The sequence below is a fragment of the Pseudomonas hefeiensis genome (assembly GCF_030687835.1).
Lineage (GTDB): Bacteria > Pseudomonadota > Gammaproteobacteria > Pseudomonadales > Pseudomonadaceae > Aquipseudomonas > Aquipseudomonas hefeiensis.
The window spans coordinates 4,075,987-4,190,238 of the sequence record NZ_CP117449.1; the positions used below are offsets into that span (position 1 = coordinate 4,075,987).

A 114,252-nucleotide genomic window follows, 5' to 3' on the forward strand; every position below is an offset into this window, starting at 1 on the left:
CGTTTGAACATTTCTTTAACACCATCGCTCAGCTTATCTGCGTATTGAGCCATGTTCTTCGAAGTAATACTGAACAGTGGTTTATCCGCGGCGAAAGGATCGCCACGCTTACCACCCTTCTGATAAGACGAATCAACGGTGGTATATCCACCCTCCCATGCCGGGATAGTTTTATCCGCGTTACCAGCCCGCTCAGCGCCAAAGGGGGTCAGGCTTTTGCCTAAATCATCTACTCCGGTAGCCATCGCGGACGCACTAAAAGCAATAGCACTCATTATGAAAAAATAAGCAGCACTGAATTTAATTCGAGAAATCATGTTCAAGTCCTCTTAGAAAGTGCTCTTGATAGAGAAGGCCAGGTAATCCCGATCTTTAAATGATTGCTTATAATTAAACTGGCTGGCCTCATTGAGCGTAGTGTCAGATGGACCGTAATAATGTGTGTACGTCAAACCACAAGTGACACGATCAAGGTAGGTGGCGGTTACACCGATATTGAAATCACCACCTTTATCAGGACCGAAAGCGCCAACTACTGCCGACTTACCCATAGGGAAGTAGCTGACACCTAGCGGAACACCAAGATCGACGCCCGGGAAGACCTGACGATAAGTTGGTGTATACACCAACTTGAGCCCTACCCCGTCATCTGTAGCATTCGGATCCAGTGCTGATCGGTTTTCAGTAACCTTCAACAAACGGTTCCAGGCAATTTCACCGATCAAGCTGGCCTCATTGGATATGAAAGTTGGCTCGAGAGATGCGAGCACGTTCAAATTCACGTGGGCAGTCCGCCCGACCGCGTAAAGTGGATGATTGTCATTGTCAGCGTCTACATCTGGCAGTACGACCTGACCATTCGATACCAGGGGCATATTCCAGCGCATAGACGCTTCCCCGGCAAAGTTATACTCACCCACTGACGTGGTAAAACTTGCGCCCAGTGCGCGTATATCCTCCGGATACACCCAGAAGAACTCACCTACTTGTCCGGTTGCAAAATTAGGGGCGCCTACGCCAGGACGGAGGTACAACTGCGGGGTTTTATCATGGTATTGGATAGCATAAAGCCCGTAATCAACAGTTTCAGCTGCATAGCGTAACTGCAGGCCACCCTGTCCAGAACTCCGGGCTTTTTTGTCCTTACCATGAAAAAAGGCCGCAGGGCTGCTTGGATTACCACCGAGAAAATCAGGGAATGGCTCCCCGACAATCAGGCGCTCAGCCCCCTCTCCCATCATGTCGAGGGTGGAAAAATAGCTACCCGCCGCAGGTAATCGTGTTTCTTCCCACTCAAACTGATAGAACGCACCCAACGAAAGCGCATCAGTAAGTTGGTAGGAAGTAGACAACTGACTAACTGGTCTGGTGATTTCCTTGAACTGGGTGTTGGGTACTGAGATAGCCTTTACCACGTCCACCGGAGCCATTCCGCCAGCAATCCCGTTGGCCCCGAAAAACAGACTTTCCCCCCAAATCAGGCCATGCCGACCCAAACGAAAGGACAAAGCTCGATCCGCAACTTCACCATTCCAATAGACGAATGCATCTAATAACTCACCATCACCGCCGTGCAGATGTCGAGTGTCATCAGTGAATTCATCATAGGCAACCGAAACCTGATTCGCGCGCGCGGGGTTGTTGTTATCGTTGTCCTTCTGGTATTCGGTGTCGAACCAGGCTGCTCCGCTTAGACGACCACCAAAATTACGGTAACCGATATCCATTTCCGAGAGCAGGTCAAAACGGTTAGAGATAAGGCCCTTATCAAAAGCACGGTCACCGTCATCCTGGTTCAGGCTAACTTCGCTTTTCGAAAGCTTGCTGCTTGGGTCCTTCAGACGCCATGCAGAACTATACTTGAGGGTGTTATCCCAGCGTGCACTAAGATCATTGTCGCCCGTATCAATTTGAAATGCACTGGCACTCATCGATATCACACTCAGCGCACCGCCTGCTAGAACGCATGATAGGAACTTTGGCCGCCCTGAAGGCGACGGATATGAGTACGCAGTAGACTTTATTACACGCATATACGAACCTCTTTTGTTTTTGTATTAGGCTTCGCTAAACTTAAATTATGCTACTTAACCGCTCCTTCCGAAACGCATATACCTATCCGGGTCTCACCGAGCACCAGCGATATGACCATCCCCATTAGATTTAACAATACGGGACGTTTCGTATACTTACAGCTATCAACCTGGTCTGTCAAGCCCAGGGTGATGTGTTTTGCCTACGGATCCCTGTTGGGGGGCTGGCATACCGTGACCCTGGCAGCGTATAAATCCGAGGATCCACCAACAGAAAGCCCTGTAAGGCAGATAGTTATGATTTTTTGAGGTTTGAAAGTTTCAGCCCCCTTTCCTGCCGGGTAAACAGACACGCGCAAGCGTAATCTTCACCGTTCATCTGCTAAGTGGCAACAATTACAAGAAAAACGGAACGTACCGTTTAATACGTATCCATTTTTGTTATGTTCTGCAAGCTAACTTTCGAGAAAGTTAAAGTTTAGAGTTCAAACTGAAAGGCATAAAATAGCGTCAGGTATCGTTTCTCTATGCCTAAGAATCGATACGTGCTGAATGGCAGATGGCGTCGAGGGCAGTAAAGCTAAATCGCCACAATGATTTTATTAAAAAAAACGCTTGCACTAGAAGCCAAGCGTAAAATTGCAGCACCTAATTAAAATTTAAACATTCCATTGAGCATCACTGTGTCGCCTTCCGAAGTATTTCGAGCATAAACATCTTTTTGATAGCCGAGTACTACTCCAAAATCCCGACTTGCGTAACCCACTTGCGGGCCGACCTTTATGGATCTTGTTCGATTACCTATATCATCCCCCGTGGGACTGGTCATCATTCAACTGAGTCGACAAATATCCACCAATACCTGCCAGCCAATTCTGGGTCAGCCGATAGTTAAATCCATAGTCTGCAACGACCTGCACTCCAGATTTATAGTCAGTCTTTGGATTTTCGTAGCTATAGTTGACACTGATCTTCGAGCTGACCTCAACTTGAGGCATTGGAAACCACGTAAAGGCGTAAGCAGCATAAATTGCCTTACTATTGTTTCCTGGATTAATCAAGGCGTGTTCATCATATTTCCCCCAAGGCGCTACAAAATCCAACTCCAGGTTATGAAGATAGGTTGGAGACTGCCAGCTGACCAAGGCACCGAATAATGGGTCGCCCATTCCATTCGAGGAGTCTCTACCAAATGCTCCCAATGCAGGAATATCCAGGTGACCAGCAACGTAAGGAACTGCGAGCTGCAATGAGACGTTCCCGCCAAGTAGTGTTGGCCCATCAAGCGTGTGTACTAATCTCAAAGCATGCGAGTGAACTCTTCCTTTAGCCTTTTGAAATACCTTATTTCCTTGCCCATCTCGAATCGAATCTATGGCAACGGTTTTATTGTATGTATAGGCATGGGTTTCACCTGGAGCACCTACTGCCCCACTCATGACAGTTACAATACCCAATGGATAACTGGAAGCACCTCCTTCAAGCGCCATCGAGTTGGCGGCAAGTAGCAATACACCCAAAAAAATCACCAGGCGAAAATCAGCTGGAGTCTTCATCACACGTTCCTTTCTTGTTTTTGTTTTTGGCAATGGAAATTGACGCAGTCAAATAACATAAGGATTTGCCAAAAATCCTATGGATGCGGCTCTTCCAGTAAAAATATTTCTTTCATCTCAGTAATTTCCAAACTCACAGGTGTCAAACGCAAGCCGGTACAGGGGCCTTTTATGCACAAACCCGAACTAATTTCAAACAACGCACCATGACCACTACAAACGATATGACTGGACTCGCTGTCGAGATATCGATTCTTGCGAACTGGCATAGTTGAACCGGGCCAATGGGGACAAGAATTTTTATAGCCATAGATATTTCCGCCGTCATTGACTAAAAATATGTCGTCGGGACCTGTGCTTTCCTTTCTAAACCCCAAAGATTGGCCTGGCGCAATTTGCTCGAGATGGCAAAGCCTGCGGCGATCAGATTTTGCCATCTTCAACTTACCCCCCTTATTAATCAGACTTGCCGCCAGGAGCCCATTTTTCACGCCATTGGAACAGGAACACCTGGGAGTTATCCATGATTGCAGGAGCTACGCGCGGCGACCAGTCATCGTCGTGCTGATCCATATCGGCGTCGTACTCGATGTGGCAGCCCAATGGGGTATTGAAGTACCAGAACCAGTTAGACCCAAACTTATGTCGCCCCGGCCCCCAATATGACTCATAACCTTTAGCTGCAAACGCATAGCCGGCTTGCAGTACTTCCTGAGGCCCCCCCATATGGAAGGTAAAGTGCTCGCATCCCTGCAAATGCGGCGGGGTTTGAATGAAGAAAAGCGTGTGGTGGTCGAAAGTACCCGCAGGACGCAGAAATGGACCCATCCCGACAAATTTGTCGGTGAGTTTGAAGCCCAGACGATCCGCATAGAAGCGCTCGGCCTTTTCGATATCTGGAACGAAATAAACAACGTGGGAGAGCGTTCGTGGCTTGGGGGCGAGCTCGGAACTTTCATCCACACCGGTTTTGTTCGCAGGACGGTGAATATCTCCCGGCGCGTTTACGCGCTCGGCGGGCAGTTTGTGCGGCTTTCTGATCGAAACTTGAAAGCCCAGAGCGAATCCGAGATCGTCCACTAACTCCAGCGAACCATCGGCCAGAACCTTGACTTCACGCTCGCCCTCGAATTCCTTCCGGATGCTCGCGAGAGTCGCGATGTCTTTTACGCCATACATTGTCTTGCGCAACATGTTTGCGGTCGGCAAATTCCAGGCAGGGAGCGACGGATCGTCACGATGCTTGATAACTACACCAGTTCCATCCAATGCTTCAAAGCGTCCGGCCCCTACCGGCTCAAGGCCGTAATCTTCCAAGAAGCGCTCACTGAGCGCGACATCGTCAACACCAAAATACAAAGTGTCCGGTCCAAGGATGTTCATTTCAACACCTATCAAAGAATGCGTTTTTCTTATGTCAGGCCAGAACCATTGCCGGGCCTGAGATCTCTGATGCGCGCGTGAGTTTCAAATACACGTCACATGAATGGCTTGCGCTCTTCAGGCCACCATAGACCGGAAATAGGTTGTCCCATCTTGTTGCGCAGAGTTCCGACGCCATCAACGATAATTTCGACGACATCACCGGGCTGGAGCCTACGATCGAGCTCCAAAGCTGAACCACCGCCCATCGTACCCGAGCCGATTACATCGCCCGGCACGATGGCTTCACCAAGGCTAGCCCAGGCAATCAGCTCGCCAATTGTCCAAAGTTTATTGGAGCTGTCACCCTTACCCCAAGTCTCGCCATTGACGCGGACTTCCATGCCGATCCGGTCCAAATCTTTGAATTCATCGACGGTGGTAATCCAAGGCCCGATACCGTAGGCGAAGTCTTTACACTTGGTGGGACCCATCCCAATTGGCATTTCGACCGCCTGACAATCGCGGGCACTAAAGTCATTGAAGATGGTGATACCGAACAGGTGATCAAGCGCGTTTTCAGGGCGCAGACTTTCTCCACGCTTTCCGATGACGTAACCAAGCTCCAGTTCGTAGTCCATGTGCTGGATGTATCCTGGCCACGGAACTTCCGCTTCATGCCCAATCACCGTATGCGGCGTACCTTTGAAATAGCCGGGCACCTTCAGAAGATTTGGAGTGGGCGGCTGGCCAATTTTTTCATGGAAGCCTTTGATGTGGCCCACGAATGTCAGTCCATCTCGCACCACAGAAGGATCCGAGGCTGGCAACCACTGCACGCTATCGAATGAGATTGAATGTGCATCTGGCCGCTTAGCATTGATCTTTTCTGCTGCCTCGATAAACGGCGTGCCCAATGCAATTGCCGCCGACATGCTGCCAGGGAAAACAGCATTTGCGTATTGCAGAGCGCTTTCCCGGGAAGAACCGCCCTTGACCAGCTGCTCATGGAGCGCGCGCTTCAGGTCAATGACCCGATGCTCCTCTGGAACTACCAGCACCAAGCGGGCTTCCGCACCGTCGGGCCCGTTAACAGAAATTCGGCCTAGCTTCATGTGATTTCCCTCTTTTTATTGACTTGAACGAGCCTGAATCAGCTTTGCAAGATTCAAAGCTAAACGACACGCACCGTTTTGTAAAGAGCAAAAATCGGTACAATCTAGAAGATTTCGCTGCTACGCCAAGCTGTGGCGCAGACAGATCAGCAGGAGCCGGGAAGTGAAGCAGTCGGATTGATAATTTTGGCAGACAACAAATATACTAATCGTATCGTTTTGTTTCATTTATAAGTTCGTGCAATGAATGATTGTCAGACCTTCTCCAGACCGCAGCGCCAAGGAACACATCAATGCAGGTTAAGAAAACCTCAATGCCTACTGGACGCCCCCGTAGTGAAGCGACACGCCGACTGATCCTGGATGCTGCTATCAGCCTCCTCCAGGACAAATCGATTCAAGCAATCTCTATCGAAGCGATAGCACGAGAGGCAGGAGTGAGTAAGGCGACCATTTATCGATGGTGGGAATCCAAGGCTTCCGTCGTGATCGATGCGTTTATCGAGCAACACTTGGTTAAAACAACGCTTCCTCGAGGCATGCGCCCACGCGAGGCCATAACGCACCATTTCCGTTCTTTCGTAACGCAGTATTCAGGATGGCCCGGCCGGCTCGTCGCTCAAATTGTTGCTGAAGGTCAATCTGATCCAACCATCCATCGCGTCTTCCGTGAGCGATTTCATTACGGTCGAAGAGCAGTCGTCAGAGAGATGCTTGAAGAATGGAAAAAAAGCGGCGACATTTCAAAAGGTGCAGATGTCGAAGTACTCATGGATTTGATCTATGGGCCGGTTTATATGCGCCTGATGATAGGTCATGCCCCTCTGGACGAGTCCTTTGCTGAATCACATATCAATTACATATGCGCATTGCTGGGCTCTAGATCCTGAAAATCGCGATGATTACCATACTAAAAAGCCGGCCTTATGGCCGGCTTGTGTATTTCACAATACAGGGTGGGCCGTCTCTGGATGACCCTTATGAATACCGAATTAGAAAGCAGTATTTGTCTTTCCTTTCAACGCGAGTATTTCCCTTGCCTCTTGAGGTGTAGCAATTTCAAACCCCAACTGTTCCACGATACTTCGGATTTTCCGCACTTGTGCGGCATTAGAAACCGCCAACTCACCGCGCCCGATGTACAAGCTATCTTCAAGACCCACTCTGACGTTGCCGCCCATAATGGCCGCGAGAGTCGCTAGCGACATCTGGTCTTTACCTGCGCCCAATACTGACCAGTGATACTGATCACCAAATAGACGATCTGCGGTTCGCTTCTGATGCATCACATCTTCGATATGAGCCCCCATGGCACCACGCAATCCAAAAATTGTCTGGATGAACAATGGCGGCTTAACCAGTCCTTTATCCAGGAAATACTTCAGCGTGTACAAGTGGCTGACGTCGTAACACTCGAACTCAAAGCGGGTACCGGTATCACCAATGGTTCGCAGGATCCATTCGATATCGGAAAAAGTATTGCGGAAGACCAGATCCTTTGTGGCATTAAGATGCTCCACTTCCCAGCTGTAACGCCACTCTCGATCCTTGCTGGCCATTTCGGAAAGGTTGAGGTTTATAGACCCCATGTTCAGGGAGCACATTTCCGGCTGTAGCGCTACACCCGCCGCCGCACGCTCGCTAATTGCCATTCCTGGGCCACCACCGCCCGTAGAAATGTTCACGATGGCATCCGTTTCGGCCTTAATTCTCGAGACGAATTGACGAAAGATTTCAGGGTCGCCAGTGGGACGACCATCCTCAGGGTTTCGGGCGTGAAGATGAACGATCGCCGCTCCCGCTTTTACCGCTTCGATCGCCTGATCGCCAATCTCCTGAGGAGTAACCGGGAGATGAGGAGACATCGACGGCGTATGTGCCCCGCCCGTAATAGCGGCGGTTATTATAATTTTTCTCACAGTTCTTCTCCTTCTTTCAGCGCTAACAGGACGAACAGCATTCGACAGTTACGCCCGGAACGATTCGACCAACTGTGGTTGGTTGCGCGCTGTACCAGTACGTCTCCTGGCCGCATAACGGTCTCACCGTGATCCATCATCGCGACAATCTCGCCCTCGAGTACCACGGCGTAATCAAGGGATTGCGTTTTGTGGAACCAGAAATGTCGAGGCTTTTTCTTGTCGCGCACACCTTCACTTTCAAGAAATTCCACCAACTTTTCCTGGTCATAAACTTCATCTGGCGGGAAGTCGACTATTCGAAGAAGCGAACCCTCATCAGAATGAAAACCAAATTTGTGTCCGGCTGGCGCTGGATCCAAACCGCCCGCACGCCCAACACCGGTTGCCCAGACGACCTGTGCAACCGGCTTACCAGCTTGTGCCAGAACATTTGGTGTATTGGCGTCACTGGTGATAATCGACTCACCAGCTTCGTTGTGACCAGTGACAATCCTCCGTACTGGCTTATAAGCCACTTCGGTAATGTTATTCATCATGCAACCTCAAAAACGGTTCGTTTAGTTTCGGTATTAATCAAATTTTTTGAGTCATACCGCCTTTAGGCGACTCACTGGCATAACCACAAATGTTGCTGACGAACTGGCGATCAGCACTTCTCGCTGAGGGTCATGAAGTTCGGCCCTGGCGAACGCAATTTGACGACCCACACGTTCAACTGTTGCCTTTGCTTTCAACAACGATGGCTTCGCAGCCGCCTGCATATTCACCGTAATGCTGGTAGTGGCACAGGTTTGCCCACAGGGCAGCGTGCTGAGTACTGCAAAAGCCATGGCATAGTCGAGCATGGTCATCAATGTGCCACCGGATACAACGCCATTTCCCTGAAGGGATGTTAATGGCGCTTCGAAACTAAGTTCGACAATGCCAAAGCCGCCATTAACCAACCTCGCGCCAAGTGCACTTAATCCAGCAGTCAATTCAAACGGGATGTCAAATTGGGCCTCTGAAATAGCACGCTCCAAAAAAGCTCGGTCTGGGTTGTCAATGATTTTTTGCACAAGACGTTACCTCAACCTGAATGACTGATGCAGTTCTGCCGTTGCGCACCCAGTCCGGCAATTGTGCCAACCATAATGTCGCCGTCGCGCAAGAAACGATTGTAATGAGTTCCATTACCTGCAGGGGAGCCTGTACAAATCACATCGCCGGGCAATAGCTTTGCGTACTTCGTGATGTATGCGATTTGTTGTTCAATCCCAAAAAGCATATCTGCCGTCGTCTCATCCTGCATTGTTTTGCCGGACACTGTCAGTTGCATCGAGAGGTTGTGGGGATCTTCAACGAACTGCTTGGGAACCAGATACGGACCAAGCGGAAGAAAGCCTGGCTGCCCTTTCGATCTGAGCCAGTCAGTACCGAGCATCTTGTAATCAGTGCGTGGAATGAGGTCGCGAGCCGAAATGTCATTGACGATTGTGTAACCGGCTACATAATCCATGGCATCTTCCACACGGATATTGTACCCCTCCTTGCCTATCACTACGGCCAACTCTAGCTCCCAGTCAGGCTTGCTGGTAGTGGGAGGAAGAACCAAGTCGTCATAGGCTCCCGAAATGGCAGAGACGGGCTTGGTGAATACATAGGGTTCTCCATTAGCGACCCTGTCATCCATCATGTCTTCAGCCCAAGTCCTCAATTCTTCCTTGCTTAGCCCTTCTGGACCGACATTTGAATCGACGGTCAAATCCACTACATGCTTTCGATAGTTTGCGCCTGTGCAGAACACTTGACGCGGCAGATCAACTGCAGGGCGAAACGTGAGTTGATTTTCATCATACCAGGACGACGTAATGACTTTATTGACAATCGATTCGAGCGCGGCGTAACTGGCATTCCAGTTTTCAAGTAGAGACAGCACACTTTTTTCTCGGAGAATATCAACTCCGAACTCCTCAGCCACGCGACTGACTGGGATAACCTTTGCGTCAATAACCAGGCCAGCAAAGCGTTGCTGTGGATTGGCTTTTAAAGAAAATGTACCGAGCGAGAACTTCTTCAAGTGTACCTCCGAATTATTGTAAGAATGAGCCGTCGACAACTTGCTCATAGGTAAAATCCGCGCCGGGCAACCCTAGCAACGCCCTCTGCCCAATAAGAAGCTCAAGACCCTCGCGAGAAGGCGTCAGCGTTTGAGGAAATGTATTCACCATTGCTTTTACTGCTTCGACAGGCATGCCAAGCAGCTCCAAAGCCTCTGTCAGCTTTACCGTGTCGCCAGGCATGGTCGTAAGTGTTGCGCTGAGGATGCGTACCCACGCTTTCAGCGCGTCATTCGCCTGACTCGCCGACTTCCTCACGACCAGTCCTTGACCAGGAAAATTGGTAAATACACCCTGAATCGTTGCAATAGTCTTGAGTCCCCGCTGAACCGCCATAGTGTCGAACGGTGGCCCGAGCAAGGTCGCATCACCCTCCCCCGCAACAAGAGCCGCAAACCGCTCACGCACCCCGCCAACGGGTGTCAGGCGATAATCGTCAGCGCGGAGCCCTGCTTCCTTGAGTAGCGCTCGAAGGGCAATGACAAAACCGTTCTCGGGGGCGTCCACCAGAATGTTGGCACCGCGCAAATCTGCAGGAGCGGATAGTGCCGAGGAACCGACCAGTTGTAACGGCGTGGTGGTTTCAATCTGAGCAATCACCACGAAGTCTTGTGGACCTTGCCGGCGGTTCCAGTGCAAAACGTTGTCGATTGACGTTACGACCGCGTCGACCTCTCCTGCACAGAGTGACGAGTACTGCTCATCAGACGATTGAGTCATCGAAGACTCGATACGCAAATCCGCCGGCGTTTGCCACGAGGCTGATACCGCAATAGCAGGAGGGACAAACCACATCACTCGAAGAGAGTCGTTAGACATTTTTTATTCTCGTTGAAATTACCCCACATATAAAACTATACGTACCGTATTGTCAACGAGGCGACCATCACTTGATTAAGCCGTCAGAAGGGGGTATTACAGGTCTAACACCATACGAGGTGTCTTGCTTCCCGAGCAGCAGACAAAAAGCGTCTTGCCTGCCTGCTTTTCCGCCTCGCTGAGAATTGAATCGCGATGGTCTGGCGTGCCCTCAAGCACCCGCACTTCACAAGCACCACAGATGCCTTCGCGACAGGAATGCATCATCTCAACACCGTTTTCAATCAGCGCATCGAGTATGCTTTTGCCCTGCTCCATCCTGAGAGTCTTCCCGGTCCTCGCCAGTACGATCTCATACCCACCCGACGTCGCGGCTTCCTGCAGCGGTATAAAGCTCTCGAAGTGAACCCTGCCATCAGAGATGGACAGCGCCTTTGCTTGCTCGGAATAGACCTGAATCATCCCAGCCGGCCCACAACAATAGTAATGTCGGGCTCCATCATCACCACGGAAAACCTCCTGAATGTGAGCGACGGTAGCCTCCACGTCGTACCCCAACAGCAACTGGACCTTGTCCTGGGTGATGTGGCCTTGCATCGCGTCGATCAACGCGGCGTGGTTAACACTACGAGCGAAGTAATGCAGCTCCCAGTCCATTTTTTTGCTATTCAAGTACTGCGCCATACACCAAAGCGGCGTAACCCCTATCCCACCCGCGATCAGCACAGAACGGTGCTCGCCTTCAGCAAGGGGGAACAGGTTTCTTGGCTCACTGACCTGCAACCTGTCCCCAGGACGCAAGCGTTCGTGAATCATGATCGATCCACCACGACTTTTAGGGTCTTTGGCTACCGCTATGACGTAACGATTTCTCTCGGAAGGATCGTTCAGCAAGGAGTAACTACGCAGAGGAATACCCTCTGCAATGACGTCAATGTGCGCCCCTGGAGTAAATGCAGGAAGCGTCACACCCTCCAGCCCTTTTAGCTCATACGCCAGTACCCCATCTGCCTCATGGGTGACTGATTTGATGTACACCTGGAATGTGTTTGGCATTTCGCAACCTAGCCCGAACCATGGATTGTTAGTGGAGCGTTCGGCCGCCAGCTCATCGAGCTGACGGCCTGACGGGCTGACGGGCTCAGAGATAAGTCATTCTGCGTTCTTGACGCTTCTGCTCCGTGTAGTCCTGAATGACGGTCCCAACAGGAATCATGTCAGCCAACGCTCTCAATGAACGGTAGTCGCTCGCCTGCGCCTGGACGCTGTCTTCATTGGCTTCCGATTGACGAATCCGCTCCATCAATTCACGCCGTAAACGGACAATTGCGAGATCCCCGCTACCCAGGAACTCTCGCGTCCGATCGACAATGGGAATGCTCTCGGCAACGGCGTAATCCTCAAAAATAACGCCCGGAACACCTGTCCAGCTCCGACCGGCACGCATTGCTTCGCGATCTTGCCCATAGTTGAGAAGACCTTGGCGGGACGCTGCGAAGTTGTCGTCGGACTCATCAGTACCATCCAGCGCGAAATCCGGGAGGTTTTCATCGATAGGTTGGCGCGAATCCCAATAGACATACCACTGAAGACTGCGCGTATTGTTAACCGGCACTACGATGATCAGAAATCCCGCTTCTTGTTCGGTGGTACCAATGAACGCGCTCGCCGGTGCTACAAACTCGGTCACCCGAAGGTAGTCCTGCTCCTGACCCGTGGTGCGCAACGAATACGACCGTAAGCCATACGGCTTGCTCTCGAGCGTGTACTTGGGGGTGTCGTTGCCAGTGACGAGCTGGAGCCCGGCCTGGGGAAGCTCCGGGTTCGCCGTGGTGTCATGGTGCAGCAGTCCGATATGGGCCGAGTCCATTAACGTTTCGACGTTTTGCAACCAGTTCGCTTCGTTGTAGGAAGCCCGCGGTCTGGCGTGCTTACGATCAAAATAGGTGAATGCATAATCAGTGAAGGCCGGCGCTTCGCCCTCACCCAAGTACACCCAGACAATACCGCCACCCTCTCGCACCTCGAACCCTTGCCCCTTTACTTTTTTGCAAAAAGCCTGGTCCTTCTCGGTTGGCATTTTGGTGCAGTTGCCCTGCGTGTCAAAACTCCAGCCGTGGAAGATGCAAGTCAGGCGGTTACCTTCATTTCTACCGAGCGCGAGCGAAACGCCGCGATGGGGACATGCCTCATGGAGGAATCCGACATGACCATCATCCGCGCGAAAGGCGACATATTTTTCGCATAGCAATTCGACACGTTGTGGCGTTCCTCCCGGCTCAAGCGCCTCACTGCGCAGCGCTGGAATCCATTGTCTTTTCCAATACCTGTGCAGAGGTGTGCCAGGGGAAACGTCCGTCAGCAGGCGGTTCTGTTCAGCGGTCAGCATAGCGAGCCCCGTTCTTGTTTTTTAGAAGAGCCGCAGCTAGGCGGCCAAAACTATCTTAATAACAAAGTATCTCAGTCTTTAAGATAGTTTTAGGCTATTCTCGCTTTTAGAGCTCGTCAAGAAAATTCGTTAGCATGTTAACGCTTTGCCGTGAGCGCTCCGTCGACTTCCGTGCACTGAGGTTCATCGCCTCAATGACAGCCCTTGCAGCGCCATAGCTGCAGGGCACACCCGGTTCACACTGAGGTATGATCACCTCAAAGCCACCTGATGGATTTTGCATGAGCGATTTATTGTTTCCTGCCGCCAGCCCTGAGGCCGTTGCGCAAGCATGGCGTAACGAACGTCCGGATCTGGATCACCATGGATTGGCGATTACACTCCGAATCCGAAGCCTCGCCATGTTGATCGATCACCACATAGAGGTAATCGCGGACGACCTTGAGCTGGGGATGAAGGATCTCATGCTGCTGTTCGCTTTACGGCGAAGCGGCCCGCCTTACTGCATGCGCCCTACCGATGTCTTTCGTCTGCTGAAGGTGACGTCGGGCGCCGCCACCTATCGAGCGGACAAATTGGTAGAACGCGGCGTCGCCAACCGTATTCCCGATCCACGTGATCGCCGAGGCCAATTGATTCAATTGAGTGAGGAAGGGATGCGTTTGGTAGATGTCGCTATCACCCGTCTGGCGGACTCGAGTTCAAAATGCCTCGATTCGCTCGATAGCAAAGAAGGTGAGCTTGATCAGATTGGCCATCTGTTGCATTCGTTGGAGGCCGGGTGGATGGAGATTACTCCCCTTAGTGAAAACCCGCTCGCACGCTCTGACGATTCTGGTCTGTGATGAGCAGTCCAAAACGGTGGATGAGTGGATGTCGCCGATTGGAAAAGCAGTCACCCCTTTCAGGGCTTGATCTTTTTAAGATCTTCGAGTAATTCGAGCAGTTTCTGCAATTTTTTCTCACCAAACTGCCGCTGGATCTCGAGGTAATTGCGCTCCATCCCTTCGCTCATCGACAAAAAGCATTCATGCCCTTGCTCGGTCAGATTGAGGAAAATGCGGCGCTGATCTTCAGCCGATTTCCTGCGAATGACCAGGCCGTCGCGTTCCAGGCGCTTGAGCACACCACTCATGCTGGGCTTTAGAATACAAGCCTGATGTGCCAACTGATGACTTTCCAGTTCGCCCTGTTGGCGAAGAATTCGGATGACTCGCCACTGCTGCTCGGTCAAGTCATGATCGTTCAGACCAGGACGGAAAAACGTCATAACCGCTTCGCGAGCCTGGAGCAAAGTGAGTGTCAGGGAAGGTCTGGGATTGGGCATATTGAGTGGACTATGTGAACCAGCCAACAGCTTACGGTTGGTGCTTCAGTAGCGCAACCGGCTGGAGGTCGCCGCGCACCTGTCCCCAGAAACAACCCCGCGGCAGTCACCCTAAATACAGGTCATTAGCGAAACCCCGAATGCCGCAGGCGATACTCTCCTGGCGTCATTTGTGCGTTGCGTTGGAAAAAACGATTGAAATACGCCGGATCCCTGAAACCCAGCAGGTAGCAGATTTCATTTGCCGAGCTGCCCGTGAACAACAGCAAACGCTTGGCTTCCTGCATGACCCTTTCGAACACCAGGCGTTTGGACGGCAAATCGGCAATACGCCTACAGACATCGTTAAGCCGAGCTTCGGTAACGCCAATGGCCTGCGCATAACAGCCAAGCGCCCAGTGCTCCAGATAATGCTCTTCAATCAGTGCATTGAATCGATGAAAGATCTGCAAGTCTTCACGTCGCGTAGGCGTCGCTTCGAGAGGGTTTGCGCACAATCTTAATACGCTGACCATGATCAGTCGAGTCAGGCTTAGCACCGCTGCGCTGTGACCGGCGGCCCCACCGTTCATCTCCCCTCGCAGCTCTTCGAATAAAAATGCCAGACGCCGCGATTCGCTTTGCTGCTCAGGCTTGAGGTGATCAAGCGCCACACAAGCTGCGGGAAGTTGCGGCCCCAATGCCAGCCCAGGATCGCTTTCGATCAATTGCCAGATCAACTGCTGGCGAACAGTGAGCACGTGGCCATCGCTGTCCGCCTCCGTCACGAAGGAATGGGGAATCGTCGGTGGGGTGAGAAAAAACATGGGGCCAGACTCGACGTACTGCTGATCATCGAGATAAACCCTCACCGTTCCGCTCTTGACGTAATGCACCTGAAAAAATCGATCGTGGCGGTGCACTGGCATGTTGCGACCAAAGAAACCCGCCAGGTTGCCGAGCTTGTCGTAATGCACTTCGCTATCGCTGTAACGCTGATCGTAGACCTGGCCGATGTTGATGTTAGGAATTGGATACCGATCGTTCATCACACATTTCTCATTTTTCTTGTCCCGACATCCCCCGCCCCCATGGTGCACTCGTTGCGAGTAAATCGCCATGACCGATAAGGCGCTTGACGATCATTAACATATTAATTATAACGATAACATGTTAACAATAATTAGGCCGGAGACCTCCCGTCCCGCCACTGCCAGGAGAGAAGCATGAGCCATGCCTTGCATGACATCGCGACCGGCACCTTGCTCGGTGTAGCGCTGAACTACCAGGGATTGCTGCTGAAGCGCCTTTCTGAATTCGAGCAATCGCCGTATCAAAAGCCGCCCGTCAAACCGGTTCTGTTCATCAAGACGCCCAATACGCGCAACGTACATGGCGGCGCCGTGGTGCATCCTGGTGCAGGAATTTCATTGCAGCCTGGGCCGGCTCTGGGGGTGGTGATTGGCAAAGATGCGAGTCGAGTCAGTGCTGACGAGGCTCTGGATCATGTTGCTGGCTATACCATCGTCAACGAATTCAGCCTTCCGGAAGAGAGTTACTACCGCCCTGCCGTGAAAGCAAAATGTCGCGATGGTTTCTGTGCCATCGGCCCGGAGTTCGTACCGCGTGAACAGCTTGCCAATCCTCACGACTTGACCCTGCAACTACGAGTCAATGGCGAGCTTCGACAAGAAGACTCCACCGCAAACTTCGTACGCAAGATTCCTCAGTTGATCGCCGAAATCAGCGAGTTCATGACTTTGTATGCCGGAGATGTGTTGATCACCGGCACACCTTTGGGTCGTGTCGATGTCCTGCCTGGTGACCGCGTAGACGTAGAAATCCAAGGTCTGGGATGCCTGACCAATGTCATCGTTGCCGAGCAGGAGGGCACCGTATGAAACACGCTCGTATCCGATTCGAAAGTCAAATACATTCCGTCACGGTTGATGCAGACAACATCGTGCATCTGAGGGACGGCCGCTCCCTCGGCGAAGACCAGGTCGAGTGGCTGCCACCGGCCAATGGCACTATGTTTGCCCTCGGCCTGAACTATGCCGATCACGCTGCCGAACTCGCCTTCGCGCCGCCAACCGAACCGTTGGTGTTCGTTAAATCAACGGGCACCTATACCGGCCACAATCAGATCACCTGGAGACCTGACAACGTTGCCTACATGCACTACGAGTGCGAACTGGTTGCGGTCATCGGCAAGCCTGCGTGCAACGTCAAGCGTGAAGATGCGCTGAGCTATCTGGCGGGTTACACCGTATGCAACGACTACGCGATCCGCGATTTCCTGGAAAACTACTACCGCCCTAATTTGCGGGTAAAAAACCGTGACGCCACGACCCCGGTCGGTCCATGGATTGTCGATGTTGCAGATGTCCCCGAACCAGGCAATCTGAAACTGCGCACTTGGATCAATGGTGAGCTTCGCCAGGAAGGCTCGACCAAAGACATGATCTTCGATATCCCTTACCTGATCGAATACCTGTCCAGTTTCATGACCCTGCAGCCAGGCGACATGATCGCCACCGGTACGCCCGAAGGTCTTGCAGATGTAGTTCCGGGTGATGAGGTGATCGTGGAAGTCGAAGGCGTTGGACGCCTCGTCAATCGAATTGTCAGCGAAGCGGATTTTTTCTCCGCGCGTAAAGAGGCGTGAACATTATGATCAAACATTGGATCAATGGCCGTGAGGTCGAAAGCAAAGACACCTTCACCAACTACAATCCGGCCACCGGCGAAGCGATTGGTGAAGTGGCCAGTGGCGGTGCCGAAGAAGTCGCACAAGCGGTGGCAGCGGCCAAGGAAGCCTTTCCTAAATGGGCCAATACTCCAGCCAAAGAGCGTGCACGACTCATGCGCAAACTTGGCGAGCTGATTGAGCAAAACGTTCCTCATCTGGCCGAGCTGGAGACCTTGGACACGGGCCTGCCGATCCATCAAACCAAAAACGTGTTAATTCCGCGCGCATCGCACAACTTCGATTTTTTCGCCGAAGTCTGCACTCGCATGGACGGTCACAGTTATCCGGTCGACGACCAGATGCTCAACTACACCTTGTATCAACCGGTGGGCGTTTGCGGCCTGGTGTCACCCTGGAACGTGCCGTTCATGACGGCAACCTGGAAGACAGCACCGTGCCTGGCACTGGGCAACACTGCCGTGCTTAAAATGTCCGAGCTGTCGCCGCTGACGGCCAACGAGCTGGGTCGTCTGGCCGTCGAAGCCGGTATTCCGAACGGTGTGCTCAACGTCATCCAGGGCTATGGTGCGACTGCCGGTGACGCGCTGGTTAGGCACCCGGACGTACGAGCGATCTCCTTCACCGGCGGCACCGCCACCGGCAAGAAAATCATGCAAACCGCCGGCCTGAAAAAGTATTCCATGGAGCTGGGCGGCAAGTCCCCGGTGCTGATCTTCGAAGATGCCGACCTGGAGCGTGCCCTCGACGCGGCGCTGTTCACCATCTTCTCGCTCAATGGCGAGCGCTGCACCGCCGGTAGCCGTATCTTCATTCAGGAAAGTGTTTACCCGCAGTTCGTGGCTGAGTTCGCGGCACGTGCCAAACGCTTGATCGTCGGGGATCCGCAAGACCCGAAAACCCAGGTCGGCTCGATGATCACCCAGGCCCACTACGACAAGGTCACCGGCTACATCAAGATCGGCATCGAAGAAGGCGCCACCCTCCTCGCCGGCGGTCTGGAGCGTCCAGCCAACCTGCCAGCCCACTTGAGCAGAGGTCAGTTTATCCAGCCGACGGTGTTCGCCGATGTGAACAATAAAATGCGCATTGCCCAGGAAGAAATCTTTGGTCCGGTGGTGTGCCTGATTCCGTTTAAGGATGAAGCCGAGGCCTTGCAACTGGCGAACGACACCGAATACGGCCTGGCGTCGTACATCTGGACTCAGGACATCGGTAAGGCGCATCGCCTGGCCTACGGCATCGAAGCCGGTATGGTATTCATCAACAGCCAGAACGTGCGGGACTTGCGTCAGCCGTTTGGTGGCGTGAAAGGTTCCGGCACCGGACGCGAAGGCGGCCAGTACAGCTTCGAGGTTTTCGCCGAAATCAAGAACGTTTGCATTTCCATGGGCAATCATCACATCCCTCGCTGGGGACTATGAGCAGCCGATAGCCGCTGCTGAAGGCTGCGATGAGGCGCGCATCGGCTCATCGCAGTTTTCACTGGCCGCTGAATTGAACTGACAAGAATAATTTCAGGAGAATCATCATGGGCGAAGTCGTCCTGGCTGCAAAAGTCTGTCATGTCCCGTCGATGTACCTGTCCGAGCTGCCGGGCAAACACCACGGTTGCCGTGCTGCCGCTATCGCCGGACATAAGGAAATAGGCCGTCGCGCGCGCGAACTGGGTGCCGACACTGCCGTAGTGTTCGACGTCCACTGGCTGGTGAACAGCGGCTACCACGTGAACAACGGTGAGCACTTCAGTGGTGTTTACACAAGCAATGAACTACCGCATTTCATCAAGGATATGGTTTACCACTACCCTGGCTGCCCGGAACTCGGACAACTGATCGCCGAGGAAGCCAACGCAGCCGGTGTGCGTACGCTGTCGCATAACATCCCGAGTCTGGAGTTGGAATACGGCACCCTGGTGCCCATGCGCTACATGCACATGGATGTACCTGCAGCCGAAAAACTCAAAGTAATTTCCATCGCGGCCTGGTGTGCCTGGCATCGCCTGGAAGACAGCTTCACTTTCGGCGCCGCCGTACGCCGCGCAATCGAGAAGAGCGACCGCAAAGTCCTGGTGCTGGCCTCCGGTTCTCTGTCGCATCGTTTCTCTGACGATCGCGAGGCGGAAGCCAATATCCACAACTGGACGCGTGAATTCGACAAGCAGGTCGACATGCACGTGGTCAAGCTGTGGCGTGAAGGTCGATTCAAAGAATTCTGCTCGATGCTTCCTGATTACGCCGAACACTGCTTCGGCGAAGGCAAGATGCACGACACCGCCATGCTCCTAGGTCTGCTAGGTGGTCCGGACTACAACAAGCCGGTCGAAGTCCTCACGGAGCCCTTTGGCAGCTCCGGAACCGGCCAGATCAACGCCATTTTCCCGCTCTGAATTTCGCTCAAGCGGCAGGGACGCGCCCGCCGCTCAGCGCAACTACCTCCCAGGAGGGCACGATGCCGCACTTTATTGCTGAATACACCGACAACATCGAGCAACAGGCCGACTTGCCGGGCCTTTTTGAAAAAGTCCACGCGACACTTGGGAGCAGTGGTGTATTTCCGCTGGGGGGAATCCGTAGCCGAGGCGTTCGGCTGGATACGTGGCGTATGGCCGACGGCAAACACGATTACGCCTTCGTTCACATGACGCTGAAGGTAGGCCATGGTCGCGACCTGGCGACACGCCAACAGGTCGCTGAAAAGCTGTTCGAAGTCATTACCGCCCACTTTGCACCGTTGCAGACAGAACGCCTGCTGGCGCTGTCGTTTGAAATGATCGAACTGCACCCCGAGCTGAACTTTAAGCTCAACAACGTGCATGCCTTCCTCAAGCAGCAGGCGAATTAGCAAGCCCTCTCCCATCGGCCTCTCTCACAAAAAGTACAAAATCATGAGCTTAGCCACTTCCGCTACACAGCCTTTGAGCGATGCCGCAACGTCGACTCACCGCACGGTGACCTGGCGGCTGATGCCGCTGCTGCTGGTGTGTTATCTGTTTGCTCATCTTGATCGGATCAACATTGGTTTCGCCAAGATGCAGATGGGCGCCGACCTGCAGTTCAGCGATACCGTCTACGGCTTTGGTGCGGGCCTGTTTTTTATCGCCTACGCGATGTTCGGTGTACCCAGCAACATCGCTCTGGACCGCATCGGGCCACGACGGTGGATCGCTTTGTTGATGGTCGTCTGGGGGACCCTGTCGACCAGCATGCTGTTGATCAACAGCGCTGAGGGTTTCTACGCGTTGCGCTTCTTGCTCGGCGTCGCCGAGGCCGGATTTTTCCCAGGCATTCTGGTGTACCTGAATCGCTGGTATCCGGCCAGCAGGCGCGCACAAGTAACCGCGTTGTTTGCCATTGCCGTGCCGCTGGCCGGGGTCATCGGTGGCCCTCTATCGGGTGGTATCCTGCAAGGCTTTCATGATGTCGGGGGCCTACGTGGGTGGCAGTGGATGTTCCTGATTGAAGGCGCGCCAGTCGTGCTTCTCGGCTTGCTGGTACTTAAGGTGTTGCCTGACAACTTCGAGTCGGTCAGCTGGCTGAGCAACGAGCAGAAAAACCAACTGCGCAACCAATTGGCTAGCGAAGAGCAACGCAAATCCATTCTCTCGTTTGGCGCAATCCTGCGAAATCCGCAGGTCTGGCTACTAGTGGGCATTTATTGCGCGGTCATGTTGGCGGTCAACACGCTAGCTTTCTGGATGCCTACCCTGATTCATAGCTCCGGGATTGGCAGCGACGGCAAGGTAGGCCTGCTCAGTGCCCTGCCCTATCTGGCAGGCTGCGGTTTCATGATCGCCTGCGGACGCTCATCGGACCGGCGTCGCGAACGCCGGTGGCACTTGAGTGTGCCATTGCTCATGTCAGCTCTCGGTATCGCCGTAGCCGGACTTTTGCCTGGCGATCCCTTCATGGTAATCGGCGGATTGGTGATTGCGGGTATGGGCGCGAGCGCCGCACTGCCGATGTTTTGGCAGTTACCACCCGCATTCCTGTCAAACAGTACCCAGGCGGCGGGCATCGCCTTGATCAGTTCTTTGGGAAGCATTGCCTCGTTTCTGACACCCAATCTGATTGGCTGGATGCGTGACACCACCCACAACGCCAGTCTTGCCCTCTACGTCCTCGCGACCTTGATCGTCGCAGGCGCCTTTCTAGTGCTGCGCACGCCCGCCGCCATCGTCAATCCTCATTAAGAGATCCACGTCATGCTTGATCAAGAACTCATCCAGCAAGCCGCTGCTCAACTGGACAACGCCGAACGCACTCGTGAGCAAGTCGGGCAGTTCTCCCTCGCACATCCACAGATCACCATCGAAGATGCCTATGCCATTCAGCGAGCCTGGGTGGCGCAGAAAATAAAAAACGGACGCAAGCTGGTGGGGCACAAGATTGGTCTGACCTCTCGGGCGATGCAGGTTTCATCAAATATTTCAGAACCGGATTACGGGGCGTTGCTGGACGACATGCTGTTCGACGAAGGCACCGATATCCCCTTCAATCGTTTTATCGTACCGCGGGTTGAAGTGGAGCTGGCATTCATCCTCGGCAAGCCGCTCAAAGGCCCCAACGTCACTATTTTCGATGTGCTGGATGCTACTGAATGGGTGATCCCTGCCCTGGAAATCATTGACGCGCGAATTCAGCAGATCGACCCCGAAACCAAAGCCACGCGCAAGGTCTTCGACACCATTTCCGACAATGCGGCGAACGCAGGAGTGGTCATGGGTGGGCGTGCTGTGCGCCCTCATGAGGTCGACCTTCGTAAGGTGCCAGCGGTTTTGTACCGCAATGGCGTGATCGAGGAATCAGGGGTTTCTGCCGCCGTGCTCAATCATCCCGCGAAAGGTGTCGCCTGGCTGGCCAACAAGCTAGCCCCATACGACGTCACGTTACAACCGGGGCAAATTATTCTGGGCGGGTCGTTTACCCGTCCAGTGTCTGCCAGCCCAGGCGATACCTTCCATGTCGACTACGACATGCTGGGCTCCATTTCCTGCCGCTTCGTCTGACTCCTGGAGGACTGATTCATGGATATGCCCATCAACACATTCAAGCAACGCCTGAAAAGCGGCAAAGCGCAGATCGGCCTTTGGCTCGGCCTGGCCACCCCTTACTGCGCAGAGCTGGCTGCCAATGCCGATTTCGATTGGCTATTGATCGACGGCGAGCACGCGCCCAATGACGTACGCAGCATGCTCGGCCAACTGCAGGCGATAGCGCCCTACGCAAGTCATCCGGTGATCCGCCCTGTCGCTGGCGACACGACGTTGATCAAACAGATTTTGGACATCGGCACCCAGACTTTGTTGATACCAATGGTCGAAAGCGCCGAACAAGCGCGAGAGCTGGTGCGTGCCGTGCACTATCCACCCAGTGGCGTGCGCGGTGTAGGCAGCGCGTTGGCGCGGGCGTCGCGCTGGAACAGCGTGCCCGGCTACCTGGACAAGGCTGACGAGCAAATATGCCTGCTGGTGCAGATTGAAAGCCTGAAAGGCTTGGAGAATCTGGATGCCATCGTCAACGTCGAAGGCGTTGACGGGGTGTTTATCGGCCCTGCCGACCTCAGCGCTGCGATGGGCCATCGCGGTAACCCGGGCCATCCCGAAGTTCAAGCAGTAATTGAAGACACCATCATACGAATCCGCGATGCCGGCAAAGCGCCCGGCATTCTCAGCGCCGACGAAAGATTAGCCAGACGCTACATCGAGCTCGGCGCGGCATTCGTAGCGGTCGGCGTCGACACTTCCGTACTGATGCAAGGCCTGCAAGCACTGACAAGCAAGTTCAGAAATACCCCGGCCACGATCAGTACCGGCGGTGTTTACTGATTTCAGGTAAATTGCAAATGCTCGCCGCTAGCAGACATCAATGCCAGCGGTGACCACTCCGCCTCAACGCTTCAGTGTCTTCAACTCATTGAGCAACACTAACAACGTCTGCAACTTCTCCGCGCCGTAGCGCTCCTGCAAGCGCTCATAGTTCTCTTCCATGCGCCCGCTCATACTTTCAAAGCAACGCTCTCCGGCAGCGGTCAGTTTCACCAGAACTCGGCGCTGGTCGTGTTCTGAGCGCCGTCGTTCGACCAACTCTGCGGTCTCCATCCGCGCCAGTACGCCAGTCATGCTGGGCTTGAGAATACATGCCAAGTCCGCCAAGCGATTGATCTCCAGTTCGCCCTGCTGACTGAGAATCCGCACTACCCGCCATTGTTGCTCAGTGAGGCCTATATCTTTCAGAGAAGGCCGGAAAAAACTCATGGCCACTTCCCGGGCCTGGAGCAGGTTGAGTGTCAGAGACTGTCGGTGCTTGGGCATTTAGAAACGGCTCAAAAATCAGTTAGCATGTTAATTATCTTATCACGCCGAAATAGCGATGACGTTTCTAGCGTCCATAAAAAACGGCGCATTTATGCGCCGTCCATTTAATCGCTAACCAGAGCACGTCAGAGCCTGATAACCGCTTTCAACACAGTCTTGAAGGTTTCCAATTGGTCGTCGCTGAATTGACTGAAGACTTTTTCCTGCTGTTCTCGGGCTATTGTCCATAATCCTTCTGTTTCATCGATACCTTTAACGGTCAGACGCAAGCGCTTATCTTCTTCACAGACCAGCCCCTTACGAGTGAGATTGGCGACGGCCTCTTCGATTTCCCGCTCGGGCATCGCCACCTCCCGTTGCAGATCCGTGAGGCTCAACCCTGCATCGTTTTCCAGCACCATCAACATACGCGCCTCACTTGTCCGCAAACCTGTGGACAATTGCCGCGGCTGATAGCTTGCCTGATACGCGCGCAATGCTTGGGTCATGAGGTAGTACAAATTGTGGCTCAGCCTTCCTTGGAAGTGGCTGCTAGGCGGCTGACCTTCAGCACTTTTTGTCATGCGCGTGTGGGGCAACACCATGGAGTATGCGCCCTGGTGGTACAGCAACGGCGAACGACCAAAATCATCGAAAGCCACTACCTTACCGATCATGATCCAATGATCACCACCGTCCACCTGCTGATATTTTTCGCACTGAAAACGCGCGGAGCAATCAGCAAGAATGGGCGCCCTTCCGTGACCTGACTCGTATTCGATGCCAGCAAAACGATCGTCTTTCGGACGAGCGAAATTGTTCGACAAATCAATTTGATCTGCAGCAAGCACATTCACGGCAAAGTGGGTAGCGGCAGCAAATACATCATGACTGGTTGATCGCTTATCGATACTCCAGAGAATCAACGGCGGATCGAGCGACACCGAGTTGAAGCTATTGGCCGTCACCCCCACTTTTCGGCCATCGTGATCGGCGGCTGTCACCACTGTCACACCGGTGGCGAAGTTACCTAAGGCGCGGCGAAATGCACGCGAATCGAAGGCAGAAGAAGCTGCAATTTCATAAATATCGGACATGCAAGACTCCCGAGCACGCCCCCTGGGCGCGCTCTGATTATTTTTATGAGGGGCTTGTGGCTTGAGGGCGAACGGCCTTAGGCCATTGAGGGATCGGGCTCAAGACCCATCAGTTCGCGACCAAGTATCTGTGCACAAACGTCATAGTCGGTATAGGCGTGCGCCCCCGTAAGATGTGCGTCGCGGAAAAGGCGTTGCAACTCGTTGGTTTCAAACCAGGCGCCGCCGCCGGCCGCTTCCATCAGACGGTCCACAGCCTGGATGCACATTTTCGTGGCATAGCCTTGATTGGTACGCCAGAACGTGAGCGTGGTGCGGCTAGGGTACTCGTGGCGCTCGCTGTATTCGGCAATCTCTTCCCAGCTTTTTTCCAGCAAAGCTCGGGCAGCCGCAACTTGATGCGTGGATTCGGCCAGGCGCATCAATGCCGGGGTGGCTGCGCCGACAGCGGCACCGGTGTAGGCACGGACGCGGTTGCGGGTTTTCTCGCGAAAGACATCCAACATGCGCTCGGCAATACCCAGGCTGACAGTCGAAAAACCGCTGGCGAAATAAGGCCGATAAGGGGCGAAGAAAATCTTGCTGTCCGGATACAAACCAAAGCCCGCCGACTTGCCTTCGATCATGTCCTTGGCTTTCTGGATTCGGTGCTCGGGCACGAAAGCATTCTTGACGATCAGGGTTTTGCTACCGCTGCCACGCATACCAACGGCAAACCAGTCATCACGAATTTCGTAGTCACTGCTTGGCAGCACCGCAAAACAATAATCCCGAGTGCCTTCGGCATTCTCACGAAAGAACCCCATGATGGCCCATTCGGCATGATCACAGCCTGAACTCCATCCCATCTCACCACTGAAAGTGACGCCTCCCTCCACCTCCTCGGTGCGCCCAAAAGGCGCGATGCTGCTACTGGCAGTAGCATCGGGGTCATTTCCCCACATCTCATCCTGCAGCTTGCTGGAAAACATTGCGATTTGATGACTGTGAGTACATAGAAGGCTCATGGCCCAGGCCGTGCTGGCACAGGAACCGGCCAACAATGCGATGCAGTCGGCAAACTGAGGCAGAGAAATCTCCATGCCGCCGTACTTTTTCGGCTGCAACGCATGGTGCATACCAATACCTTTGAGCAAAGCGATATTTTCGGCGGGAACACAACGCGCGCGTTCGGCCTCGAAGGCATTAGCCGCGATAGTAGGCAGAACACCTTTCAGGTCTTCCAGCAGCGGGTTTGGAGTTTTCATGGGCGGTCTCTTTATTATTGGATAGTGGCGCTCCGCTTGGCAGACGCTTGCGAACAGCGCCAGAAGGCACCGTACGCTAAATGGCAAGCGGGTAAGCGCGTCAGCACCCGGTCAGTATGAGGTGCTGGGGCACTACGAAAAATGCACGTTACAAATAGAAGATTGCACTTTTCATAGAGTCTTTAAGCAACGAACAAAACGCGAAGAAGAATGGACCTGAAAGTGATATTCATCGCTGACTGTTTAAAGATGGCCGCTGCCCTTCCCTCCTGACTTGCCCCCCGCGCCGCCGACTTACCGACTACAGATCCGAGCGAAAAACCTCATACAAACGAAACGCAATGACTTGTAGAGCGTCGACCAAGCGAAGCAATTTTCACTGCAACAAAGCCTTCTGCTTGAGCACCCTAGACCGCGCTAAAAACAACAAAACAAGCTTATTACGAGCGAACATTTTCCTGCTGGATTGAGCACAGCCAAGGTAGAATTTTTCACGCACAGGCAATATACTAAACACTGCGTATACTAATTATTTCCTTGACGAGAGCCATCCTGGGCTTTTGTTTTTTAGAAACAACACCTGGGTAAGGGATCTTGAAAATGTCGACTAACAAACCTGTATCGACCACCAAATCGATAGTGGGTCGCCCACGAAGCGAAGCTACACGCCGTCAGATCCTGGATGCCACCATCAGGCTGTTGCAGGAAAAATCCATTCAAGCCATCTCAATCGAGGCGATAGCACGAGAAGCTGGCGTTAGTAAATCAACCATATACCGGTGGTGGGACTCCAAAGCGTTAGTCGTTATCGACGCGTTCATAGAGAACCAAATGTTGAAGACAGCCTTGCCACGAGAACTGGGTCCGAGAGAGGCAATTGCTCAGCACTTCCGCTCCCTCGTAGACCAATACTCTGGTTGGGCCGGTCGACTGGTCGCACAAATACTCGCGGAAGGTCAGTCAGATCCCTCTATTTTGAGAGATTTTCGAGAGCGGTTTCATTATGGAAGGCGCGCGATAATTCGAGAAACGCTAGAGGAATGGAGGGTGAGCGGCGAGATATCTCCCGATACGGATATCGAGATACTGATGGATTTGATTTACGGGGCCGTTTACATGCGACTCATGATTGGACACGCCCCACTTAACCAAGCGTTTGCCGAGTCGCACATAAACTTTGTGTACCACTTACTGGGTGTCAAGAGCACTGACCCCGAGGCCTAGTCGTTATTGATCAAGTTCAGTGCGCAGGCGTTGAGTTGATCGGATACCGACGTCGAGCCATTGGAAACGAACACCCCGCTCATCTCGCTATAAGACTGATCGAAGTGCTCGCCCCAATTGGGTCATTTCTTTTGCGTAGCGCGGACGAGTTTATCGGCAACGCCCATCAGCACATTGTTACCGGCTACCCAGACGCCCAGGTTCTGAACCGGACTGGAACGTTTGGCTTTCGGATCCTCGCGTCCCATCTCCGGGTTTTTATGACAGGCAACCGGCGCGTTGAGTATCAGCCTGCGTAAACAGGAATTGGCATGGTCGCACCACACGATCTCAGCCTCACGACCTTCGATTACCTTCACCGCATAATCAGGGTCGGCCAGCATCTGCCGTGCCAGCATGCTTGCATCGACATCGCCGTCCCAAATAGCCGCCGCCGCTTGCCGGGGATCTGGAGTACTGGAAAGGAACAGGAGCACCCCGCTACCCAGTGCCTTGCGGAAGGCCTGCGGCCCCCCGTGGTTCAGCATGTTGCCGGAAGTACTCGGCACATTGTCACGCATCGACTCGTAGTTGCCCTCGCTTAGCGAGATGAAGTCCAGGCCGACCTCGGCGATGTGCGCTGCGACCTCAGCGTAACCCTCCGGCCCCTGGCCGTCGGGCATATGGTCATTCACACTCATGCGCACCCCCACCGGATAATCCGGGCCGACTTCGGCGCGCACTGCTGCAACCACATCGCGCAAGGCTCTAGCGCGATTCGCAACCGAACCACCGTATTCATCGGTGCGTTGATTGGCCAGCGGGGACAAAAAGGACGAGTAGAAGTAGCACATGTGTGCGCCAATCTCGACACCATCGAAACCACTAGCCTTGGCCCGGCGTGCACCGGCGACGACGTTCGCCTCGATGTCCTTGATCTCCTGGATGCTGGCCTCGTGTGGCACTGGAGTTATTCGGCCACCGGGGATATAGAGATGGTTGGGCAAGCCGCCAGCCCCCAGGTTCACCGGCTTCGGGCTGGCCGCCAAAATCCACTGACCGTTGCGCGGCACGCCCATGCGGCCGAAGCTCGGAAACAGCTGCGCGAACACTGCCGCACCACATTCATGTACAGCATCGGACACACGCTTGAGGTCATCGACGAATGCGTCTTTGTCAAAGCGAAGGTTTGGCGAAAACGGCGACTCATTCCAGGCTCGTTCGCTGCATACCGATCCACCAACGATGACCAGGCCCACCCCGCCCTGCGCACGACGCTTGAGGAAAGCAATGGTCTGCTCACTTGGGCGGCCGTCCTCGGTCGGGCGAAGTACCGCCATCGGCCCAAGGATAATGCGGTTTTTAATCTGCAATCCATTGATCTGCAGCGGGCTTGCCAGCACCTTGGCTGCATTGCTTGTATTCATCGAAATGTTGGTCATGGTCAAAAACTACTCTTGCCTGTATAGGGTCGGCTTGCCGGGTTCAATCAACTGAATCCGAATCGACTTACATGATTGAGCTGGCGCCACCGTCCACGGGAATATTGATCCCGGTGACCCATTTAGACTCATCAGAGGTCAGGTAAAGGCCTGCCCAAGCGACAGCGATCGGCTCGCCCGGCTTACCCGTCAGGGTGCGCTCCACGATCGGGGCCACGGGTGCCTTGTCGCCAAACTCCCGATACATCGCCTGAACCGGCGGGGTGTTCATTACACCAGGGCTGACCGAGTTAACCCGTACACCAACAGCGATGCCTTCTGCGGCCAGTTGGCGCGTGAGGGCAAGGACCGCACCTTTCGCCGCGGCATGTGCAGCCTGCGGAAGCGCTCTCGCTCCCTGCATGCCAGCACCGGAGCCGATGTTGACAATGGCACCTTTGGACTTCACCAGATACGGCCAGGCAAGCTGGCAAGCACGCCAGACAAGATCGAGTTCATTCTGGATGGTGAAGACATAGTCGGCGTCGCTCTGCACCGCAAAAGGCGCAAAACGCGGCAGACTGGCATTATTGTAAAGTGCGTCAATGCGGCCATGCCGAGCGGCAGCACCATCGATCCAACGCGCTACATCGTCGCGGTCGCTGAGGTCAACAGGAGCAACCACGTCGATGGAATGACCATCGCTTTCTACCAGTTTCGCGGTTTCTGCGGCCGTCTGCGGATTGATGTCGCAGCCGACGACGATCGCACCTTCGCTAGCGAACAGCCGAGCTGTCTCGCGCCCCATTCCACTGCCAATGCCGGTCAGTAAAACGACCTTGTCCTGCAATCGCTTGCTCATACCAATCCTCTAGTAAGGGACTTCATACTGTTGTTGTTTTTCATCACGCCTTACGGGTACCAAGGCGAAAGCAGAGGGCGGACAAAAGCCCCAATACCAACGCCGCCCAGCCCAAGCTGCCATAGCCAACATGCAGGGCGAGCACGCCCCCCAGGAGTGGGCCAGTAGCCGAACCCGCCATGACCATCACCGGAGTGGCTGCGACCACGCGACCGGACGGATCCAGACGCGCAAGTACCCCGAATGCGAACACATGGGTGAATGTGACGACGGCGATGAGAACTGAGGTCGCTACGATGTAAACCCCGTAACCACTGAACTGGGTCACAGCAACTGCAGCAGTGGCTTGTATCAGAGGACCCGCAATAACTACGCCCGAGGCCGGCAAGCGGCGTTCAAGGAGACTGGAAAGGGCGACAGGAACGAGATTCACGAAGCCACTGATGACAAGCACTGTGGTGATCTGCGCCGCGCTGAATCCGTGCCAGCCTCCTACACGCTCGATGAATCCGAAGACCATCGAATGGCTCACCATCAATAGACTCACGCCAGCGATGCCGAACCATACTCGCGTAGGCAACTTGGCGAGCTTGGATTGATCGTGCTGGATCGCACGGGCTACCTTCGGAAAAGCCAGCAGTGCGGCGAGTGCGGCAGTAAACATGATGCCCGACATTGTGTAGAAGAATATGTTCGGGCCGTTCTTGCCCACTAGCGGAGGCAGCGTCGCCATCACCAGGATGGACAGCAGGCTCAGCGAGCTAAATGCCATTGCCGCTGTGCGGTGCGGATTAGCAGTGCTACCCATCGTCCCGTGAACGATCGACAGGCCGCAGCCGACCGCCAGACCTGCCACGACATGCGCCGAAGCCAAAAGGGTATAGCTACCACTTACGCTTGGCATGCTGGCGAAGGCCATACCCGCCACGGCATAAGCCGCCGACGCAATGCGCTTGCGGTTGAGTCGGGATAGTTTTGGTGCAATACACAGGCTGCTAAGCACGACCGACCCGAGGAACAGAGTCAGCAAGAACCCGGCACGCTGCGGATCAAGTGCCAGTTGCCCGATCAGGACGATTCCAACCCAGATCGGCAAAGTGGTGATATCCATCAGGCCAGCGCAATGCCCGATGACGAGCGCCGCGGTACCGTTGCGGGCTTCCTTCCGGTTACCAGCAGCCTTCGTCAGAGTGTCAGAAACAGAATGTGAGCTCATTGGTCTTTGGCCTTTAGGTAGTCGACAAGCAATTCAAGGTCGGCGTCGGTTATTTCGGTTTTACGGAATGCCGGCATGATCAGTACGCCCTTGCGAACGAAATGTTCGATGAAGGCCGGAGGCATATCAGTGCGCTCTTCCAATGCAGCCGGTAAGCTGCCGCCGTACTTGGCCGCCAGTGAAGCAGTGCCGGGCATGCGTGGTGATGCGGCGTGACAAATCCCGCACCACTGATCGAAAATCTGCTTGCCGCGATGGGCTGGTACTGCTTGCTTGGCCGGTTCGGAGGCGACTGCGAGACCTGCCAACATCATCAGCACGATGAGGCGATTCGTCTTCATTGGGCGCCCTTCCTCAAGTGCCTGGGCCAGATGCCGTAGCGGCCCGGCGAAAGAATCCCGTTGGGATCAATGGCGTCCTTGATGACCTCATTCAAGCGCAAGAGACTGTTGTTGTTATACGAATACAGGCCCATGGCCTGGTCCTGGAATTCCGGGTGGCAACGGTATTCGCCCCAGCCATGCTGTGCGCCGATATCGAGCAGAGTCCGATACGCCTTGATGGAGGCCTTGTTCATCGACGCATCATCGGTGATCGGGAACCCTACGATGAAAAGGAAAGCACGCTCGAAAAACGGCGCAGGCAATGCAAAAGGCCTGAGGTTCCAGATCGGTACATTCTGCAGCGCAGGCAGCGTCCGGTATGCCTCTTCGAAGACGCGATTGGCTTCGAGAATGCCTTGCGCAGTCTGTGGAATAACCGGAGAGAACCACATATGGCCGCGCATCGGATGCGGGTTGCCTCCTGCACGTGTTCCCATGCCGAAGAAATCCATATTCGGTACACCCACATCCTGAGGGTAAACCGTCCACTCAGCGGAAGCTTTGCGCGGATCGCTCTGAATCTGGCCAGCCTGAAAGCGAACACCCTTGATCGATTTTTCCGCCAGCTCCTGTACCGCCTCCCACTGGGCCTGGATCACCTTCGGTGGTCCGTAGAACTTCAGGTTAAGCACCCAGTAAGGAATGTTGTTGTCCAGCCCATACTTCTGCAGTTCAGCCGAGTAACCAACACTGGCTTTCGCAATCAGATCAGCATGCTGCTTCTGCAGCTGCGGCGGACCTTCGTAAAAGGCGTCTACAAGATGTTTCGTGTAATTGCTGATGCCCAGCAGTGGACTGCTCATTTCCGGCGCACCAGAGGCTAAGCCGGTGTTCTCGACGTACTTGAGCAATTCCACTACGGCGTGCAGATCGTCATAACGCGCGGCCATCACCATGCCGTGCATGAAGGCCTCGGGTGCCGGCATCAACCAGATGCCCATCTTGGTGACAACGCCGAAATTGGACTGGGAAAAAATGCCGTCCAGGATCGGCCCCATCCCCATCTTGAATTGTCCCCACGTCTGGGAACCGGGTAGCGCTCCCATTCCTGTGCGAACCATTTCCCCATTGGCCAGCACCACCTCCATGCCGCAGTGCGAATCGAAATGGTTGCGAAAGCGCGACAGCGTGTGACCTACACCATGGTCAAGCGCATTGCCAACCACACTGCCCCAGCCCGGGTCGGCGACATCCAACCACACTTTCAGGCCACGTTCCTGGATGTAGTTATACAGATCGAAATAGCTGACGCCGGGCTCCACGATTGCGTAGCCGTTGCTTTCGTTGACCTCAATGATGCGGTTCATCCGCTTCAGATCCAGCACAACACTGCCGCCATGATTGGGCGCTGAACCGCCGTAGCCGAGGTTTTTGCCGGTGGAAATCGTATAAAGCGGTATGCGGTGCTTATCGGCAATGCGCACGACCGCCTGCACCTCTTCAACCGAACCGGGCGCCACGGCAGCTGATGCGCTTCGATCCTCGGGCGTGTCGCGCAGCGGGGAATAAGAATCGCGGTAGGGAAACAGATCCTCGTCCTCAACGAAGACCCATTCTTTTCCGACTACACCAGCAAACGCCTGTAGTGCGACGGAAAAAACTTCGGGGGAAACATTCGGGGGTGTTCTCATAATTCACGCGATGATCCATGAAACCAAAGGATTGGGTTGGCTCGCCGGTACGTCGTACTGATGCAGCACAACCGTACGGCGCGACTGGCTGCGTGCTTGTTCTGCAAGGCAATGCCAAACCTCGCGCGTAGTGAGTCCGGCGACAGCGCCACCTTGATCACGCCAAAACGGTACGAGCGATTCCTGCCAAAGCCTCGTGAGTCCATTGGTGACTTCAAGCCGCGCACTATCTTTTTTGGCATGCTCAATGGCGAAAGCAAGGCTTTGCGGCAATCGGCGGTCCGTCACGACAAAGCGAACATCAAACTGATTGGAGTCGAATGGTTCTAGAATGATCTCTCGGGATGGCTTCGCGAGCACCGGTAGCGCCCCCAGCATGGCGAGCGTCGCGGCACTTGCGGTGGACACGAGAAACTGGCGCCGCCCAAATCTAAGATTGGAAATATTGGGGATCGACATGCTCACTCCCCGAAAATGTTGAGGAATGTAGCGGAGCTCTGAACTCCGATTAAGAGACTGGGATCGGCGTCGAGGATCGAGCCGGTGGTATAGCGCGTCGAAGCAGCGTTGATGGGGAAGTTTTGGAAATCAGCGGGCGCGAAGTGCTTGTCGCGTTCAGCCACCTGTTCACTGGTCGAGTGCCAGATACGGCCCACAATGGTATCGGTCGCAACATCGCCTTTCAGGCTCGAACCCTGATGCATGTTTGTCTCCTCCGCGCGTTCTTGTTGTTGTGCCCGTGACAGGCTTCATATGCGCGAAACAAACATATACGATCCGTACCGTTTTGTGCAAGCTAACTGTTTACTATTTCGTCAGCTGGCAGCCTTCATCTGCCTACGGAGTCAGCCCCCACGGGCCTCCCGCATTCGCCCGGCCAGACTCAAAGCGTTTTTTACATTGCTTCTTGAGTGGTCTGTTGGCTACGATCAGAAACGCCTCAGCTTGATTTCAGCAGGCAGCCGCCCACGCAGCAGAGTGAGCACATGCAGCATTACGCTCCTGTTAAAATTAGTCATTTATTAAGGAATACTTTATGCAGGAGAAGTCTTTAGGACGACCACGCAGCGAAGCTACTCGGCTGCAAATACTGAATTCGACCATAAAGTTGCTACACGAGAACTCTATTCAGGCCATCTCGATTGAGGCAATTGCAAAGGAAGCCGGGGTCAGCAAAGCAACGATCTACAGATGGTGGGACTCTAAAGCGCTGCTCGTGATTGACGCATTCATTGAAAACCATCTTCTCAAGACTCCACTGCCAATTGAACTCGGCCCAAAAAAGGCCATCGCTGCTCATTTCCGCACACTGGTAGAGCAGTTTTCTGGTTGGCCAGGCCGAATCCTTGCTCAAATCATAGCCGAGGGACAATCTGACCCTTCTGTATTACGAGCCTTTCGAGAGAGATTCCACTATGGACGACGCGCGATAGTTAAAGAAACACTTGAAGAATGGAAACGCAGCGGTGAGATCCCAAGCGATACCGATGTCGAGTCGCTTATGGACATAATCTACTCAGCAGTCTACATGCGCTTGTTGGTTGGCCACGCCCCATTAAACGAGGAATTTGCTAAGTCGCATATCGACTACATATACCACTTGCTGGGAGTAACGAACTCAGAAAACTGAACAGCACTGTTTGGCTGCTGATCGTTATAAAAGTATGAGTTGACTTAGTCCCCATTCACCCTGAGAGGTGAATCGGGACTCTTTGATAGATAACGTCAAACTGATGGTTTAGATAGGCTGCCCCAAATATTGATAGGTTTTCAGCAATAGAGCCGCCGACTTCTCTCTATTTTTCAGTGGATCTTCCTGCTCAAAGCGACAAAGTTGCAATGACGCGTCACAAATGATTTTGCATCGTTCAAATCGGCGCTCGCTATACATCGCCAACGCCTCGTTAACCGATTGGGTCTTGGATACGCAGTCTGCAAGCACCACGGCATCTTCGATGGCCATCCCACCTCCCGACGTCATATGCGGCGTTGGAGAATGTGCAGCATCGCCGATGAGCACTACGCGGCCACGGTACCAAGGTGCCGGCACCAGAGTGATATCCAGCGGACGGAAGATAACCTGCTTGGCATCGGTCACCTGGTCAAGAGCTTCCAATACAGCGGGCGCGGTATATTCGGCAAGGCGCTCGCGAATCATCGCGCTCGCTTGATCCTCTGGTACCCGCAGAGGCTCCACACTGTTCTCGAGATAAAACAGGTAGCAGGTGTCCTCCGATGTCGGGAATGAACCCACTGTTTTCCCTGACGGGCTGCGGTACAAACAGAACCCATCAATCTGAGCCGGACGCGGCGCATTGAAACGCCATACACTCTGACCTGCAAAATGCGGCCTGCACTCGGCACCGAAAACCTGATCGCGGAGCTTGGAGTAGGCGCCATCTGCAGCCACAACCAAGTCATAGGTAGCCTCGCGACCATCCGAGAATTTAACTTCGACGCAGTCCCCACGGTCGTCGAGATGTTCAATCGTCAACCCTTTATCCAGAACCGCCCCTGCCCCTAGCGCTGCCGATTCCAGGATTCGAGCAAGTTCTGGCCGACGGATGCCACAGCTGGGAGGTGCAGGATCCGAACGCAGGAGCTGACCAGAGGAATCAAACTGCCGAAACGCGTCGAATCGCATACCACTGTCAAGACAAGGCTCCGCCAATCCGATCATGTTCAATGCCCGGACCGTGTTGTGTAACAGGCAAATGCCCGACCCTGCCGAGGGAATCCCCGGTTTGATATCGATACAGTGGACGTCCACTCCTGCCCTGCGCAGTGCATAAGCTGCGGTGGCACCGCCGATTCCGCTGCCTACAATCAAAACGCGTTTAACTTGACTCATTCTTGTCTCCTCTCCGCTTCTTTGGCGGGTGGTAACTGTTATTCAATGACACAGCTTGTTTGGCAGATTGGTGAATCGAAGTACGCCTCGGCTAGAGACATCCGCGACCGAACAAAGCCCTCGTTGTAGTCTTCTGCGGTGAGCCGAAGGCGTCGTGCAGATCACACGCTCAGTCGAATACACGCACCTGTAACGCGGTCGCCGAATCCATCCGTTGGTTAGCACCCTCCAGCTCCTCAATCACCCACCCTCCCAGCGTCATAGCGCTCCTCAGGCATCAGGGTTGCTGAACTCATATCAAATCTATACGTTCCGTTTTGATTTCGCAACCATCTCAAATCGAACCGAGATTCAGGCCTAAAAGCCATTGACAATAGCGTTACAAGCCAACAATACTTTGTATACGCATCGTTTTGTTTATGTTGTTTGAGTTAAGTTCACAACCCTACTCGGAGCGCGCCTCACCAGGCCGGCTCGCGTTTTACTTCAACTTTCTCTGCCTTTCCGGAGCTCGTCGTATGACCGTAAATTCCCAGTCTCCCGTGTTCGTTTCAAGCGCTGCCGCGCAGGAAGTTTTCCGTTGGAAAGATGCGATCGCCGCGCTTCAGGCCGCTTACGGGCAACACTTGCCAGCTAGGGCTACTCCACCCCGAACCGTTGCAAGTCTTGAGAAAACCTGGCTACGCACCTTGCCGGCTATTCCAGCAGGAGGACGTTACTTCGGTGCCAAGCTGATGGGCTCGAACATGGGGGATGCGCCACCGGGAATCGAGTACGTCATTGTCCTCTTCGACCGGACGACCAATCGCATTGCTGCTTTCATTGACGCAAATCTGGTGACTGGATTCCGGACTGCAGCTACGTCGGCAGCAGCCCTTGACCGCCTCGCTCCACAGAAACCTGCTCGTCTTGCCGTCATAGGAAGTGGGTTGGAAGCTTCGATGCACATCCGTGCTTTCGCCAGCGTCCGCGAACTAACTGAAATTGTCGTCTTCAGTCCGACTCCCGAACGTCGCGAAGCATTTGCCGCAGCTGCGACACGAGATCTCGGTGTGCCCGCCCGGGGTGTTGGCTCAGCACAAGAGGCCGTGGAAGGCGCCGACATTGTGCTCACCGCCGCACGCTCGCGTGATGAAAAGCCGATTCTGTTTGGCGATTGGTTGAAGTCGGGGGCCACAGTCGTTTCGATCGGCTCGACCATCCCGGAGCAGCGTGAAATAGACATTTCCGTCGTAGAGCGCAGTGACTTGATCATCTGCGACACCCTGGAAGAAGTGCTGGAAGAAACAGGAGACATGCTTGCTGCCCATACCGCCGGGATCGAATTTCGACACAAAGCCTTCAGCCTGTCTGACCTGATGAGTGGTGCCTGCAGTGAGCAGTTGAAGCAAGCCAAGGCCCCGATGTTCAAGTCAGTCGGCGGTGGTCTTCAAGACATTGTGGTAGCGGAACTCATATTGACCAAGGCACTTGAAGCAGGGCTCGCAACACCACTGCCAATCGATTTTGAAACAAAGCGCTGAGCGAACAGCAACGACTATCACCAACCCTGACTAACAGGAGCCTTACATGGCCAATTACAATAAGAAGGACGCTCGAGACTGGGCACGCGAAAAACTCGTTGGGGTCGCCAACGTTACGATTCCAACAATGACCTCCGACTTCAAACGCATCAATGAGAAAGCCATTCGCCACGACGTAGAACTAGCAATCAAGCACGGCTTCGTCGGTTCGCTGTCCTGCTCGGAGGTAGCCATCACCCAAGAGCAGTACGGTGAGTTCTGTCAAATCATGGCCGATCAAGCAGCCGGCCGTCTCGTGATCGTTCACCACGCGGTGTTCAACACGCTGGAAGATAACATTGAGGCCGTGAAGCGAGCCGAAGCTGCCGGCGCCGACCTTGTACTGCTTGGCTATCCTCCGTTCTTCTATCCGAAGTCCTATGACGAAGTATTCGAGTACACCAAGGCGATCTGCGACGCGACGAACCTGGGCGTAATCATCTTCCCGCTGCCCGCCTGGGGTTTCAGCCGCTTGCACCCTGCCGATATTCCGCTGGCGGTGCTACGTCGCATGGTCGACGAGATCCCCAACGTCGTTGCAATCAAAGCCGAAGGCGGACTGCCTTACATCATGTCGGCGATCGAAGTTCACCGCGAATTCCATGAAGAAGTCGTTATCTCATCTCCGCTTGAATATGAGTACGTGCCTTTGGCACAAGTGATGGACATCCCATTCTGCGGAACCAACTACTCCTCTTACTACGGCCCATTGCTACCACAGATCCACAAGTTGATCCGTGCGGGCAACTACGATGAGGCAACTCAGCTCTGGTACAAAATGGATCCGGCACGTAAAGCGTTTGCAAGCCTGCCAATGGCGGCAAACGGGCTTCTCAATCGCATGATGTGGAAATACCAAGGCTGGTTGCAGGGTTACAACGGTGGTCCTATGCCGCACCCGACCCAACGCGTGTACCAGCGCGACATGGCCGTGCTACGTAAAGGGCTGGAAGCTGCTGGATTGAACCCGACCACCGACCTCGATGAAGCCTTCTTCATCGGTCGTAACTCCATTTGAGGTCTGCCCGATGAATAGCACCGCAACCTTGAATCTGAAAGACCCCGACCTGCTGCGTCAGGCAATGTTGATCGACGGCGAATGGGTCCAGGCAGACAGTGGTCAGACAATCGAGATCCGCAATCCAGCCACTGGTGAATTGGTAGCGCGCGTACCAAACGGTGGAGAGACCGAGACTCGCCGCGCAATCGCAGCGGCCGAACGCGCCATGCAGGGATGGCGCAAGACGCTGCCAAAGGAGCGTGCAAAGGTCCTGCGCAAGCTCTATGAGCTAATGCTTGAAAACATCGAGGACCTGGCGGTCATCCTGACGGCCGAACAGGGTAAGCCCTTGGTGGAATCCCGTGGCGAAATCCTTTACGCCGCAAGCTTCATCGAATGGTTCGGGGAAGAGGCGAAGCGCGTGAATGGCGACATCATTCCGCAGAATGTGGACGGTCGGCGCATTCTCGTGCAGAAAGCCCCTATCGGTGTTTTTGCAGCCATCACACCGTGGAACTTCCCCTCCGCGATGATTACACGCAAAGCCGGTCCGGGCTGGGCGGTTGGTTGCGCTGGAGTTATCAAGCCGGCCAGTCAGACCCCCCTTTCGGCACTAGCTTTGGCCGTACTCGCCGAGCGCGCCGGTCTGCCGCCTGGTGTGTGTAACGTCGTCACGGGCTCGGCCCGCGCAATTGGCGGGGAGCTCACCGCAAACCCGGTCGTTCGCAAGTTGTCCTTCACAGGTTCGACCGAAGTTGGATCCCTGCTGCTGGCCCAGTGCGCTCCGACCATCAAAAAGGCGAGTATGGAACTGGGCGGCAACGCGCCGTTCATCGTCTTTGACGATGCTGATATCGATGCCGCAGTGAAAGGTGCAATTGCCGCCAAGTACCGCAACACAGGTCAAGCCTGCGTTGCCGCCAACCGCATGCTCGTTCAATCGGGTGTTTACGATCAGTTTGCGAAGAAGCTCGCGGATGCAGCCGCTGCGCTCAGGGTCGGTAATGGCATGGATGACGGTGTGGTACTGGGTCCGCTCATCAATGGGGATGCAGTGCAAAAGGTCGAAGAGCACATTGCCGATGCGGTGGAAAAAGGTGCACGCATTGCTACCGGAGGCAAACGTCACCCCTTGGGCGGTAGTTACTTCGAGCCAACAGTGCTCACCGATGTGTCACGCGATGCACTGATATTCAATGATGAGACCTTCGGCCCTGTCGCTCCCCTCTTCCGTTTTGAGACTGAGGACGAGGCAATTGCGATGGCCAACGACACACCTTTTGGCTTGGCAGCCTATGTGTACGCACGTGACGTCGGTCTGATCTTCCGTGTCGTCGACAATCTTGAGTTTGGCATGGTGGGCGTCAACGAGGGGATGATCTCCACAGAAGTTGCACCCTTTGGCGGCGTGAAGAGCTCCGGACTTGGCCGGGAAGGCTCAAAATACGGGATCGACGACTACCTGGAAATCAAGTACGTCGCACTGGGCGGCTTGTAAGCCGGCGATAGTAGGTGAGGAGGTGTATGTCTATAAAACATGCGCCCTCACCTACACGCATTCATCACGGCGCTGTAAATTTTGCTCAATGGCCTCACTGATAAGACGTATCAGTGGGGCTCCAAACCCTCGTCTCGCTCTACGAGATCGACACAAGTTACGCATCTGATACCACGGCCAAAAGCAGACACTCGCTAGGCAATCTGATGAGATGCGGCGTGTAATGACATCCAGTTCAATAATTGAAGTCATGCCCCAACTCCGCCTGCATCCACTCCAGAAATCTTCTGACCCTTGGGAAGTTGGAATGCGCTTTCGGGAAAACCAGGTGGTGTGCAGTGATTGTCGCACTCAACTGCGGCACTACCTCGACCAACGTTCCACGCGCTAGATAGTCCTGCGCAAGCAGTGTGCTTTCCAGGGCAAATCCAAGTCCGTGGCTGGCTGCCTCCAGCGTCATATAGGAACGGTCAAAACTCAGTGTGTAAGGCTTTTCAGGGCGCGATAGACCATGTTGTGCAAACAACTGTGGCCACTTGATGAGCGTCGCCTCCGACAGAATCAGGTTGCAGTCCAGCAAATCCGCAACGGCACTAATGGGTCGTTTTTCCAGGAGTTTGGGAGACGCCATGACCGCGATTTTTTCATTGCGCACCGTGCGCACTTCGAAACTGGGCCAGTTGGGCATTCCGTGGCGGATGTCCACGTCGATCTTGTCCCGGCTGAAGTGCAGTGACTCATAGGAGCACGAAAGGTTGAGCTGGATGTCAGGATGACTCTGGCGGAATTGCTCCAGGCGCGGCATCAGCCACAGCAGTCCGAAACTGGGCGATGAGTGCAAGCGCAGGCAATCGAGGCTGAAGTCACTGGTCGCGCGCTCGGTCGCCACGGCAAGGCTGTGCAGGATGCCGGACACCTCGGTCAGATACTGCTCGCCCACCGGCGTCAGGGTCACACCTCTGGCGGTTCGGAAAAACAGCTGTCGCCCGATCATCGCTTCAAGCTTGGCCAATTGGTGGCTGACCGCCGAAGGCGTTAAATCCAGCAATTCGGCAGCGCGGGCGACATTGCCAAAGCGCGCTGTCTGTTCAAAGGCCTGAATGGCTTTCAGGGGTGGCAGTGTCGGGGGTACTTCGCCGGTTGAACGCATGGTGATGGTTTTTCCGCTGTAAATAGCCTGAGCCGGGCATCGAGCCATTCAACCATCCAACTGCACAAATGACGAGTGCTGAATTTTTTTCAGCACCCAGTGAAGTTCGCGTTATTGCTCAGGAACGGAGTGGAGCACAAGCTGAGTCATCGATTCGCTGCGGATCGACCCAATAGCACTCTCCAATAAGAACAATGAGGTACTCCCATGCTTCTCCAAGGCAAAGTCGCGATCATCACCGGTGCAGCCTCCGCACGTGGCATTGGCCGCGCGACAGCGACCACCTTCGCGCAACAGGGCGCTCACGTCGTGATCCTTGACCTGGATGAATCCGCTGCCCGTGATGCCGCTGCTTCCTTGGGCGAAGGTCATCTCGGCCTTGCGGCCAACGTTGCTGACGAATCGCAGGTTCAGCAGGCCGTTGCCAAAATCATCGAACACTTCGGCCGCATCGACGTTCTCGTCAACAATGCCGGCATTACTCAGCCACTCAAGACTCTGGACATCCGCCCTTCAGACTACGACAAGGTGCTGGACGTCAGTCTGCGCGGCACCCTGCTGATGTCGCAGGCCGTGATTCCACACATGCGCCAACAATCTTCCGGCAGCATTGTGTGCATGTCTTCCGTTTCTGCTCAGCGGGGCGGCGGCATCTTTGGAGGCCCTCATTACAGTGCGGCCAAAGCCGGTGTACTGGGTCTGGGCAAAGCCATGGCACGCGAACTGGGGCCGGACAACATTCGCGTCAACTCCATCGCCCCCGGTTTGATTCACACCGACATCACCGGTGGCCTGATGCAGGACGATCGCCGCCACGCGATCATCGACGGCATTCCCCTGGGCCGACTCGGTGCAGCACAGGATGTCGCCAACGCCGCCCTGTTTCTGGCCAGCGACCTATCCTCTTACCTCACAGGCATCACTCTAGATGTGAACGGCGGCATGCTGATTCATTGAGTACACCTGGGCGGGCCTGCGGGCCCGTGCGGTTCTGGATCGATGACGCAGCTGGGCCTCGTGGCCTGGCGGTCAATAAAAACAAGAGATCAGACCATCATGACTACCCTGTCGCTCGAAGCGGTTTCGACCGTGCGTTCCAACGCCTACCGGAAAACGGCCTGGCGCTTGATGCCCTTCCTGATGCTGTGCTACCTGTGCGCTTACCTTGATCGCGTCAACGTCGGCTTTGCCAAGCTGCAAATGATGAACGATCTGGCGCTTAGCGAAACGGTCTACGGGCTTGGCGCCGGCATGTTCTTCATCGGCTATTTCCTCTGTGAAGTGCCTAGCAACATCATCTTGCACAAGGTCGGGGCGCGGGTCTGGATCGCGCGCATCATGATCACCTGGGGCATCGTTTCCGCTCTGTTCGCCTTCGTCGAAACCGCCTGGCAGTTCTACGCCCTTCGCTTTCTTTTAGGCATTGCCGAAGCCGGTCTCGCGCCTGGCCTGTTGCTCTACCTGACCTACTGGTTTCCATCCTATCGTCGCGCACGCATGACCGTGTTGTGGTTCATCGCCATTCCTCTGTCGGGGATGGTGGGCGGCCCCCTCTCCGGCTGGATCATGAATCACTTCGCCGGCATGCATGGCTGGGCAGGCTGGCAATGGATGTTCGTGTTGGAGGCTGTACCCACGGTCGTTGTCGGTCTTCTGGTACTGAGCTACCTCAAAGACGGAGTGCATCAGGCCACCTGGCTCAATGACGAAGAAAAAGCCCTGATCACTCGGGAGTTGGCTGAAGACGATCAGCAGAAAGTCACCCATGCCTCAGTCGGTGAATTCATTCGCGATCGTCGTCTGTGGTTGCTGGCTGCCATCTACTTCTGTGTGGTGATGGGACAGTACGCAATCACCTTCTGGCTGCCCACTCTGGTACGCAATTCAGGCGTTTCCGATCCACTACACATCGGCTTTCTGACCAGCCTGCCTTACCTCTGCGCCATTGCCGCCATGCTGCTGGTTGGACGCAGTGGTGACAAGCATCGCGAGCGCCGCTGGCACCTCATCGTACCGATGATTGCTGGCGCTATCGGCCTTAGCCTAGCGGCGCTAATGGGGGGAAATCCAACCCTGTCGATCCTCAGTCTTTGCCTGGCCGCATCCGGCATTTTGTCTGCGACCTCATTGTTCTGGATGTTACCGACCACGCTGCTTGGGGGCGTTTCTGCCGCCGCCGGCATCGCAGCGGTCAACAGCTTCGCCAACCTCGCAGGGTTCTGCTCGCCTTATCTGATCGGCTGGATCACCACAATCACCGGCTCAAGCGCCATCGGCATGTACCTGATCACTGGTGTGCTGTTCGCGGGGGCCGCTCTGGTACTGCGCATCCCCGCCGCCTTGGTCAATCGTTGAGTTAATGGAGTTTCACCATGACTACTAATCCTTCACTCGCTTCATCTACGACCCTGGTTGAACGCGCGCACAACATTCGCCGCCACGCGCTGCGAATGGGCCAAGTACAGGGACAGGGCTATGTTGGCCAGGCCCTCGGTGCTGCCGACCTGCTGGCAGTCTCCTACTTCCATGCCATGAACCATCGGCCTGCAGATCCTGAATGGGAAGAGCGTGATCGCTTCTATCTCTCCATCGGTCACTACGCCATTGCGCTGTACGCGGCCTTGATCGAAGCCGAAATCATCCCGCTCGATGAGTTGGAAACCTACGGAGCGGATGACAGCCGCCTGCCAATGTCGGGCATGGCCGCCTACACCCCGGGCATGGAAATCACCGGGGGCTCTCTGGGTCAGGGCCTGGGTATCGCGGTGGGTGCCTGCTTGGGTCTCAAGCGCAAAGACTCGCCCTCCTTCGTCTACAACCTGCTGTCGGACGGTGAACTGAATGAAGGCTCGACCTGGGAAGCCGTGATGTCGGCATCGCATTGGAAACTCGACAACTTGATCGCGATCGTCGACGTCAACAACCAACAAGCCGATGGTTACTCCAGTGAAATCCTGTCGTTCGAACCCATCGTCGATCGCTGGCAAGCATTTGGTTGGTTTACTCAGCGCGTCGATGGCAATGACCTTGATGCTCTCGTCGCCGCCTTCGATGCCGCGCGCAACCATCCAACCGCCCAACCCCGCGTGATTATCTGCGACACAAAAATGGGCAAAGGCGTGCCGTTTCTGGAAACCCGCGAGAAGACCCACTTCATCCGCGTGGAAGAACACGAGTGGGATCTGGCACTGAGCAACCTTGAAGAAGGAAAAGACCAATGAGCAACACCGCTAACACGCCGACTTCGACTGGCGAGCCAATCAAAAAACGCCTGACTACCTCGGCGATGATCGCTTCCATTGCCTCAGAAGGCCAAGCGACTAAATCGGCCCCGTTCGGACACGCATTGGCTGCATTGGCGGATCAGCGCTCGGACATCGTCGGTCTTTCTGCTGACCTGTCCAAGTACACCGACCTGCACATCTTCGCCAAGGCCCATCCCGACCGTTTCTATCAAATGGGCATGGCCGAGCAATTGCTGATGATCGCGGCCGCCGGCATGGCCCGAGAAGGCTTCGTGCCGTTTGCCACCACCTACGCGGTGTTCGCTTCGCGTCGTGCCTATGACTTCATCTGCATGGCCATCGCCGAGGAAAACCTCAACGTCAAGATCGTCTGCGGCCTGCCCGGCCTAACCACTGGTTACGGCCCAAGCCACCAGGCTACGGACGACCTGGCGATCTTCCGCGCCATGCCTAACTTGATGATCGTCGATCCGTGCGATGCACTAGAAATCGAACAGGCCGTGCCCGCCATCGCCGCGCATCAGGGGCCGGTGTACATGCGTTTGCTGCGCGGAAATGTGCCACTGGTGCTGGACGAGTACGGCTACAAGTTCGAGATCGGCAAAGCCAAGACCCTGCGCACCGGTAACGACGTTCTGATCATCTCCACCGGCCTGATGACCATGCGCGCACTGGAAGCCGCCAAGGCACTGCAAACCGACGGCGTCGATGTCGCCGTGCTGCACGTACCGACGATCAAACCCCTGGATGTGCAAACCATTCTTGCCGAGGCAAGGAAGCCAGGTCGGCTGGTGGTCACAGCAGAAAACAGTTCGATCATTGGCGGTCTTGGCGAGGCCGTTGCAGGGGTGCTGCTGCGTAACGGAGTGACGCCAACTTTCAGGCAGATTGCTTTGCCCGACGCGTTCCTTGACGCAGGTGCCCTGCCGACGTTGCATGATCGTTACGGAATCTCAACTCAAGCCGTTTGCGCACAGATTAAAGGTTGGCTGTAACCGCACTCCAAAGGCACCTGCCCCCAGGTGCCGTTCAACTCGATGCAAGTTAGTAAACTTCCTCAGCCTCTAACGTCATGAATATGAAACCAGACGGGCTTCCTGATTCGGTAGCTCAAAGCAATCACCTGCAACGAGAGTCAATCGCCAACGCCCCTTGCCGTACCCAGCACCCCGTTTATGAAATTGACGGCAGCGGCGAGCGCCTCACGCCCCTCGGAAAGCACCGGCGCATATGCCTGCCAGACATGAAACATACCGGGCCATACCTCCAGCCTGGTATCCACGCCCGCTGATCCTGCGTTTCTCGCCAGACGTACTGCATCATCGAGTAGGATTTCACACTCCCCCACTTGAATCATCATTGGCGGCAACCCCTGCAGGTCAGCCTCCAAGATAGCAGTCTCGACCTGATCTACCAGGTAGGCGTCAGCACTGGCTTGCAACTTCTGAGGTGTAAGAAAGCAGTCCACTGCAATCTTGGTATGGATGCTTTCTCCGGTAAGAGCCAGATCCAGCCAAGGAGAAAACAGCACCACGCAACCTGGCAATTCAATTCCCATGGTCCTGGCGTGAATCAGGGCGGCCATGATCAAATGGCCTCCCGCCGAATCCCCCACCAATGCAATATCGTTTGCTCCTTCACATTTAGCGAGTAACGCCGCATACGCAGTCAGAACATCTTGCTGTGCAGCAGGGTATGCATGTTCAGGTGTCAGTCGATAATCAACCACGTAAGCCGTGGAAGATGTACCGGCAGCAAGCGTGCCGGCGATTCCCTCAAAACCTTCAGCGCTGCCCACCATGAAACCACCACCGTGGACATAGAGCAAAGAGCGCTGGGAATCCACACAGGTTAATTTCCGCACAGGAACTCCACCGAGTGTCGACGCCGTGGAGCTGCAATCAGGCGGAGGCGAAAAACGCTTGCACAAGTGGTCAAAACCTATGCGAGCCTGCTGCAGCGATCCGGGTGGATTTTCTCGTCGAGAGAGCAGCTCATTACGAATAGCATTCAGTTCACAACTACTCATTCTTGCCTACCAATCAAAGAGTGACGTGGAGTGTCAGTCAGATATCAAGCACCAGTCTTGATGACTTGGCACGTGAAACACACTGCAGAATGACCGCATTGGAAGCACGCTCCTCTTCGCTGAGGACATACGTCCCTATGATCAACTTCACCCGCTAGCACCCGGCACTCACAGGTACGGCAAAGACCCTCCCGGCAGGAATAAGGCACCATTATCCCCACCTCTTCGAGTGCATCTAGAAGGCTGGTATCAGCTGGCACGGTTAACTCCATGCCACTGCGAGCAAGTTCCACTACGAAGCTTTTGTTCTGTTCCTTCTCAGGTGCATCCGACTCAGGTGCACTAAACAACTCGAAATGCACCTGGCCGGAAGGCAGGTAAGCCTGTGCGGCATCCCGTACCGCATTCATGAGCGGTGACGGCCCACAGCAATAGAGGTGGTCCGTTGCCTTTGCTTGTCGAGTAAACGCCTGCAGATCGGGACGACCAACCATTTCGTCATCCGAGTGAAATACTAATTTTCCGCCACGAGGAAGATGCTCGATGTAAGCAGCCCGGGACCGTGATCGGACGCAATAGAGAAGTTGCCATGGTTTGTCATTCGCATCGCACCAACGAATCATGCTAAGAATCGGCGTAATGCCGATACCGCCGGCGATAAAAAAATAGGTGCTTGCGTCGTGTGCCAGCGGGAAGTTATTGCGAACCGCGCTAATTTCGAGCAGGTCGCCAACTCGCAGATGTGCATGAATGAACGCTGAGCCACCCCGTGACGGCTCAGACAATCCGACCCCAATTGAGTAGCTTCCGTCCGAAGGATCGTACCGGTGAACGGAGTATTGCCTGATCAGACCATTTGGCAGGCGAATATCAATGTGCGAGCCCGCGTCGGCCACAGGAAGAGGTTGACCGTCCAAGGCCAGCAAGCAGATATCCATAATGGCGTCAGCAGCTTTCACTATCGCCATCACTCGAACGCGGTTCCAGTCGCTCATCTCAGACCTCCTGGATCTTGACGGGATTGCTTATCGCCTGCTCAGCCTTATAAGCATTCGCCACCAGCCATCTAAAATACGAAAGAGCAGCATCAGCTCCGATCGGAATCATTTTGAAATCGGAAGTCAACTTCAACATGCGATCTTGCGCATGAATCATATCGCTGTCCTCCTGGAACGCTGTGACGACCTGGTTGTGGATTGCCTGCGTGACCTCGGGGTCATCAATGGCGAAATTATGAGGCTGCGAAAAGAAGTAGTGCGTGGACTCGTCCGTCTCCGGGGTCAGCGCCTGAGTGCTGCGGAACTCTGCAGCATTGACTCGATCTCCCGCCTTGGCATTGTGGCCACTGGGCTGCATTCCCGAATCCATCAGGAAGATGCTCGGCAGCACGAAATCGTAGATATTCCAACGATCAACGGGCCCCGGATAATTTTTGATTTTCTGCACGAACGGTGCAGGTTTAATACCTTCACCCCAACGCGTTACTCGTACGCCGTTCTCCAGCTTTTCGACCTGAGGTATACAAGCCGCATAGGCCTCATCACCGCCCAGCGTGTTCGGATGAACGTAGGGCAAATGTGCGAGGTCAAGCAGATTGTCCGCGATCAGCAGGTAGTTGGTGGTGTAATAGGTGTAACCCTCAAGGCTTCGCCACTCAGGGTCATCCAGCCAATGCGTATCAGGGATCTGGGACGGATCCGCCAGGCTGGCATCACCCATCCAGATCCAGATCCACTTGTGCTTCTCCACGACTGGGAATGTGCGCACTTTAGCCTGCGGAGGAATGCGCTCTTGGCCGGGTATTTCGACGCAGCGCCCCGTCGTATCAAATAGAAGACCATGATACATACACCGAAGCTGATCGCCTTCCAGGCGTCCTTTCGATAGTGGAGCACCTCGGTGACAGCAACGGTCCTCGAAAGCCACAACTTTTCCGGAGCTATCCCGCCAAAGCGCCACTGGTACATTAAGAATCGTTCTTGCAAGAAGCTCGTCGACCGGAATCTCACTCGACCAAGCAGCTACATACCAAGCGTTACGAAGAAGCATGACCTTGACCTCATTTCTTGTTTTTGTTCTGGAAACTTTCCTTGCTGACTCTATGCTAGAGATGGATCATGTATGCGCATAGATCATGGAGCTAATACACAACATGCATACCATTCATGGTAAGAAATTCGATCTAAACCTGCTGATCGCATTCGACGCGCTTCTGCGAGAACGCAATGTATCTAGAGCAGCAGAGCATCTTGGCTTGACGCAGAGCGCTATGAGCCACGCACTACGACGTCTACGGGAGTTCTATGAAGACCCCCTCTTCGTCCGTATTGGCGATGCAATGAAACCGACGCCGTTCGCGGAGGAGATGGGGGATTCAGTTCTGGAGATCGTTTCTGCCGTACAACACAAGCTGTTGGCACAGGCCAGTTTCGACCCTATGACGTCCACCAGGGTCTTCAGCCTTTGTATGACAGATATGGGTGAGTTGGTCTTTTTGCCAAGGCTGATTGCAGAACTTCAGAAAGTGGCCCCTAAATGCCGAATTCGAACGTCTCAACTGCCCAGCGAGCATATTGCCAATTCACTGGAGAAAGGTGATACAGACCTTGCTATAGGGTCCCACTACATCCAGAACCCTAACCTTTTTCAACAAGAGCTGTTCGTGCACTCTTTTTGCACTATTATCAGCTGCGCCTATCCGGTCGATGAACTGAGCCTTGAAGAATTTCTGGGCATGAAACATGTTTCAGTTGTGCTATCAGACAGCAGCAGCCGCTACGACCAATTCATCGATGAGCTGGGGTATCGAAGAGAAATTTACCTTACAACTCCACATTTCATAACTGTCCCGATGATACTGGAGAAAAACCCAAGCTTAATCTCGACCGTGCCCAGTGAGCTGGGGCAGACTTTTCTGCGCTACAATGCGGTCAAGGTGATAAAAACGCCGATCAATTCCCCCAGCTTATACCTACGACAGTATTGGCACCCACGCTATCATCATGACCCCGGAAATATATGGCTGCGCCAGTTGGTAAAGCGCGTCTTTTCGACCGTTACATGAGCTAAGGGGCCTGATTTTTTGTAAACTGTTGATCGCAACACTTGATTGTCGACAAGCCGACAAGAATAAATCATTGCGACGAGGGCTTTACCTCAGTCACCAAATCGCTCATTACAGGTCACATGCTTCGGACCGTTCTAAAATTGCCTTAAATGAAACTTTACCCTTTCGAAATTAGGGTAAACGTGGGTGGAATTTCATCATCGGTAATGCGGCATCCATCTGCGCCCACCAAAAATACCAGGCTATGGTGTTGAATTATGAGTGCAAGCACTCAGTACGCTTAGGTCAAACTTTTACCATGAGTATCGTGCATAGTATGTATTTATTAAATCATCTTGGCACGTTGACAATCTTGCTCTATTGTACCTTTTTTTCAATACATCATTTATTCAGCTTTTTTATACTCCAAACAGATCCGTTCGAAAGCTGTTGCCAAATGGTGTGAGATTACAAAAAATGCAGCAGATCATCGTAGCGATCTTAATCTAGGAATTTCGAAATTGACCAGTATGAAAAAACACTAATTAATGATCAAAAAAAAGAAAATCATCAAAAGTCGCCAAATAGGCACCTTAGCCACCCACATTACAAACTAGACACGTATTCGGCGACTTCCCTTAAAGACAGGAGGTCATATACGTGCCTAACCCGAATAACTTTGAACCCACACCAAAAGTGTTTTATCGCCCTATTGATGTAGCGATCCGGTGGTGCAATCTGATGGCATACGAAACAGCCATTCTTAGCGCAACTTCTTTTTCACCCCCGACGCTCTCAAGGTTATTCCCACAGTGGCCTTGCCTGCGCGAAAAAAACGAAATAATTCGAGACGCCATTGTTAATCATGAACTCCCTTATGGAATTTTAGTTGCGCCCGGAACGCCTACCGACTGCAACCTAACTACCATACGGCACACCGATCTTAGATCGTGGATGGCCCGTTATTATCCTGAACAACGCCCAGCTTTTTTATTTGGCCCCTCCAAGGAAAACGAAAAAATCATGAGCATTGGCACCTATTTAACAATTCGCGCGGACAAAGACGCACTTGAGTCAGAATTAAAGAATGCTACAAATACAATCAGAATAATGCTAGACGAAATCAAAAATCTAAAACTAGAAAAAGAGAACTTAAACATGCATATCAACTTGAACAACCCACTCAACGAGCAAAGCAATGGCAGCCTTCTGATTATTATAGGTGCATTAATCGAAACGATTCTTGGTTCCACTCAATCAGGAAGAAGACACTCCATTTTTGACAGTCAAGCAGCAATTGTTAATTCAATAACAGCTCATTACGATGGAGTGCAGGGCCTGAGCAAAAGAACGCTGGATGCAAAGTTCGCCGCCGCAAGACGCAGCCTTCCTAAATCTTGAATGAAATTAAAGTCTTTCTTTACACAACTAAATCAACAAAACTAACAAAACCAATAGCCGAACACACCTAAAATACAAACAAACAATTAATATCTTCAGTTAGAAAACCCACGATCTACCACGATAGCTTATGAATCGCCGTAAAGCCGAGCGTAGTGCTTTATATGACTGTCTTGGAATCAACGACATTGCATTGCAATACCGTTGATTGCAATGCAATGACTTTCCACCCGCGTCTGTTATTCAATTCAGGTGACTTCCCACCACGTGCCTATCGGCACCAGGAGTGACCATCATGTCCAGCCAATCCTCACCCATCGTTGAAGAACCTCAACTGCAAGTAGAACGTCACATCATGCGGCGTGACGAGGTGGAGCGAAAAACCGGTTTCAAGCGTGCACATATCTACAACTTGATGAAGGAGGGTAAGTTCCCTCAAGCCAAACGCATTGGACTGCGCGCCGTAGGCTGGGACTCGCTGGAGATCGAGCAGTGGGTCGTTGAACGCTTAGGCCAGCAGGCCTGATGTCATGCGCGTGGTATCGGTGGTTTCCACCAAAGGTGGGGTGGGTAAAACAACAGTAGCTGCCAACCTCGGTGGCCTGCTGGCGGATGCTGGCCTGCGCGTGCTGCTGCTGGATCTGGATAGTCAACCCACCCTCTCCAGCTATTACGCCTTGAGCCACAAAGCTGTTGCTGGTGCGTACGAACTTATCGTGCTCAACCTGACAGATCCTGCTCAGATAATCTCCACAACCACGGTTATCGGTCTCGACCTGATCCTCTCCAACGACGATCAAGGTCGAGTGAGCACCTTGCTGTTGCATGCCCCCGACGGGCGACTACGGCTGCGCAATTTGCTCGATAATTTCCGCCCCAGCTATGACCTGCTTTTGATCGACACCCAGGGCGCACGTAGCGTGCTGCTGGAGATGGCCGTACTGGCCTCCGATCTCGTCCTCTCTCCCGTCACGCCAGAAATGCTCGCCGCACGCGAACTGCACCGCGGCACCTTGAAGCTGCTGAGTGAGCTTGATCCGTTCCGTCACCTGGGTATTCCACCGCCCCCCTTGCGACTGCTACTGAACCAGGTGAATGCCATTCGGGTGGACACCCGAATGATCATCCGAGGTCTTCGCGAGACCTTCGCCGAGACTACCAATATCTCGGTTCTAGACACCGTAGTTCCGGATCGAGTGGCGTACCTCAATGCCGCCTCGCTTGGCTTACCCGTCCACCGAATCGAGACGCGCCAGTCATCGCCATCTGCGTTGAAAATTATGCAATCTCTGGCCATTGAACTGTTTCCGGAATGGCGTGAAGCGATCTCTACGGTGAGCAGATGCGCAGAGGTTCGATGAGACGAATCGCCCAGCCGGCATTTCGCCAAGTCATTTTTTATCGACCTTAATGCCAACAGCGTTTGGCCAGGAGAATTTTGATGTTGAATCAACGTCCCATCATCGCTCAACCATCTATTCGACCACACCACCCACCTTGCGAGGAGTACTGCACTGTGGTCTTTTGCCTGCAGGGTGGACGCTCGGCCATGGGTTGGCTCCTCGCAGAACTGTCCCACCATTTCGAAGGTTCGGGGACCGCCGAGATCGTCAAGTTCGAGGTCGGTGACCACTTGCGTAGCCGGCGTTAACCGAGGCGGTTCAGATGAAGAAGCTTAGTCAGGAGCAGATCACCGACAAGCTGCACCAAGACCACTTCCCTCGGGGTCCAGAACTGGAGCGGCTGTCCGATCCAGTGATCGACACACCTATGCTGGTCACCCTGGAGCAGTTGCGACCCTACGAACATAACCCGCGTTTCATCCGTAATCCGCTTTACGACGATATCAAGGCCTCGATCCGTGAGCGCGGGCTGGATCATCCGCCACCGATTACTCGCCGGCCGGGAGAAACCTATTTCATCATCCGCAACGGTGGCAATACACGCTTGGCGATTCTCGGCGAGCTGTGGCAGGAAACCCGTGACGAACGCTTCTTTCGCATTCACTGCCTATTCCGGCCTTGGAGCAATGAAATCAGCGCCCTGCTCGGCCATCTGGCCGAAAGCGATCTGCACGGCCAACTCACCTTCATCGAGCGAGCACTGGCTGTGGCCAAACTCAAAGCCATGCTCGAACCGGATGGAGCAGTGCTCTCGCAGCGCGAATTGGCACGACGCCTTGCCGCTGGAGGCTATCCGGTTTCGCAGTCGCATATCAGTCGGATGCTCGACACCCTTGAACACTTACTGCCCGCGATTCCACAAACCCTGTATGCCGGTTTGGGCAAGCCCCAGATCGAACGCTTGATCGGCCTACGTAGCCAGGCTGGACGAACCTGGAATCGTTATCCAACCGCCACCATTGCGTTCGCCGAATTTTGGCTCGAGACCCTGGGCGACTTCGATGCCGATCCCGAATCCTTCGATCTTGAGCAGATCCAGGATGAACTGCTCGAGCGCATGAGCCGTTTGCTCGGACAGTCCTACCGCATGTTGGCCCTGGAGCTGAGCGACACCCAACGGGTCATCTCGACGCCTGGCGTTGTCGTCACCACACCCCCAGAGAACAGCCATCCGCCGAGCGTTGATGAAGCTGCGGCAGGATCGCCCTCCTCCGAGTCCAATCCCAAATCAACTGAGAGCAGGCCCCAGACTGAAACAGCGCGAGAGGAAATGCTTACACCGCCTGAAACCAATGTCGTTTCAGCGGTCAGCCCTCCGTCGCGCGTTCAACAGATTCGCAAACAGATCGAGCGCGAAACTGCCACCGAAACAGCACCGACCTTTGAGGCCTGCTCGACCGACGACATCTGGACCATTGCACCAGCACTAAATACCCCCGAACAACTGCGTTTAGCCATTGCCAGACTGGCGCGAGAAATGGCGACCTATGCCGGACATCCCGAGAGCATCATCGATCAGCAGCTTGGCTTGGGTTTCACTCTGAACATCGAGCGACTTGATCTTGCCGCGTCTCGCGCGACCGGCGTTCACCTAATGCTCCTGGCCCTGTTGCGCGCTCAAGACGACGTGAACTGGGAGGATCGCAAGCAACTGCCCTCAGCCCTGTTCGGCCAACTGTTGTTGGGCATCTATCAACTCCCCCTGACAGATCGTCCCGCTGTGGATGTGGGACTGGAGCGACTGCCCGACAGCCTGTTAATCAAACTGTATCGCCTGATCCGCCTAGCCCGTCGCCTGATCGACTTAACACTTCCCCCTGAAGACGACTCACCGAAGGAGCTGCCATGAGCCTGTCCTTCAATGTGCTCAACCAGGCCATGCTGACCCAGGTGCTGCATGAAATGCGCCTGGGTAATCTGCAACGCTGCAAGGCACTCGGACTGGGTGAGGATGATATCTATCTGTTGCAATCCTTACCGCCCACCACGCTGTCGCGCCTGGCCCATGCCACTGTACCCTGGGTTGAGGTCAAGATTGACTCGCCGGTGCTGCATCGGTTGATCGAGCAAGCCGAACGCGACGAGCAGAACGAACGGTTGATCAACCGAGCGCTCAAGTTAGGTGCCAGCAGCACCATCATGTATCAGTGCTTCGGCTTGGCGCATTCGGAAACCGCCTTGCGTCGACGTCTGCTCAAGATAGAAACTCGTAAGGGCCGTCCTCAGCATTTGAGCGAAGCGCAGGAACATGCGCTCTGGCAGCGATGGTGCCAGCTACGCGCTCAGGACGGTACCGAGGATCAGCTCGACGCCATGATGATGCTGGCGGAGGAGCAACAGATTAGTTTGACCATCGTTTGGCAGCAGATCGACCAGTACAGCAACGGAACATGAACACTGCCCCTTCCAGTCGCTGGCAGCGTGTCCTGCAACAATGCACCCAGCAGTTGAGTGAACGCTGGCCCGCACGCCCTACCACCGAACAACCGTCCAACCAGGCTCTGCAGGCTGGTTTTCTGTTCAGTGGCCAATCACACGAAGTCGTGCCGCGTCGCCTGCTGTTGGATAATCGGTTGACGCCATTGGAACGCAATGCCTGGCAGGTGTTTCGACTCATGCTGCAAGGTCAGGGCGTGGTCACACCACGCTATGAGGATTTGCAGCCTTACCTATCGAGCGTGCCCTACGGCGCGTCAGCCTCCCGTGAAACCATTGCTCGTGTCTTGACCATGCTTAGACTGACGCGCTGGCTCAGTTTAGTGAATCGCGGACGCGATCAGCTCAGCGGACGTCTTCAAGGTTCGCTGTACGTCCTGCACGATGAGCCGTTAACCCCCACCGAAGCCATGGAGTTGGATCAGGAATACCTCGAGCTGATTGGACATTGCCTCAGTCATAACACCAAGGCTGTGCGTGTTGTCGCCCAGCACATTTTGGAAGAAATCCGTCAGGACAACCATATCGATCTGGGTCAACTCCCCACCCGGCTCGACAGTTGGGGCGAACGCTGGACGCAGCAAGGATTGGATCAGGCAACCGCTGACGCGTTACGCGACTCCGAACTGGGTGGCGATCACCGCGTTCGGAATCGTGCAGGCTCTCGTTCGGAATCCGAACCGGGCTTGAACGCCAGTGTTTCCGGCACCGTTCGGAATCCGAACGCCGCCTGTACTGTATTAAAAGAAAGTATTTGTACAGTACCGCGCGCGACCCCGGCGGTGGATAACCTGCACTGGCCCGATCCGCTGCACCTGAGTCCAAGCGAGCGTCAGGCCGTCGCCGTGGCGCTGAACAAACTCAATCCAGCGGATCGTCAGGCGGTGCTCAACGAAGCGGGTGCACGCTGTACGACAGGAGGCATCCGCAAGCCAGCGGCGTATCTGATGGGCCTGATCCAGCGCGCACTGAAAGGCGACTTTCGTCCTTGGGCAGGTCAGACAGAGCCCTCACCCATTGCAGAACCGCCCCCAACAGCACCCGCTCGCCCATCCCGAAAACAGGGCGAACCCGCCTCCGCCCTCGCCCAAGCGTGCCTGAATGAGTTACGCCAACTGCGCGGCAAACGCCCTGGACATCAGTAGATTTGATGCCAGTGGCATCAAATCTACTGAGCTCTACTGTGAGATCGCGAAGGGCCGAATCTGCGTAATCCGATCGATACTGCCATCGCCGTCCCTGGAAAGAATGCCACTGGCATCACTCACGAACGTCTCCGAAATTAACCCTCCCAAACCAAACCGAACAGACCGCATTCAGCTTTTTGGCTGTCCTTGACCCTCATCTGTCGCAACGTTCCCGTCCAAGCCTTTGCGAGGACAACACCGTGGCCGATCACTACCAACTCAACCTGGGTTCATTGCGCAGCAGCATCACCTTGACCCTGCACACTCACCACGCCGCCCGTATCTGGCAAGGTCGGGCCGCACGCGAAGGCGTCCACTCGATCTTGGGCATGGCCGGCTACATCAGTGTCACCAACCTGATCAAACAAACCGCGGCCCAGGACGATCCCTATGCCGACTGGGCCATCGTGCAACTCGAAGAAAAACTGATGCAGGCCAAGGCTGGGATGCTGGAACTGACCCAACAGCTGGGCCGAATCAGGCAGGACCTGCCGACACAGATCGACATGAGCGACAACCTCAACATCCACCCCGTCACCTTGCCGTTGTACATCGGCAGCCAGTTGGGTTTTCTGGCGGTCTACCTGCTGACCGACTACGACACCCTGGTGCGCCGGACCCTATTGGCTCATCACACCGCACTGATCGGCCGCATCGACATGGAAGCCTGGATCGACGACGGTGCCCATCTGCTGCGCAGCCTGTTCGGTCAGGCACAGCGCTATAGGCATGCCGGCGTCACGCGCGATGACATGGCGGCGAACAACGCTCGTGCACTGGCAGCCATCGATAAATTGGGTTTTCCCCCGATGGACATCCTTGAAGGTATTCGTCGCTCCCAGTTCGCGCCGCCAATCATTCGTCGTGGTGCGGTAGCAGTGGATGACGCTGACGCGTTGGCAGAGGAAGCCGGAGAGCCATCTGCGATAGTGGATGAGCCGGAGGACGAAGCATGAATCCCATGACCCCGATTCAACCAATGCCCTTCGAAGCGTTGACACCGGATGCCTATCGGCAGCTCGAACACGCTGCCTCCCTAAAAGGCCTTTTAAAACCTTTTAAGGGTAAGGGGGAGTTGGAGCAGCTGGCGCAGATGGCGAGGGAAATCGAGGCGCAGTTATGTGACTTGATGGAGGCTGTGGTGCAGCAAGCCGGACAGCCCCCTTACTCACTGCTGGGTATCCGATTGGTGCTGCAGAACACCAGCGCTGGCAGCACCTTTTTGCGTTGGCGCACCCGTGACTTCACCCGTATGGGGGTGGCGGTCTGGGAACGCCAGATCTGCAACAAAGTCTTGCCGCAGGTCGTACGCGAGGGATTGCGCCGTTTCGAATGCAATCGCATCGCACTGAATCTACAGATGAGTGTGGTGCATTCGCTCTACCGCCAGGCCACGACCTGTGCGATCAAAATGGACAGTGCCGAACGGCTGCTGCGCCAGTTCACAACCGCAGTGGAGGTATCACGATGAGTACTTTTTTCGTCGGCGAAGGCAACATCGGCAGTGCGCCAGAGTTCCAGGAATTCGCCTCAGGCAATGACGAGCCACGGCGTTTGCTACGGCTGAATGTGTACTTCGACAACCCCGTGCCACGCGAGGGCAGCTATGAAGATCGAGGCGGCTATTGGGCGCCGGTTGAACTCTGGCACCGCGAGGCTGAACACTGGAGCACGCTGTACCAGAAAGGCATGCGTGTGCTGGTCGAAGGCCGCACCGTACGCGATGAGTGGGAGGACAGCGAAGACAATGCGCGGGTCACCTTCAAGATCGAGGCCCGTCGAGTCGGCATCCTGCCTCACCGGGTGCACAGCGTGGTCATGCGGGAACGATCCAGTGAACCCGCGGCATCTGCGACACACGTCGAGAAAAGTACAGAACAGGCCAGTTCACCTGCGTCGAAACCCAGAAAACGCAGAGGGCAGCCACCTACGGACTGACAGACTTTCAGGCATAAAAATTGCGCCTTTGCGCGAAGTTGCTGGCGTGCTACTTCGCGCTGCTCGTGAAGATCCACACTGCCGTCGCAACGGGTTAGCAGCCTCTGCCCATTCAAGCCCGCCCTCACCGACTAATATGAGGGACCTGCCATTCAGGTTTCTCATATCTCGCCACTGCTGTTTCCAACAACGCTGCTCCGAACTCAATCCGGAGCAGTTCTATGCGCCTCTTACTCTGCGAAAAACCTTCCCAGGGTCGGGACATCGCCAAGGTACTCGGGGCCACTCGGCGTGGTGATGGTTGCCTGATCGGCACAGAGACAACCGTCACCTGGTGTATCGGCCACCTGCTGGAAACAGCATCGCCTGAAGCCTATGGCGAGCAATTCAAGAGTTGGTCGTTGGATCATCTCCCGATCATTCCCGCGCAGTGGCTGGTCGAGGTCAAACCCAAGACTGCGGCACAGTTCAAAGTCATCAAGCGCCTGCTCAGTGAAGCCTCTGCTGTCGTCATCGCGACCGACGCCGATCGAGAAGGTGAAATGATTGCCCGCGAGCTACTGGAACTCTGTAAGTATCGAGGTCCCGTTCAACGTCTTTGGTTGTCCGCACTCAACGAGGCGTCGATTCGCAAGGCACTGTCCTCACTGAAGCCTGGTCAGGAGACCTTCCTGCTTTACCACTCAGCCCTCGCCCGCAGCCGCGCCGATTGGCTGATCGGCATGAACCTGAGTCGGTTGTTTACCCTTCTTGGTCGGCGGGCGGGCTACGACGGTGTATTGTCGGTTGGACGCGTCCAGACACCCACTTTACGTCTGGTAGTCGATCGGGATCGTGCGATTGCCAGCTTCGTCTCGGCGCCCTACTGGGACGTGGAGGTGCACCTGTCCTCAATGGGGCAACCATTCATCGCGTCCTGGTTACCACCCAGTTCAGGGCAGGACGAGGCAGGTCGTTGTCTACAACAAGCGCTGGCCATTCAGGCGACCCAAGAGATTTCTAGCGGTAAGACCGCCACAGTACTTTCGCTGCAGACTGAGCATTTCCGAGAACCTCCGCCCCTACCCTTCGACCTGAGCACACTGCAAGAAGTCTGCTCGCGCAAGCTGGGACTCGGCGCTCAGGAAACCCTGAACATCGCCCAAGCCCTGTATGAAACCTACAAAGCCACCACCTATCCGCGCAGTGATTGCCGTTATTTGCCAGAGAGCATGTTCAACGAGGTACCCGCGGTATTCGATGCCCTGCTCAAAACGGATCCGGCGGTGCAGCCCACATTCGGAAGACTCGATCGATCACTGCACTCCCGCGTGTGGAACGATGCCAAGGTCACCGCGCACCACGGCATCATCCCCACCACCGAGCCGGCTAACCTGGCGCGGATGTCCGAACAAGAACGCCAAGTCTACGAACTGATTCGTAGCCACTACCTCGCGCAATTTCTTCCGCATCATGAGTTTGATCGAACTCAGGTCGAACTGAAGTGCGGCGCAGAGCGATTGACTGCTGTTGGCAAACAGATCCTGATCCAGGGCTGGAAAGGCTTGCTCTACGAAAACACCGAGGAGGATGAGCCCAGTCAAAAGCACCAAGTATTGCCCGTCCTGCAACAGGGTACTCAGTGCGCAGTGAACGACGTCGAACTCAAGTCCATGCGCACTACCGCTCCCAAACCTCTCACCGAAGGCGATCTGATCAAGGCGATGAAAAACGTGGCCAAGCTGGTCAACGACCCACGCCTGAAGCAGAAACTTCGGGACACCACCGGAATCGGTACCGAAGCCACGCGAGCCGGCATCATCAAGGGGTTGATTGATCGCGGCTATTTGCTGAAGAAAAAACGCGCCTTAATGGCCTCCGCAGCGGCCCATACTCTGATCGAGGCGGTACCCGCTGCAGTCGCGGACCCGGGTATGACCGCGATCTGGGAACAGGCTCTGGACGAAATCGAAGCGGGACGTCTGACCCTGGATGCGTTCGTCGCCAAGCAGGCGAACTGGATTGCACAATTGGTCGAACACTGTGGCGCACTCACCTTGGCGGTTCCGGTCGAAGCCGGCCCGACCTGCCCCATTTGCAACGCCTCAATGCGCAGGCGAAAGGGGAAATCAGGGCCGTTCTGGTCATGCTCCCACTACCCCGACTGTAAGGGAACAGTGCCGATCAGAAAAGATACGCGTCGCTCATGACGCTTCACTGGAGATCGACATGAGTATTGGGGTGATCAGTGCATCATCAACGGCGGCTGATCCCTCTCTAAGTCGATAAAGTGTTGTCCGATTTCACGGGCCAAGGCAAAGAAAGTGACCGCGCCTTTATTCTGGCAACCGTCGAACAATTGGCCGCTCATCTCGGCAGTAAGTAACCTCTTTCATCGTGCTCAATGTAGTGGCTTATGCGGGATCGCCCACTGGCTTGACGTGATCCCACCCTCTCTGCTGTAGTGTCTCAGGATCATCGCCAACGGCGACCCAAGACCGAATCGCTCCGGGCAGCTCGGTCGAACTCCTTGAGTTCGGAGCCTTCTCTTTCTGCGGAATTTCATTCCTGATTTGTGCTCGACCTGATCACGGTGGCGGATGACCACTGTTGCCTCTACCAGGCAATAGCGGTCATCCGCTTCAGCGATCGTATTCAGTTCCGGAGCCCACCGGGGAAACACTGGGCACCCTTTGTGCGCGGATGCGTGCCAGCATGTTCCGACCCGGGCCACGACAAGGGTCGGTTGGCGAAGCGTGACGCCGTGAATAAAGTTTTGCGAGGAGCTTGTCGACTGCGTACGACCGTCAAAGGTGGCTTTTCTCTTCTTCGCCTGGCACCCCGCCAGGCGCACTCTTCACTTTCTTCAGTCCAGTGACTACCACTATATTCCGGCCATAAAAAATCGGGTGGCAGCGTCTTGACGCTCCGCTATGACAGGCTTATACCAAGGGCGTGGTTCGCTGTCGTTGACAGCCCAGCCCAGGTAGCCAGAACCTTCTAGGCTACGCCACGTTCGTGGTGGTTTACCCAAGTGCGATCAGCATTCGGAAGCTCGCGCGGTTACCGCTTCAGCGGTGATGAATGCCCACTACCCTATGCTTGCGGATCACCACCGCAGATGCTCCTCTGCTGCACAGCTATTCCCCAGACGCATCGTTCTGATCGTCATCGGCTTGCCGGTGGCGAGTCGTTCATCGCTCGACTTCACCTTACCCACCCTGACGGGGGCTCACTTCCCCGTCAGGGCCTGTGCGTCGCCGTTTTCCCTTGAAACAGGAGAACCACCATGGCCCACGCCAACCAATCCCAAGAAGCGACCACTTACTTCAATCTGCACACCACCGGTATCGGTTACCTCAACCGTGTTCGTGAAGTACAAGTCCGCCGCGGCCAACCCTTCATGGCCTGCGATATCGCCGCCCTGCACGGTGCCACCGATGCCGTGGAGTACACCCGCTTCGACTGCAAGGTCGCTGGAGGCGAAGCTGAACGTTTGATTCGTCTCTACATGGACGCTGTCAACGCCGAGAAAAAGGTCTTGCTGTCGTTCCGTATCGGCGATCTATGGATTGATCCGTTTCTCTACGAGAAAGGCGATAAACAAGGCCAACCAGGCGCCAGTCTGAAAGGTCGTTTGCTGTTCATCGACTGGATCAAGGTCAACGGCACGTTCGAATACAAAGCGCCCGCCAGGCAGGAAGCAACAGCACCTGCTGAGCAAGCGCCCACCAGTGAGCCATCTCCAACATCGGCTGAGGCCGAAGCTGAGGGGACCGACGAACCAACAGAGGCTCAGGTCGAACCTGAATCTTTACCCACTCCCCACACGGCCCGCCGTGATGCCACCCGTACCGTTCAGTCCGCCTGAACAGTCAACGATGTTCCACATAAAGGCGCTCCCTCGAGCGCCTTTTCTTCAATAGCACAGGAGAACGACATGGAATCCTTCTGGCTTTGCGACGACTGCCTGTTTGCTACTGCTTACGAGGACTACAGCACGTTATCGCTCTATTACACGACGGATGAAATTGAGAAACGCATCGCCGGCATCCATCGAGAACTGGTTCGGTTAATGCCCATCAGTGCCGACTTCGATCCCGAAACTGGCTGGGGAATAAAAGCTTTTTCCCCATTGCCCTGCGACGGTTGTAGTTCGCCCCTACACGGTCAACGCCACCGATTCACGCGGCTGTAAACAGCGCGCCATCTGCTAACGCCCGCAACTCCACACCCACCTCGGGGACACCACTCCCCTCGGGCGTGTACCCCTGATTGTTCCCTTCGGAGGTACCACCATGAGCACCCAACTCACACTGATTGAGACCTCGGATTTCGAGGCTGATCGCATTGTCCAAGAAAACCAGGTGATCGACGAAGCACTGCATATTCTGGATCGTCGGCTGTTCGCCCGCGGCCCTAACCTGACGTCGCCTGACGCCGTGGCTTCATATCTAAAACTGCACCTTGTGCAACAAGAGCATGAAGTCTTCGGTGTGATATTTCTCGATGCCAAACACCGGGTGTTGGCGTTCGAAGTCCTCTTTCACGGCAGCATTGATGGTGCCAGCGTTTACCCCCGCCAAGTCGTTAAGCGCTCCCTAGCGCATAACGCCGCGGCCGCCATTTTTGTTCACAACCACCCCTCAGGTTGTACGGAACCCAGCCAGGCGGATCGCATCTTGACCGCACGGTTGAAGGAGGCCTTGGCCTTGGTCGAAGTGCGCGTACTGGATCACTTCATCGTCGGTGAAGGTCGTCCTCTCTCCCTTGCCGAACATGGCTGGCTTTAACCCTCACAGGCGTCTTCGGGCGCCTTGTTCATTTTCATTCTGGAGAACCTTCATGAACCCCACACACCAAGCTGCAGCCCTGCTGGCGGCCTCAAACCCATTTGCTCGCAGTTACGACAACCTTCATATCGAACGGCTGCTACTGATCACCTACGAAGACGACTGCCCTCCCTGCTTTCGACCCGTGCACGACTCACAAGCCCATCTGCCCGACAATGAGCTACAACTGTTCGCCTGCCTGTTCAATGACGATTTCGCCTTGATCAGCGAAGGCCACTCCATTCCGGATAATTTGGATGAACGCTGTCAGTCCAGCGGGCTAGTGCGCCAAGTGATCTACGCTGTGATGGGCGAAATGCTCAACGAGCGGCATCACCTCGGTGATCTGTACTCCCTGGAAGAGGCCCAAGCCATGGTCCATCACTTGAGCTTCGAAACAGGACACTACAGTCGAGCCTGGGAAATCAGTACCGCGCACCTTCCCGAAGAAGCGATGCTTTATCTGGAGGAGTGGGTCAGTCACTTCGTTCCGAGGCAAACCGGCCTCTTGTTCGAGCTTTTTACGCTGCCAGATTGCTGCGGTATCGGTTGCAAACTGATCGGCACGCCATGGACGGACGAGAACTTGCTGAACATTGAGGGCAATCGTTATTCGAGCTTGAGACAAGAACAACTCGACGCAGGCACACCGGAAACCTTGGTCAACGTACTGTATTTGGCGGCATTGGCGGATGTGCGATTGTTGATCTTCGACCCCGACGCTGCCGTCTTGGATGGGCTCGCCATTTTCGATGAATAGCAACGTGTTCAGCGTTAACACGACCCACCTTGAATCAACTTTCTCACTGAATCGCTCCTTCACCTCATGTCAGGTTCTGCACTGAATCTGACATGAGGTTTCTTCCATGGAGCGTTTTTTCACGCCTGTCTGCCTGCTCGGTTTGCTGAGCGCCTGCACCGCGCAACTCCCCAACCCATTGCCGACCCATCCAGCGATCGACAGCGACTCCAATCGGGCCCAGCTCTCGAGGGAGCCAATCGAAGGAAGCCATCCGGCAGAGCTTCGTTATGGCCGCTACACGCTGGTCAGCACCGAGCCCACCACGGAACAACGCGATCTTCTTGCCCAAATCATTGACGTGAGCATCCCGTCCAGCCTGAACCCTTCAGTGCAGGATGCGTTGCAGTACGTATTGCAGCGCTCGGGCTATGCGCTCTGCCCCGTTACCGCGTCGGTGAGGGTGCTGTTTACTCGGCCCATGCCCGCGGCCCATTACCGGCTCGGCCCGATCTCTTTGCGCCGCGCGCTCCAAGTGCTCGCTGGCCCCGCCTGGCAACTCACGACCGACGAAGTCAGCCGTTCAGTCTGCTTCGAACAGCAGAAAACGGAGGCCGGCGTCGCGTTGATCACACCCGTCTCGCCCCATCAGTTGGAGGCACGCCCATGAGAGCCTCGACGTTTCAAACCCTCATCATTGGGCTGCTTTGCTTGGCGGTCGCCGGCCTGAGCGGTGGTTTGTATAACCAGTATCAACGCGTGGCCGAACTGCAGAGCACGAACACCCAACACCTACAAACCCTGGACACCCTGCAACATGATTCAAGCGCCCTCAAGGATGCCCAGGAGAAGCTGCAGTACGCGCTTAAAGACCTGATGCAGATGGTCGATACTGGTGAGCAACAGGCCAATACCCTCGATCCGATGTTGGATCAGTGGGCGCAAGAGATACAGGAACTGCGTGATGGTCTCGCAGCCCGCGCCACCCAGGCAGACCTGACAGCGCTGCGCGCACGCCTTGAACAGGTCGAGCAGCAGCTCCTGGAGCACCAGACCCAGCCATCACCCCCATCGCCGACGCCTTCTGCGACCAAACCGAAAAAGACCGCTCGCCCCAAACCCACCCCGCTCTCGCCACCGTTTTCAGTATTGAGTGTCGAGTACCGCGGTGGTGAGCGCTTTCTGGCGGTCGCACCTCATGACAGTCGCTCGCTCACGGATGTCCGGCTGCTACATAGTGGTGAGCAGCAAGGGGCTTGGCGCCTGAAAATACTGGAGCCGAACTCAGCCATCTTCGCGGTGGCCGCTCAGCCAGATCAGACCGTGCACCTCCCTTGAGTAGTGATCATGAACAGAGCGCTACTGCCCACCGTTGTCTGTCTCGCTTCGCTACTGGCCATGGGCGCTGCGGTGGGCAACCCCGTCGCGACACAGTCACGGATCCAGGACACGCAGTCCGCTCCCCTGGGGCGCTCTGACTCTGAACAGGCGGCGAGCTGGGGTCTGACGGAGCAGGAGTGGACGCGCTTCGAACAGATCCAAGTCGGCCCGCGCGGTTTCTGGAGCCCGAACCTCGATCCGTTGACCGCACTCGGGGTCGAAGCCCAGACCGACCAAGAGCGCCAGCGCTATGCCGAATTACAGGTAGCGCTGGAAGCCAAACGCGCCGAGCGCGAGTTGGCTTACCAAAACGCTTACACCGCGGCCTGGACCAAGCTGTTTCCCGGGCTGCTGCCGATCCAGGGCATGGCGTCCCCGCCCCCTGCCAGCTCATCGGTCATGCCGCGCCAGGCCCTGTTTGTGGAGGACCACTGCCCGGCGTGCACCGACGAAGCGCAGCGTCTGCAAAGCAGCGACACGGCGTTCGATATCTACCTGGTGGGCAGCCAAGGCCAGGATGAACGCGTCCGTAGCTGGGCTCGGCAAGCGGACATCGATCCGGTCAAGGTCCAACGCCAGCAGATCACCTTGAACCATGACCGTGGTCGCTGGTTCAACCTGGGTGCCCCGGGGCCATTGCCTGCCACATTTCAACAGGTGAATGGACAATGGCAACGCCTCGACTGAGTGGTATTGCGCTCATGCTAACAATGCTCGCCGTCCAGGCTGACGAACTTCCGCCTCCTGCCTACCAATTGGCGGCGCATGACGCCGACATCCCTTCTACGGTGCTGTTCGCGATTGCCCTGCAGGAGAGTGGTATCCGCGTCCGTGGTCGACTGCTGCCCTGGCCTTGGACCCTGAACATCGCCGGAACACCCTACCGCTTCGCCACTCGCCAGGCCGCCTGTCACGCCTTGCTTCAGGCTCTCGCCCGACATGACGCCAAGCGGGTCGATGCCGGTCTCGGGCAAACCAACCTGGGTTACCACGGACAACGTTTTTCCAGCCCTTGCGAAGCCCTTGATCCCTACCGAAATCTCGCCGTGACCGCCGCATTGCTGCAGGAGCATCACGCTGCCACCGGTGATTGGGTCTTGACTGCCGGGCGCTATCACCGTCCGGCAGGAGGCGCGCCGGCAGCACGCTACCGTGCTGGCTTTTCCCAGAGACTCGAACAGCTGCTGATTTCCTTTGAACAGGGCACACCACCATGAAGCGAATCCCCCTTACCTACTATTTCACCCTGCTCCTGGCACCTTTCGCCCAGCCGGAACTGACCGTAGCCGGGGATCAGCCTAGCGACTTCACCCGACCCCATTTTCAAGTTGCCAGGCCGTCATTAAACAACAAGACCCAGCCTGATCGGACCATGCATGCGGACCTGTCCACGTTTGCCGATGAAGCCTGGATATTGCCCGTCCGCAGCTCTCACTTGAGCCCCGGTCAGATCACGTCTCGCGCCCTGAACATGCCGGGCTTGCGACCATTTTTCCTGGTCGGGGAGGATCCCCAGTCACTGACTTGGTTGCGTCAACGCGCGGCCGAACTGCACGAAATGGGCGCGGCCGGCCTCGCCGTCGAAGTGGCCGACACCGAAGCTTTGGCGCGGATTCGAACAGCCGCTCCGAACCTCACCATCCTGCCGATCAACGGTAACGACATCGCCACCCGCTTGCAGATCGAGCACTACCCCGTCTTGATCACTGCCACCTCACTGGAACAGTGAGTCCAGGTCATGGCCGAGCATGCGATGGAATCCAAGCTCCGGCCAGCGGTGGAGCTGTACACCGTAGCGATCTGCATCGCGGCCGCAATGCTGTGCATGTCCTCGCCCTGGGCCGTGGCCCTGTCACCCGAGATCGGGCAGGTTGCGGCGCTGGCCTATGCCCTGTTCGGCCTGATCCGCCTACGACAAGCCTGGGAGGTGTTGCGCTATCGACGCAATATCCGCCGGCTGCCCCGCTACGAACTGACCAGTCGGCAGATTCCGGTTAGCCGTAAGCGTTTGTTCATGGGTCGCGGCTTTCGCTGGACCCGTCTACACACCCAGCGCTTGGTCGAGGCCCAGGATCCGGCGGTCGCCCACTATGTCGACCAACCGACCAGCTACCGTCTGGCCCGTGGTCTCGAACGGCGCCTGGAGCATGCACCGTTTCCACTCTCGATACTGGCCCGTGTCACTGCCTGGGATAGCGTCTTCAATCCGTTGCGCCCTTTGCCCCCGGTCGGTGGCTCGCCGCTGTTGCATGGGGTTGAACCCGACGAAACGGAAGTCAGTCTGCCGCTGGGCGAACGGGTCGGACACACACTGGTGCTGGGCACGACCCGTGTCGGCAAGACCCGGCTCGCCGAGGTGTACATCACCCAGGACATTCACCGCGTCGAACACGAGGTCGTCATCGTCTTCGATCCGAAGGGCGATGCTGATTTGCTCAAGCGGATGTACGTCGAAGCCAAACGCGCCGGTCGGGAGAAGGAGTTCTACGTCTTCCATCTGGGCTGGCCAGAGATCTCTGCCCGCTACAACGCCGTGGGACGTTTCGGGCGCATTTCGGAGGTGGCATCGCGTATCGCCGGGCAGCTCAGCGGTGAAGGCAACTCCGCGGCCTTCCGCGAGTTCGCCTGGCGCTTCGTCAACATCATCGCCCGCGCCCTAATCGAGCTGGGCCGACGCCCGGACTACCTGCAGATCCAACGGCATGTGGTCAATATCGACGCACTGTTCATCGAATATGCCCAGCAGTTTTTCGCCAAGATCGATCCGAAAGCGTGGGAAGTGATCGTCCAGCTTGAAGGCAAACTCACCGAGAAGAACATTCCCCGGCATATGGTGGGGCGCGAAAAGCGTGTGGTGGCCATCGAGCAGTACCTGGCGGTGAAGCGGGTATTTGATCCGGTAATGGACGGACTGCGTTCGGCGGTACGATATGACCGTACTTACTTCGACAAAATCGTTGCCTCGCTACTGCCGCTGCTGGAGAAACTCACCACCGGCAAGTCCGCCCAGTTACTGGCCCCCAACTACACCGATTTAGATGACCCTCGGCCAATTTTCGACTGGATGCAGATCATCCGAAAACGCGGCATCGTCTACGTCGGTCTGGATGCACTGACCGACGCCGAGGTGGCCGCCGCTGTGGGCAACTCCATGTTCGCCGATTTGGTCTCGGTCGCGGGCCACATTTACAAGCATGGCATCGATCATGGCCTGCCTACATCGGGCAGCAGCAGTGACAAGCTGCCGATCAACCTGCACGCCGATGAGTTCAACGAGTTGATGGGCGATGAGTTCATCCCACTGATCAATAAAGGCGGTGGCGCAGGCATTCAGGTAACCGCCTACACCCAGACCCTTAGCGATATCGAAGCGCGCGTCGGCAACAGAGCCAAGGCAGGCCAGATCATCGGCAACTTTAACACTCTGCAGATGCTCCGCGTGCGCGAAACCGCTACTGCTGAACTGCTCATCCAGCAGTTGCCCAAGGTCAGCGTGCTGACCAAAACGCTGGTGTCGGGCGCCACCGACACCTCTGATCCGGAGGCCAATACGGACTTCACCTCCTCCTCGCAGGACCGGGTCAGCAGCACCAGCGTGCCGTTGATTGAGCCTGCTCATATTGTCAGTTTGCCGAAGGGGCAAATGTTCTCCTTCCAGGCCGGCGGGCAGCTCTGGAAAGTTCGCATGCCTTTACCTAAATCCACCAACGACGATGCCATGCCCAAGGACTTGCTGGAACTCACTCAGCGAATGCGAGCGGCCTACAACGAGCAAGCGGGGCAATGGTGGAGCGCAAGCGGTGGCGGCCCAACAATTAACTTCGATTTGGATCAGGTGGTGTAGCCCCACCTCGCCGTTTCGATTCAGCACAAAACCATTCAGAAAGCGTCGTAACGACATCAACTCTGCAGCGCGTAATGGAGTGAACAATGGCGACTTCAGCACAGAACACGTCGCCACAACCTGTCCAGCACCCGGGAGTGATCGTCTCGGTGATTGGCTTGGTTTTTCGCATCATCGGTTTGCTGATCGCCTCGTTGCTGTTCTCGATCCTGATCGAGTTCGCCGGGCTGCTACTGTTCTGGGGTGATCAGGGCTGGCGACACAGTCAGGCCATGCTAACCAGTGAGTTGGGTTGGCTCAGCGAGCACTTCAAATCATCACTTCTCATCCAGCAGCCCGGACAAACGATTGGCCAGTGGCTGAATTTCCTCAATCAGTGGCTGCTGGTCAAGACTGGCTTTGCGGATTTTGCCCAACAGGCGCGGGGGTCGAGTAAGGGCAATGACTTCTGGAGCTGGATCAACCAGCTCTACGTGAATATCGAGGACTTTGTACTGGCGGCGGTGTACGTCACCCTCACCTTCGTCGTGAGGCTAACCATTTTGGTCCTGGCGATACCCTTGTTTCTGCTGGCCACGCTCACTGGTTTTGTCGATGGTTTGATGCACCGCGACCTGCGCAAATTTGGAGCAGGGCGAGAAAGTAGCTTCGTCTATCACCGTGCTAAACGAGCAGTAATACCGCTACTGATCGTGCCCTGGATCATTTATCTATCCCTACCCTTTTCGCTCAATCCTATGGCCGTATTTTTGCCTTGTGCGGTAACGCTTGGCATCACAACGGCAATCACGGCAACGACATTTAAGAAATATCTCTGACTCGGAAAAATTATATTTCCCTTCATATATCCCCAGGTGTCTGGATAGTTATCCAGCGACTGCAGAACTGATACCCCGCACGAGTTAACCCGCCGGAATTCGACCGAGATTCCCCACTTCGAGCGGAGTGTTGAATGAAAGTTTGGGAGTGTGCCTCAAGATTGGTGCAGGAGTGGGACCAAGATTCGCATTCAGGACTCATCATCCTCACCAACAAACACGGGCCCATGCTGTGCCCTTGTAATCAAACCGTTCTTACTGCGTACGCCACGACTCGACAACGTCTGCGCCAAACTCGATTTTCCATTCTTTCAACTGCCGATGGTTACCTCCCTTGGTTTCGATCAGCTCACCAGAGTTCGGATTTTTGTAAATTTTCACATCGCGAGCTTTACGGGCGGCCTTCACCGGTGCTGTTATTAGTGCCGAGGTACGACGGCCAGCCTCTGGATCTAGGATGCTAATGATGTTCTTCAAGCTGAAGCCGTACTCGCCCAGCAACGCCCGCAATTTGCTCTCAAATTCCATTTCTTTTTTCAGGCCGGAATCACTTTTCATCGACTCAAGCTCTGCGAGCTGTTCGGCCAGTTGTTGCTCAAGCTTACGAAATTCAACCAACCGAGACATGGGAAACTTCCTTCAGTTTAGGGAAATGAGAAATGAACATTCCAATGTTAAGCGATGATTAGCTCTTCGTCACCCATGCTGCCATCAAGCACGAGCAAATCCACTCATTGCTGCATGAACAACAGAGTGCTGTCTGAGCTTTCTTTATGGTCCAAGCGATTGCTGATTTAGTGTGAGTGTCTTCTTCCGCTTTCCGTTAAAAAAGCGATACATCCCACCTCGCGTTTACTACTGAATAATTCAAACGCTAACTTGATTCTGGCTCCATCTCCACATGGGCCAGCATCATGTCGATTACCGTCTATCGCAACTTTTTGCTCCTTTCACTGACCATCGTTCAAGGCAGCAGCTATGCCGCATCTGCTCATGAGCAGGAACAGCTCAGCCTGGTCCAGCAGCAGCTCGACATTATCGAACGCCTTGCGACGCAAGCCGAGGTAGCCAGTACCTCTGAACCAAACGAACGCTATCGCTTCGACTATCCCCAACTGACCCAAGACATCCAACGCATCCGTCACGGTGTGCAGGGCTACCTGACTCCTTCCCGCGCTCAACCCCGCGCCCCCACTGAACTGGTCGGCGATTACCACCTCGACACTCCGCCCGCGGAGCTGTCGCCATGAGCATGACTGACGTTCAGAGTTCAGCGTTCCAAAACGCCTCCGGCTTCTCAGCGCAGAGCAGTTCGACGCTATGGATTTCCCTGGTTCTCGTTCTCACATTGCTCTGGTGCACCTGGGTGATGTGGACGGCCTACCGGGGATGGGCGACAGGTAGTGTGCGCTTTGGAGCCTTCGGCGGCAGCGCCACTCGCGTGCTGCTCACCTTGTTGGTTTTGATGTTCTTCATCCTTTCCTAAACCAAGAGATCGCCGTCATGCTCAAGTACCTTGTCCCCCTGAAAAACAACCTGCGTGATCGTGCGAGCCAACGCTTGATCGGTCTGCTGCTGGTGCTCGGTCCAAGCCTGGCCTTTGCCGAACTCCCGACCATGGAAGCTCCTTCGCGCGGAGAAGGCTCCGGGTTGATCGAGACCATCAAAAACTACGCTTACGACGGCGGAATTCTGCTCGGTTTGCTGATCGCCCTGCTCGCTTTCTTGGGCGTGGCCTGGCATTCCCTGACGGTGTATGCCGACGTGCAGAACCAACGCAAGACTTGGAAGGACTTGGGTGCAGTGGTCGGTATAGGAGCCCTGTTGGTGGTGATTATCATCTGGTTCCTGACCAAGGCCGCCGCGATTTTGTGAGGACGGGATGAACGACACTATCGAACGCCTTGCCGACGGCACCTTGGTCTTTCTGCCGGAGCGACTCAATCGTGATCCCGCCGTATTGCGCGGGTTGACCAATGATGAGATGTGGGTAGCGCTGGCCGTCGGCGCAGTCTTCGGTCTGGTGTTGGGCGTTCCTCTGGCGATCGCCACTGCTTCCATTGCCGTAGCACCGACCGGCATGATCGCAGGCATGGCGCTGGTGTTATTTGCCGGTGGCACGCTACTGCGTCGGGCCAAACGGGCCCGTCCCGAGACCTGGTTGTACCGCAAGCTCGAATGGGTATTGGCCAGCCGTTGGCGCCTGGGTCGCGGGAGTTTGATCCTTCACTCCGGCGCCTGGACGGTCCGTCGCTCGCGTCGGCTGCGCCCTGCTCTGTCCCGGAGGCAGCGATGAGCCGTTTTCGGAACAAGGTCGATGCCCAACAGGCCCATATCTTCAGCCTGCGCCTGGCGGTAATGATCCTTGCCCTAGTCTGTGCCGGGCTCTGGTACGGCTGGCGCTCGGCACCGACCGATCTGACCGTGCATGTCCCCCCGGATCTGCGCTCGGGCAGCACGCGCAAATGGTGGGATGTCCCCCCAGAAAATGTCTATGCCTTTGCCCTGTACATCTTTGGCCAACTCAACCGCTGGCCCTCGGATGGCGAGCAGGATTATCGCCGCGCCATCTATGGCTTGCAGTCCTACCTGACACCCTCCTGCAAGGCCTTCCTCGATGGCGACTACGAGTACCGCAAGGCCGCCGGCGAACTGCGCCAGCGGGTGCGTGGCGTCTACGAAATTCTGGGCCGAGGCTACAGCGAAGATCCGGAACTCAGGGTCAAGCAACTCGATCGCGACAGCTGGCTGGTCAAGCTCGACCTCAACGCCGATGAGTATTACGCCGCCGAACCGGTGAAACGGGTCGTGGTGCGTTATCCATTACGCGTGGTGCGTTTTGATCTGGACCCCGAACGCAATAAGTGGGGGCTGGCACTGGATTGTTATCAGGGCACTCCGCAAAAAATCTCCCTGCCTGGAGGTGAGCCATGAAGCGGAGTCCTACCCTGGGAGTGACCGTCGCATTGATGCTATGGGGAGCAGCAGCGCAGGCCGTCGAACTGATGCACTGGGAACGCCTACCCCTCGCGGTCCCTCTGGTGATCAATCAGGAGCGGGTGGTCTTTATCGATGAGGCTGTTCGAGTCGGCGTGCCCTCAACCCTGACGGGCAAGCTGCGCGTGCAATCAACTGGCGGCACGCTGTACCTACGCGCGTCGGAAGCTATTGCACCGACCCGACTGCAACTGCAATCAGTCACAACGGGCGAAATCATCCTTCTGGATATCGCGGCCACTCCCGGCGATCAACCGCTGGAGCCCGTGCGTATTCTCAAGAATGCTCAGGGGCAGGCTACCGAGGCAGAATCTAACACCGTCCCTGTTCCAGAACCCACACCAATCCCGGTCGCGTTGACGCGCTATGCCGCACAGAGTCTGTACGCGCCGCTGCGCACCGTGGAGTCCCTGCCCGGTGTGCGCCGCGTCCCGCTCAAGCTGCGCACCGAACTGCCAACCCTGCTGCCCACCGAAAACGTGTCCAACACACCCATCGCCGCCTGGCGACTCGGTGATTACTGGGTGACGGCGGTGAAGTTGCGCAATCGGGGTACAGAGACGGTGCAACTCGATCCGCGTCGGCTTCAGGCCAAGCTGTTCGCCGCAGCCTTCCAGCATGCTTTCCTCGGATCTGTCGGCAGTGCTGAAGACACCACGATTACCTACCTCGTCACCCGCGGTACCGGCCTCGAGCAAGCCGTGCTGCTCCCGCCCGATGCGCGAGGTGCTGACGATGAAAGCTAACGCCTTGCTCAAATGGCTGGTACCGGCTGCGCTGCTGGCGGTGGTGGTGATTATCCTGAAAAGCTGGGTCGCGGGTGGCAGCACGCCCTCTCCAGAGCACCCAATTGATCAGGGCAACCTTCAGTTATCCGCCGAGCAAGCCAAGTCGCTCGGCATTGCTGGCGATACCCCACGCGACACCGTCGCCACCCTGGTCGGCCAGGTGAAGGCCATGCGCAGCGACATGCTCGGTTTGAAGAAACACAACGATTCGCTGCAGACAGAGAACAGTCGCCTGCGCGAGCGGGAAAACAGTGTTGATTCGCGTATCCAGACGGCGCTGGGCAGTGTGACCCAGCAAGTCGACGAAGGCCGTCGACAAGCCAACGAAGCTCGGCTCAAAGCGGAACAAGACAGCCGCCAGGCCCGTGGTCTGCTGACACAATTGCAGGACCAGTTGTCGGGGCTGACCGGCAAAGGCAAGGACATGCCAATAGGATTGGGGCTTGAGCCCGGCGACGGGGCTCAGTTCGACGGGCAGCATTCTGCCAATGATGCGCTGCAGTGGATTGAACCCTCGGATGCTCTGTCCACCGACGCCCGAGGCAAAACCAAGACTGCCTCCGCATTGAGTTTGCCTACCGCCTTCAAGCAACTGGAAGGCGTGAAAGATAACGCCATTGATCGCAGCCAGAAACAGCTAAATGCGATCACCAAGGAGGAGCGTGACCCGACACGATCTGCTGATCGTACCGAAGGCGCGAAGCCGGTCTATACCATTCCCGAAAACGCGACATTGACGGGCTCAGTCGCCATGACCGCGCTGATCGGCCGCGTCCCGGTGGATGGCACCGTGAATGATCCCTATCCCTTCAAAGTGTTGGTCGGCCCCGAGAACCTGACCGCCAATGGCATCGACCTACCGGATGTTGCAGGCGCCGTGATGAGCGGCACAGCCTCCGGTGACTGGACACTGTCCTGCGTACGCGGACAGGTCGAGTCGATCACTTTCGTATTCACGGACGGCACCATCCGCACGGTGCCTCAGCCGAAAGCGGTAGCCAGCCGCAATGCCTCCACCACCCAGAGCTCGAACACCGACAAGATCCGTGGCGGGCTCGGTTACCTGTCCGATCCGTATGGCATTCCTTGCATCGCTGGCGAGCGCCGCTCGAACGCCCAGCAGTACCTCGGCAGCCAGAGCCTGATCACTGCGGCTGGTGCGGGTGTCGCCGCCTTGCTCGGGGATGAGCAGAACAACAGCAGCGTGATCAGTTCGGGCGGCAGTACGCTCGGGGTTACCAATAGCACGGGCAACAGCGCGCTGAATTCAATTCTCAGCGGTGGGGTCAGCGACATCCGCGAGTGGGTCAACAAACTGTATGGCGAAGCCTTTGCTGCCGTGTATGTGCCACCCGCCGCACAGGTCGCACTGCACCTCGACCATGAGATCACCATCGACTACGAGCCCAAGGGCCGGAGCGTTCGCCATGAAAAAGACCATGCCTCCCAGCCTGATCTGGATTAGCTTGCTTTGCTGGGTCCTGACGGGATGTTCCACCGACAAGGAGACGCTGCTGCCCCATGGCGAGCAAACCATGTCGGACATCTGGAACGGCGCCGGTTCACAAGGCACTCAGCAGCAACTGCTGGATGCTCGGCAGCAGCTACGCCGCCCGCTGGCCCAAGCAGATTCCTCCGTTGCTCTCCAGGAACCGTACACGCGCACAGCGGCGAATGAGATCCACAATCTGTTCCCTCGCTTGCCCAACCCCGATCTGGTGCTGTACGTGTATCCGCATTTGAGTGGTACCGAGCAGGCACCGGTCCCGGGTTACTCGACGGTCTTTCCCTTCTACCAACGTGTGCAGTACGCATTACCTGGTGAACGTCAGGAAGACTTGTAGTGCGTAACCGCACTCCTGCTTGGAAAGCCTGGCGCCACCCATTGCGCCCTCGCGCCACCTTGGCCGATGACGCGGCACTCTATGCGCACAATCCAAGCTTCACCGATCATCTGCCTTGGGTCGAATATCTCGACGCCGAACAGTGTTTTCTGCTCGATGACAATTGCTCGGTGGGCGCGGTGTTCGAGTTGCTGCCCATCGGCACCGAAGGGCGCGAACCCGATTGGTTGATGGCCGCTCGCGATGCCCTCGAGGATGCCCTGCAGGATAGCTTTGACGAGCTGGACCAAGCGCCGTGGGTGGCGCAGTTTTTCTGTCAGGACGACAACGATTTCACCCCCTACCTGACCCGGCTCACCGATTATATCCAGGACAGCGCGCGAGGCACGGTCTTCACCGAGGCGTATTTGGAGCTCAGCCGCCGTCATCTGAAGGCCATCGCCAAACCCGGTGGTCTGTTTGAGGATCAGGTGGTGACGCGCCTGCCCTGGCGTGGCAATAACCGTCGGGTACGTTTGGTGGTCTATCGCTGGCTTGAGTCTGACGCTGAAGAAACAGGACTCACCCCGGTGCAATCCCTGCAACAGACTTGCGAACGTATCGCGGCTTCGTTGCAGGCGTGCGGGGTGCAATCGACGCGAGTCGACGGCCGCGGTTTGTATGCCTGGTTGTTGCCCTGGTTCAATCCAGCGCCGAAGCTCACCGATGAAGCGCCCGAGGATTTCTACCGCCGCGTGGCCTATCCGGAGTTGGGCGACGGTGAGTCGCTGGAAATGCCCTTCGATCATGACTTCGCCGAGCGCCTGTTCTTCAATGAGCCGCGTTCGGATGTCCAACGCGGACTCTGGTACTTCGACGGCCAACCCCATCAGGTCATGGTGGTGGACAAGCTGCGCCGGGCACCGTCGATTGGTCAACTCACCGGAGAAACCCGTAAGGGCGATGCAGTCAACGCCCTGTTCGACCAGTTACCTGAAGGCACGGTGATGAGTCTGACCCTGGTGGTCAAACCGCAGGATGTGCTCGAGGACCAGTTAAACCGCTTGGCGCGCAAAGCCATCGGTGAAAACCTGGCCTCGACCCAGACCCGTCAGGATGTCGAAGAGGCCCGCGCGATCATTGGCCGTCAGCACAAGCTGTACCGCGGCACGCTGGCGTTTTACGTGCGCGGTGACGATGAACAGCAATTGCACCAGCGCTCGGTCAGCCTGGCTAACGCGCTATTGGGCGCGGGGCTACAACCGGTACGTGAAGGCGATGAGGTCGCCGCCTGCAACAGCTACCTGCGTTGGTTGCCGATGGCTTACAACCCGGCCCGCGACACGCGTAACTGGTACACCCGCCTGATGTTCGCCCAACACCTGGCGAACCTGGTTCCGGTCTGGGGCCGCAGCACCGGCACCGGCCACCCGGGCATCACCTTGTTCAACCGCGGCGGCTCGCCATTGAGCTTCGACCCATTGTCACGCCTGGATCGGGCCATGAACGGTCATCTGCTGTTGTTCGGTCCGACCGGCGCCGGTAAGTCGGCCACCCTGGTCACCCTGCTGATGCAGGTCATGGCGGTGTACCGTCCTCGTCTGTTTATCGTCGAGGCCGGTAACTCATTCGGCTTGCAGGGCGACTACTTCGCAACGCAAGGCCTGTCAGTCAATAAGGTCCAATTGAAACCAGGTGCCTCGGTCAGTCTTGCCCCCTTTGCCGATGCCTGGCGCCTGGTCGAGCAACCGGATCAGATGGCGAGTCTGTCGATCGATGAGCTGGACGATGAGGTGGTAACCAGTCACGAAGACCAGCGCGATGTGCTCGGCGAACTGGAAATCACTGCCCGACTGATGATCACCGGTGGCGAGGCCAAGGAAGAAGCCCGCCTGAGTCGAGCCGATCGCAGTCTGATCCGCGAGTGCATTCTCGATGCGGCACAGACCTGTGTCACAGCACGCTGCCGCCAGGTACTGACCCGCGACGTGCGCGACGCCTTGCTGCGCGTCGCTGCTGACACGCACTTGCCGGAGAAGCGTCGTGAGCGTGCCCAGGAAATGGGCGAGTCCATCGACCTGTTTTGCCAGGGTTTCGAGGGTGAACTGTTCGATCGCGAGGGCACGCCCTGGCCCGAGAGCGATGTGACCATTGTCGATCTCGCTACTTACGCTCGCGAAGGCTACGAGGCACAGATGTCCATCAGCTACATCAGCCTGATGAACACCGTGAACAACCTCGCCGAGCGCGATCAGTATTTGGGTCGGCCGATCATCATGGTCACCGACGAGGGCCATATCATCACCAAAAACCCGCTGCTGGCGCCATTCGTGGTCAAGGGAACAAAGATGTGGCGCAAGCTCGGCGCTTGGTTCTGGTTGGCGACGCAAAACCTTGCCGACTTTCCCACTGCTGCGCAGACCATGCTCAACATGATCGAATGGTGGATTTGTTTAAACATGCCACCGGCGGAAATCGAAGAAATCGCACGGTTCAAGAAACTCACGCCAGCACAGAAAGCCTTGTTGCTCTCCGCCAGTAAAGAGCCGGGTAAATACACTGAGGGGGTCGTGCTGTCGAAAAAACTCGAAACGCTGTTTCGCGCCGTACCACCCAGCCTATATCTCGCCTTGGCGATGACGGAGCCCGAGGAAAAAGCCGAGCGCTGGAGGTTGATGCAGGAGAACGGTTGCTCGGAGTTGGAAGCGGCTTTCCAGGTAGCTGAGCGTATTGACCAGGCACGAGGAATCCAGACGTTAGGATAGATTTGAAGACCAAATAGCGTTACATCTGCGCAGGGCTGGAGTGCGGTTTTGTGGTAGATATCCAAGAATTATCTGAGTAGATTACTCGTCGACACTCAGCCAAGCGGAAGGAGTCACACATGAATAAAAACGATCTAATCGAGGCCATAGCGAGCTCCGCCGACCTTCCGAAGTCCACTGCCGGACGCGCACTGGACGCCCTCACAACCATCATATCCACTGCGTTGAAAGGCGGTGAGAACATCACCTTGGTTGGTTTTGGCACCTTTGCGGTCAAGGCGCGTGCAGCGCGCGACGGCCGTAACCCTCAAACTGGGGCCACCATCAAGATCGCAGCCGCGAAGACGCCTAGTTTCAAAGCCGGTAAGTCGCTGAAAGACGCGGTTAACTAGACGCTGGCAGCGACTACCCAATACCAACTCTGCGAGAGCGCTGGTATTGGGCTCAGCAGCCAAAACGCTGGCTGAACGCTGGGAGTCTTCAACCAATGTATTTGAACGCGTCTTTAGCGAAGTTCTTTCAGCTTTGATCTGGGCTGGGTGGCACACTGCTGAGCCGCTGCTGAATCCTCAACAGGAATCCGGCTTCAAAGGCATCCTGGCAGTCACCGACAGGAAAGGTTTTGCGCGCTTGCGCCAGCTCCCACCACAGTGGAATCTCGCCAGGCGTATCAAGCCAAGCCTGAGCACATTGCACGCCACGTTCGATCATTGGGGCAAATTCGTTGCCCCAAGGTGTCAGAAGACTTGGGCAACCATCCGCCGCAGGAATTGAAATGTAGTTTTCGTCCATACACACCCTAGATTTCTGATTTATTGTTAGACGCTGGGCCCAGCTTCGAAAATCTTAACGAAACCAAATGAACGCTCGATAAGAGGCATGAGCATCAAATGGCCTAGATCAATGCCAATGTAGACTATATCCCGTGGATTGAGAGTCCCTCAAGGCGCAATTTGCGCGCATGACTCAAGACTACGAACAGCTTCGTCTTCAGCTGGCGGAAAACATCCGCTTGATGCGACGCGTGAAAAACCTTACCCAAGAGCAGCTCGCGCTCATGGCCGAGGTGGATCGCACGTACGTCAGTCAAATCGAACGATGCACGGGCAATCCGTCGCTGTTGGTCCTGTGCAAGCTCGCCAATATTTTCGAAATTACCGCAGATCAGTTACTTGTGGAACCCGATATCCTGCGCAGCGCCCTTCACGTCAAATAATAGTCTCACGTTTCAGAAACCCGATAGATCCGCCTTCATAATTTCCACTGACAGTCTTCAGTCCGTAATCGAACCTGCCCAGGCCATACACCGAGAGCCTGGATCATGCCTGTTGCCTGCTCGTCAATCTCGCCCACAAAGCTACGGCCCCTGGCGCTGAGCGTCCTGCTGGCGTGCGGCCCAAGCGTGGCGCTGGACACCGCCAGCATCACGTCCTCCGTGCTTTCGCCAAATTGCCTCGCCTACAGGGTCGTCGGCATTTGTTTCTGGCTCCTCTGCACGCCCTTCGGCTGCACAGTCAAAACCTCGACCAAGGTTCGTCATTTCATTCCTGAACTGGTGGTCTCAAGCTACGCCACCACCGGCAATAACCCATGGACCGAGATGGCTACCCTCTCCTCTCCCATCAGTGGTGCGGGGGGTGGCGGCAACCTGATCACGCCAAACACCCAGCGCGACAACCTGCCCCGCTTCAAGAACGTTGATGGCATCGGCCACCCCGGAGGTTGGGCTGCCACGCAATTGGCTTCGCAATCCGGCTATGCCTGCCCCAGCGGTGCAACTGCGTTCATGCCCTACTACCTGAGCACCCTGGACTCACTGGCCTGGCGCCATGGCATACCGGAAAGTCTTTACCCCGAGTCGCTCATGCCGGGGATCCGTGAAATTGGTCGTCAGGCTTTGGGAAATATGTGGGGCAACGTCTATCCCCGGCAGGGCTTTCTAGTACAGCCCGACGACTTCAAGGCGGCCGCGGTCATGGCGCAACGGGCCGGTGATGTGATTACCCGCAGCTGGCAACCGCATGTGTACCTACCGCTCACGCCCGCCAAACGCGACGGCTACTGGCCGCCTGGTCCTATCGTTGAAAACGATGCATCAACCCACAAATGGCAATTGCTCTACCCCCAGGTTCAACCGACGTGCGCCGTCTTCCCCAGCGATCCGGTGCAGAGCGCTGATGGCGGCTACGCCTGGGCGCTGTGGCGTCCTTACAGCTGCTGCAAACGTGAGGGACAGACCTTCCTGTTCAGCATCGACTTCGAAGGTGGTGCTTCATGAGTCGGCTTCTCGCACGACCATGGTTGGGCGTGATGAGTCTGTTGCTCTATGGACTGCTTGCCATTGCCACTCATGTCCACGCCGCCGAGGGCGATTACCGCCTGGGTACTCAAGGCGAAGTGCTCGACGACCGGGTGATGTACACCATCGGTGGCGGCTCGGCAGTCGGCTCACCGAGCTCGCTCTACCGACCCAGTGGTCTCGGTGTCGGCGGGTCCTGGCAAGCGAACATGATGTGCGGAAACATGAGCCTCACCAATACCCTGCAAAACCAGCTGAACGGTGCCACCGAAGGTTTCCAGCAGATCATGGGCAGCATCGTGCAGAACGCGACCCAAGCGGTCATGTCGCTGCCAGCATTGATCATCCAGCGCGCCAACCCCGGACTCTATGAGTTGCTCAGTAACGGGGTGATGCAGGGGCGTATCGACTTCGATCGCTCCAAACTGACCTGCCAAGCCATGGCCGAGAAAATGGCGGACAAGGTCGGCCAAGCCGGCTGGGGTGCGCTGGCCAAGAACCAGGAGATGCAGAGTAATCTGGAGCAAACCGGCGGTGATGCAGTGGCGACGGTGAAAAATACCGAGGCCCAAAACGGCAACAATGGGGTGTCCTGGGTCGGCGGTTCGAAGGCTGGTGGGAATGGGCAGACACCCATTCGGGTAACCTCCGACGTAGTGCGCGCGGGCTACAACTTGCTGCATAACCGGACGGTGGCTGACAGTACGTCGATCAGTAGCAGCGACTGTTTGGGAGGGGCTATTTGCCAGACATGGGCTTCGCCCCAGGAGGAATCCGAATGGGCTGTTCGCGTGTTGGGCGAGAGCGAAGTCGCGACCTGCGACAGCTGCGAAACCCTGCGTGCTACCGCTGGCAGCGGATTGACGCCGCTGATTCAGGAGGCCTACAGCGAACGCCTCAAGGCCCTGCAAGGGTTGCTGTCGGGCTCACTGCCGCCAACCCCTGAAAATCTAACTAAAGCCTCCAGCCCGATGCTGCCGGTGACCCGTGGAGTGGTTGAAGCTCTGCGCGACGATCCCGACCAGGATCTATTGGCACGACGCCTGGCCAGTGAGACTGCCTTGTCCAGCGTACTCGACAAGGCGCTCCTGCTACTGCGTACCCTGTTGGCAGGCAGCCACGAACCGAACATCGCCTCAGCCGAGCCGGCCCAAATCGCCTTGACGAAAAACATCGACGCCCTGGAGCGCGAAATACGCTTGCTACAAACCGAACTGCAAGTCCGGCAGATGCTGACCACTAATACCGCCAGCCTCGTGCTTGATCGGCATGCCGGTGGTGCCGATGCTTCGCGTACCGTCGAGCAAGGCGACGCCGAACCTGGCCGACTCAACGACGCTGATGCCAGGCACAAGTGAGCCATGAAACGCTCACTGCTATTCACTTTGCTTTCAAGTCTGGGGATTGCCGCGGTGATGATCCTGACCGCCACACTGGTCGCCTGGATCGGCCGCACTACGCTGGGTAGTTTCGAGGTCTGGCAGCACGCATTGGAATCGGTACGGCCTTATCTGCGGTGGTGGCGTGCCCTGCTCTACGGCGCCCTCTTTGCGCTTTGGTGGGATCTGCTCCGGCGCTACCGACATCGACCACAGGATCGACTGCGCGTGAAGCGTATCGGGGCATTAGGGCTCGTGCTCTTAACCTGCGTCGAACTCAACCGATTGTGAGGTCACCACCATGCTCATGAGCACCAACAGCTACCTGGAGTTTTACCTCTCCCTGCTGGCTTGGATCATCAACAACGGCCTTTGGAGCGTCCTATCAGACACCGGACTGTTGGCCGCGCCCTTTGGTGCAATCATCCTGCAAGAATGGCTATCGGCCCGCCAGCAAGGCACAGATGAAGGCAACAAGGGACTCTTGTCGGTACCGCGGATCGAGAACCGGTTGTGGCTGGCTTACATCGTCGTGTTGTTCAGCTGCGCGCCGGTCTTTCCGCTGAGCCTCGCCTCAATGGTGCTCGATGATGCGGCGAGCCAGCGCTGCGGCGTGAGTGTGGCCAAGCCAGCGGAAACTGCTTGGGGGACGACCTTCAATACCATTGGCGAACGCTCCGCCAATGTGCCGATCTGGTGGTTTCTGGTGCATGCCTTGAGCAAAGGAGTGACCGCGGCGGCCACCGCCTCCATCCCTTGCGCACCGGATATCCGGCAGATGCGCATGGAGATCGACAGTTCGCGCATCGACAGCCAGGTACTGCTGCAAGAAGTCGCCGACTTCACCCGCGACTGCTATGGCTATTCCCGCTCTCGACTTTTCACCAACCGTCCTCAGTTGGACAAGGCACAAAGTCACGATGCGTCCTGGATCGGCTCAAGCTATTTTCTCGACACGCCCGGCTACTACGATACGGATCGCTCACGTACACCGCGAGTCAGTTGGCCGTATGACGAAAGCCGCGATATTTCCTTACCTAGGCTGGAGAATGGCGCAGGCTACCCCACCTGCACGCAGTGGTGGAGTGATAGCGGTGTTGGGTTGCGCGAACGTTTGATCGAGCAGGTCGATCCCTCGCTGCTGACTCAGCTGAAAGGTTGGTTGACTGGTCGTTCGAGCAACGAGATCGAGGATGCCACCCTGCGTGAGCTGGTCAGCCCGCGCCAGCAATCGATGTCCATGTCGCCCGGACAGGTGTACCAGGACTATGGCTCCAGCGCTCGTGGCGGCTCGATCAATCAGGGGCTTAATAACCTGGCCACCAATACCGGCTTGGCCCTCGGCTCCTTCAGCAACTTCCCGGCGATGAATGCGCTACGCGCCGCCCTGCCGATGGTGCAGGCTTTCCTGATCATGGGCATCATCATCAGCTTGCCGCTGATCTTGCTGGTCAGTACCTACCAGTTGAAGACCGTCATGACGGTGACGTTCGCGCTGTTCACCTTACACATGCTGACCTTCTGGTGGGAACTGGCGCGTTGGGTCGACTCCAGCATGCTCGATACCCTGTACAACCAGGTTTCGGCTTCCAATCAGGTGCTGTTGTCGCTGCCTACATCCGGGTTTATGGATGGGACTGTCACCGCGCAGGTGATCGAGTATGTGATGGGGGCAATGTTCGTCGTGCTTCCGATGTTATTTTTGGCTGCGATGAGCTGGGCAGGATATAGCGTTGGCTCAATTGCCGACGGCATGCTTAGCAAAGGAGCAGCTCAAGCGCAGGACGCTGGTGCAAGGGGTGCTGGAGCTCTGATGTCTGCTGGAAAAGCCTTGAGGAAGGGGTGAAAATCTCTACTACAGGTCTTTTAAATCAGGCTGACCGGGTGCGCGGCCATACTCATACTCACCATATGGGTCGTCATATGCTTTGTACCGAAGAGCATCCTTAGGTTTGATAGGCGTTCCATTGGCTATGGCCCAACACAAGACAATAAGGATCATCACCGATACGGTGAACCATAAGCTCACTAGAAGGAGTCCGGCAGCAACTGCCAACTTGATAACTAGAAAACTCCCATGAACAAGTAATTTACCTGCGGGCATACCTGCCGTCACCGCACGCTCAGCCACGTGGGACTCAAACGCTTTCAACCTACGGTAACCTCGCTTTACCGACATGCCACAGGTGTACGCCCAGCGGTGGGCACGTGAATTCTGAACAGAGTTCTGCGTCGGCATGGTCTCGCCCTCTTCTGAGCGTTTTCATGGTTGATACAGGAGTAACAGCCTACTACTGAAAACGGTCCGTGCCTGACCGTTTATCAGTTTGCCCCAGCCGAAAAATCTTCACTGGAAGACAGAAGGCAAGCTCCGTGAAACAGCGTTTCTACAGTCATTGACCCATACAAATCGTCCGGTTAAATACAAGTTATGGATCGCTGTTATCGACAGCACTTTCCCAGGTAGCCAGAACCTTCAAGGCTACGTCACTTCGATGATGGCTCTCCCCAAGTGCGATGAGCGTTCGGTAGCTCGCACGGTGACCGTTTCTACGGTGATGAACGCCTACTGCTCTCCTGAGCGCCTTTCGAGCTCTGCTCGTGGGGAAAACCCTCTTGATTTTCTTCAACCCACTGCGGGGAAATCTTTCCCCGCACGGGACAGGTTTCTTCGCGTTTTCAACGGAGACATACCATGCCCGACTCACTGACACCGGAAACACTGAACACCCTTCGGTTGCCCATCGTGTTCACCCCTGGCGCTTGGCAACGCGCAGTACTGCTCGAGCAATCCGATCACGCTGAGAAGCTGCAGGTCGATCGGTTGAGCCACGTATTGCGCGCAGCCTTCGAAGCCCACCTGGCCTATCCACAAAAGCCCTATGTGCTGTTCGAGGTAGTCCACATTGAACCAACCGATCACTTCGACCACGACCCGTTGCTGCAATTGAGTCTGAGCCTACTCCAAGAACCGGGTCAGCCTGGCGCCTTACTGATAGCGCTTGCAGGAGAACACCAGCGCTAAGCGCAATTGGCGGCACCCACCTCCACATTCGGGCGGCATGCAAGACCTGCATCAATCCAGCCCATCACCCACCGGGGAACCCTCCCCGACGGGCACGGCGTTCCTCCGTTTTTCTCTCGAGGAAATTGCCATGCGCGATATCTACCAAGACGTAACTGACAAGATCGTTACCGCGTTAGACCAAGGCGTTGCTCCCTGGATCAAACCCTGGTCATCAAGTGGCTCAGCTTACATCGGTCATCAACCCTACCCCATCAACGCCATCACGCGACGTCCGTATTCGGGCATCAATTTACCGCTGCTCTGGGCCGAGGCCAGGTTACAGGGGTTCACTCAAGATCGTTGGCTGACCTTCAACCAAGCTAAAAAGGCCGGTGGGCACGTCCGTAAGGGTGAGCACAGCACTCTGGCGGTGCTCTACAAGCCGATGGAGCGCGAGGAACAGACCGAGTCAGGCCAACCCGTACTCGATGAAAACGGTCAGCCCAAGTTCGCTCACTTCGGTATTCTCAGGACGCATTTTCTGTTCAACATCGAGCAAACGGAGGGGGTCGAAATGCTCAATGAAACCCTGCTCGAGACGGAGAAGAGTGATCCCTTCCAGCCCAACAGCGCTGCGGAAAATCTACTGTTAAGTTCGGGTGCACACATCGTTCATCGATCTGCCGACGAAGCGTTTTACCATCCGATCAGGGATCTCATCCAACTGCCGACAAAAGCGCAATTTCACGATGAAGGTGGGTATTACGCGACCGCGCTGCACGAGCTGACGCACTGGACCGGGCATCACGCTCGGTTGCAGCGCGAAGGTGTGACGTCACCCTGCCCGTTCGGCTCGCCAGGCTACGCCTTTGAGGAGTTGATCGCCGAAATGGGCGCGGCGTTTTTATGTGCCTACACCGGTATACAGGGAGAGCTGAGGCACGAGGGCTACATCGACTCCTGGCTCAGCCTGCTCAAGGCTGACAAGCGCGCAATCTTTCGTGCCAGTGGCCAGGCCCGAAACGCCTCGGAGTATGTACTCAACCTGGAGCAGCAACTGAAGCAAGCAGTCTTGGATGACTCACTGTGCATGAACGATGGAGCTTGATCGTTACCTCACCGCTGCAAACGCTTCACAGGGCCCAACGCGAGTTGAGCCCTTTTTTCCGTTTCCAGAAAACAGACGGAATCATACGGCGGGCCCCTCACGCAAAGAACAAGAGAGAGGCGCACACCCGCAGCTGCCGTTATGTATCCAGGTTCTGCGCCAGAAAATCCACCAGCTCGAGCGGACTCCGGCTATCGATCACCTTGTAGATCAGATCGCGTTTACTGCGCGGCAACTTCTTGACCACGCTCTTCGCCGAAGCCCTGACGGCTTCGTCGGTCCCATGGATCCGTGCCGCAAGCAGCAGCACGAGCGTGGCGTCAGTGAGGTTCATGGCAAGACCCAAAAATATGCACCGCAGTGTACCGACTCTTTTCTTTTCCGTACTAGCCCCCCAACAAAACTATGCCTAGCAGTATCCATATTCCGATTGCCGCACAAAGGGACACCAGCCAAAAGGACGGGTAAGGGTTAGAAGGGAATGGGGACTCAAGGGTAAGAGCCCTATCCGAAAAGGCTAAAAGGCCACTGACCCAGCCACTTCCCGGAGGTCACGATGCTCAACCTGTTTCGCCGCAAAAGGCAGACGCCTCCTCCGCCACCGACCGTGAGCATCGCCGAAGGCTACCTACCGATCGAGTCGGCCCACAGCTTGTTAGCCGCGGAGCACCGCCGCCAGTTACTCGATCGCATCTGGCAGTACACCGCCCTCTCCCACGCCCAATTCACCCAGCTCTATTTAAATCCGATCCATCGTTACGCCGAACGGGTCCAGCAACTGCCCGCCAGCGAGACGCACCATCATGCGTATCTCGGCGGCATGCTCGACCATGGCCTAGAACTGGTAGCCTGCAGTCTGAAACTGCGCCAATCCTATCTGCTGCCCACCGGTGCCGCACCCGAAGACCAAGCCGCCCAGACCGATGCCTGGTCGGCTGGCATCGCCTATGGCGCCCTGCTGCATGACATCGGCAAGATCGCCGTGGACCTGCTGGTCGAACGCCAGGATGGTAGTCCCTGGCATCCCTGGCAGGGTCCGCTGGATCAACCCTACCGTTTTCGTTACCTCAAGGGTCGGGATTACCATTTGCATGGCGCCGCCGCGGGTTTGCTCTACACCCAGATTCTCGACAGGCCGATATTGGATTGGCTCAGTGGATTTCCGTCACTGTGGGCCAGCCTGCTGTATGTCCTGGCCGGCCAGTACGAACGTGCCGGCGTGCTGGGCGAGTTGGTGATTCAATCCGACCGTGTCTCCACCGCGCAGAATATCGGAGGTAACCCAAGCAAGGCGCTGCAAGCACCGATTCATTCGTTGCAACACCACTTGATCAGCGGACTGCGTCATCTGGTTCAGCACGAGCTGAAACTCAACCAGCCAGGTGCCGCAGCATGGCTGACCCAGGACGCACTGTGGCTGGTCAGCAAAACGGTCACCGACAAGTTGCGAGCCTACTTGCTGTCGCAATCGATCGAAGGTATTCCCACGTCCAACATAGCGGTGTTCGACGAATTGCAATCGCATCGGCTGGTCGAGTCGACCCCCGAAGGCAAAGCCATCTGGACCGCACTCGTCGCCCAGGGAAACTGGCAACAAACCTTCACCTTTCTGCGACTCCAACCGGCTTTGATCTGGGGAAATGAGGACCGCCCCGAAGCTTTCAGCGGAACGGTGAGCATTGCGGCCGATGACCACCCGACTGACGTTCCGGTACCACCACCTGCGCCCGAGACAGTCAGTACAAGATCAACTCAAAGCCCATCGCAGCCCGAGCCACTGGCGATGGAAGATGCCGACTACCTCGGCACGCTGTTGGATATGTTCGAGCTGGAAGAGCCTGAGGTCAGCGACACATCGTCAGCAGGCATCCTCGAAATCTCAAATCCCTCATCGGACAACCCTGGTCAAGCATTCCTGAGTTGGGTCAAGGAAGGCATCCTGAGCCACAAGCTGGTCATCAATGACAGCAAGGCCAAAATCCACACGGTGAGTGGCAGCGTATTTCTGATCACGCCTGGTCTCTTCCAACGCTACGCGCAGGAGTTTCCTGGTATCTCTCAGGGTGCCAATCAAGAGACTGAAGAATGGCGTTGGGTGCAGAAGCAATTCGAAAAATTGAAGGTCCACAGGAAGCGTGACGATGGTCTAAACATTTGGGCTTGTCAGGTCGAAGGTCCTCGAAAAAAAGCGACACTCAAAGGCTATCTACTTGAAGAACCGATGCTATTGTTTGAGACAATGCCATCCGACAACCCCTTTCTTAACATCGAATAGGTGAAATATCCGAAGCATCACATGGGGGCCAAAAACGCATAGTTGGCCCTGGAGTGTACTTGGCACTTCACCGCTCTGTCGGCGGCCTTCAGCGGTGCATTACGACCATGAATGGCCGCACTAGCTGTCTCTAGACCGTAAACAAAGGTCTTCAGAGCTGCAATCAAACTCCCCGCACCACTTTCGTACCAACGCCATTCCCCCGTCCTACTTCATTCCGTCCGCCACTTCCCCGCAGCAAGAATTAAGCAACTTTTTTCGGTTCCCATCACGAGCGCTATCGCTGCTATGCTCGAACGCTTTAGCTACGTTTGCTTCGAGTCGAATGCACAGATTATTCCGGACCTTTACGGATATAGCTCCTAGTCCGCGAACTACCGACGTGATACTTCGCACCTTACTAATCCTCAATCGAGGTAGTCTGCTAAGCTCTCGGATCACCCAGTGGCTTCGAAGCATCAGCCAGCTCGACCTTGGATTGCTTAACAAAGAATCAGATTTCGTTGATATTCAATTGCTGCACTTTGCTCACTGCATGAAAATCCATATAAATCACACACTAAAAATAAAATAACTCATGAAAAAAAATAATAGAAGCCCTCAATATTCTACACTCTCTTTTCGATCATGTTCACTCGTCTACTTTCAAGGCTCTAAACCACTCTCGCGAGGACACAATAAAACTGGCTGAAACCTGGGCTTCAAATCAAAAAACGTTGCCAGAAGATGAACAACTCGCTCTAAAGTTTTCTCAATTCATAGTTTCTGCATGGGCACTGAATGCTGCCCAAGATAATGGTGAACTCAGTGAAATTGGGGACTGGATAGGCTGGTCACTGTCGGACTCAATCACTAATGAACACACGCAAACCCTAAATATAGGTAGGCTTATTGATTTCCATACTTCACCATCCATCAACACTTGGGTAGGTTTCATGCCGACCATGGTCGTTTACTTTGCAGGGTTCTATTACTACGCCAGAGAGCGTAGCGCCATAAAGTTGATCGCAGAAGAATTCTGGCCCCTATCGGTAAAAACATTTAAAGAAGTTATGAGTCAGCACCATGACCTGATCGACCCTCCTGAGATATTTCTTGGTGTATGTATGCTCTGCTGGGCGGGAAAAGAATCGCCAGATCATGCCCGAGATTTTGTCCCTTACATTGAAGGCATAATAAAAAATGAGTCTCTACCCGGAAGAGTAAAGTTGTTACTTTGTCTTTCCCTTGCAACAACCGCCGGGCAATTCTCCAGCCTACAGCCACAGGTCTGGGCAGAAAGAGCATTGACTGAATTCGAAGGCTATCTTGTTGGGGAGCAAAAACTCCAAATGATGGCTTCTCTATTTCATTGGAACGAAAAATATTTGTCTGCGGAACCGATTCTAGCTGAGATGGAGCTGATGCAAGCAAAGAGCCGCAGCACATTGGGTGAGATTAGATTCCTGCGTGATGCGGCGTTGAGGATCGGCGCCGTCCAGCCTTACTTTGCGAAATGCATGGCCACTGCCGACACTAAAAATATTCTAGAAGGTCTTCAAAACTGGTATCAAATTCGTCATCCTGGCGAACAGCTCTCACCAGAGAAAATTCTTGTCACAATGCCATTCGGCGAACATAGTTACACCGCCGTTTTAAATGAGAAAAAGTACGAAATTTTACGCAACAATCAAATTTTGCTTGAGAGAGCTGTTAATTTAACAAATGCATTTCTTGGAACGGCAAAGACTGTCGCTTACGCTGATAACGCAAAGTTAGTTATACCTGACCGACCAGGAGTGCCGAACCAGCAGAAGCAGGAAACCTGGGAAGCTGTATTGCTAGAATCTTACTGCCCGCAGAATTTTTTACTTGATGAAGAGCCGTTGTGCCAGCTCATTTTTGCCACCGAATGCCACCGAATGCCACCCAATTCAAGCTACTCAGCTTTTAGCATGGGGTAAGACTTGGCCGATTGCAGCGTCCTTGTCTAACCCTCGATCAGACCGTAAACCCTTGCGGGTTGCTTTATGGAGCGGTGGTGGAAGTATGACGGAGAAGATGGAGATCGAATTGGTCAAACATATCTTTCAAAAATCAGGAGCTAGTGTGGAAGTTTTTGAACCCGCAAATTGCTCACTCGAAGACTTTATCACCGCTTATCAAGATCCAAGCTTCGATATTTTTTGGGTAATGTCACACGGCGAATTCGATCATTGGTCACCAAAGGACGTAAAATTGCAAATTTCCCATGAAGGATTGAGTGTAGCGCTAGAGGATATTTGGGGAAAAGCCCCACCAGAAAAATTTCGACGCCTACTAGCTCTAAATGTCTGCGATGGAGCCCGCTTTGAGGAAAGGGGTCTTCTCCCAAAGATAGGTCTCGCGGCAGGTCTAGCTGGTCCCGAGCAAGCTACGATTTCTCATTTGTGGCCAGTGATGGGTTTCCCATCCGCTGCATTTGGTGTTTACCTCGCGAATTTTTTAGTGACTGACCGCCCCTACTTTGAAGCCTATCAAGAGGCAATCAAAGCACTTCAAATGTCAGCGGTAAGTGTTGCAGATGATTTACGCAATCACTACGGCAATGAGTTTGAGCTAGTACAAAAGCTAGCCAATCGTGATGAAGACTATTCGACAATGCAAGTTTTTGGTTCTGCCGCCTTCTATCAATGACTAAAAACCACAATCGTAAAAGGTAATTGTTGACCTATCACAAACTCGAGCCCCAGATCACTTAAGCTCCCGTTGTCCATTTTGCAGGGGGCTTATAGATCGCGCCTTATACACGACTTACTTAGGCAAGCTACATCTCGGCAATCGCCCACTTCATGATATTTCGCTCAAACGGGGACAGCGGCATCCTATCCAGACGGCTCGCTAAGTGCCGTAACTTGTTCAGCAGGTCATTCAGGTTGTCAGATGGAAGGATCGAACTCTTAATCCGCGTCGAGACCTGCGTAGGAATCCCATATTCGTCCAGCGCCGTCAGTAAGGGATCGTGAAAAAGGTTCTCCATCTGCTCAGAGAAGAAACTGAAGTCTCCTGGCTCAATATTGCGCTGGGTGAAAACATCCGCCTGGATCTTGCTGATGGCCATAAAATCACGAGGAAGGCGGTAGCACAGGACGTTACGGATAAACTTGAGCCGAAGGTTGATCGCTTCGCTCGCAGTGGTGCCCGCACGGTTAGTGTCGATCGCGTTCTGCAGATACGCCGAGAAGTCTTTCTCCATCCGGACAGAGTTGATATGAAAGGCGAGCTGAGGGCCTGAAATGATTCCATAGTCCATTAGTTTGGTCTGAAGGTGATCACAGACTAGGGTGCACACGTATTCGAGCTGGTTTTGTTCGGGGTTTCCTTTCCAAGTGAGCATTCGGCGACTCACTGCAAGGTTTCTGATAATTGATTCGGCGATCTCTATCTGCCGGTCAACCGGGATATGCCGATTTTCGACGAGCGTGGCTGTGGACAGCAACAGCGTGGCATACGCCCGATCCAGTCGTTGGCGGGAGATCTCCGTGAGGTACTCCGGCTCTAGCTTCATCAAAAGCCCCATCGGCGAGTTTTCGTTCTGCAGTCCGATCGGATAATCTACGGTGAGATCTTTTTCTTCCGGCGGCGCCTCCAGCATGTAAACCTTGCCGATGAAGTAGCGGTTCATGCGACCCGCGCGGCCAGAAATGTTCTTGAACGTGAAGAAATCGAACGGTGTGTTACTAACCCGGCGGTCATAAATGATGACGTTTTCTGCTGAGGTATTGACCCCCTCAATCATCGTAGACGTGCAGATAATGTGCTTGATTGTCCCCTCGTTGAAGAGCTTCACAAAATACTGCTGCAGCGCCCTAGGGACGCCACCATGGTGAATGGCGATACCGAGCGATATGGCCTTGGCGACGTTCCACTGTGGGTGGTACTCCTTCGCGATCCATTGAGCAATGTCTTGTGTCTGCGCGAGCGGTGAAAACCCGCCTTTTTCGATAAGGAACTGTGCAATCTTGTTTGCGCTTGCCGGCGACTGAGAGTAGATGAGCGTGGGGGTGGTAATTTTGCGGCAGAGTTCTAGGAGCTTGTCCTTACGCGCATCTCCGTTGGTCGGCAGATTAAAATGCTCAACATCAACGGCCACTGTGGAAAAATTGGAGGGGATGAAATTGTACTCGTAAGCGTCGAGACCGTGGATGTTTTGGATATGAGGGCCGAGTAGATAGAACTGCGCCCCCTGTTTTGCCAGCTTATGGAAAGCCAAGCTCAAATCAATCGCACGGCTGCCGGCTTCCGAGTCACTGGACAGATCAAGTTTGTAGAATTCATCTACGACAAAAAAACCGACGTCCTGTAGATCGACACGCTGGAGGACTCTCTCCTGGGTCAGCAGGTAGACGTTTACTCGTGCGTCGTCGGCCTCCTGAGTCGGATGCGTAATAACGTTGCATCTCTGTTTGAAACGCTTGACCAAACGTCGGCGCGTTTCGTCGATGAGGGCGATGGTTGGAACGATGACCACAATCTTGCGAAATTTTTCCTGGGCCAGAATGGCGTCGATCACCAGGCTTTTACCGACGCTTGTGGAGGCGCTCAGCACGACGTTGCGTCCTTGCATTAGCAAGCTGAACACATGAGCCTGCAGCCGGTGAAAAACCATGCCTACTTCAACTCCGTCCACCCGATGCATCTCGTAGGCCAGACGGTCTGAAATCGATATTTCATCGAGGTACGGAGTGATGTAAGGGAATAGCCCCACAGCGCGGATCATACTCAGCAGCAAGGATTGCTCAACTTCACCAAACAAGGCGAATTTATCGAGCGCACGGATGACGAGGTCTCGCCCTTCCCACTCTGGGTTCCCCCGGTTCACGGCAACACTGATAGCTTGGAGAAGCTCGATCCTGGAGCTTGAATCTTCACCGAGTCGTTCGAGTCGCTCCTTAACTACTTCATATCTCATGTCAGCCTAAACCCTGCAACGTGAGTTGAACTCTTTGATCAAGTTCTGGATGCTTTCGATAGGAACAAGAAACACTGCAATTCGGATCTGATCCATTTTCTTCGGCAGATGGACTTTCAATGAACTGTAGTGGTCGTTGATCTCGTGCTTCAGCCGATCAATATAGTCAGAGAGGTATCCAGAGGATAAGGCATCACTGTCGTAAGCCAGTAACACAGGAAAGCACAGCACCTTCAGCATCTCTTCGGCAGGCGTGTTTCGTTCCAATGCTTTGTTGAAATCCTCCGAATTGGAGCGAAGGTGATTCGGTTCGCGCAGTGAGATGATGATCTCGCGCTCGTTGGTCAGTGCAGCTTTGTTAATTGTAGAATCCAGAGTGCTGCAAACCTGCGCCATAGTCTGGGCCATGGTTCCCACAGTAATCATCCTCGCCAACCCCAGCCAGAGTTGATCGACCTCGCCTGAGCGCTGAACAATATGGGCGTTCCCGAACTCGGATAAGCCTGTCTTTGAGGCAAAGAACACTTTGCACGCGATCGGCTCGCTATTTTCCTTATTCCTCAAAATCACATGCAGGATCAGTTCTGCAATTAACTTATCGCGCTCCATGCCATTCTGAGTGAACGTAGCAATCGCCTTCGACAGAATCGTCTGAGCATGATGAACCTGAAAATTCACGATCTCGCTGGCTTGCAAACAGAACTCGGGGAGCCACTGAACCAGGTGCTCAGCGAGTTCCTTATGCCTCCACTCGCCAAAGTCATACTGAACGTCGTACCCGGTCAGGCTGCGTAGCAATCCCTCCTCGGTTGCGGCATGAAACTCGACCAGAAAAGGTGGAGGCTTGGATTTATAGGGCTTCGAGTAGGTGATGTTTTTGCTATCAGCCGCCGCCAGGAGTGCATCGAGGCGATCCATGGCAGCCACGCGCGTAATGACCTTTTGTGTAGATTCGGAGATGACGTTTGCAGTTGCCGCATCATCTGCCCAACCCAGAAAGTCCGCGTAGATTGCCTGCTGTTGTTTGTGCGTAGGCCACGAGCCTTGAAGATCGATTACTTCTGCCAGCTTGCGCAAATTCACCGACTCCAGCGCGTCCACATCGCCACATATCTGCCACACAAAATTGTCCGCCCAATAGCAAAAGTCGCGCCCCATGGGTGAGCGTGTTTTCTTGAACTTCTTAGCAAGAGCTGTCCCACGGCTGGTCGCAAGGTCAGGCTGATTTCGCTTTTCAAGCTCCAGTTTAAAGCAACTCAAAGCTTTGGCGGTATCGCGCTTGGTGACCATTCGGAACCGAGCTTTTCCAGGACGGCAGTCACAAAGCAGTGACTTCTGCAGTAGAGAAGTGTCAGCCCGGCCGTTGTCCAGAGCGGTTGCTTCACTCTGGTTCCACTTGCTGTCACCCTCGGTAGTTTTGACCTGAATATATTCGTTAACCGTCTCACCAGACTGGCGAGAGACCAGCACGATGTCGTCAGCAGTTTCACACTCGACCTGCTGGTAACTGCTATCGCGGAGCATCTTCAATATGAAGGAAACGGCAACGTGATCCTGATACTTGAAACCTTGCCTTGCCGCAGGCCCACCTTTGTTCGATGGGATCTTGATAAGCACCATGACGTCCCTGTATCACTTGAATCGAGCCGGTTACGTCGGCATGCTGAGCTCACTCAGGGATAGCAGACGCGCGTGTTAGTGCGAAAGCTACCACTAATGGCAATTGGCCGACCATCCCTATTCCGTAACCCATCACCCTCGCGACGCCAGAGCCGCGACACTGAAACATTCATGGAGGAAGCATGCGGATCACATTGCAAGGTGAGGACGACCTGGAACAGGCGCTTCGCGAGATACATCTACGAGCTAGCACGTATGAGGGGCCATTGATGCACCAGTTCATGGAGCTGGCCAAGCTCAGCGCGCCAGTCGAGCCTGACGAGCCCGTTGGGGAGGAGCTCCAAGATAAAAGGTTAAGCAGTGCCAACGCGGAACCCGCGAGGCGCAACGAGACCAAAGAGCGATTTGAAGAAGCTCTGTCGTTACTGATGGTGCTCGCTTTTCCAGTGAACAGCGGAACCGAGCAAGCAGTTCGCCGCGAACTCAACGAGGTGCTCGCGCGCGATCAGCAGGTCGAGTCAATGCAGATGCGCACCGGTAACCGAAAAACCAGTCTACGACGTAACCTTGGACGGCGCCCGACGAAGCAGCAAATTGCGTTGCGGGGAGCGTTGCTCGAATTTCTCCCACGAGAGACCAAGGAGGATTTATGAGTACGACTCCATCCATCGCGGCAGGCGTCAAGAAGAAAAAGAAGAACCAACCCGCACCACCGGACTTGGTCAAAGCTGTGGGCGCGCTCTTCGACATTGCCGCGAAAGCGCCTCCCCCCCTTCAGCTACAAGCGATGGCTCGCGACAAATTGTACGAAATGCTGGTTCTTGCTCGTTTGCTGCGGGTATTTCGGAGTGCGCACCCGAAAGGGTCGATCATTCATCGACCACCATCTAAGGGAGGTAAGGCGTCAGAGGTGGTAGTGGCGAGTAAACCAGCTCTGGCCGATCGCAAAAGATTCTCGCACTTTGATCTGCTCGACGCCGCTGGACAGACAATGGGGGAAGCTTGGACCTCGGTCGAGTTTGAGTCGCTGAGTTGGGCGCATAACGGCGGAGTTCCGGGCAAGGCCCCCCGCCAGGCCCGACACGAGCTTGACGTCTGTGTACTTGAGCCAGGCGCAGGAGAGCGCCCGTCCCACTCGCAGATCTTTGCGGGCATCAGTTGCAAAGACGTGCGCAGCTCCTCGAAGGAAAACGTACGTGAGGCACTGGGGCTACGCCGCGAGACAGCTTTCCTGCAGCCGCCAGTGCCAAGTCTCGCCCCTTGGTTGGTCACTGACGTCCCTGCGGAACCGAGTGCACCGATCCTTCTCATCAGCTCCGATGTCGGGGTAAGGAAATACTCGTCACCAGTTGACGCCCTGGGCGTCTATATCCGATTCGTGCGTCGCCCCTGGGAAGCAGAGGTTTAAGTCTGTATTGATCAAGCAGCTAGCGGACTTGTGCTTGCCCGTTCTCTGCGCCGGTCAAGGAACGACAATGCGATCTCCAAGCCGCTTTCGGACAGCTTCTCTCAACTGAACTTTGCCGAGATTGTCGAGAATGGAGGCTGAAAGAGGTTCGGAAGCCATCAACAATTGACGTCCGGGATGATCCGGTTCCAGCAGATCGAGGATTCGATCGGCAGTCGTACGATCGCGCCTGGCCATGGCGTTGGCGCCAACCAGCAGCAGAGCGCGTCGCTTGTTCGAGCTGGCGACCCGCTCAAAGAGTTTAAGGGCATTTTCCGCGGAAGCATGGGCGCCGACGAGATGAGCCGCTGACGCCGCAAGGATTGGCGGCGAACTCAGCAGAAACGCGGATGTCAGATGCGCGACAATGCTAGGGTCTACGGAATCGGCGTCGGCCAGGGCGTCAATGGCGTCGAGGCGTATCCAGCGGGCTTCCGGAATATTGACGAGGTTCGATATTTTCTGCTGGATTCTGGCGCTACAGCAATTCGCTGCGACGATCAGGGCATTTTGGCTAAGCGCGCGGTCGACCGTTGTGGCGGCAAGATCGAGAAGAGTATTGCCGATTGCATCGGATAAGGGACCGTTCACTGCAAGGGCAACGACCGCCTCTTGCGCAATATCAAAGCTTTCGGGCTCGTCGTAGTGCGGTTCAGCGCTCGACCAAGTGTCATGCATCAGAAACAACAGCGTTTTGAGGTGATCCGGGTGCGGCCGTTCTGCAAGCAGGGCGACTAGGGCGCGGCGAACGCGACTGCCAGGATCGGATGCCATTGTGAGGATTGCAGGCGGCAAGGGATCCGGGAGTGTCGGCGCAAGATGAAACAGCGCCGTACAGCGAGCATCGGCGCGCTGGTGGCGAAGCGCAGCCTCAATAAGGACGGTATCGCCAATCGCAATCGCCGCCTCGGTCGCACTGACGGCATGCTCTGTACGGCTGGCAATGGTCAGCCATTGGATGATCGCTGGCGAAGCGTCGCCACTGCTTGCGATGATGACCGGCACGACAAGGTCGAGCGCATCCGCATCGAGTTGCGAGGCACAAGCCGTCAGGAATGAGAGCGTCGGACCGTTGACCTTGCGAGCTTTCCGCTTCCTGGTCGGGAGCGCTTTGTAGATTTCCTTTAGTTCCCTTGGAAGCGCGCCTGTGATCAGCCTTAGGGTGGCCGCGTGACTGTCTTTCCCGAGTTGCCGGCGGGCGCGCTGCATGGCAGTTAGCAGGGTGACTTGTCGATCAGGCTGTCCACTATTCTCCTGGAATGCGGCGACCAGGGATTTTGGTGCGACTTTCAAAGCTGTGAGCGCAAGCTCGTCACACAGATCCACCTCAGAGGGAACTGAGCTGATCCGCGCCGTAAGCGTAGGCTCCAGCGCTGCGTTCCATTGCTCTCGCGCTGCCGCCCAGACATATGGCTCCTCATCCATACTCTTGCCCGCTACGAGAATCGCTCGAAGCTCGTCTTCACCCACCGGTCCGGGGGAGGTTAAGAGCGCCTGCGCCCAGGCACGGACCAACTCCGCTACGCGCGGATGGCTGGCAAGGACCAGCCAGCGACCCTCTACGCGAAGCTGACGGATGTAGGCGTCGATGAAGACACCGGATGTGTACCCGTCGCCGTCATGGTTCGACTGCGCGGCCTCTTCAGCGGCATGGTCCCGTTCGCCATCCTCAATTGCACGCCATTCCTCTCGGCCACTCTTAGCGTGTTGATGGTGGATGCTCGCGAGGTCGTCCAACGCAGCCTGCACTATCCTCTCGAACCCTGTTAGATCGCGCATGGCGCCGGCCGCGACAGCATTGGCGTTAAGCTCGAAGCCGTGGCCGACCATCTCGTGCGCGGCGTCGAGATAGGCGGTGGTCAGGTTGGGTGCGAAGCGATCGAGCCGCTTGGCGAAGTCCACTCCGTAGTCCCCTCGGTCGAAACCAAGCTCCTCACGAATAAATCGGGCGGCGACTTCGGTCGCGATGGGGCTCGCGGACACAGAGTCATACCAGGCATCGTCAAAGACCGGCGGCTGCCAGTTATGGGTGAAGAAGGAAGCCCCCCGCTGTGTACCTTTCAACAGCCATCGCGCCACGCGGCTTGGTATCGAGGCATCGCTACCTACCTCGGACGCCAGCTCCAGCAATGGTGCGAACTTGGAGGCGGGGTCCATGAGACTTTCGTCCAGCCAGGCATCGATCGCTTCCTGGCTGTTGGAGTCAATTGCGAAGTCTTGGTCAACGTCCTGTCGGCCAGCGAACGTGCGAGCAACTTCATAAACTCTGGCTGCCGTTTCCATGCCCCAGCTGCGTTGCGTTGACGGCAGCTGAACGAGCGCGGAGATCAGGGTCTCGATCGCAAACTCGGTCTGCCCCCAGCAGCCCCTTGCGAAGGCCTCAAAGCCTTGGCGGACGCTCGGATGAGCGAAGGCGATCGTGCGGGCCGGCTGCCGCAGATGGCGGGCCGCGACCATACGGTCTACGAGGCGATCCAAGCCATCGCCTAGCGCTCGATCAAGTCCACGTAGGGTGCGTTGAAGAGCGTGAAGTCGGGCGCGGTCGAACTGGCCCCGCGCCGCCAGCAGCGCCCAAACGATGGCTGAGGTTCCGCTAGTGTCGATAGATGATAGAGCTCTGACGACGACACCTTCCACCGCATCGCGCTGCGCCAACTCGAGCAGCCGGCGAAAGAAGACATGGTCTTCTTCCCCGGCATCCGGGCCGGTTTGCATGTGGGCGAAATACAGCTCTATCTCGAGCGGCGTCCCAAGCTTGTCTAGTACCTCATTGCGAAACGCGTACGCCTTGGTTTGCAGAGCGGCCGGTAGCTGATCCATGCGATTGTCATGAATGTCGCGGAGTTGACCATCCCGATACTGGCCGGCATCCAACTCGACCGACCACGTATTGAGACTCACCCCGACTTTGGCGCTCTGCATCATGTCGCTGCGGGACGTGATGACGAACTGGTGATCAGGCGTGGCCTTGGCGAGCAGGCGCGGCAGCTGCTCGGTCCATGCTTCGCTGCCCCCGCGTAGGCTAAATTGGCCCCACGGATCATCGACATAGAAGAGTGTCGATCCGTTGTTAACGACCTTACGCACGCTGGTCGGCGAATCGTCCGCGCCGATGGTAACAACTTCCAGCGCACCATCGCGCCGTCGCGCGATATCGCATAGCTTGAACGCCGCCTGCGTCTTGCCCGTACCTGAAGGGCCCATAATCACAACTGCATTCTTGTCGCTTAGGATTCTGAGCATCTCATCGAAGTTCGCAGGCGCCACGAAATGCTCAAGGCTGGCAGAGCTGGCCAGGAACCCGCCGTGCGTCCTTACCGTCGCGAGAAGATCGTCGCTCGTCCATAGACCGGGCGTGCTGCCTCGGGTCCTCCGCTTGGCTTCGAGACGCAGCGTTGCGATCAGATTTTGCTGCTCGACCTTCGGAACATGCAGCAGGTCCGACATCAGTTCCCGGGTATCGGATGCGAGCTGCTTTTCGGTGAGCCTGCCCCAGATCGCGACGCGGCCTTCGGGCGAAGCTTTCAGTGTGGCATGAAGTCTCGGAGGGAAGCTTGCCTTGTCGGATACCTCTTCGAAGCCTTCGACCAGCAGGTTACGCGCGACTCCCTTGGCGTCGGCATTGGTCACGAGCAGATAGCGGGTGTTCGGATCGTCGAGATGATGCAGTGCTTTTCGGCGCCCACCTTTTTTGTCGGAGCCGTGCTTGAGCAGACCTTCGAAATCTACGACCGACCAGGGCTCGCCGCTGTCCATTTTGATTTGGATGACAAGCTTATATCCGCCAGAGACAGTCGCACTGGGTTGTACCCGTCCTGGCACGTTGGGCTCCAGATCTGCCTCCAGATCTTCCTCGTTTGCCGGTTCCAGCACCAGGCGCGTAGCCGCTTTGGAAATGAGGAGGAGTTGCAGGGCTGCGAGGATCGAGACGTCTAGCTGATAGTCGAAACCGGCTTGAGCGGCGGCCGCGCCTCGCAGGGGACGCCTTGCTTCCGCGCGATCTGAGAAGGATGTGTCCGACGCGTCGGAGTGCGATTGCTTGATGTCTCGACGTTTATTTGTCGACATCGTCGAACACCGAGCGCTTTGTCACGACGGGGGTGGAAGCCGGAGCTTCCTCCTTCTTTGGCGTCACGATGTGCGTCCAATCCGCTTCGTCTTCGGAGCCTTCATCATGCTGGCGCTTGCGCTCTTCAAGCGCCTCGACTGAGCGTTTCACGTGATCGCGCGCGTCGTCGATCAAAGCCGTGGCGTCCGCGTCGACACCAATCGTCTCAATGCAATCAAGCACGCCGAGAAGCTTTTTAAAGTGGCTGTCAGGCTCTTCGTCCAAGTCAGCGTCGGCAGCGATCTCATCGATCCTCTCTTCGAGCGACGGCAGCACAGTTGTCCGCAGCGCCAATCCCACACCGATAAGCCTTAGCGGCGGTATGACCGCTAGCATCTGTGGCTCGTCGAAGAAGGAGACGTCGAGACCGTTGAGCACGGCAGATTCCAGCCTGTCGGCTACCTCAGAGCGCAGATCGTTAGGCAAGACGCTGAGGTGATGAGCACGTGCATAGGTGGCGATCCGGGGATCGTTGCTGGTGAGGTCAGATTGCCAGCATGGCCGTCGAAGTAGATTGGGAAATTGCTCGACGGCTTTGATGAACACGGCCTCGCTTGAACGATAGGAAAGGAAGTGGAACAGCATCCAATTGCGGTGTAGTTCGTCGGGCGTGCGGCCAAGTCGTGCGACCAGAGCGTCGTCGAGCGTTGTCTGGATGACAAGCGCATCTCGAATGAGCGGCGAGCCCTCGCATGTGAAGCTACTAAGAATGGTGTCGATAGTCGCGCCTCGTATGAGCGCCGCCATCATATGGGGCTTCTGGCGCAGAATCTCCGTTAGGGCGTCGGAGATCGTCGGATGGGCGAAGGTCCATTTTGATCCCGAAAGCTTCAGGAACGAGCCTTTCAGCTCAGCGAAACAATCCTGAATCTTAGTGAGAGTGTACCCAGTCAGCTCAGCGACCGCCTGTGCGGCCGAAACGTCATGATCGTTAGGATCGAATCCGGCCTGATGGACATACACGAGGATGAGCGCGGCCTGCAGCTGATCATCTAAGGCGTTGACGGTATCAATCAGATGCTCTGTCGGCTCCTCCATAAAGCGTACGAGTGAGCTTTCGCGGGGCGCTAGGCCCTTGGTGAAGTTTGGGTCGCCGAGACGTTCGGCGATCCCAGGGAGAAAATCGCGAACCGCAGCTACAGCGGCTAGATGCGGTTTGATGCTCGATCGCCAGCTCTGGCTCTGCTCACCGAAATTTACATGATTATAGAGAATCTGCGTCTTCTCTTCGAACGTCAACTCGCCAACATCCACCACGGCGCTACCGTCTGCGAATTGGGCAAGGTTGCGCTGCCCGAGCCGGCGCCGCGCCGCTTCATAGATATGTTTTCGGGAAGTTAGAAGAAATCGATTGCCATGCTTGATCGCGGCCCGCAGCTTGGAGAAGGCAGACGTCCAGTCCTGCACATAGTCGTCGCGTAGCACATTGGAGCCGAAGGCATCGTCGATCCAGAAGAAGCGCCCTGGATCATTAGGATTCCAACCGGCCTCAAAGTCGCGTGGGCTGGTCAGAGCAAGTACGGTGTTGTCTGGATTTTCCGACGCTATGGTCGACACGATGGCGCCAATCGCTGATTTACCGCTAGAGGGATTACCGAGTAGCAGCACTACGCCGTGCTCAGAGATAGCGTTGACCGCATCGCGATGAGCCTGCGTAGGCACATAGGTGCGAAGCTTTGGAATCCAGCTGTCAAGCAACGCCCGGCTCTGCTCGCTGAGCCGCTCATCTACGATCGAGGTGAGGTCGCCTAGGCCGTAGACCTGCGGAACGAGGGCCCGGAGGCGCGCGCTGCTCCTGATAACACGGACGATATACTGGCGACCGAGAATGTGCGGCTTACGCACGCCAAGCGCGCGGAGTTTGGCACGCATTGCGGCTGCGACAGGCGCATCTACGCTCATGTTCGTCATGAAGACGTAGGTTTCTGCTTGGCCGGCTTTGACCAGCTCCTCGACATGAGCGATCTCGGCGGTGAGATCACTGAGCTTCAACGCCTTTGCGGCATCGGACGTATGCTTGCATTGCACGGTTCCGATCAACAGGGCGTCGTTTTCTGCAGAAATGAGGAAGACCGCGTCCTGACCGCCGTCTTGAGCTTCGCGGAAGATTTCCACGGGCCGGCCGAGCACGACCTCGCATACCTGCGAGCATAGATCCTGAAACGCGCGCCAGCCGATGGTGTGGAGCGCCAGATCGGTCCAAGGGCCGTTGGCTCTACGTTCGGGCAGCACAGAAGACTCGATTAGCACACCCTCGTCCTTCATGCAGTAGCAACAACACGTAGAACGCCGACTGGCGTAAGATGGATTTCCGCGTTTGTGGCGTCGCAATTTGCATCCGAATCAAGACAGAATTTGTCGATGCAGCGTTTTTCGACTGTTCTAGCTGACGGCAGATTATTAGGAGGATCCATGGAAAGCCCAGAGCCGCAGACCACTAGAAAGCTGGCGGCGTTCATAGAGGCTAGAAGTCGAGTGAGTGTCTCAGGCGTCAAGCGCCCCCCATGGAGAAACATCTCGCCTACCTGATTCAGCTGCGATTTTATCGATCCGGTTGATCGCATTAGTAGCACTCACCGTTGTCCCTCACTTTGGCTTTCTCAAAGCCCTTCTTGACCTGATCAGTGATCGAAAGGGTCATGCTGTGCTTCACTCCCTTATCTTCTCAAATCTATACTGTCCGACCTTGCTCGCATAGCCTGACTTCAGACGCAGCGCAACTCGAGGGGACGCACACTTTAAATTTGAGCGACAGTGTCCGATGTTATTTCTAGTTAAGCCTGCTTTTCCTGAATCCCGATCTTCCACCATGAAGACTTCCAGCACGTGCGGATTCAACGCGATGGCATCCTGGAATTCTGTTAAGAATCCCCCTTCGCTATCGCCCGCACATCGTGTGCGAACGAGGGCAAACCTGGGGGCAAAATTTACGATCCGAATGTCTGCCCCCCCAGCCAGAGCCCAGATGAAGTTTTTTTGCGACCCTGAGAGTCTTCGAAAAGCAGGGCAGACGTTTGCAGAACACCGCCATCATGAACGATACAACTACTTTGCAATTGTGGAGCTCATTTCTGAGCCGGGTGCACCGCTTGCAGATGATTGGAAAACCCTACCTCATTTTCACAACGCCAAGTCGCCCACAGTTTGCATCCCGTCTCTCCGCCCATGTCCAGCTCAAACGCCAACCAGTTCCGAGCCGGCATCACATACCGATTAAAACCGGGGAACAACATCATCTCGACACAGTGCTGCACATCGATGGATTGGACCTTGCTGGCGGTATGGTTCAGCAACTGAAGAAAAAGCCGTTCGGCCACTCCAATCAACGACGGATGCACCACACCTGACGAAGTAAATTGCTGAATCTGCGCCCAGTTCGACGTTGGCGGAATATCCCTTCGGTAGCAACTGCCCCAGGCCGCGACATGCACGTCCCCAGAAGCAATGGATACACGCAGCATTCTCTGCTCAGCAATACGAGTCAGCGACTCCAGGAGTCGCTTACGCTCCCCCTCGTGATCCCCGTGCGACCAATGATCCTTAAGGTCATCAGCATTACTGTCGAGCACATGATCCTGCCCAAACGTATCGAGCAACCCTTCAGCCAGCGACAATTTGGGGTGCGCGACCGGAACCGAGGACAGGAAGATCAAGTGCTGACATTTGCTTCCAGGATAAGCAGGCTTACCGTCACGGAGCGTGTTGAGCCAAGCCTGCATAGCAGTCCAGGTATCGGCCCCCAGTACCTGGGTACGTGAACGCTCAGTGCGCAGATCAGCAACAAACAACGATACCGGCCCCAAGTGATAGCCGAAACTAAAGCCCGGCTGACCATCCAAGAGCGGCAAGGCCAATCGATCTCCCTTTAATCGGGCACTCCATTGCATCGGCTCATACTGTGGATCCTGCTGGGAAACGTTTGCACGCTGGAGCAATTGCAACGGCGGCAAATCATCAACGGCATGCTGCAACTGAAACACCCAGAACGCCCTACGCGCATGACGCATCAACACCTGGAATAACTCACAGTGCTGCATAGCCGGGCTGTAGGACCCCCAACCGTCGAAGATGTCGTGGTCGTCCCACATCATCACCGTAGGGATTCTCGCCATCGCATCAGCGGCATCAAGGTTCGGTTTGGAGTGCCCCCAGTCACGCCGAGTATCAGGCAGCCAACGATTGGCATAGAGCCCGAAATAATAGGATTCGATCTCCTTCTCCAGCGCCACGCTCACCTTGAACGCCAACTGCTCCTTGCGCGACATTCCGACCCATTTCTTGAGAGGCTTCACATCCTCCCAGATCGAGTCAAAGTAAATCTGATCACCCCCCATCAGCAGCAAGTGGAACCGCTTCAACCCCTTGTCATGGATTCGCCCTTCGTGCCAAAGCTGCTCCTTGTCCAGCACGTAACTCGCAGCACGCAAGTCACTGTCATGGTTGCTGATCAGGTCAGCCCAGACGGCGTTTTCAGGGCGCACTAACTTGCGCATTCCACTAGGATCCGAAAAGCCATTGCAAGAGACGTAGGCCATTCTTGGGGCATAGTCTTGTCCGGGAATGGAGAACTGCCATTGCGGCCCTCCCTGCCCTAGACCAAACTGAACCGTTCGCTCCTGCGCCTGCTGATCACAGCTCAGGTCGTAACGAAGGATGGTTTCTTTCGGACGCTCCAGCAAAACCTTCGGCGCCGGACAAGACTGGCCGTCAACAGAAAGAACAGGAAATGCGGCGCCAGCTACAACTCCGACTAACGCGGTCACCTGCCACTGCCCGGTTTGGCTTACGCCTCGGAATGACAACACGGGCCCCACAGTAAAAAGTGCTTTTGACATCCCTGTTATCTCCCTTCAAGTTCGGCGGCAATAACTTTGACAATCTTGGCGCGTGAAGCGGCTCTCTTGGCCAGAATTTGCGCTTCACCTGTTTGATCCAACCATTCCCTAAAACGCTGGAGCGCATGGCGCGTTTGCGACGCATCGCGACAGTTGGCCAGGAAGGCAAACTGTACTTTCTGTACATCATCAGCGACAAAAATACCGAAGGAACCGCTTACAACCGTAGCATCAGGAAAGCCTAACAACGTAGTGGCCTGAGTCTCTGTTGCTCCACGGTGACAGGCGATTAAATGCAACGGTCCTTCTGCACCTTTCAACAGATCAGCATGCTCATGGTCACGCAGAAAAGGCTTACCCACCAGCTCACGCGCAGCAGCAACCGTGAACGCAGCCGGGATTGCATGGACAAACACAACGACATTCACTCCAGCAATTGGAACAATGGCTAACGCTTCGCTAGCAGGGACTTTGCCACCATTGAGCGCCTGCAGTAACACCGCTTCCATCGCTCGTTTGCGCTGACGGAAGTCCATCCGTGTCCAATCCAGCGCCTGGCCCATATCGAAACGGCTCGAAGCCGCAGCGGTTACACCGCGCTGGGTCAGAACGACCAACGCATCGAGAAGCGCTTCCTGAACGCGGCTACGCAATTGCTCAACGGTTGAGACCATTCCACCCCTGAAGGGTGTCTGTTGTGCAATAAAGGCCTGGAAGCGCTGATTACGTGCTGTCTCAGCTACCTGGCCATCGCCTGTTGGGATATTTGGCATAGCGATGAAGCGCACCTTCCCCCGAGTAGTGGCTAGTCCCTCCATGTACTCCGCATGGCAAATACCAATGTCGCCGTCACCACTGGCCCAGCCGGCATTGCCATTGGACAGCACCAGTAGCACATCGCAATCCCTCACGGCTTGCAAACAGGCATCCCAGCTGTCCTGCATTCCGTCCGCAGAAGGTGCATCTTCGTTAATCCAAACTTCAAATACCTGTTTGCCAAATAGCTTCGTGCCCTCTATCTCACGTTTGAGTTGCTCTCGGATATTGCTGAGCGTTTGATCGCTGTCCGCGGGAAAGCGATCGTTACAACGACTGGACAGCATTACTTTGATTCTCTTTGACTGGGCCATCCTTGCTCCTGCCCCACTTCCGAGGCCTCAAAATTCTTTGATCAATGAATACCTTCCCGCCCTATCTCCAGATTCACCTGGCCAAGAAGCCGGAGGCAATATGGTGCCCCCCCTTTCTGTTAGGCACTGGTTACGACCCGGACATCTGAACCAGATACGTTCTTAATGTAGGAGTAACTGGTGCCGAGGACAGCAAGCTGATCAGCGGAGATTTTCGCTGCCGAAATGGCAGGCTGTACGATCACGAATCTGAAAATCATCTCGTGGTCGTGGCACTTGTTGCGAAGCAGCTCCAAATCTATTGGGTCACCCTTGAGGATTCTGTCGAACCCTTTCGGCAGCGATTGCTGGTACCGCCCCATCAATCGATTGAAGAATTTTTCCTCGGTGTGCAGCCACTTCACCGATCGTGACGCTTGGCCGCAGACCTCGTAGACATCGTTCACGCGAGCACCAGGCCGATCTTTTTGGGGGCAATACTTGCAGTGGTAAAGGTCGACAAAGATTGCGTCCTTGCTTTCTTTGATTGCCACCAAATCCGCAATCTCACCTGCGCCATCATCGTTGAAAATGAATGCATAGTCGTCCTCGATTTGGCTGTAGGTGAACCCTTGGACGGTGTCCATGTTACGAGTTGCCCTCATGGACTCGCTGTGGATCTGGGTCGTCCCCCAGTCCCAAGCCTCAATCAGCGCTATAGGAAGCTTCAAGTCCAAACTATTGGGTGTGTAGAACCGGTAATTACCCTCGACCATTGAACCGTCTACGGCTAGCAGGACCAAAGGGTTCGCATCCAGGTACTGCTCAAACGAGCTCTCTTCAGCGAAAATGATCTTCACCCCAGGGCAGGAGACTTTGTAGCTGTCGTTCAGTAACCGTATCGTGATGTCAGGAAGCTGACACTCCGTGCCATCTGCTGCTATGGCGATGACGGGCACTTCTAGTGTCAGATCGTCGGTCCGCTGAGGCTTGCCAAGCTCGACATCAAGCAGGTTGAAGATCTCACCATTGAGCGCCAGCGAAATTTTCTGCTCGTTTTCGATCGCAATGGGCTCAGGCCAATCAGCATAGAAGAGTCCAGTTGGCCAGGCTCCCTCAATCTTCTCCGAGCGAATCACATCCTTGAGCACTTCAGAAGGGTTGATCGTGGCATCGTTGAGTTTCTGCGAGGCACGTTTGCACCACTCAATCCAGTAAATGATGCTGGAAGAGTTCATCTCCCAGATTTTCCCCTTGTGAGAGCAGCCAACGGTGGTGCGCTGTCCATCTTCGTAGCCCGTCGCGAAGATGTTGGACTTCTTCGCCGTGCCGTTCTCGATTTCACTGATGACGGTATTGATGTCGCGCCCGACGTGCATCGTGAATCTCAGATCCTTGCGTGTCCTGGACAGCCCTACGTTCTGCAGCTTCATGAGCTTGATGTCGTGCAGAGTTCGGAATGTAGGCTCGCCGTTGATTCGCCTGGCATCTTTTGCAATCAAATTCAAAAACCGCGTCGCTTGCGACTCATCACCGGAGGAGTGAATGAATAGCGTCTTGTCGGGCGCGTGGTAGTACGCTAGGTAGAGAATCCAGTTGGTGTCAACGATCGCTGATGTCTGAGCCCATCCGACGGGAGATTCTCGTCGCGTCACCATGATGATGGTGTCTGAATCGTCGTTGATAGAAAGGAACTGCAGCGGTTCTTTCTTCTGCGAGAAGTGGTTGGCTTTCTCTGGCCGCCACTGGTCGCGCTCCACATGGTAGGCGATCGCACTGATTTTGGGGTTGGGGTTCAACCCGAAAATGTCCTCGGAGTCAGCATCATCTGGGAACTGCTCAGTGAATGTCTCCTTCTCGACCTCGCGGGCGATCTTGTCATGGCTCACGTCTCGAATCACGGCGCTCCAATCAGCACTTTCCTTGTAAAGCACCGACATCTGGTAATCGACTTTCTGGTTGGCGATGTTCGAGACGAATTTGGCATCACCTAAAGTGTCATCAACCCGGGTTAGACGACCGATGAACTGTAAGGTGACGGCCGGACTGCGATGCTGGTCGTGAATAGCCGCGATTTTCAACTCAGGCAGGTCAAAGCCTTCGCCCAGCATGTCCACGCAGACGATGATCTTGTATTTCTTCTCGACAATTTCACCCAGCAGTTTGACCCGATTCGGCACCTTGCTGTGGATGAGAATGGGTGAAAGGTCTTCATGCTTTTTGTAGAGTTCAAACAGGGATTCAGCCCGTTTTTGAGATCGTGCACGTACCATCAGTAGGTGGTCGAAGCCTTGTTCTCGATCGCCTCGTAACAACTCTACCGCCTTATCAGCAACCACTTGGTCAGCCAGTTCCAGGTTGTATTCGCGCACCGGGTGAAATTCGATCGCTTTGAAGTAGCCATCGATCTGCGCATCCTTCAACGGGTAGTTGTAGATAATTTTGCCTTCAAGAGGCTGGTTGTCCTCCCTGAAAGGCGTAGCAGTGAACTGCAGGCATGGCTTCTCTTTGAACGCGGTTTTCACCCTGCCCCACGTCATGGCGGCCACATGATGCGTTTCATCGATGATCAGGTGGCTGCAGAGCTCAGCTAAGGCTTGAAGGGACTCTGTGTCGAATCGCTGCAATGCTTGCGGGGTAGCGACAATTACATTCGCCTCGGCAAGCTGTTGCACATCTTCAGCCGACATTCCTGAGCCGATCGCCCTCACCACAGGGTTAAGTGCTGTGGCAGAAACAGCACCGATCTCCCGAAGTTTTTTCAGCCCGAGGCATTTTTCGACAAGCTGGGAGCGCAAGGCATCTGACGGGACGAGTACCAATGTCCTTGCCAACCGCCCTGCGATAAGCAAACCAAGCATGGTATCGGTCTTGCCGGTACCCGTTGGCATCACGATCGTTGCGGTCGTGGCCGGAGACATCACCAGGTGGCCCAGTGAAGCGTATAGGGCGGCAAGCTGAGGCTTACGCAAGCCTGGCGTATTGGTTTCCCGGACTGCCAGGTTGAAATTGAAGAGGTGTTGCTGCCAGCTTTGATAGACGTCTAAGTACTTCCCTGTAGCATCGGCCATTGCATTCACCACATTGAATGTGAAAATCAGCGCTGATTAGTCAGTGGCCACATGCTATCAGTGAACATCATCTTAGGTGTACCCTGAAAAGCAGCGCTCAAACCCGCCACCCGCTCTGCCTTCATCAACCGAAGATCGAGGCCAAAAAGTCTAATCTGCGATGGAGGTACACCGAAAGCCATCCGAATCCATCCTGGTCCCTGTCAGAAATCGCCATTCGCGATCGCTCGTACACCCGGTGCGAATGGGGGCATAGCGAATTTTTTCGACCTGTAACTCCCGCTCTAGAGCCTAGTCAAAATGTTCTTTGGAGAGAACGACCTTGACTGTATTTACAGACTTCGGGATTACCACGCTTTGCGGCGCGACTCTGCATCAACCGCAACCGCTCTCCAAATCGGCAACCCTTTAACAAGCGTCTTCGCGCCTTCAGGATCTTGTACTGATACGACCTGCCCGGGGGAAACGAGAGTCGAACGCCTCTCAAGTGGCATATCTACCGAGATCCAAGATATCCGTGGGAGTAAATGTGGGAGTATTTTTTAGACATGAAAAAGCCCAACCTTTTCAGATCGGGCTAAGTCATTGAAAAATATGGTCGGGACGGAGTGATTCGAACACTCGACCCCTAGCACCCCATGCTAGTGCGCTACCGGACTGCGCTACGCCCCGACTAGGCGTGAATCTTGTTCCGTCTCTCAACGGAACGCTCAGGAATATATATCGCAAGCTTTTGAAAACTGGAAGATTTAAAAGCAGAAATTTATTTCTTGAGCACCACCAGCACATCTTCAAGCTCGGCGATCATCTGGCGGATCATCTGTTTGTACTGGGTTGTATCGTCTTTGGCCTCATCACCGGAGAGGCGCAAGCGCGCTCCGCCGATGGTGAACCCCTGGTCATACAGCAGCGCGCGGATCTGCCGGATCATCAGCACGTCTTGTCGCTGATAGTACCGGCGGTTGCCGCGGCGCTTGACCGGGTTGAGTTGAGGAAACTCCTGCTCCCAATAGCGCAGCACATGCGGTTTTACCGCACACAGCTCGCTGACTTCACCAATGGTGAAGTAGCGTTTGCCCGGGATGACGGGTAGCTCGTCGTTATGACTTGGTTCCAGCATAAGCCTCAACTCGGGCCTTCAACTTCTGCCCTGGACGAAAGGTGACCACACGGCGAGCCGTGATCGGGATTTCTTCACCCGTTTTCGGATTGCGGCCAGGCCGCTGGCGCTTGTCCCGCAGGTCGAAATTGCCGAAACCGGACAATTTGACCTGTTCGTTGTCTTCCAGAGCGTGCCTGATTTCTTCGAAAAACAGTTCGACCAATTCTTTGGCCTCCCGTTTATTCAGGCCCAGCTCCTCATACAGACGTTCCGCCATCTCAGCTTTCGTCAGAGCCCCCATACGTCACTTCCTTAACGTGGCGTTCAACCTGTTTTCGAGCGAGGTGAGGATATTCTGCGTTGCGGTATTCACCTCATCGTCATTAAGAGTGCGCGATGGATGCTGCCAGGTCAAGCCGACTGCAAGGCTTTTTCTATGCGGATCAATGCCTTTACCCTGATACACGTCAAATAGCCTGAGGTCCGTGAGCCATTCGCCTGCATTTTCACGGATTACATCCAGTACGGCGCTGGATGCAACGTCGCGATCGGCCAGCAGCGCAAGGTCACGCCGCACTTCAGGAAAGCGCGATAACTCCTGGAATTTCGGCATTTTCCCCAATGCAACTTCGCCCAGAACCAGCTCGAAAACGAACACAGGACGATCAAGCCCCAGGGTCTTGGACAGTTCAGGGTGAATCGCCCCGACATAGCCGACTTCACGCCCATCACGCTCAATGCGCGCTGTCTGCCCCGGATGCAACGCCGGATGCTTGCCCGGCACGAAGGTGAACGCGTCGAGCGCACCGGCGAAGCCCAGCACCGCTTCCACGTCAGCCTTGACGTCGAAGAAGTCGACGACATCGCGACCTTGCGCCCAGCCTTCCGGCAAACGACTGCCGCAAACGACACCGGCCAGCATCGGCTCTTGCTTCAACCCTTCCAACTGACCAACGAAACGCAGGCCGCTTTCGAACAGACGTACGCGGTCCTGTTGGCGGTTCAGGTTGTGCTGGAGCGACTTGACCAGGCCTGGCCACAGGGACGAGCGCATGGCGGCCATGTCGTTGGAGATGGGGTTGGCCAGCAACAGCGGCTCGGCACCCGGGTTGAACAGTTCAAACTGACGCGGATCGATGAAGCTGTAGGTGATCGCTTCCTGATACCCACGGGCCACCAGCAGACGGCGCAGCTCCGGCAGGTCGCTACGGGCTTCGGCCTTGGCCTGTGGGGCCAGGCGCGCCTGCGGGTAGCGGACCGGCAAACGGTTGTAGCCGTACAGTCGGGCCAGTTCTTCGATCAGATCGACTTCCAGGCTGATATCGAAGCGATGGCTTGGTACTTCGACACGCCACTGCCCTGCCCCATCGGCGCTGATGTTCAGGCCCAGGGCACTGAGCAGGCGTTCGACTTCGGCCGGCTCCATTTCCATGCCAAGCATCTGGGTGATGCGCTGAGCACGCAGGGTAACCGGTGCGATTTTGGGCAGGTGCTGTTCGCTGACGGTTTCGATGATCGGGCCGGCTTCGCCGCCAGTGATTTCCAGCAGCAGGCCAGTGGCGCGCTCCATGGCTTCACGAGCCAGTTGCCAGTCCACGCCGCGCTCGTAGCGGTGCGAGGCGTCGGTATGCAGGCCATAGGAACGGGCCTTGCCAGCCACCGCAATCTGGTCGAAGAACGCACTTTCAAGGAACACATCACGGGTCGTCGTGGACACGCCGCTGTGCTCGCCACCCATGACGCCGGCAATCGCCAACGCACGGGAGTGGTCGGCGATCACCAGCGTATCGCTGCGCAGGGCAACTTCCTGACCGTCGAGCAACACCAGCTTCTCGCCTTCCTCAGCCATGCGCACGCGGATGCCTCCGTTGATTTCGGCAAGGTCGAACGCGTGCAGCGGCTGACCCAGTTCCAGCATCACGTAGTTGGTGATGTCGACAGCTGCGTCGATGCTACGCACGTCGGCGCGACGCAGGCGCTCGACCATCCACAGCGGGGTCGGCTTGGACAGATCGACATTACGGATGACGCGACCCAGATAACGCGGACATGCCGCCGGCGCCAGGACTTCAACCGAACGCACTTCATCATGCACCGCCGCAACGGCCGCCACCGCTGGACGTACTACCGGGGCGGCATACAACGCGCCAACCTCACGGGCCAGACCGGCCAGGGACAGGCAGTCACCACGGTTCGGTGTCAGGTCGACCTCGATGCTCGCATCGTCCAGACCCAGGTATTCACGGATGTCCAGGCCAACCGGCGCATCTGCCGGAAGCTCCATCAGGCCATCGTTGCCCTCGCCAACCTGCAGTTCGGCCTGGGAGCACAACATGCCGTTGGACTCGACGCCACGCAGCTTGGCTTTCTTTATCTTGAAATCACCCGGCAGTTCGGCACCGATCATGGCGAACGGGATCTTCAGGCCCGGGCGCACATTTGGCGCGCCGCAGACCACCTGGAAGGTTTCCGTGCCATTGCTGACCTGGCAAACCCGCAGCTTGTCAGCGTCCGGATGCTGCTCGGTGCTCAGCACCTCGCCCACCACGACACCGCTGAATTCACCGGCGGCCGGCGTCACGCTATCGACCTCAAGACCGGCCATCGACAGGCGAGCAACCAGCTCGTCCCGGCTTACCTGCGGGCTTACCCAGCCGCGCAGCCATTGTTCACTGAATTTCATCCTGCTCTCCTATTAGATTCGTTACGGGTCTGCGGCTTAGCGAAATTGCGCAAGGAACCGCAAGTCGTTGTCGAAGAACAGGCGCAAGTCATTTACCCCGTAACGCAGCATGGCCAGACGCTCGACGCCCATGCCGAAAGCAAAACCCGAGAACTCTTCCGGATCGATCCCGGACATACGCAGCACGTTCGGGTGAACCATGCCGCAGCCCATGACCTCCAGCCAGCCGGTCTGCTTGCAGACGCGGCAGCCTTTACCGCTGCACATCACGCATTCCATATCGACTTCAGCGGATGGCTCGGTGAACGGGAAGTACGAAGGACGGAAACGCACTGCCAGTTCTTTCTCGAAGAACACCCGCAGGAACTCTTCGATAGTCCCTTTCAGGTCGGCGAAATTGATGTCGCGATCAACCAGCAGGCCTTCGACCTGGTGGAACATCGGCGAATGGGTGATATCGGAGTCGCTACGGTACACACGGCCTGGGCAGACGATGCGGATCGGCGGCTGCTGCGATTCCATGGTGCGGACCTGTACCGGCGAGGTATGGGTGCGCAACAGCATGTTCGCATTGAAATAGAAGGTGTCATGCATCGACCGGGCCGGGTGATGGCCTGGGATGTTGAGCGCCTCGAAGTTGTGATAGTCGTCTTCGACCTCAGGGCCTTCGGCAATGCCGTAGCCGATGTGGGTGAAGAATTGCTCGATACGTTCCAGGGTCCGGGTAACCGGATGCAGGCCTCCGGAAGTCTGGCCACGGCCAGGCAGGGTCACGTCGATGGACTCGGCGGCGAGTTTGGCAGCCAGATCCGCCTCCTCGAACAACGCCTTGCGCGCATTGAGGACCTCTGTGACACGCTCCTTGGCAACGTTGATCAGCGCACCGACCTGCGGACGCTCTTCGGCCGGCAGGTTCCCCAGGGTCTTCATCACCTGAGTCAACTCGCCCTTCTTGCCAAGGTAGTGAACCCGGATTTGCTCCAGGGCATTGATATCTTCAGCGCTTTGCACAGCCTCTAGTGCTTGAGAGACCAGCGCATCCAGGTTTTCCATGTACAGACTCCAGATACAAAATAGGGGAAGAGCTTGAAGGCTCTTCCCCTATTTATGACGTTTAACACCTGGCCCCACAGAGGTGAGACCGGGTGACTGTCGGGGGTACTTAAGCCAAGGTGGCTTTAGCTTTCTCGACAATCGCAGCAAACGCCGCTTTTTCGTTCACTGCCAGATCAGCCAGAACCTTACGGTCGATCTCGATGGACGCTTTTTTCAGGCCGGCAATGAAACGGCTGTAGGACAGACCGTTAACACGAGCACCAGCGTTGATACGAGCGATCCACAGAGCGCGGAACTGACGTTTTTTCTGACGACGGTCACGGTAGGCGTATTGGCCTGCCTTGATTACCGCTTGCTTGGCAACACGGAATACGCGTGAACGCGCGCCGTAGTAGCCTTTAGCAAGTTTCAGAATTTTTTTGTGACGCTTACGGGCAATGACGCCACGCTTTACACGAGCCATGAGTTACTTCCTCTATTCTTGATCCAAAAATTAACGAAGGCGCAGCATGCGCTCGACTTTTGCCACGTCAGACGGATGCAGCAAGCTGCTACCGCGTAGTTGACGCTTACGCTTGGTCGACATTTTGGTCAGGATGTGGCTCTTGAAAGCGTGCTTGTGCTTGATACCGTTAGCAGTTTTCAGAAACCGCTTAGCAGCACCACTTTTAGTTTTCATCTTTGGCATGTTCGGATACTCCGCATTCAGTTGATAAACATAATCGCAAGGCCTGCCGTGCCCTGTTGATTACTTCTTCTTTTTCGGGGCGATGACCATGATCAGCTGGCGTCCTTCCATCTTAGGATGCTGTTCGACCGAACCGTACTCGAGCAGGTCTTGTTCAA

113 protein-coding genes and 1 tRNA gene (2 of these 114 cut by a window edge) are annotated in these 114,252 nt (G+C 55.5%); 64 read left to right on the forward strand and 50 right to left on the reverse strand.

Annotated features, from left to right (window positions below; genetic code table 11):
* The 7 genes from PSH57_RS18240 to PSH57_RS18265 form a co-directional block, all read right to left on the reverse strand.
* Positions 1-275, reverse strand: the start of a protein-coding gene (locus PSH57_RS18240) for a DUF1329 domain-containing protein (protein ID WP_305390419.1). The gene continues 1,045 nt to the left of window position 1, outside the view; only the first 275 of its 1,320 coding nucleotides appear in the window; it begins with the start codon at positions 273-275; its stop codon lies off the left edge, out of view.
* Positions 276-329: 54 nt separating this feature from the next.
* Positions 330-1,931, reverse strand: coding sequence for a DUF1302 domain-containing protein (locus PSH57_RS18245; protein ID WP_305384627.1), 1,602 nt, complete (start codon positions 1,929-1,931; stop codon positions 330-332).
* Positions 1,932-2,685: 754 nt separating this feature from the next.
* Complete coding sequence (locus tag PSH57_RS29365) at positions 2,686-2,865, reverse strand: transporter (protein ID WP_422766045.1); 180 nt, start codon at positions 2,863-2,865, stop codon at positions 2,686-2,688.
* Positions 2,840-3,589, reverse strand: coding sequence for a SphA family protein (locus tag PSH57_RS18250; RefSeq protein WP_305444697.1), 750 nt, complete (start codon positions 3,587-3,589; stop codon positions 2,840-2,842). Before PSH57_RS18250 ends, PSH57_RS29365 begins: the two co-directional genes overlap by 26 nt.
* 77 nt (positions 3,590-3,666) lie before the next feature.
* Positions 3,667-4,026, reverse strand: a complete 360-nt coding sequence (locus tag PSH57_RS18255; protein ID WP_305390421.1) for a Rieske (2Fe-2S) protein — start codon at positions 4,024-4,026, stop codon at positions 3,667-3,669.
* Positions 4,027-4,045: 19 nt separating this feature from the next.
* Positions 4,046-4,972 (reverse strand): VOC family protein, encoded by a 927-nt coding sequence (locus tag PSH57_RS18260; protein ID WP_305384630.1) that lies wholly within the window; start codon positions 4,970-4,972, stop codon positions 4,046-4,048.
* 95 nt (positions 4,973-5,067) lie between these two features.
* Positions 5,068-6,066, reverse strand: a complete 999-nt coding sequence (locus PSH57_RS18265) for a fumarylacetoacetate hydrolase family protein (RefSeq protein WP_056723240.1) — start codon at positions 6,064-6,066, stop codon at positions 5,068-5,070.
* A 293-nt stretch (positions 6,067-6,359) separates the two neighbouring features.
* On the opposite strand from PSH57_RS18265, the gene PSH57_RS18270 reads away from it, so the two are divergent.
* Positions 6,360-6,956: a TetR/AcrR family transcriptional regulator gene (locus tag PSH57_RS18270; protein ID WP_305384637.1), complete on the forward strand. Its 597-nt coding sequence runs from the start codon at positions 6,360-6,362 to the stop codon at positions 6,954-6,956.
* A gap of 102 nt (positions 6,957-7,058) precedes the next feature.
* Here PSH57_RS18270 and kce read toward each other — a convergent pair whose 3' ends face one another.
* From kce to PSH57_RS18305, 7 genes are all read right to left on the reverse strand, one after another.
* Positions 7,059-7,931 (reverse strand): 3,5-dioxohexanoate:acetyl-CoA acetone transferase, encoded by an 873-nt coding sequence (gene kce, locus PSH57_RS18275; RefSeq protein ID WP_236709716.1) that lies wholly within the window; start codon positions 7,929-7,931, stop codon positions 7,059-7,061.
* Positions 7,932-7,981: 50 nt separating this feature from the next.
* A complete protein-coding gene (locus PSH57_RS18280) occupies positions 7,982-8,524 on the reverse strand; it encodes a cupin domain-containing protein (protein WP_305415966.1) in 543 nt (180 codons plus the stop codon).
* A 51-nt stretch (positions 8,525-8,575) separates the two neighbouring features.
* Positions 8,576-9,046, reverse strand: coding sequence for a PaaI family thioesterase (locus tag PSH57_RS18285; protein WP_305384640.1), 471 nt, complete (start codon positions 9,044-9,046; stop codon positions 8,576-8,578).
* Positions 9,047-9,057: 11 nt separating this feature from the next.
* Positions 9,058-10,047: a fumarylacetoacetate hydrolase family protein gene (locus tag PSH57_RS18290; protein WP_305384642.1), complete on the reverse strand. Its 990-nt coding sequence runs from the start codon at positions 10,045-10,047 to the stop codon at positions 9,058-9,060.
* Between the two features lie 13 nt (positions 10,048-10,060).
* Positions 10,061-10,906 carry an ABC transporter substrate-binding protein gene (locus PSH57_RS18295; protein ID WP_305384644.1) on the reverse strand — a complete coding sequence of 282 codons (846 nt, stop codon included), beginning with the start codon at positions 10,904-10,906 and terminating at the stop codon, positions 10,061-10,063.
* A gap of 96 nt (positions 10,907-11,002) precedes the next feature.
* On the reverse strand, positions 11,003-11,962 hold the full coding sequence (locus PSH57_RS18300) for a PDR/VanB family oxidoreductase (RefSeq protein WP_305384646.1): 960 nt from the start codon (positions 11,960-11,962) through the stop codon (positions 11,003-11,005).
* An 85-nt stretch (positions 11,963-12,047) separates the two neighbouring features.
* Positions 12,048-13,295: a Rieske 2Fe-2S domain-containing protein gene (locus tag PSH57_RS18305; protein WP_090454420.1), complete on the reverse strand. Its 1,248-nt coding sequence runs from the start codon at positions 13,293-13,295 to the stop codon at positions 12,048-12,050.
* Between the two features lie 281 nt (positions 13,296-13,576).
* Between PSH57_RS18305 and PSH57_RS18310 the strand changes: the two genes are divergently transcribed.
* The gene (locus PSH57_RS18310; RefSeq protein WP_305384648.1) at positions 13,577-14,140 is read left to right on the forward strand and encodes a MarR family winged helix-turn-helix transcriptional regulator; all 564 of its coding nucleotides are present in this window, start codon (positions 13,577-13,579) and stop codon (positions 14,138-14,140) included.
* Between the two features lie 59 nt (positions 14,141-14,199).
* Here the strand turns inward: PSH57_RS18310 and hpaR (PSH57_RS18315) are convergent, their stop codons facing one another.
* Together hpaR (PSH57_RS18315) and hpaA are read right to left on the reverse strand one after the other, a co-directional pair.
* Positions 14,200-14,622, reverse strand: coding sequence for a homoprotocatechuate degradation operon regulator HpaR (hpaR, locus tag PSH57_RS18315; protein WP_077431813.1), 423 nt, complete (start codon positions 14,620-14,622; stop codon positions 14,200-14,202).
* Positions 14,623-14,747: 125 nt separating this feature from the next.
* Positions 14,748-15,650 (reverse strand): 4-hydroxyphenylacetate catabolism regulatory protein HpaA, encoded by a 903-nt coding sequence (gene hpaA, locus PSH57_RS18320; RefSeq protein ID WP_305384649.1) that lies wholly within the window; start codon positions 15,648-15,650, stop codon positions 14,748-14,750.
* Positions 15,651-15,827: 177 nt separating this feature from the next.
* Here hpaA and PSH57_RS18325 point away from each other — a divergent pair, with 177 nt between their 5' ends.
* From PSH57_RS18325 to hpaI, 8 genes are all read left to right on the forward strand, one after another.
* Positions 15,828-16,502 carry a fumarylacetoacetate hydrolase family protein gene (locus tag PSH57_RS18325; RefSeq protein WP_305384653.1) on the forward strand — a complete coding sequence of 225 codons (675 nt, stop codon included), beginning with the start codon at positions 15,828-15,830 and terminating at the stop codon, positions 16,500-16,502.
* Positions 16,499-17,269, forward strand: a complete 771-nt coding sequence (locus PSH57_RS18330; protein ID WP_305384656.1) for a fumarylacetoacetate hydrolase family protein — start codon at positions 16,499-16,501, stop codon at positions 17,267-17,269. Before PSH57_RS18325 ends, PSH57_RS18330 begins: the two co-directional genes overlap by 4 nt.
* Positions 17,270-17,274: 5 nt before the next feature.
* Positions 17,275-18,735 (forward strand): 5-carboxymethyl-2-hydroxymuconate semialdehyde dehydrogenase, encoded by a 1,461-nt coding sequence (hpaE, locus tag PSH57_RS18335; RefSeq protein WP_095152394.1) that lies wholly within the window; start codon positions 17,275-17,277, stop codon positions 18,733-18,735.
* Positions 18,736-18,842: 107 nt separating this feature from the next.
* The gene (gene hpaD / locus PSH57_RS18340) at positions 18,843-19,700 is read left to right on the forward strand and encodes a 3,4-dihydroxyphenylacetate 2,3-dioxygenase (RefSeq protein WP_090454411.1); all 858 of its coding nucleotides are present in this window, start codon (positions 18,843-18,845) and stop codon (positions 19,698-19,700) included.
* A 62-nt stretch (positions 19,701-19,762) separates the two neighbouring features.
* On the forward strand, positions 19,763-20,155 hold the full coding sequence (locus PSH57_RS18345; protein ID WP_090454409.1) for a 5-carboxymethyl-2-hydroxymuconate Delta-isomerase: 393 nt from the start codon (positions 19,763-19,765) through the stop codon (positions 20,153-20,155).
* Positions 20,156-20,198: 43 nt separating this feature from the next.
* Positions 20,199-21,503 carry an MFS transporter gene (locus PSH57_RS18350; protein WP_090454407.1) on the forward strand — a complete coding sequence of 435 codons (1,305 nt, stop codon included), beginning with the start codon at positions 20,199-20,201 and terminating at the stop codon, positions 21,501-21,503.
* Positions 21,504-21,515: 12 nt separating this feature from the next.
* Positions 21,516-22,319: a 2-oxo-hept-4-ene-1,7-dioate hydratase gene (gene hpaH, locus PSH57_RS18355; RefSeq protein ID WP_090454405.1), complete on the forward strand. Its 804-nt coding sequence runs from the start codon at positions 21,516-21,518 to the stop codon at positions 22,317-22,319.
* A gap of 18 nt (positions 22,320-22,337) precedes the next feature.
* Positions 22,338-23,138, forward strand: coding sequence for a 4-hydroxy-2-oxoheptanedioate aldolase (gene hpaI / locus PSH57_RS18360; RefSeq protein WP_090454403.1), 801 nt, complete (start codon positions 22,338-22,340; stop codon positions 23,136-23,138).
* A gap of 63 nt (positions 23,139-23,201) precedes the next feature.
* On the opposite strand, the gene hpaR (PSH57_RS18365) is transcribed toward hpaI, so the two are convergent.
* The 3 genes from hpaR (PSH57_RS18365) to PSH57_RS18375 form a co-directional block, all read right to left on the reverse strand.
* Positions 23,202-23,624: a homoprotocatechuate degradation operon regulator HpaR gene (gene hpaR, locus PSH57_RS18365; protein WP_056723279.1), complete on the reverse strand. Its 423-nt coding sequence runs from the start codon at positions 23,622-23,624 to the stop codon at positions 23,202-23,204.
* Between the two features lie 128 nt (positions 23,625-23,752).
* On the reverse strand, positions 23,753-24,703 hold the full coding sequence (locus PSH57_RS18370) for a p-hydroxyphenylacetate 3-hydroxylase reductase component (RefSeq protein WP_305384664.1): 951 nt from the start codon (positions 24,701-24,703) through the stop codon (positions 23,753-23,755).
* A 77-nt stretch (positions 24,704-24,780) separates the two neighbouring features.
* A complete protein-coding gene (locus PSH57_RS18375) occupies positions 24,781-25,950 on the reverse strand; it encodes a p-hydroxyphenylacetate 3-hydroxylase oxygenase component (protein WP_056723282.1) in 1,170 nt (389 codons plus the stop codon).
* A gap of 600 nt (positions 25,951-26,550) precedes the next feature.
* Between PSH57_RS18375 and PSH57_RS18380 the strand changes: the two genes are divergently transcribed.
* Positions 26,551-27,174, forward strand: coding sequence for a TetR/AcrR family transcriptional regulator (locus PSH57_RS18380; RefSeq protein ID WP_305384666.1), 624 nt, complete (start codon positions 26,551-26,553; stop codon positions 27,172-27,174).
* Positions 27,175-27,296: 122 nt separating this feature from the next.
* Here the strand turns inward: PSH57_RS18380 and PSH57_RS18385 are convergent, their stop codons facing one another.
* From PSH57_RS18385 to PSH57_RS18415, 7 genes are all read right to left on the reverse strand, one after another.
* Positions 27,297-28,595 (reverse strand): oxidoreductase, encoded by a 1,299-nt coding sequence (locus PSH57_RS18385; RefSeq protein ID WP_305390423.1) that lies wholly within the window; start codon positions 28,593-28,595, stop codon positions 27,297-27,299.
* Between the two features lie 67 nt (positions 28,596-28,662).
* Positions 28,663-29,436 (reverse strand): SDR family NAD(P)-dependent oxidoreductase, encoded by a 774-nt coding sequence (locus PSH57_RS18390; RefSeq protein ID WP_090454395.1) that lies wholly within the window; start codon positions 29,434-29,436, stop codon positions 28,663-28,665.
* Positions 29,437-29,479: 43 nt separating this feature from the next.
* Positions 29,480-30,652, reverse strand: coding sequence for an MFS transporter (locus PSH57_RS18395; RefSeq protein WP_305415969.1), 1,173 nt, complete (start codon positions 30,650-30,652; stop codon positions 29,480-29,482).
* Positions 30,649-30,993: a c-type cytochrome gene (locus tag PSH57_RS18400; RefSeq protein WP_090454392.1), complete on the reverse strand. Its 345-nt coding sequence runs from the start codon at positions 30,991-30,993 to the stop codon at positions 30,649-30,651. The genes PSH57_RS18395 and PSH57_RS18400 overlap by 4 nt, the downstream gene beginning before the upstream one ends.
* On the reverse strand, positions 30,990-32,666 hold the full coding sequence (locus PSH57_RS18405; RefSeq protein WP_305384671.1) for an FAD-binding oxidoreductase: 1,677 nt from the start codon (positions 32,664-32,666) through the stop codon (positions 30,990-30,992). The genes PSH57_RS18400 and PSH57_RS18405 overlap by 4 nt, the downstream gene beginning before the upstream one ends.
* A 3-nt stretch (positions 32,667-32,669) precedes the next feature.
* A complete protein-coding gene (locus PSH57_RS18410; RefSeq protein WP_305415972.1) occupies positions 32,670-33,125 on the reverse strand; it encodes a hypothetical protein in 456 nt (151 codons plus the stop codon).
* A 2-nt stretch (positions 33,126-33,127) separates the two neighbouring features.
* Positions 33,128-33,370, reverse strand: coding sequence for a hypothetical protein (locus tag PSH57_RS18415; protein WP_090454386.1), 243 nt, complete (start codon positions 33,368-33,370; stop codon positions 33,128-33,130).
* A 332-nt stretch (positions 33,371-33,702) separates the two neighbouring features.
* On the opposite strand from PSH57_RS18415, the gene PSH57_RS18420 reads away from it, so the two are divergent.
* On the forward strand, positions 33,703-34,296 hold the full coding sequence (locus PSH57_RS18420; RefSeq protein WP_056723297.1) for a TetR/AcrR family transcriptional regulator: 594 nt from the start codon (positions 33,703-33,705) through the stop codon (positions 34,294-34,296).
* 108 nt (positions 34,297-34,404) lie between these two features.
* Here the strand turns inward: PSH57_RS18420 and PSH57_RS18425 are convergent, their stop codons facing one another.
* Entirely contained in the window at positions 34,405-35,517 is a 1,113-nt protein-coding gene (locus PSH57_RS18425) for an FAD-dependent oxidoreductase (RefSeq protein ID WP_095152412.1), read from the reverse strand.
* A gap of 518 nt (positions 35,518-36,035) precedes the next feature.
* Here PSH57_RS18425 and PSH57_RS18430 point away from each other — a divergent pair.
* The 3 genes from PSH57_RS18430 to PSH57_RS18440 are packed head-to-tail and all read left to right on the forward strand — an operon-like array spanning position 36,036 to position 39,577.
* Complete coding sequence (locus PSH57_RS18430; protein ID WP_305415975.1) at positions 36,036-37,040, forward strand: ornithine cyclodeaminase family protein; 1,005 nt, start codon at positions 36,036-36,038, stop codon at positions 37,038-37,040.
* 46 nt (positions 37,041-37,086) lie between these two features.
* Positions 37,087-38,097: a dihydrodipicolinate synthase family protein gene (locus PSH57_RS18435; RefSeq protein WP_090454380.1), complete on the forward strand. Its 1,011-nt coding sequence runs from the start codon at positions 37,087-37,089 to the stop codon at positions 38,095-38,097.
* Between the two features lie 28 nt (positions 38,098-38,125).
* Complete coding sequence (locus PSH57_RS18440) at positions 38,126-39,577, forward strand: NAD-dependent succinate-semialdehyde dehydrogenase (protein WP_280523324.1); 1,452 nt, start codon at positions 38,126-38,128, stop codon at positions 39,575-39,577.
* Positions 39,578-39,812: 235 nt separating this feature from the next.
* Here the strand turns inward: PSH57_RS18440 and PSH57_RS18445 are convergent, their stop codons facing one another.
* The gene (locus PSH57_RS18445; protein WP_305384679.1) at positions 39,813-40,727 is read right to left on the reverse strand and encodes a LysR substrate-binding domain-containing protein; all 915 of its coding nucleotides are present in this window, start codon (positions 40,725-40,727) and stop codon (positions 39,813-39,815) included.
* A 207-nt stretch (positions 40,728-40,934) separates the two neighbouring features.
* Here PSH57_RS18445 and PSH57_RS18450 point away from each other — a divergent pair, with 207 nt between their 5' ends.
* The 4 genes from PSH57_RS18450 (at position 40,935) to PSH57_RS18465 (ending at position 44,967) form a co-directional block, all read left to right on the forward strand.
* Positions 40,935-41,684 carry an SDR family NAD(P)-dependent oxidoreductase gene (locus tag PSH57_RS18450; RefSeq protein WP_090455942.1) on the forward strand — a complete coding sequence of 250 codons (750 nt, stop codon included), beginning with the start codon at positions 40,935-40,937 and terminating at the stop codon, positions 41,682-41,684.
* Between the two features lie 99 nt (positions 41,685-41,783).
* Positions 41,784-43,082, forward strand: coding sequence for an MFS transporter (locus PSH57_RS18455; RefSeq protein WP_090454375.1), 1,299 nt, complete (start codon positions 41,784-41,786; stop codon positions 43,080-43,082).
* Positions 43,083-43,099: 17 nt separating this feature from the next.
* Positions 43,100-43,948, forward strand: coding sequence for a transketolase (locus PSH57_RS18460; RefSeq protein ID WP_305384684.1), 849 nt, complete (start codon positions 43,100-43,102; stop codon positions 43,946-43,948).
* A complete protein-coding gene (locus PSH57_RS18465; protein ID WP_305384686.1) occupies positions 43,945-44,967 on the forward strand; it encodes a transketolase family protein in 1,023 nt (340 codons plus the stop codon). Before PSH57_RS18460 ends, PSH57_RS18465 begins: the two co-directional genes overlap by 4 nt.
* Positions 44,968-45,107: 140 nt before the next feature.
* Here the strand turns inward: PSH57_RS18465 and PSH57_RS18470 are convergent, their stop codons facing one another.
* From PSH57_RS18470 to PSH57_RS18480, 3 genes are all read right to left on the reverse strand, one after another.
* The gene (locus PSH57_RS18470; protein ID WP_305384688.1) at positions 45,108-45,836 is read right to left on the reverse strand and encodes an alpha/beta hydrolase; all 729 of its coding nucleotides are present in this window, start codon (positions 45,834-45,836) and stop codon (positions 45,108-45,110) included.
* 209 nt (positions 45,837-46,045) lie between these two features.
* Positions 46,046-46,996, reverse strand: a complete 951-nt coding sequence (locus PSH57_RS18475) for a PDR/VanB family oxidoreductase (RefSeq protein ID WP_305444700.1) — start codon at positions 46,994-46,996, stop codon at positions 46,046-46,048.
* A 1-nt stretch (position 46,997) separates the two neighbouring features.
* Positions 46,998-48,050 (reverse strand): aromatic ring-hydroxylating dioxygenase subunit alpha, encoded by a 1,053-nt coding sequence (locus PSH57_RS18480; RefSeq protein ID WP_305384693.1) that lies wholly within the window; start codon positions 48,048-48,050, stop codon positions 46,998-47,000.
* A 103-nt stretch (positions 48,051-48,153) separates the two neighbouring features.
* On the opposite strand from PSH57_RS18480, the gene PSH57_RS18485 reads away from it, so the two are divergent.
* The 23 genes from PSH57_RS18485 to PSH57_RS18590 all read left to right on the forward strand — a co-directional run bounded on the left by PSH57_RS18485 (position 48,154) and on the right by PSH57_RS18590 (position 69,004).
* Positions 48,154-49,065: a LysR family transcriptional regulator gene (locus PSH57_RS18485; RefSeq protein ID WP_305444702.1), complete on the forward strand. Its 912-nt coding sequence runs from the start codon at positions 48,154-48,156 to the stop codon at positions 49,063-49,065.
* Positions 49,066-49,707: 642 nt separating this feature from the next.
* Positions 49,708-50,448, forward strand: coding sequence for a hypothetical protein (locus PSH57_RS18490; protein ID WP_305384695.1), 741 nt, complete (start codon positions 49,708-49,710; stop codon positions 50,446-50,448).
* Between the two features lie 295 nt (positions 50,449-50,743).
* Positions 50,744-50,974, forward strand: a complete 231-nt coding sequence (locus PSH57_RS18495) for an AlpA family transcriptional regulator (RefSeq protein ID WP_305384696.1) — start codon at positions 50,744-50,746, stop codon at positions 50,972-50,974.
* Positions 50,975-50,978: 4 nt separating this feature from the next.
* The gene (locus tag PSH57_RS18500; protein ID WP_305384697.1) at positions 50,979-51,809 is read left to right on the forward strand and encodes a ParA family protein; all 831 of its coding nucleotides are present in this window, start codon (positions 50,979-50,981) and stop codon (positions 51,807-51,809) included.
* Between the two features lie 80 nt (positions 51,810-51,889).
* On the forward strand, positions 51,890-52,099 hold the full coding sequence (locus PSH57_RS29155) for a hypothetical protein (protein WP_340368589.1): 210 nt from the start codon (positions 51,890-51,892) through the stop codon (positions 52,097-52,099).
* A gap of 14 nt (positions 52,100-52,113) precedes the next feature.
* A complete protein-coding gene (locus PSH57_RS18505; RefSeq protein WP_305384699.1) occupies positions 52,114-53,700 on the forward strand; it encodes a ParB family protein in 1,587 nt (528 codons plus the stop codon).
* Positions 53,697-54,245, forward strand: coding sequence for a DUF2857 domain-containing protein (locus PSH57_RS18510; protein ID WP_305384701.1), 549 nt, complete (start codon positions 53,697-53,699; stop codon positions 54,243-54,245). Before PSH57_RS18505 ends, PSH57_RS18510 begins: the two co-directional genes overlap by 4 nt.
* Positions 54,242-55,432 carry an STY4528 family pathogenicity island replication protein gene (locus PSH57_RS18515; RefSeq protein ID WP_305384702.1) on the forward strand — a complete coding sequence of 397 codons (1,191 nt, stop codon included), beginning with the start codon at positions 54,242-54,244 and terminating at the stop codon, positions 55,430-55,432. Before PSH57_RS18510 ends, PSH57_RS18515 begins: the two co-directional genes overlap by 4 nt.
* 242 nt (positions 55,433-55,674) lie before the next feature.
* On the forward strand, positions 55,675-56,430 hold the full coding sequence (locus tag PSH57_RS18520; RefSeq protein ID WP_305384704.1) for a PFL_4669 family integrating conjugative element protein: 756 nt from the start codon (positions 55,675-55,677) through the stop codon (positions 56,428-56,430).
* On the forward strand, positions 56,427-56,945 hold the full coding sequence (locus PSH57_RS18525; protein ID WP_305384706.1) for a DUF3158 family protein: 519 nt from the start codon (positions 56,427-56,429) through the stop codon (positions 56,943-56,945). The genes PSH57_RS18520 and PSH57_RS18525 overlap by 4 nt, the downstream gene beginning before the upstream one ends.
* The gene (locus PSH57_RS18530) at positions 56,942-57,412 is read left to right on the forward strand and encodes a single-stranded DNA-binding protein (RefSeq protein ID WP_169900345.1); all 471 of its coding nucleotides are present in this window, start codon (positions 56,942-56,944) and stop codon (positions 57,410-57,412) included. The genes PSH57_RS18525 and PSH57_RS18530 overlap by 4 nt, the downstream gene beginning before the upstream one ends.
* 221 nt (positions 57,413-57,633) lie before the next feature.
* Positions 57,634-59,601 carry a DNA topoisomerase III gene (locus PSH57_RS18535; RefSeq protein WP_305384709.1) on the forward strand — a complete coding sequence of 656 codons (1,968 nt, stop codon included), beginning with the start codon at positions 57,634-57,636 and terminating at the stop codon, positions 59,599-59,601.
* A gap of 1,079 nt (positions 59,602-60,680) precedes the next feature.
* Positions 60,681-61,262 (forward strand): STY4534 family ICE replication protein, encoded by a 582-nt coding sequence (locus PSH57_RS18540; protein WP_093432338.1) that lies wholly within the window; start codon positions 60,681-60,683, stop codon positions 61,260-61,262.
* 69 nt (positions 61,263-61,331) lie between these two features.
* Positions 61,332-61,589: a hypothetical protein gene (locus PSH57_RS18545; RefSeq protein WP_093432336.1), complete on the forward strand. Its 258-nt coding sequence runs from the start codon at positions 61,332-61,334 to the stop codon at positions 61,587-61,589.
* 100 nt (positions 61,590-61,689) lie between these two features.
* Complete coding sequence (radC, locus tag PSH57_RS18550) at positions 61,690-62,184, forward strand: RadC family protein (RefSeq protein WP_159994858.1); 495 nt, start codon at positions 61,690-61,692, stop codon at positions 62,182-62,184.
* A 52-nt stretch (positions 62,185-62,236) separates the two neighbouring features.
* On the forward strand, positions 62,237-62,983 hold the full coding sequence (locus PSH57_RS18555) for a DUF5983 family protein (protein ID WP_305384716.1): 747 nt from the start codon (positions 62,237-62,239) through the stop codon (positions 62,981-62,983).
* Positions 62,984-63,089: 106 nt separating this feature from the next.
* Entirely contained in the window at positions 63,090-63,632 is a 543-nt protein-coding gene (gene pilL2 / locus PSH57_RS18560; protein WP_305384717.1) for a PFGI-1 class ICE element type IV pilus protein PilL2, read from the forward strand.
* Positions 63,629-64,300, forward strand: a complete 672-nt coding sequence (locus tag PSH57_RS18565; RefSeq protein WP_305384718.1) for a chemotaxis protein — start codon at positions 63,629-63,631, stop codon at positions 64,298-64,300. Before pilL2 ends, PSH57_RS18565 begins: the two co-directional genes overlap by 4 nt.
* Before the next feature lie 9 nt (positions 64,301-64,309).
* Entirely contained in the window at positions 64,310-65,029 is a 720-nt protein-coding gene (locus PSH57_RS18570) for a TIGR03759 family integrating conjugative element protein (RefSeq protein ID WP_305384719.1), read from the forward strand.
* The gene (locus PSH57_RS18575) at positions 65,011-65,559 is read left to right on the forward strand and encodes a lysozyme family protein (protein WP_305384722.1); all 549 of its coding nucleotides are present in this window, start codon (positions 65,011-65,013) and stop codon (positions 65,557-65,559) included. The genes PSH57_RS18570 and PSH57_RS18575 overlap by 19 nt, the downstream gene beginning before the upstream one ends.
* Positions 65,556-66,071, forward strand: a complete 516-nt coding sequence (locus PSH57_RS18580) for an integrating conjugative element protein (RefSeq protein WP_305384725.1) — start codon at positions 65,556-65,558, stop codon at positions 66,069-66,071. Before PSH57_RS18575 ends, PSH57_RS18580 begins: the two co-directional genes overlap by 4 nt.
* 9 nt (positions 66,072-66,080) lie before the next feature.
* Positions 66,081-68,186: a type IV conjugative transfer system coupling protein TraD gene (gene traD, locus PSH57_RS18585; RefSeq protein ID WP_305415978.1), complete on the forward strand. Its 2,106-nt coding sequence runs from the start codon at positions 66,081-66,083 to the stop codon at positions 68,184-68,186.
* 86 nt (positions 68,187-68,272) lie between these two features.
* Positions 68,273-69,004 (forward strand): TIGR03747 family integrating conjugative element membrane protein, encoded by a 732-nt coding sequence (locus tag PSH57_RS18590; protein WP_305384727.1) that lies wholly within the window; start codon positions 68,273-68,275, stop codon positions 69,002-69,004.
* Positions 69,005-69,259: 255 nt separating this feature from the next.
* Here the strand turns inward: PSH57_RS18590 and PSH57_RS18595 are convergent, their stop codons facing one another.
* Entirely contained in the window at positions 69,260-69,631 is a 372-nt protein-coding gene (locus tag PSH57_RS18595; protein ID WP_305384730.1) for a histone-like nucleoid-structuring protein, MvaT/MvaU family, read from the reverse strand.
* Positions 69,632-69,918: 287 nt separating this feature from the next.
* Between PSH57_RS18595 and PSH57_RS18600 the strand changes: the two genes are divergently transcribed.
* From PSH57_RS18600 to PSH57_RS18645, 10 genes are all read left to right on the forward strand, one after another.
* Positions 69,919-70,254, forward strand: coding sequence for an integrative conjugative element protein, RAQPRD family (locus tag PSH57_RS18600; protein ID WP_305384731.1), 336 nt, complete (start codon positions 69,919-69,921; stop codon positions 70,252-70,254).
* Positions 70,251-70,490 carry a TIGR03758 family integrating conjugative element protein gene (locus tag PSH57_RS18605; RefSeq protein ID WP_305384734.1) on the forward strand — a complete coding sequence of 80 codons (240 nt, stop codon included), beginning with the start codon at positions 70,251-70,253 and terminating at the stop codon, positions 70,488-70,490. The genes PSH57_RS18600 and PSH57_RS18605 overlap by 4 nt, the downstream gene beginning before the upstream one ends.
* Positions 70,491-70,507: 17 nt before the next feature.
* Entirely contained in the window at positions 70,508-70,879 is a 372-nt protein-coding gene (locus PSH57_RS18610; protein WP_101270206.1) for a TIGR03745 family integrating conjugative element membrane protein, read from the forward strand.
* 7 nt (positions 70,880-70,886) lie between these two features.
* Complete coding sequence (locus tag PSH57_RS18615) at positions 70,887-71,300, forward strand: TIGR03750 family conjugal transfer protein (protein ID WP_305384737.1); 414 nt, start codon at positions 70,887-70,889, stop codon at positions 71,298-71,300.
* A complete protein-coding gene (locus PSH57_RS18620; protein WP_305384739.1) occupies positions 71,297-71,938 on the forward strand; it encodes a PFL_4703 family integrating conjugative element protein in 642 nt (213 codons plus the stop codon). The genes PSH57_RS18615 and PSH57_RS18620 overlap by 4 nt, the downstream gene beginning before the upstream one ends.
* Positions 71,935-72,747 (forward strand): TIGR03749 family integrating conjugative element protein, encoded by an 813-nt coding sequence (locus PSH57_RS18625; protein ID WP_305384741.1) that lies wholly within the window; start codon positions 71,935-71,937, stop codon positions 72,745-72,747. Before PSH57_RS18620 ends, PSH57_RS18625 begins: the two co-directional genes overlap by 4 nt.
* Positions 72,737-74,254, forward strand: coding sequence for a TIGR03752 family integrating conjugative element protein (locus PSH57_RS18630; RefSeq protein ID WP_305384743.1), 1,518 nt, complete (start codon positions 72,737-72,739; stop codon positions 74,252-74,254). The genes PSH57_RS18625 and PSH57_RS18630 overlap by 11 nt, the downstream gene beginning before the upstream one ends.
* Positions 74,217-74,633 carry a TIGR03751 family conjugal transfer lipoprotein gene (locus PSH57_RS18635; RefSeq protein ID WP_305384745.1) on the forward strand — a complete coding sequence of 139 codons (417 nt, stop codon included), beginning with the start codon at positions 74,217-74,219 and terminating at the stop codon, positions 74,631-74,633. The genes PSH57_RS18630 and PSH57_RS18635 overlap by 38 nt, the downstream gene beginning before the upstream one ends.
* Complete coding sequence (locus PSH57_RS18640) at positions 74,633-77,377, forward strand: conjugative transfer ATPase (protein WP_305384746.1); 2,745 nt, start codon at positions 74,633-74,635, stop codon at positions 77,375-77,377. Before PSH57_RS18635 ends, PSH57_RS18640 begins: the two co-directional genes overlap by 1 nt.
* 80 nt (positions 77,378-77,457) lie before the next feature.
* The gene (locus PSH57_RS18645; protein ID WP_340368605.1) at positions 77,458-77,769 is read left to right on the forward strand and encodes an HU family DNA-binding protein; all 312 of its coding nucleotides are present in this window, start codon (positions 77,458-77,460) and stop codon (positions 77,767-77,769) included.
* Positions 77,770-77,896: 127 nt separating this feature from the next.
* On the opposite strand, the gene PSH57_RS18650 is transcribed toward PSH57_RS18645, so the two are convergent.
* Positions 77,897-78,169 carry a LasR-specific antiactivator QslA gene (locus PSH57_RS18650; protein WP_305384748.1) on the reverse strand — a complete coding sequence of 91 codons (273 nt, stop codon included), beginning with the start codon at positions 78,167-78,169 and terminating at the stop codon, positions 77,897-77,899.
* A gap of 169 nt (positions 78,170-78,338) precedes the next feature.
* Here PSH57_RS18650 and PSH57_RS18655 point away from each other — a divergent pair, with 169 nt between their 5' ends.
* The 5 genes from PSH57_RS18655 (at position 78,339) to PSH57_RS18675 (ending at position 82,901) form a co-directional block, all read left to right on the forward strand.
* A complete protein-coding gene (locus PSH57_RS18655) occupies positions 78,339-78,593 on the forward strand; it encodes a helix-turn-helix domain-containing protein (protein WP_003174132.1) in 255 nt (84 codons plus the stop codon).
* Between the two features lie 105 nt (positions 78,594-78,698).
* A complete protein-coding gene (locus tag PSH57_RS18660; protein ID WP_305384751.1) occupies positions 78,699-79,655 on the forward strand; it encodes a TIGR03756 family integrating conjugative element protein in 957 nt (318 codons plus the stop codon).
* Positions 79,652-81,034 (forward strand): integrating conjugative element protein, encoded by a 1,383-nt coding sequence (locus PSH57_RS18665; protein ID WP_305384752.1) that lies wholly within the window; start codon positions 79,652-79,654, stop codon positions 81,032-81,034. The genes PSH57_RS18660 and PSH57_RS18665 overlap by 4 nt, the downstream gene beginning before the upstream one ends.
* A 3-nt stretch (positions 81,035-81,037) precedes the next feature.
* Entirely contained in the window at positions 81,038-81,346 is a 309-nt protein-coding gene (locus PSH57_RS18670) for a hypothetical protein (protein ID WP_305384753.1), read from the forward strand.
* Between the two features lie 10 nt (positions 81,347-81,356).
* Complete coding sequence (locus tag PSH57_RS18675) at positions 81,357-82,901, forward strand: conjugal transfer protein TraG N-terminal domain-containing protein (RefSeq protein ID WP_305384754.1); 1,545 nt, start codon at positions 81,357-81,359, stop codon at positions 82,899-82,901.
* A gap of 9 nt (positions 82,902-82,910) precedes the next feature.
* Here PSH57_RS18675 and PSH57_RS18680 read toward each other — a convergent pair whose 3' ends face one another.
* On the reverse strand, positions 82,911-83,294 hold the full coding sequence (locus PSH57_RS18680; protein WP_340368590.1) for a DUF3742 family protein: 384 nt from the start codon (positions 83,292-83,294) through the stop codon (positions 82,911-82,913).
* Between the two features lie 456 nt (positions 83,295-83,750).
* On the opposite strand from PSH57_RS18680, the gene PSH57_RS18685 reads away from it, so the two are divergent.
* Together PSH57_RS18685 and PSH57_RS18690 are read left to right on the forward strand one after the other, a co-directional pair.
* Positions 83,751-84,080: a hypothetical protein gene (locus PSH57_RS18685; protein WP_305384755.1), complete on the forward strand. Its 330-nt coding sequence runs from the start codon at positions 83,751-83,753 to the stop codon at positions 84,078-84,080.
* A 130-nt stretch (positions 84,081-84,210) separates the two neighbouring features.
* Positions 84,211-85,170 carry an ArdC family protein gene (locus PSH57_RS18690; protein ID WP_305384757.1) on the forward strand — a complete coding sequence of 320 codons (960 nt, stop codon included), beginning with the start codon at positions 84,211-84,213 and terminating at the stop codon, positions 85,168-85,170.
* Between the two features lie 139 nt (positions 85,171-85,309).
* Here PSH57_RS18690 and PSH57_RS18695 read toward each other — a convergent pair whose 3' ends face one another.
* Positions 85,310-85,504 (reverse strand): DUF7740 domain-containing protein, encoded by a 195-nt coding sequence (locus PSH57_RS18695; RefSeq protein ID WP_020300924.1) that lies wholly within the window; start codon positions 85,502-85,504, stop codon positions 85,310-85,312.
* A 222-nt stretch (positions 85,505-85,726) separates the two neighbouring features.
* Here PSH57_RS18695 and mobH point away from each other — a divergent pair, with 222 nt between their 5' ends.
* The 3 genes from mobH (at position 85,727) to PSH57_RS18710 (ending at position 90,100) form a co-directional block, all read left to right on the forward strand.
* Positions 85,727-87,445 (forward strand): MobH family relaxase, encoded by a 1,719-nt coding sequence (mobH, locus tag PSH57_RS18700; RefSeq protein ID WP_305384758.1) that lies wholly within the window; start codon positions 85,727-85,729, stop codon positions 87,443-87,445.
* Positions 87,446-88,161: 716 nt separating this feature from the next.
* On the forward strand, positions 88,162-89,388 hold the full coding sequence (locus PSH57_RS18705) for a hypothetical protein (protein ID WP_305384760.1): 1,227 nt from the start codon (positions 88,162-88,164) through the stop codon (positions 89,386-89,388).
* Complete coding sequence (locus PSH57_RS18710; protein WP_479692295.1) at positions 89,300-90,100, forward strand: CHAT domain-containing protein; 801 nt, start codon at positions 89,300-89,302, stop codon at positions 90,098-90,100. The genes PSH57_RS18705 and PSH57_RS18710 overlap by 89 nt, the downstream gene beginning before the upstream one ends.
* 130 nt (positions 90,101-90,230) lie before the next feature.
* On the opposite strand, the gene PSH57_RS18715 is transcribed toward PSH57_RS18710, so the two are convergent.
* Both PSH57_RS18715 and PSH57_RS18720 read right to left on the reverse strand, forming a co-directional pair.
* On the reverse strand, positions 90,231-92,375 hold the full coding sequence (locus tag PSH57_RS18715; RefSeq protein ID WP_305415984.1) for a DEAD/DEAH box helicase: 2,145 nt from the start codon (positions 92,373-92,375) through the stop codon (positions 90,231-90,233).
* 6 nt (positions 92,376-92,381) lie between these two features.
* Entirely contained in the window at positions 92,382-93,995 is a 1,614-nt protein-coding gene (locus PSH57_RS18720; protein WP_305384763.1) for a HamA C-terminal domain-containing protein, read from the reverse strand.
* 182 nt (positions 93,996-94,177) lie between these two features.
* On the opposite strand from PSH57_RS18720, the gene PSH57_RS18725 reads away from it, so the two are divergent.
* Positions 94,178-94,648 (forward strand): hypothetical protein, encoded by a 471-nt coding sequence (locus tag PSH57_RS18725; RefSeq protein WP_305384765.1) that lies wholly within the window; start codon positions 94,178-94,180, stop codon positions 94,646-94,648.
* Positions 94,645-95,403, forward strand: coding sequence for a hypothetical protein (locus tag PSH57_RS18730; RefSeq protein ID WP_305384766.1), 759 nt, complete (start codon positions 94,645-94,647; stop codon positions 95,401-95,403). Before PSH57_RS18725 ends, PSH57_RS18730 begins: the two co-directional genes overlap by 4 nt.
* Positions 95,404-95,457: 54 nt before the next feature.
* Here the strand turns inward: PSH57_RS18730 and PSH57_RS18735 are convergent, their stop codons facing one another.
* The 13 genes from PSH57_RS18735 to infC all read right to left on the reverse strand — a co-directional run.
* A complete protein-coding gene (locus PSH57_RS18735; RefSeq protein ID WP_305415989.1) occupies positions 95,458-99,510 on the reverse strand; it encodes an nSTAND3 domain-containing NTPase in 4,053 nt (1,350 codons plus the stop codon).
* Complete coding sequence (locus PSH57_RS18740; protein ID WP_305384769.1) at positions 99,497-101,782, reverse strand: nSTAND3 domain-containing NTPase; 2,286 nt, start codon at positions 101,780-101,782, stop codon at positions 99,497-99,499. Before PSH57_RS18740 ends, PSH57_RS18735 begins: the two co-directional genes overlap by 14 nt.
* 833 nt (positions 101,783-102,615) lie before the next feature.
* A complete protein-coding gene (locus PSH57_RS18745; RefSeq protein WP_305384770.1) occupies positions 102,616-104,385 on the reverse strand; it encodes an alkaline phosphatase D family protein in 1,770 nt (589 codons plus the stop codon).
* 5 nt (positions 104,386-104,390) lie between these two features.
* The gene (locus tag PSH57_RS18750; RefSeq protein ID WP_305384772.1) at positions 104,391-105,515 is read right to left on the reverse strand and encodes a DUF4062 domain-containing protein; all 1,125 of its coding nucleotides are present in this window, start codon (positions 105,513-105,515) and stop codon (positions 104,391-104,393) included.
* Between the two features lie 119 nt (positions 105,516-105,634).
* Positions 105,635-108,565 carry a DEAD/DEAH box helicase gene (locus PSH57_RS18755; RefSeq protein WP_305384774.1) on the reverse strand — a complete coding sequence of 977 codons (2,931 nt, stop codon included), beginning with the start codon at positions 108,563-108,565 and terminating at the stop codon, positions 105,635-105,637.
* A gap of 595 nt (positions 108,566-109,160) precedes the next feature.
* Positions 109,161-109,237, reverse strand: a tRNA-Pro gene (locus PSH57_RS18760).
* Between the two features lie 91 nt (positions 109,238-109,328).
* A complete protein-coding gene (locus PSH57_RS18765; protein ID WP_003179985.1) occupies positions 109,329-109,685 on the reverse strand; it encodes a MerR family transcriptional regulator in 357 nt (118 codons plus the stop codon).
* The gene (ihfA, locus tag PSH57_RS18770; protein WP_002553164.1) at positions 109,666-109,968 is read right to left on the reverse strand and encodes an integration host factor subunit alpha; all 303 of its coding nucleotides are present in this window, start codon (positions 109,966-109,968) and stop codon (positions 109,666-109,668) included. The genes PSH57_RS18765 and ihfA overlap by 20 nt, the downstream gene beginning before the upstream one ends.
* Before the next feature lie 3 nt (positions 109,969-109,971).
* The gene (pheT, locus tag PSH57_RS18775; RefSeq protein WP_305384775.1) at positions 109,972-112,350 is read right to left on the reverse strand and encodes a phenylalanine--tRNA ligase subunit beta; all 2,379 of its coding nucleotides are present in this window, start codon (positions 112,348-112,350) and stop codon (positions 109,972-109,974) included.
* Positions 112,351-112,386: 36 nt separating this feature from the next.
* Complete coding sequence (pheS, locus tag PSH57_RS18780) at positions 112,387-113,403, reverse strand: phenylalanine--tRNA ligase subunit alpha (protein WP_047229332.1); 1,017 nt, start codon at positions 113,401-113,403, stop codon at positions 112,387-112,389.
* A 109-nt stretch (positions 113,404-113,512) separates the two neighbouring features.
* Positions 113,513-113,869, reverse strand: coding sequence for a 50S ribosomal protein L20 (gene rplT, locus PSH57_RS18785; RefSeq protein ID WP_002553161.1), 357 nt, complete (start codon positions 113,867-113,869; stop codon positions 113,513-113,515).
* Positions 113,870-113,899: 30 nt separating this feature from the next.
* Positions 113,900-114,094: a 50S ribosomal protein L35 gene (rpmI, locus tag PSH57_RS18790; RefSeq protein WP_002553160.1), complete on the reverse strand. Its 195-nt coding sequence runs from the start codon at positions 114,092-114,094 to the stop codon at positions 113,900-113,902.
* Positions 114,095-114,154: 60 nt separating this feature from the next.
* Positions 114,155-114,252, reverse strand: the 3' portion of a protein-coding gene (gene infC, locus PSH57_RS18795) for a translation initiation factor IF-3 (RefSeq protein WP_214913249.1). 454 nt of this gene lie beyond the right edge of the window; only the last 98 of its 552 coding nucleotides appear in the window; its start codon lies off the right edge, out of view; its stop codon occupies positions 114,155-114,157.

Excerpts from the sequence above, each read along its gene's own strand:
- PSH57_RS18405 (WP_305384671.1), bottom strand. The coding sequence starts at position 32,666 with ATGAGAACACCCCCGAATGTTTCCCCCGAAGTTTTTTCCGTCGCACTA.
- PSH57_RS18670 (WP_305384753.1), top strand. The coding sequence starts at position 81,038 with ATGAAACGCTCACTGCTATTCACTTTGCTTTCAAGTCTGGGGATTGCC.
- pheT (WP_305384775.1), bottom strand. The coding sequence starts at position 112,350 with ATGAAATTCAGTGAACAATGGCTGCGCGGCTGGGTAAGCCCGCAGGTA.
- PSH57_RS18450 (WP_090455942.1), top strand. The coding sequence starts at position 40,935 with ATGCTTCTCCAAGGCAAAGTCGCGATCATCACCGGTGCAGCCTCCGCA.
- PSH57_RS18615 (WP_305384737.1), top strand. The coding sequence starts at position 70,887 with ATGAACGACACTATCGAACGCCTTGCCGACGGCACCTTGGTCTTTCTG.
- PSH57_RS18650 (WP_305384748.1), bottom strand. The coding sequence starts at position 78,169 with ATGGACGAAAACTACATTTCAATTCCTGCGGCGGATGGTTGCCCAAGT.
- PSH57_RS18435 (WP_090454380.1), top strand. The coding sequence starts at position 37,087 with ATGGCCAATTACAATAAGAAGGACGCTCGAGACTGGGCACGCGAAAAA.
- PSH57_RS18695 (WP_020300924.1), bottom strand. The coding sequence starts at position 85,504 with ATGAACCTCACTGACGCCACGCTCGTGCTGCTGCTTGCGGCACGGATC.
- PSH57_RS18630 (WP_305384743.1), top strand. The coding sequence starts at position 72,737 with ATGAAAGCTAACGCCTTGCTCAAATGGCTGGTACCGGCTGCGCTGCTG.
- PSH57_RS18295 (WP_305384644.1), bottom strand. The coding sequence starts at position 10,906 with ATGTCTAACGACTCTCTTCGAGTGATGTGGTTTGTCCCTCCTGCTATT.
- PSH57_RS18330 (WP_305384656.1), top strand. The coding sequence starts at position 16,499 with ATGAAACACGCTCGTATCCGATTCGAAAGTCAAATACATTCCGTCACG.
- PSH57_RS18690 (WP_305384757.1), top strand. The coding sequence starts at position 84,211 with ATGCGCGATATCTACCAAGACGTAACTGACAAGATCGTTACCGCGTTA.
- PSH57_RS18765 (WP_003179985.1), bottom strand. The coding sequence starts at position 109,685 with ATGCTGGAACCAAGTCATAACGACGAGCTACCCGTCATCCCGGGCAAA.
- radC (WP_159994858.1), top strand. The coding sequence starts at position 61,690 with ATGAGCACCCAACTCACACTGATTGAGACCTCGGATTTCGAGGCTGAT.
- traD (WP_305415978.1), top strand. The coding sequence starts at position 66,081 with ATGGCCGAGCATGCGATGGAATCCAAGCTCCGGCCAGCGGTGGAGCTG.
- PSH57_RS18750 (WP_305384772.1), bottom strand. The coding sequence starts at position 105,515 with ATGGCCCAGTCAAAGAGAATCAAAGTAATGCTGTCCAGTCGTTGTAAC.
- PSH57_RS18505 (WP_305384699.1), top strand. The coding sequence starts at position 52,114 with ATGAAGAAGCTTAGTCAGGAGCAGATCACCGACAAGCTGCACCAAGAC.
- PSH57_RS18350 (WP_090454407.1), top strand. The coding sequence starts at position 20,199 with ATGAGCTTAGCCACTTCCGCTACACAGCCTTTGAGCGATGCCGCAACG.
- PSH57_RS18725 (WP_305384765.1), top strand. The coding sequence starts at position 94,178 with ATGCGGATCACATTGCAAGGTGAGGACGACCTGGAACAGGCGCTTCGC.
- pheS (WP_047229332.1), bottom strand. The coding sequence starts at position 113,403 with ATGGAAAACCTGGATGCGCTGGTCTCTCAAGCACTAGAGGCTGTGCAA.
- PSH57_RS18400 (WP_090454392.1), bottom strand. The coding sequence starts at position 30,993 with ATGAAGACGAATCGCCTCATCGTGCTGATGATGTTGGCAGGTCTCGCA.
- PSH57_RS18280 (WP_305415966.1), bottom strand. The coding sequence starts at position 8,524 with ATGATGAATAACATTACCGAAGTGGCTTATAAGCCAGTACGGAGGATT.
- mobH (WP_305384758.1), top strand. The coding sequence starts at position 85,727 with ATGCTCAACCTGTTTCGCCGCAAAAGGCAGACGCCTCCTCCGCCACCG.
- PSH57_RS18325 (WP_305384653.1), top strand. The coding sequence starts at position 15,828 with ATGAGCCATGCCTTGCATGACATCGCGACCGGCACCTTGCTCGGTGTA.
- hpaR (WP_077431813.1), bottom strand. The coding sequence starts at position 14,622 with ATGCCCAATCCCAGACCTTCCCTGACACTCACTTTGCTCCAGGCTCGC.
- PSH57_RS18755 (WP_305384774.1), bottom strand. The coding sequence starts at position 108,565 with ATGGCCGATGCTACAGGGAAGTACTTAGACGTCTATCAAAGCTGGCAG.
- PSH57_RS18575 (WP_305384722.1), top strand. The coding sequence starts at position 65,011 with ATGGCAACGCCTCGACTGAGTGGTATTGCGCTCATGCTAACAATGCTC.
- PSH57_RS18245 (WP_305384627.1), bottom strand. The coding sequence starts at position 1,931 with ATGAGTGCCAGTGCATTTCAAATTGATACGGGCGACAATGATCTTAGT.
- pilL2 (WP_305384717.1), top strand. The coding sequence starts at position 63,090 with ATGGAGCGTTTTTTCACGCCTGTCTGCCTGCTCGGTTTGCTGAGCGCC.
- PSH57_RS18390 (WP_090454395.1), bottom strand. The coding sequence starts at position 29,436 with ATGAGCAAGCGATTGCAGGACAAGGTCGTTTTACTGACCGGCATTGGC.
- hpaA (WP_305384649.1), bottom strand. The coding sequence starts at position 15,650 with ATGAACGATCGGTATCCAATTCCTAACATCAACATCGGCCAGGTCTAC.
- PSH57_RS18500 (WP_305384697.1), top strand. The coding sequence starts at position 50,979 with ATGCGCGTGGTATCGGTGGTTTCCACCAAAGGTGGGGTGGGTAAAACA.
- PSH57_RS18600 (WP_305384731.1), top strand. The coding sequence starts at position 69,919 with ATGTCGATTACCGTCTATCGCAACTTTTTGCTCCTTTCACTGACCATC.
- PSH57_RS18445 (WP_305384679.1), bottom strand. The coding sequence starts at position 40,727 with ATGCGTTCAACCGGCGAAGTACCCCCGACACTGCCACCCCTGAAAGCC.
- kce (WP_236709716.1), bottom strand. The coding sequence starts at position 7,931 with ATGTCTCCTCATCTCCCGGTTACTCCTCAGGAGATTGGCGATCAGGCG.
- PSH57_RS18270 (WP_305384637.1), top strand. The coding sequence starts at position 6,360 with ATGCAGGTTAAGAAAACCTCAATGCCTACTGGACGCCCCCGTAGTGAA.
- PSH57_RS18495 (WP_305384696.1), top strand. The coding sequence starts at position 50,744 with ATGTCCAGCCAATCCTCACCCATCGTTGAAGAACCTCAACTGCAAGTA.
- PSH57_RS18460 (WP_305384684.1), top strand. The coding sequence starts at position 43,100 with ATGACTACTAATCCTTCACTCGCTTCATCTACGACCCTGGTTGAACGC.
- PSH57_RS18395 (WP_305415969.1), bottom strand. The coding sequence starts at position 30,652 with ATGAGCTCACATTCTGTTTCTGACACTCTGACGAAGGCTGCTGGTAAC.
- PSH57_RS18465 (WP_305384686.1), top strand. The coding sequence starts at position 43,945 with ATGAGCAACACCGCTAACACGCCGACTTCGACTGGCGAGCCAATCAAA.
- PSH57_RS18570 (WP_305384719.1), top strand. The coding sequence starts at position 64,310 with ATGAACAGAGCGCTACTGCCCACCGTTGTCTGTCTCGCTTCGCTACTG.
- hpaR (WP_056723279.1), bottom strand. The coding sequence starts at position 23,624 with ATGCCCAAGCACCGACAGTCTCTGACACTCAACCTGCTCCAGGCCCGG.
- PSH57_RS18255 (WP_305390421.1), bottom strand. The coding sequence starts at position 4,026 with ATGGCAAAATCTGATCGCCGCAGGCTTTGCCATCTCGAGCAAATTGCG.
- PSH57_RS18655 (WP_003174132.1), top strand. The coding sequence starts at position 78,339 with ATGACTCAAGACTACGAACAGCTTCGTCTTCAGCTGGCGGAAAACATC.
- PSH57_RS18265 (WP_056723240.1), bottom strand. The coding sequence starts at position 6,066 with ATGAAGCTAGGCCGAATTTCTGTTAACGGGCCCGACGGTGCGGAAGCC.
- PSH57_RS18580 (WP_305384725.1), top strand. The coding sequence starts at position 65,556 with ATGAAGCGAATCCCCCTTACCTACTATTTCACCCTGCTCCTGGCACCT.
- PSH57_RS18375 (WP_056723282.1), bottom strand. The coding sequence starts at position 25,950 with ATGAAAACTCCAAACCCGCTGCTGGAAGACCTGAAAGGTGTTCTGCCT.
- PSH57_RS18620 (WP_305384739.1), top strand. The coding sequence starts at position 71,297 with ATGAGCCGTTTTCGGAACAAGGTCGATGCCCAACAGGCCCATATCTTC.
- PSH57_RS18530 (WP_169900345.1), top strand. The coding sequence starts at position 56,942 with ATGAGTACTTTTTTCGTCGGCGAAGGCAACATCGGCAGTGCGCCAGAG.
- PSH57_RS18260 (WP_305384630.1), bottom strand. The coding sequence starts at position 4,972 with ATGAACATCCTTGGACCGGACACTTTGTATTTTGGTGTTGACGATGTC.
- PSH57_RS18625 (WP_305384741.1), top strand. The coding sequence starts at position 71,935 with ATGAAGCGGAGTCCTACCCTGGGAGTGACCGTCGCATTGATGCTATGG.
- PSH57_RS18735 (WP_305415989.1), bottom strand. The coding sequence starts at position 99,510 with ATGTCGACAAATAAACGTCGAGACATCAAGCAATCGCACTCCGACGCG.
- PSH57_RS18480 (WP_305384693.1), bottom strand. The coding sequence starts at position 48,050 with ATGCTTCTTCGTAACGCTTGGTATGTAGCTGCTTGGTCGAGTGAGATT.
- PSH57_RS18535 (WP_305384709.1), top strand. The coding sequence starts at position 57,634 with ATGCGCCTCTTACTCTGCGAAAAACCTTCCCAGGGTCGGGACATCGCC.
- PSH57_RS18710 (WP_479692295.1), top strand. The coding sequence starts at position 89,300 with ATGAAGAGCCGTTGTGCCAGCTCATTTTTGCCACCGAATGCCACCGAA.
- PSH57_RS18610 (WP_101270206.1), top strand. The coding sequence starts at position 70,508 with ATGCTCAAGTACCTTGTCCCCCTGAAAAACAACCTGCGTGATCGTGCG.
- PSH57_RS18385 (WP_305390423.1), bottom strand. The coding sequence starts at position 28,595 with ATGACCAACATTTCGATGAATACAAGCAATGCAGCCAAGGTGCTGGCA.
- hpaD (WP_090454411.1), top strand. The coding sequence starts at position 18,843 with ATGGGCGAAGTCGTCCTGGCTGCAAAAGTCTGTCATGTCCCGTCGATG.
- PSH57_RS18685 (WP_305384755.1), top strand. The coding sequence starts at position 83,751 with ATGCCCGACTCACTGACACCGGAAACACTGAACACCCTTCGGTTGCCC.
- PSH57_RS18420 (WP_056723297.1), top strand. The coding sequence starts at position 33,703 with ATGCAGGAGAAGTCTTTAGGACGACCACGCAGCGAAGCTACTCGGCTG.
- PSH57_RS18545 (WP_093432336.1), top strand. The coding sequence starts at position 61,332 with ATGGAATCCTTCTGGCTTTGCGACGACTGCCTGTTTGCTACTGCTTAC.
- PSH57_RS18595 (WP_305384730.1), bottom strand. The coding sequence starts at position 69,631 with ATGTCTCGGTTGGTTGAATTTCGTAAGCTTGAGCAACAACTGGCCGAA.
- hpaH (WP_090454405.1), top strand. The coding sequence starts at position 21,516 with ATGCTTGATCAAGAACTCATCCAGCAAGCCGCTGCTCAACTGGACAAC.
- PSH57_RS18665 (WP_305384752.1), top strand. The coding sequence starts at position 79,652 with ATGAGTCGGCTTCTCGCACGACCATGGTTGGGCGTGATGAGTCTGTTG.
- PSH57_RS18675 (WP_305384754.1), top strand. The coding sequence starts at position 81,357 with ATGCTCATGAGCACCAACAGCTACCTGGAGTTTTACCTCTCCCTGCTG.
- PSH57_RS18410 (WP_305415972.1), bottom strand. The coding sequence starts at position 33,125 with ATGTCGATCCCCAATATTTCCAATCTTAGATTTGGGCGGCGCCAGTTT.
- PSH57_RS18515 (WP_305384702.1), top strand. The coding sequence starts at position 54,242 with ATGAACACTGCCCCTTCCAGTCGCTGGCAGCGTGTCCTGCAACAATGC.
- PSH57_RS18415 (WP_090454386.1), bottom strand. The coding sequence starts at position 33,370 with ATGCATCAGGGTTCGAGCCTGAAAGGCGATGTTGCGACCGATACCATT.
- rplT (WP_002553161.1), bottom strand. The coding sequence starts at position 113,869 with ATGGCTCGTGTAAAGCGTGGCGTCATTGCCCGTAAGCGTCACAAAAAA.
- PSH57_RS18555 (WP_305384716.1), top strand. The coding sequence starts at position 62,237 with ATGAACCCCACACACCAAGCTGCAGCCCTGCTGGCGGCCTCAAACCCA.
- PSH57_RS18540 (WP_093432338.1), top strand. The coding sequence starts at position 60,681 with ATGGCCCACGCCAACCAATCCCAAGAAGCGACCACTTACTTCAATCTG.
- PSH57_RS29155 (WP_340368589.1), top strand. The coding sequence starts at position 51,890 with ATGTTGAATCAACGTCCCATCATCGCTCAACCATCTATTCGACCACAC.
- PSH57_RS18455 (WP_090454375.1), top strand. The coding sequence starts at position 41,784 with ATGACTACCCTGTCGCTCGAAGCGGTTTCGACCGTGCGTTCCAACGCC.
- PSH57_RS18305 (WP_090454420.1), bottom strand. The coding sequence starts at position 13,295 with ATGCTGACCGCTGAACAGAACCGCCTGCTGACGGACGTTTCCCCTGGC.
- PSH57_RS18370 (WP_305384664.1), bottom strand. The coding sequence starts at position 24,703 with ATGTCCGATATTTATGAAATTGCAGCTTCTTCTGCCTTCGATTCGCGT.
- PSH57_RS18310 (WP_305384648.1), top strand. The coding sequence starts at position 13,577 with ATGAGCGATTTATTGTTTCCTGCCGCCAGCCCTGAGGCCGTTGCGCAA.
- PSH57_RS18565 (WP_305384718.1), top strand. The coding sequence starts at position 63,629 with ATGAGAGCCTCGACGTTTCAAACCCTCATCATTGGGCTGCTTTGCTTG.
- PSH57_RS18715 (WP_305415984.1), bottom strand. The coding sequence starts at position 92,375 with ATGAGATATGAAGTAGTTAAGGAGCGACTCGAACGACTCGGTGAAGAT.
- hpaI (WP_090454403.1), top strand. The coding sequence starts at position 22,338 with ATGGATATGCCCATCAACACATTCAAGCAACGCCTGAAAAGCGGCAAA.
- PSH57_RS29365 (WP_422766045.1), bottom strand. The coding sequence starts at position 2,865 with ATGATGACCAGTCCCACGGGGGATGATATAGGTAATCGAACAAGATCC.
- PSH57_RS18730 (WP_305384766.1), top strand. The coding sequence starts at position 94,645 with ATGAGTACGACTCCATCCATCGCGGCAGGCGTCAAGAAGAAAAAGAAG.
- PSH57_RS18425 (WP_095152412.1), bottom strand. The coding sequence starts at position 35,517 with ATGAGTCAAGTTAAACGCGTTTTGATTGTAGGCAGCGGAATCGGCGGT.
- rpmI (WP_002553160.1), bottom strand. The coding sequence starts at position 114,094 with ATGCCAAAGATGAAAACTAAAAGTGGTGCTGCTAAGCGGTTTCTGAAA.
- PSH57_RS18485 (WP_305444702.1), top strand. The coding sequence starts at position 48,154 with ATGCATACCATTCATGGTAAGAAATTCGATCTAAACCTGCTGATCGCA.
- PSH57_RS18475 (WP_305444700.1), bottom strand. The coding sequence starts at position 46,996 with ATGAGCGACTGGAACCGCGTTCGAGTGATGGCGATAGTGAAAGCTGCT.
- PSH57_RS18345 (WP_090454409.1), top strand. The coding sequence starts at position 19,763 with ATGCCGCACTTTATTGCTGAATACACCGACAACATCGAGCAACAGGCC.
- PSH57_RS18660 (WP_305384751.1), top strand. The coding sequence starts at position 78,699 with ATGCCTGTTGCCTGCTCGTCAATCTCGCCCACAAAGCTACGGCCCCTG.
- PSH57_RS18590 (WP_305384727.1), top strand. The coding sequence starts at position 68,273 with ATGGCGACTTCAGCACAGAACACGTCGCCACAACCTGTCCAGCACCCG.
- PSH57_RS18605 (WP_305384734.1), top strand. The coding sequence starts at position 70,251 with ATGAGCATGACTGACGTTCAGAGTTCAGCGTTCCAAAACGCCTCCGGC.
- PSH57_RS18720 (WP_305384763.1), bottom strand. The coding sequence starts at position 93,995 with ATGGTGCTTATCAAGATCCCATCGAACAAAGGTGGGCCTGCGGCAAGG.
- PSH57_RS18745 (WP_305384770.1), bottom strand. The coding sequence starts at position 104,385 with ATGTCAAAAGCACTTTTTACTGTGGGGCCCGTGTTGTCATTCCGAGGC.
- PSH57_RS18250 (WP_305444697.1), bottom strand. The coding sequence starts at position 3,589 with ATGAAGACTCCAGCTGATTTTCGCCTGGTGATTTTTTTGGGTGTATTG.
- hpaE (WP_095152394.1), top strand. The coding sequence starts at position 17,275 with ATGATCAAACATTGGATCAATGGCCGTGAGGTCGAAAGCAAAGACACC.
- PSH57_RS18380 (WP_305384666.1), top strand. The coding sequence starts at position 26,551 with ATGTCGACTAACAAACCTGTATCGACCACCAAATCGATAGTGGGTCGC.
- PSH57_RS18635 (WP_305384745.1), top strand. The coding sequence starts at position 74,217 with ATGAAAAAGACCATGCCTCCCAGCCTGATCTGGATTAGCTTGCTTTGC.
- PSH57_RS18525 (WP_305384706.1), top strand. The coding sequence starts at position 56,427 with ATGAATCCCATGACCCCGATTCAACCAATGCCCTTCGAAGCGTTGACA.
- ihfA (WP_002553164.1), bottom strand. The coding sequence starts at position 109,968 with ATGGGGGCTCTGACGAAAGCTGAGATGGCGGAACGTCTGTATGAGGAG.
- PSH57_RS18510 (WP_305384701.1), top strand. The coding sequence starts at position 53,697 with ATGAGCCTGTCCTTCAATGTGCTCAACCAGGCCATGCTGACCCAGGTG.
- PSH57_RS18680 (WP_340368590.1), bottom strand. The coding sequence starts at position 83,294 with ATGCCGACGCAGAACTCTGTTCAGAATTCACGTGCCCACCGCTGGGCG.
- PSH57_RS18300 (WP_305384646.1), bottom strand. The coding sequence starts at position 11,962 with ATGCCAAACACATTCCAGGTGTACATCAAATCAGTCACCCATGAGGCA.
- PSH57_RS18430 (WP_305415975.1), top strand. The coding sequence starts at position 36,036 with ATGACCGTAAATTCCCAGTCTCCCGTGTTCGTTTCAAGCGCTGCCGCG.